110 protein-coding genes, 1 pseudogene and 1 riboswitch are annotated in these 100222 nt (G+C 28.9%); of the genes and pseudogenes, 104 read left to right on the top strand and 7 right to left on the bottom strand.

All coding sequences use genetic code 11. The features are described from left to right. From H8S20_RS16035 to H8S20_RS16170, 28 genes are all read left to right on the top strand, one after another. A partial coding sequence (locus H8S20_RS16035) for an ABC transporter permease (protein WP_366456435.1) occupies positions 1–883 on the top strand: 883 nt, incomplete at its 5' end. A 158-nt stretch (positions 884–1041) separates the two neighbouring features. Beyond that, positions 1042–1491: a hypothetical protein gene (locus tag H8S20_RS16040; RefSeq protein WP_032118271.1), complete on the top strand. Its 450-nt coding sequence runs from the start codon at positions 1042–1044 to the stop codon at positions 1489–1491. Positions 1492–2048: 557 nt separating this feature from the next. Continuing rightward, positions 2049–3047 carry a substrate-binding domain-containing protein gene (locus H8S20_RS16045; protein ID WP_186860721.1) on the top strand — a complete coding sequence of 333 codons (999 nt, stop codon included), beginning with the start codon at positions 2049–2051 and terminating at the stop codon, positions 3045–3047. A 167-nt stretch (positions 3048–3214) separates the two neighbouring features. Next, positions 3215–4885: an ABC transporter substrate-binding protein gene (locus H8S20_RS16050; protein ID WP_186860722.1), complete on the top strand. Its 1671-nt coding sequence runs from the start codon at positions 3215–3217 to the stop codon at positions 4883–4885. 67 nt (positions 4886–4952) lie between these two features. Beyond that, positions 4953–5912 carry an ABC transporter permease gene (locus H8S20_RS16055; protein ID WP_186860723.1) on the top strand — a complete coding sequence of 320 codons (960 nt, stop codon included), beginning with the start codon at positions 4953–4955 and terminating at the stop codon, positions 5910–5912. Positions 5913–5922: 10 nt separating this feature from the next. Then, positions 5923–6852 (top strand): ABC transporter permease, encoded by a 930-nt coding sequence (locus tag H8S20_RS16060; protein WP_186860724.1) that lies wholly within the window; start codon positions 5923–5925, stop codon positions 6850–6852. 12 nt (positions 6853–6864) lie between these two features. Continuing rightward, positions 6865–7902, top strand: a complete 1038-nt coding sequence (locus H8S20_RS16065) for an ABC transporter ATP-binding protein (RefSeq protein WP_186860725.1) — start codon at positions 6865–6867, stop codon at positions 7900–7902. Beyond that, on the top strand, positions 7892–8914 hold the full coding sequence (locus H8S20_RS16070) for an ABC transporter ATP-binding protein (protein ID WP_186860726.1): 1023 nt from the start codon (positions 7892–7894) through the stop codon (positions 8912–8914). Before H8S20_RS16065 ends, H8S20_RS16070 begins: the two co-directional genes overlap by 11 nt. 1 nt (position 8915) lies before the next feature. Then, positions 8916–9845, top strand: coding sequence for an N-acetylneuraminate lyase (locus H8S20_RS16075; RefSeq protein WP_186860727.1), 930 nt, complete (start codon positions 8916–8918; stop codon positions 9843–9845). Then, complete coding sequence (locus tag H8S20_RS16080) at positions 9835–11454, top strand: FAD-binding protein (RefSeq protein WP_186860728.1); 1620 nt, start codon at positions 9835–9837, stop codon at positions 11452–11454. Before H8S20_RS16075 ends, H8S20_RS16080 begins: the two co-directional genes overlap by 11 nt. A gap of 10 nt (positions 11455–11464) precedes the next feature. After that, the gene (locus H8S20_RS16085; protein ID WP_186860729.1) at positions 11465–12430 is read left to right on the top strand and encodes an acetylxylan esterase; all 966 of its coding nucleotides are present in this window, start codon (positions 11465–11467) and stop codon (positions 12428–12430) included. Further along, positions 12430–13389, top strand: a complete 960-nt coding sequence (locus H8S20_RS16090; RefSeq protein ID WP_186860730.1) for an acetylxylan esterase — start codon at positions 12430–12432, stop codon at positions 13387–13389. Before H8S20_RS16085 ends, H8S20_RS16090 begins: the two co-directional genes overlap by 1 nt. Next, on the top strand, positions 13386–14492 hold the full coding sequence (locus H8S20_RS16095; RefSeq protein WP_186860731.1) for a Gfo/Idh/MocA family protein: 1107 nt from the start codon (positions 13386–13388) through the stop codon (positions 14490–14492). The genes H8S20_RS16090 and H8S20_RS16095 overlap by 4 nt, the downstream gene beginning before the upstream one ends. Before the next feature lie 73 nt (positions 14493–14565). Next, positions 14566–15513 carry an ROK family protein gene (locus H8S20_RS16100; protein ID WP_186860732.1) on the top strand — a complete coding sequence of 316 codons (948 nt, stop codon included), beginning with the start codon at positions 14566–14568 and terminating at the stop codon, positions 15511–15513. A gap of 262 nt (positions 15514–15775) precedes the next feature. After that, complete coding sequence (vanG, locus tag H8S20_RS16105; protein WP_186860776.1) at positions 15776–16855, top strand: D-alanine--D-serine ligase VanG; 1080 nt, start codon at positions 15776–15778, stop codon at positions 16853–16855. Further along, positions 16818–17570: a D-alanyl-D-alanine carboxypeptidase family protein gene (locus H8S20_RS16110; protein WP_186860733.1), complete on the top strand. Its 753-nt coding sequence runs from the start codon at positions 16818–16820 to the stop codon at positions 17568–17570. Before vanG ends, H8S20_RS16110 begins: the two co-directional genes overlap by 38 nt. A gap of 4 nt (positions 17571–17574) precedes the next feature. After that, complete coding sequence (gene vanT / locus H8S20_RS16115; RefSeq protein WP_243177724.1) at positions 17575–18792, top strand: serine racemase VanT catalytic subunit; 1218 nt, start codon at positions 17575–17577, stop codon at positions 18790–18792. Positions 18793–18831: 39 nt separating this feature from the next. Next, positions 18832–19893 carry an acyltransferase gene (locus H8S20_RS16120; protein ID WP_186860734.1) on the top strand — a complete coding sequence of 354 codons (1062 nt, stop codon included), beginning with the start codon at positions 18832–18834 and terminating at the stop codon, positions 19891–19893. Between the two features lie 146 nt (positions 19894–20039). Continuing rightward, positions 20040–20618 (top strand): ABC transporter permease, encoded by a 579-nt coding sequence (locus H8S20_RS16125; protein WP_186860735.1) that lies wholly within the window; start codon positions 20040–20042, stop codon positions 20616–20618. 44 nt (positions 20619–20662) lie between these two features. Then, on the top strand, positions 20663–20884 hold the full coding sequence (locus H8S20_RS16130) for a hypothetical protein (protein WP_186860736.1): 222 nt from the start codon (positions 20663–20665) through the stop codon (positions 20882–20884). Positions 20885–21045: 161 nt separating this feature from the next. Beyond that, positions 21046–21861, top strand: a complete 816-nt coding sequence (locus H8S20_RS16135; protein ID WP_032118286.1) for a hypothetical protein — start codon at positions 21046–21048, stop codon at positions 21859–21861. A gap of 470 nt (positions 21862–22331) precedes the next feature. Beyond that, positions 22332–23600 carry an HD-GYP domain-containing protein gene (locus H8S20_RS16140; protein WP_186860737.1) on the top strand — a complete coding sequence of 423 codons (1269 nt, stop codon included), beginning with the start codon at positions 22332–22334 and terminating at the stop codon, positions 23598–23600. A 240-nt stretch (positions 23601–23840) separates the two neighbouring features. Beyond that, positions 23841–25712 carry a molecular chaperone HtpG gene (gene htpG, locus H8S20_RS16145; protein WP_032118288.1) on the top strand — a complete coding sequence of 624 codons (1872 nt, stop codon included), beginning with the start codon at positions 23841–23843 and terminating at the stop codon, positions 25710–25712. A 158-nt stretch (positions 25713–25870) separates the two neighbouring features. Further along, positions 25871–26425: a cupin domain-containing protein gene (locus H8S20_RS16150; RefSeq protein ID WP_186860738.1), complete on the top strand. Its 555-nt coding sequence runs from the start codon at positions 25871–25873 to the stop codon at positions 26423–26425. A 403-nt stretch (positions 26426–26828) separates the two neighbouring features. After that, positions 26829–28172: a D-serine ammonia-lyase gene (gene dsdA, locus H8S20_RS16155; protein WP_186860739.1), complete on the top strand. Its 1344-nt coding sequence runs from the start codon at positions 26829–26831 to the stop codon at positions 28170–28172. A 172-nt stretch (positions 28173–28344) separates the two neighbouring features. After that, on the top strand, positions 28345–29757 hold the full coding sequence (locus tag H8S20_RS16160; RefSeq protein ID WP_032118290.1) for an APC family permease: 1413 nt from the start codon (positions 28345–28347) through the stop codon (positions 29755–29757). A gap of 302 nt (positions 29758–30059) precedes the next feature. Beyond that, on the top strand, positions 30060–30626 hold the full coding sequence (locus H8S20_RS16165) for a GNAT family N-acetyltransferase (RefSeq protein ID WP_186860740.1): 567 nt from the start codon (positions 30060–30062) through the stop codon (positions 30624–30626). An 18-nt stretch (positions 30627–30644) separates the two neighbouring features. Next, a complete protein-coding gene (locus tag H8S20_RS16170; RefSeq protein WP_186860741.1) occupies positions 30645–31175 on the top strand; it encodes a 2'-5' RNA ligase family protein in 531 nt (176 codons plus the stop codon). Here the strand turns inward: H8S20_RS16170 and H8S20_RS16175 are convergent. After that, entirely contained in the window at positions 31167–31364 is a 198-nt protein-coding gene (locus H8S20_RS16175; RefSeq protein WP_032118293.1) for a hypothetical protein, read from the bottom strand. The genes H8S20_RS16170 and H8S20_RS16175 overlap by 9 nt on opposite strands. 226 nt (positions 31365–31590) lie before the next feature. Here H8S20_RS16175 and H8S20_RS16180 point away from each other — a divergent pair, with 226 nt between their 5' ends. From H8S20_RS16180 to H8S20_RS16240, 14 genes are all read left to right on the top strand, one after another. Continuing rightward, the gene (locus tag H8S20_RS16180; RefSeq protein ID WP_186860742.1) at positions 31591–32406 is read left to right on the top strand and encodes a RelA/SpoT domain-containing protein; all 816 of its coding nucleotides are present in this window, start codon (positions 31591–31593) and stop codon (positions 32404–32406) included. A 56-nt stretch (positions 32407–32462) separates the two neighbouring features. Then, a riboswitch (Lysine riboswitch) is annotated at positions 32463–32641 on the top strand. Positions 32642–32748: 107 nt separating this feature from the next. Then, complete coding sequence (locus tag H8S20_RS16185) at positions 32749–34179, top strand: YfcC family protein (protein ID WP_186860743.1); 1431 nt, start codon at positions 32749–32751, stop codon at positions 34177–34179. Between the two features lie 112 nt (positions 34180–34291). Next, entirely contained in the window at positions 34292–35425 is a 1134-nt protein-coding gene (locus H8S20_RS16190) for a M20 family metallopeptidase (protein ID WP_186860744.1), read from the top strand. 195 nt (positions 35426–35620) lie between these two features. Next, complete coding sequence (locus H8S20_RS16195; protein ID WP_186860745.1) at positions 35621–35788, top strand: DUF8582 domain-containing membrane protein; 168 nt, start codon at positions 35621–35623, stop codon at positions 35786–35788. Positions 35789–35823: 35 nt separating this feature from the next. Next, positions 35824–36183 carry a hypothetical protein gene (locus H8S20_RS16200; RefSeq protein WP_186860746.1) on the top strand — a complete coding sequence of 120 codons (360 nt, stop codon included), beginning with the start codon at positions 35824–35826 and terminating at the stop codon, positions 36181–36183. A gap of 72 nt (positions 36184–36255) precedes the next feature. Continuing rightward, positions 36256–37059 (top strand): hypothetical protein, encoded by an 804-nt coding sequence (locus H8S20_RS16205; RefSeq protein ID WP_186860747.1) that lies wholly within the window; start codon positions 36256–36258, stop codon positions 37057–37059. A 48-nt stretch (positions 37060–37107) separates the two neighbouring features. After that, entirely contained in the window at positions 37108–37668 is a 561-nt protein-coding gene (locus H8S20_RS16210) for a GNAT family N-acetyltransferase (protein WP_186860748.1), read from the top strand. A 92-nt stretch (positions 37669–37760) separates the two neighbouring features. Beyond that, entirely contained in the window at positions 37761–37958 is a 198-nt protein-coding gene (locus tag H8S20_RS16215) for a hypothetical protein (RefSeq protein ID WP_186860749.1), read from the top strand. 150 nt (positions 37959–38108) lie between these two features. Next, positions 38109–38636: a hypothetical protein gene (locus H8S20_RS20350; RefSeq protein WP_207725345.1), complete on the top strand. Its 528-nt coding sequence runs from the start codon at positions 38109–38111 to the stop codon at positions 38634–38636. An 11-nt stretch (positions 38637–38647) separates the two neighbouring features. Further along, positions 38648–38959, top strand: a complete 312-nt coding sequence (locus H8S20_RS20355) for a hypothetical protein (RefSeq protein WP_207725346.1) — start codon at positions 38648–38650, stop codon at positions 38957–38959. Positions 38960–38967: 8 nt separating this feature from the next. After that, positions 38968–40188: an amidohydrolase family protein gene (locus tag H8S20_RS16225; protein ID WP_186860750.1), complete on the top strand. Its 1221-nt coding sequence runs from the start codon at positions 38968–38970 to the stop codon at positions 40186–40188. A 160-nt stretch (positions 40189–40348) separates the two neighbouring features. Beyond that, positions 40349–41716, top strand: coding sequence for an MATE family efflux transporter (locus H8S20_RS16230; RefSeq protein ID WP_186860778.1), 1368 nt, complete (start codon positions 40349–40351; stop codon positions 41714–41716). 18 nt (positions 41717–41734) lie between these two features. Further along, positions 41735–42082 carry an SF0329 family protein gene (locus H8S20_RS16235; protein ID WP_436231602.1) on the top strand — a complete coding sequence of 116 codons (348 nt, stop codon included), beginning with the start codon at positions 41735–41737 and terminating at the stop codon, positions 42080–42082. 41 nt (positions 42083–42123) lie between these two features. Then, positions 42124–42252 (top strand): LPXTG cell wall anchor domain-containing protein, encoded by a 129-nt coding sequence (locus H8S20_RS16240; protein WP_141395441.1) that lies wholly within the window; start codon positions 42124–42126, stop codon positions 42250–42252. A gap of 69 nt (positions 42253–42321) precedes the next feature. Here the strand turns inward: H8S20_RS16240 and H8S20_RS16245 are convergent, their stop codons facing one another. Continuing rightward, complete coding sequence (locus tag H8S20_RS16245) at positions 42322–43131, bottom strand: serine hydrolase (protein WP_186860752.1); 810 nt, start codon at positions 43129–43131, stop codon at positions 42322–42324. A 237-nt stretch (positions 43132–43368) separates the two neighbouring features. Between H8S20_RS16245 and H8S20_RS16250 the strand changes: the two genes are divergently transcribed. The 10 genes from H8S20_RS16250 to H8S20_RS16295 all read left to right on the top strand — a co-directional run bounded on the left by H8S20_RS16250 (position 43369) and on the right by H8S20_RS16295 (position 54196). Then, positions 43369–45429 (top strand): sigma 54-interacting transcriptional regulator, encoded by a 2061-nt coding sequence (locus H8S20_RS16250; RefSeq protein ID WP_186860753.1) that lies wholly within the window; start codon positions 43369–43371, stop codon positions 45427–45429. Positions 45430–45669: 240 nt separating this feature from the next. Further along, entirely contained in the window at positions 45670–46098 is a 429-nt protein-coding gene (locus tag H8S20_RS16255) for a PTS sugar transporter subunit IIA (RefSeq protein WP_186860754.1), read from the top strand. Next, on the top strand, positions 46079–46540 hold the full coding sequence (locus tag H8S20_RS16260) for a PTS sugar transporter subunit IIB (protein ID WP_032118301.1): 462 nt from the start codon (positions 46079–46081) through the stop codon (positions 46538–46540). Before H8S20_RS16255 ends, H8S20_RS16260 begins: the two co-directional genes overlap by 20 nt. Before the next feature lie 10 nt (positions 46541–46550). Next, positions 46551–47303, top strand: a complete 753-nt coding sequence (locus tag H8S20_RS16265) for a PTS mannose/fructose/sorbose/N-acetylgalactosamine transporter subunit IIC (protein WP_186860755.1) — start codon at positions 46551–46553, stop codon at positions 47301–47303. Between the two features lies 1 nt (position 47304). After that, positions 47305–48153 carry a PTS system mannose/fructose/sorbose family transporter subunit IID gene (locus H8S20_RS16270; RefSeq protein WP_186860756.1) on the top strand — a complete coding sequence of 283 codons (849 nt, stop codon included), beginning with the start codon at positions 47305–47307 and terminating at the stop codon, positions 48151–48153. 44 nt (positions 48154–48197) lie between these two features. After that, positions 48198–48989, top strand: a complete 792-nt coding sequence (locus H8S20_RS16275; protein ID WP_186860757.1) for a class I fructose-bisphosphate aldolase — start codon at positions 48198–48200, stop codon at positions 48987–48989. Positions 48990–49060: 71 nt separating this feature from the next. Continuing rightward, complete coding sequence (locus H8S20_RS16280; protein WP_186860758.1) at positions 49061–50104, top strand: zinc-dependent alcohol dehydrogenase; 1044 nt, start codon at positions 49061–49063, stop codon at positions 50102–50104. Between the two features lie 340 nt (positions 50105–50444). Continuing rightward, positions 50445–51725 carry a serine hydrolase domain-containing protein gene (locus tag H8S20_RS16285; protein ID WP_186860759.1) on the top strand — a complete coding sequence of 427 codons (1281 nt, stop codon included), beginning with the start codon at positions 50445–50447 and terminating at the stop codon, positions 51723–51725. Between the two features lie 223 nt (positions 51726–51948). Next, positions 51949–52590 carry a Type 1 glutamine amidotransferase-like domain-containing protein gene (locus H8S20_RS16290; protein WP_186860760.1) on the top strand — a complete coding sequence of 214 codons (642 nt, stop codon included), beginning with the start codon at positions 51949–51951 and terminating at the stop codon, positions 52588–52590. Positions 52591–52744: 154 nt separating this feature from the next. Beyond that, positions 52745–54196 carry an MATE family efflux transporter gene (locus H8S20_RS16295; RefSeq protein WP_186860761.1) on the top strand — a complete coding sequence of 484 codons (1452 nt, stop codon included), beginning with the start codon at positions 52745–52747 and terminating at the stop codon, positions 54194–54196. Between the two features lie 83 nt (positions 54197–54279). On the opposite strand, the gene H8S20_RS16300 is transcribed toward H8S20_RS16295, so the two are convergent. Beyond that, entirely contained in the window at positions 54280–54858 is a 579-nt protein-coding gene (locus tag H8S20_RS16300; protein WP_032118307.1) for a histidine phosphatase family protein, read from the bottom strand. 149 nt (positions 54859–55007) lie between these two features. On the opposite strand from H8S20_RS16300, the gene H8S20_RS16305 reads away from it, so the two are divergent. The 27 genes from H8S20_RS16305 to H8S20_RS16435 all read left to right on the top strand — a co-directional run bounded on the left by H8S20_RS16305 (position 55008) and on the right by H8S20_RS16435 (position 75932). Beyond that, on the top strand, positions 55008–55406 hold the full coding sequence (locus H8S20_RS16305; RefSeq protein WP_032118308.1) for a MerR family transcriptional regulator: 399 nt from the start codon (positions 55008–55010) through the stop codon (positions 55404–55406). A gap of 173 nt (positions 55407–55579) precedes the next feature. Continuing rightward, on the top strand, positions 55580–55921 hold the full coding sequence (locus tag H8S20_RS16310; RefSeq protein ID WP_186860762.1) for a DUF6054 family protein: 342 nt from the start codon (positions 55580–55582) through the stop codon (positions 55919–55921). A 66-nt stretch (positions 55922–55987) separates the two neighbouring features. Then, positions 55988–56284, top strand: coding sequence for a hypothetical protein (locus H8S20_RS16315; RefSeq protein ID WP_186860763.1), 297 nt, complete (start codon positions 55988–55990; stop codon positions 56282–56284). Positions 56285–56568: 284 nt separating this feature from the next. Continuing rightward, positions 56569–57099, top strand: a complete 531-nt coding sequence (locus tag H8S20_RS16320) for an RNA polymerase sigma factor (protein ID WP_366456457.1) — start codon at positions 56569–56571, stop codon at positions 57097–57099. Positions 57100–57115: 16 nt separating this feature from the next. Beyond that, positions 57116–58477 carry a DUF4179 domain-containing protein gene (locus tag H8S20_RS16325; protein ID WP_186860764.1) on the top strand — a complete coding sequence of 454 codons (1362 nt, stop codon included), beginning with the start codon at positions 57116–57118 and terminating at the stop codon, positions 58475–58477. A gap of 149 nt (positions 58478–58626) precedes the next feature. Then, the gene (locus tag H8S20_RS16330) at positions 58627–59094 is read left to right on the top strand and encodes a nucleotidyltransferase domain-containing protein (RefSeq protein WP_032118313.1); all 468 of its coding nucleotides are present in this window, start codon (positions 58627–58629) and stop codon (positions 59092–59094) included. 50 nt (positions 59095–59144) lie between these two features. Further along, positions 59145–59954 carry a GNAT family N-acetyltransferase gene (locus H8S20_RS16335; protein ID WP_186860765.1) on the top strand — a complete coding sequence of 270 codons (810 nt, stop codon included), beginning with the start codon at positions 59145–59147 and terminating at the stop codon, positions 59952–59954. Between the two features lie 65 nt (positions 59955–60019). Further along, complete coding sequence (locus tag H8S20_RS16340; RefSeq protein WP_186860780.1) at positions 60020–60322, top strand: nucleoside/nucleotide kinase family protein; 303 nt, start codon at positions 60020–60022, stop codon at positions 60320–60322. 86 nt (positions 60323–60408) lie between these two features. Beyond that, on the top strand, positions 60409–60933 hold the full coding sequence (locus H8S20_RS16345) for a cysteine hydrolase family protein (protein WP_186860766.1): 525 nt from the start codon (positions 60409–60411) through the stop codon (positions 60931–60933). A 55-nt stretch (positions 60934–60988) separates the two neighbouring features. Then, positions 60989–61420 (top strand): VOC family protein, encoded by a 432-nt coding sequence (locus H8S20_RS16350; RefSeq protein WP_186860767.1) that lies wholly within the window; start codon positions 60989–60991, stop codon positions 61418–61420. 124 nt (positions 61421–61544) lie between these two features. Further along, positions 61545–61802: a hypothetical protein gene (locus tag H8S20_RS16355; RefSeq protein ID WP_186860768.1), complete on the top strand. Its 258-nt coding sequence runs from the start codon at positions 61545–61547 to the stop codon at positions 61800–61802. A gap of 37 nt (positions 61803–61839) precedes the next feature. Further along, positions 61840–61977, top strand: a complete 138-nt coding sequence (locus H8S20_RS16360; RefSeq protein WP_186860769.1) for a hypothetical protein — start codon at positions 61840–61842, stop codon at positions 61975–61977. 82 nt (positions 61978–62059) lie between these two features. Beyond that, entirely contained in the window at positions 62060–62587 is a 528-nt protein-coding gene (locus tag H8S20_RS16365; protein WP_032118318.1) for a GNAT family N-acetyltransferase, read from the top strand. 95 nt (positions 62588–62682) lie between these two features. After that, positions 62683–63384, top strand: coding sequence for a response regulator transcription factor (locus tag H8S20_RS16370; protein ID WP_032118319.1), 702 nt, complete (start codon positions 62683–62685; stop codon positions 63382–63384). After that, complete coding sequence (locus H8S20_RS16375; RefSeq protein ID WP_186860770.1) at positions 63365–64801, top strand: sensor histidine kinase; 1437 nt, start codon at positions 63365–63367, stop codon at positions 64799–64801. Before H8S20_RS16370 ends, H8S20_RS16375 begins: the two co-directional genes overlap by 20 nt. 58 nt (positions 64802–64859) lie before the next feature. Next, the gene (locus H8S20_RS16380; protein WP_186860771.1) at positions 64860–66140 is read left to right on the top strand and encodes a hypothetical protein; all 1281 of its coding nucleotides are present in this window, start codon (positions 64860–64862) and stop codon (positions 66138–66140) included. A gap of 25 nt (positions 66141–66165) precedes the next feature. After that, positions 66166–66438 carry a hypothetical protein gene (locus H8S20_RS16385; protein WP_032118322.1) on the top strand — a complete coding sequence of 91 codons (273 nt, stop codon included), beginning with the start codon at positions 66166–66168 and terminating at the stop codon, positions 66436–66438. 32 nt (positions 66439–66470) lie between these two features. Then, on the top strand, positions 66471–66914 hold the full coding sequence (locus H8S20_RS16390; protein ID WP_032118323.1) for an NUDIX hydrolase: 444 nt from the start codon (positions 66471–66473) through the stop codon (positions 66912–66914). Positions 66915–67024: 110 nt separating this feature from the next. Then, positions 67025–68554, top strand: coding sequence for a S41 family peptidase (locus H8S20_RS16395; RefSeq protein ID WP_032118324.1), 1530 nt, complete (start codon positions 67025–67027; stop codon positions 68552–68554). A gap of 136 nt (positions 68555–68690) precedes the next feature. Beyond that, the gene (locus tag H8S20_RS16400) at positions 68691–69008 is read left to right on the top strand and encodes a hypothetical protein (protein ID WP_032118325.1); all 318 of its coding nucleotides are present in this window, start codon (positions 68691–68693) and stop codon (positions 69006–69008) included. Between the two features lie 382 nt (positions 69009–69390). Next, the gene (locus H8S20_RS16405) at positions 69391–70149 is read left to right on the top strand and encodes a class I SAM-dependent methyltransferase (RefSeq protein ID WP_032118326.1); all 759 of its coding nucleotides are present in this window, start codon (positions 69391–69393) and stop codon (positions 70147–70149) included. A 72-nt stretch (positions 70150–70221) separates the two neighbouring features. Continuing rightward, positions 70222–71163, top strand: a complete 942-nt coding sequence (locus H8S20_RS16410; protein WP_032118327.1) for an ABC transporter permease — start codon at positions 70222–70224, stop codon at positions 71161–71163. An 11-nt stretch (positions 71164–71174) separates the two neighbouring features. Continuing rightward, the gene (gene nikC / locus H8S20_RS16415) at positions 71175–71987 is read left to right on the top strand and encodes a nickel transporter permease (protein WP_042281441.1); all 813 of its coding nucleotides are present in this window, start codon (positions 71175–71177) and stop codon (positions 71985–71987) included. A 33-nt stretch (positions 71988–72020) separates the two neighbouring features. Continuing rightward, positions 72021–73586: an ABC transporter substrate-binding protein gene (locus H8S20_RS16420; protein ID WP_032118329.1), complete on the top strand. Its 1566-nt coding sequence runs from the start codon at positions 72021–72023 to the stop codon at positions 73584–73586. Positions 73587–73597: 11 nt separating this feature from the next. After that, complete coding sequence (locus tag H8S20_RS16425; RefSeq protein WP_032118330.1) at positions 73598–74389, top strand: ABC transporter ATP-binding protein; 792 nt, start codon at positions 73598–73600, stop codon at positions 74387–74389. Between the two features lie 16 nt (positions 74390–74405). Beyond that, a complete protein-coding gene (locus tag H8S20_RS16430) occupies positions 74406–75158 on the top strand; it encodes an ABC transporter ATP-binding protein (protein ID WP_032118331.1) in 753 nt (250 codons plus the stop codon). Between the two features lie 42 nt (positions 75159–75200). Then, positions 75201–75932 (top strand): class I SAM-dependent methyltransferase, encoded by a 732-nt coding sequence (locus H8S20_RS16435; RefSeq protein WP_032118332.1) that lies wholly within the window; start codon positions 75201–75203, stop codon positions 75930–75932. A gap of 103 nt (positions 75933–76035) precedes the next feature. Here H8S20_RS16435 and H8S20_RS20825 read toward each other — a convergent pair whose 3' ends face one another. Further along, positions 76036–76215, bottom strand: a complete 180-nt coding sequence (locus H8S20_RS20825; RefSeq protein ID WP_032118333.1) for an alpha/beta hydrolase — start codon at positions 76213–76215, stop codon at positions 76036–76038. Between the two features lie 398 nt (positions 76216–76613). Between H8S20_RS20825 and H8S20_RS16445 the strand changes: the two genes are divergently transcribed. The 20 genes from H8S20_RS16445 to H8S20_RS16540 all read left to right on the top strand — a co-directional run bounded on the left by H8S20_RS16445 (position 76614) and on the right by H8S20_RS16540 (position 95471). Beyond that, positions 76614–77813 carry a dicarboxylate/amino acid:cation symporter gene (locus H8S20_RS16445; protein ID WP_032118334.1) on the top strand — a complete coding sequence of 400 codons (1200 nt, stop codon included), beginning with the start codon at positions 76614–76616 and terminating at the stop codon, positions 77811–77813. A 180-nt stretch (positions 77814–77993) separates the two neighbouring features. Continuing rightward, on the top strand, positions 77994–78293 hold the full coding sequence (locus tag H8S20_RS16450; RefSeq protein WP_032118335.1) for an ATP-dependent Clp protease adaptor ClpS: 300 nt from the start codon (positions 77994–77996) through the stop codon (positions 78291–78293). Positions 78294–78296: 3 nt separating this feature from the next. Then, complete coding sequence (locus tag H8S20_RS16455; protein ID WP_186860772.1) at positions 78297–80525, top strand: AAA family ATPase; 2229 nt, start codon at positions 78297–78299, stop codon at positions 80523–80525. Between the two features lie 407 nt (positions 80526–80932). Further along, complete coding sequence (locus tag H8S20_RS16460) at positions 80933–82135, top strand: ammonium transporter (RefSeq protein WP_032118337.1); 1203 nt, start codon at positions 80933–80935, stop codon at positions 82133–82135. Positions 82136–82161: 26 nt separating this feature from the next. After that, positions 82162–82674 carry an AmiS/UreI family transporter gene (locus H8S20_RS16465; RefSeq protein WP_032118338.1) on the top strand — a complete coding sequence of 171 codons (513 nt, stop codon included), beginning with the start codon at positions 82162–82164 and terminating at the stop codon, positions 82672–82674. Between the two features lie 341 nt (positions 82675–83015). Next, positions 83016–83318: an urease subunit gamma gene (locus H8S20_RS16470; protein ID WP_032118339.1), complete on the top strand. Its 303-nt coding sequence runs from the start codon at positions 83016–83018 to the stop codon at positions 83316–83318. A gap of 15 nt (positions 83319–83333) precedes the next feature. Next, positions 83334–83657: an urease subunit beta gene (locus H8S20_RS16475; RefSeq protein WP_032118340.1), complete on the top strand. Its 324-nt coding sequence runs from the start codon at positions 83334–83336 to the stop codon at positions 83655–83657. After that, the gene (gene ureC, locus H8S20_RS16480; RefSeq protein WP_032118341.1) at positions 83657–85372 is read left to right on the top strand and encodes an urease subunit alpha; all 1716 of its coding nucleotides are present in this window, start codon (positions 83657–83659) and stop codon (positions 85370–85372) included. Before H8S20_RS16475 ends, ureC begins: the two co-directional genes overlap by 1 nt. Before the next feature lie 21 nt (positions 85373–85393). Next, positions 85394–85627: an urease accessory protein UreE gene (locus tag H8S20_RS16485; RefSeq protein ID WP_051986857.1), complete on the top strand. Its 234-nt coding sequence runs from the start codon at positions 85394–85396 to the stop codon at positions 85625–85627. Positions 85628–85710: 83 nt separating this feature from the next. Beyond that, the gene (gene ureG, locus H8S20_RS16490; protein WP_172675723.1) at positions 85711–86322 is read left to right on the top strand and encodes an urease accessory protein UreG; all 612 of its coding nucleotides are present in this window, start codon (positions 85711–85713) and stop codon (positions 86320–86322) included. A 13-nt stretch (positions 86323–86335) separates the two neighbouring features. Continuing rightward, positions 86336–87169 (top strand): urease accessory protein UreD, encoded by an 834-nt coding sequence (locus H8S20_RS16495; protein WP_032118592.1) that lies wholly within the window; start codon positions 86336–86338, stop codon positions 87167–87169. 33 nt (positions 87170–87202) lie between these two features. Continuing rightward, positions 87203–87658, top strand: coding sequence for an urease accessory protein UreE (locus H8S20_RS16500; protein ID WP_032118343.1), 456 nt, complete (start codon positions 87203–87205; stop codon positions 87656–87658). Between the two features lies 1 nt (position 87659). Beyond that, positions 87660–88352, top strand: coding sequence for an urease accessory protein UreF (locus H8S20_RS16505; protein ID WP_243177726.1), 693 nt, complete (start codon positions 87660–87662; stop codon positions 88350–88352). Positions 88353–88538: 186 nt separating this feature from the next. Further along, positions 88539–89528 carry an ABC transporter permease gene (locus tag H8S20_RS16510; protein ID WP_081921715.1) on the top strand — a complete coding sequence of 330 codons (990 nt, stop codon included), beginning with the start codon at positions 88539–88541 and terminating at the stop codon, positions 89526–89528. Then, positions 89509–90411 (top strand): ABC transporter permease, encoded by a 903-nt coding sequence (locus tag H8S20_RS16515; RefSeq protein ID WP_243177728.1) that lies wholly within the window; start codon positions 89509–89511, stop codon positions 90409–90411. Before H8S20_RS16510 ends, H8S20_RS16515 begins: the two co-directional genes overlap by 20 nt. Positions 90412–90426: 15 nt before the next feature. Next, positions 90427–91992: an ABC transporter substrate-binding protein gene (locus tag H8S20_RS16520; protein WP_032118346.1), complete on the top strand. Its 1566-nt coding sequence runs from the start codon at positions 90427–90429 to the stop codon at positions 91990–91992. Positions 91993–92048: 56 nt separating this feature from the next. Continuing rightward, positions 92049–93071 carry an ABC transporter ATP-binding protein gene (locus H8S20_RS16525; protein WP_032118347.1) on the top strand — a complete coding sequence of 341 codons (1023 nt, stop codon included), beginning with the start codon at positions 92049–92051 and terminating at the stop codon, positions 93069–93071. Then, positions 93064–93957 carry an ATP-binding cassette domain-containing protein gene (locus tag H8S20_RS16530; RefSeq protein WP_032118348.1) on the top strand — a complete coding sequence of 298 codons (894 nt, stop codon included), beginning with the start codon at positions 93064–93066 and terminating at the stop codon, positions 93955–93957. Before H8S20_RS16525 ends, H8S20_RS16530 begins: the two co-directional genes overlap by 8 nt. Before the next feature lie 348 nt (positions 93958–94305). Then, positions 94306–94464: a hypothetical protein gene (locus H8S20_RS16535; protein ID WP_186860774.1), complete on the top strand. Its 159-nt coding sequence runs from the start codon at positions 94306–94308 to the stop codon at positions 94462–94464. Then, positions 94437–95471 (top strand): M20/M25/M40 family metallo-hydrolase, encoded by a 1035-nt coding sequence (locus tag H8S20_RS16540; RefSeq protein ID WP_186860775.1) that lies wholly within the window; start codon positions 94437–94439, stop codon positions 95469–95471. The genes H8S20_RS16535 and H8S20_RS16540 overlap by 28 nt, the downstream gene beginning before the upstream one ends. Before the next feature lie 135 nt (positions 95472–95606). Here the strand turns inward: H8S20_RS16540 and H8S20_RS16545 are convergent, their stop codons facing one another. Beyond that, the gene (locus H8S20_RS16545) at positions 95607–95819 is read right to left on the bottom strand and encodes a hypothetical protein (protein WP_032118350.1); all 213 of its coding nucleotides are present in this window, start codon (positions 95817–95819) and stop codon (positions 95607–95609) included. A 137-nt stretch (positions 95820–95956) separates the two neighbouring features. Then, the gene (locus tag H8S20_RS16550) at positions 95957–96367 is read right to left on the bottom strand and encodes a hypothetical protein (RefSeq protein ID WP_032118351.1); all 411 of its coding nucleotides are present in this window, start codon (positions 96365–96367) and stop codon (positions 95957–95959) included. 84 nt (positions 96368–96451) lie between these two features. Here H8S20_RS16550 and H8S20_RS16555 point away from each other — a divergent pair, with 84 nt between their 5' ends. The 4 genes and pseudogenes from H8S20_RS16555 (at position 96452) to H8S20_RS16570 (ending at position 97707) form a co-directional block, all read left to right on the top strand. Then, entirely contained in the window at positions 96452–96904 is a 453-nt protein-coding gene (locus H8S20_RS16555; RefSeq protein ID WP_051986859.1) for a DUF6973 domain-containing protein, read from the top strand. Next, positions 96905–97048, top strand: a pseudogene (locus H8S20_RS20830) (choline-binding protein D); the annotation flags it as partial. Positions 97049–97051: 3 nt separating this feature from the next. After that, positions 97052–97282 carry a hypothetical protein gene (locus H8S20_RS16565; RefSeq protein ID WP_366456476.1) on the top strand — a complete coding sequence of 77 codons (231 nt, stop codon included), beginning with the start codon at positions 97052–97054 and terminating at the stop codon, positions 97280–97282. A 272-nt stretch (positions 97283–97554) separates the two neighbouring features. Beyond that, a complete protein-coding gene (locus tag H8S20_RS16570; protein ID WP_032116760.1) occupies positions 97555–97707 on the top strand; it encodes a zinc-ribbon domain-containing protein in 153 nt (50 codons plus the stop codon). 341 nt (positions 97708–98048) lie between these two features. Here the strand turns inward: H8S20_RS16570 and H8S20_RS16575 are convergent, their stop codons facing one another. Continuing rightward, complete coding sequence (locus H8S20_RS16575; RefSeq protein WP_032116759.1) at positions 98049–99371, bottom strand: FAD-binding oxidoreductase; 1323 nt, start codon at positions 99369–99371, stop codon at positions 98049–98051. Between the two features lie 251 nt (positions 99372–99622). On the opposite strand from H8S20_RS16575, the gene H8S20_RS16580 reads away from it, so the two are divergent. Beyond that, on the top strand, positions 99623–99964 hold the full coding sequence (locus tag H8S20_RS16580; protein ID WP_032116758.1) for a zinc ribbon domain-containing protein YjdM: 342 nt from the start codon (positions 99623–99625) through the stop codon (positions 99962–99964). Positions 99965–100222: the final 258 nt, after the last annotated feature.

Here is a 100222-nt window from a genome sequence, read left to right on the forward strand (position 1 = left end):
ATATACAGATTCAGCTTCAGAGCTTATAAATTTTAATACAGCATTTGAAAAAGCACAAGTTTTATCTGTTTCTGATTTTAATAAGAATAGGAAACTTCTTGGAAAAGAGAAATTAGAATTAAATGATGATGAAATTTATATATCTTCAAACTTTGAAAATATTATTCCTACTATAGAACGATTCTTTAACGAGAATGAAGAGGTCGTTATAGATAATAAAACATATAAAATTAAGGAAAAGAAGATTTTTAAAGACTCATTGGCAACCTCTCCAAGTAGTAATAATATCTTAACATTAATTATGCCTGACTCTTTCTGTGAAAAATTAACTCCATATGGAGAGAGTATTAATATTAATTATGTAGGAGCAAATAAAGAGAAGAAGAGAGAAGAGGTTAATACAGTATTAGATAAATATATTAATATAAACTCTTATTCTTCAGAAAATCAAATTAAATTATCAGGAATTACGAGAGAAATAGCTTATGATGCCAATACAGGTATGTCAACTATAATACTTTTTGTTGCAATTTATATAGGAATAGTATTTTTACTTTCAAGTGCTGCAGTTTTAGCACTTCAACAATTATCACAATGTAATGAATCTATAGATAGGTATGAAGCATTAAAGAAAATTGGAGCATATAAGGCTCAAATTAATAAGAGTATATTGATAGAAGTTCTTACATTCTTTATGATGCCATTATCACTTGCTATAGTACATTCTATAGTTGGAATTAAAATAATAGAAGACTATCTAAAGACTTTTGGAAATTATGATATATTATTATCAAGCTTAATAACTGCATTAATATTTTTAGTAGTTTATGGCGGATATTTTTATGCTACTTATATTGGCTATAAGAATGCAATAGATAGCTAATAAAAGCTTTGAAAAATATACCTTTTTATGTTTATAGACATAGAAAGGTATATTTTTTTGAGATTTAATACCAATATATACAATTTGACATAGAATAAAAAAGAGAATAGAATAGTTCGCATAGGAACTAAAATTAAGAGATAATAAGGAGAAAGAAAATGGATAAAGCAAAAGAAATTTTTAAAGTAACAAAAAAGACTTTATTACTTATAGCAGGATTAGTATGGTCATTTGCGGGATTTAGGGTTTTTACTATAGGATTAGAAGATATTATTAATTATAGAGGAAATAAGTTTATTTCAATATTAGTAGGATCAGTAGTGTTTTATATATTTTTCAAATTTATATTTTTAAAAATGTATAAAAAGCATTTTATAAGAATTACAACTTCAGGTTTGGATAAGCAGTATTTCTTTCAATTTTTTGATTTAAAAAGTTATTTTATAATGGGATTTATGATTACTTTGGGCATTTTAGTTAGGGCAAGTAGAATCTTTAATCCTGTAGGAGTTGCTAATTTTTATATTGGTCTTGGATTTGCGTTATTTTTGTCAGGAGTGTTATTCTTTATAAGTTTTTCAAATACAAAGAAAATTAAGGTGCAATAGGAGAATTAGAATTATAAGTAAGAATGGGGCATTTAGTTTTGTTTTTAGTCTATAAGATAATCAAACTCTGATACAAGCAAGCTATACATGGGATAATAGGTTTCTTAGTAATAGTACTTATGATTTTTCATGTTTCATGAGCAATGTATGTATTATGCAAAAATTATGAAAAGAAGAAAGAAGCTTTATATAAATTTAGCATAACAGTTTGGCTAATTTGATTAGTACCCTATATTGTAGGAATGTTTATAGGAATAGCTGAATAAGAAATGCCATTTTAATTATATCTATAATTCTAAGAATTTAACAAAAAGGATACATCTACTAAGGTAGATGTATTTTTTATTTAAATATAAACTAGAAATATTTTAAATCTCTTAAATGTATTTTATATAGCTAAAATCTTCTTACAACATTTTGTTAAAGATTACAAATTAATATCTAAAACAAAAATAAATTGTATTAATTTGATGAGAAGATATAAAAGGTAAACACTTGAAATGTAAATGTTTACCAATTAAAATAAATATATACTAGATTAAAGGAATGATATAGCAATGGTTAAACAAGATGATATAGCAAGAATTTTAAATATATCAAGAACTACAGTAGCAAGAGCATTAAATGGAAAAGATAATATTAAACCGGAGACTAAGAAAAGAATACTAGAGCTATGTGAAGAGCTTGGATATGTAAAAAATCCAATTAGTACAAGCTTAGCACTTAAAAATGAAAAAAATATTTATGCTTTCATTATCAAAGGAAGAAATACCTACTATACAAATACTATAAAAAAAGGCTTAAAATCAGCACATAAAGAGCTTAGTATGTATAAGTTTAACTTATTTATAGTAGAAACTAATATCGATTATCCAGAAGAACAAATTGAAAAGTTACAAAAAATAATTAGAACAAAACAGGTCAATGGAATAATAATAACACCACTTTTAAAAGATAGAGTTAAGAAGATAAAGCGTGACAATCCTAATATAAGTTTCATAGCATTAGATTTACCTTTAGACAGAACTACGTTAAGTATTTATTCTGATTACAATAAGTTAGGAAGAATATTGGGCAATATGTTACTAAATTCATTAAGTAAGGATGATAAAATTCTATTAATTGAAACTGAAGATGACATGATTTCGGCAAAGGATAGTTTTAATGGATTATATCAGAAATTATTAGAAGAAAAAAAGTGTGGAATTGTAGGACCTTATTTTGTTAGTGATTTAGAAAATAATCTTCCTAAAGTTATCAGTGATTATATGACTAAAGATATTGATGCAATATATGCTAGTAGGTTTTTAGAAAATATAATTGATTATATTTTAAAAGAAGAGAGATACGAATTGAAGATTGTAATGATCGGACTCTCTGATAAAATAAAAAAGTTTATATTAGAGGATAAAGTTCTAGCAGCAGTAACTCCAGACTATTATAAGATGGGGGTTACAGCGATAAACATGATGTTTGAGTGCTTGTATAAAGGCATTAATCCAGAAAAAATAAAAAATGACCTAGAGTATAAAATAATAGTAAAAGAAAATTTATAAGAAAGCTGTATACGTTTTTTTAGAGGTGAATATATATTTATTAATAGTATTTTTTATAAAGTAAAATGTTCGCGAGAATATGTTCGCGAGAATATTAAAAGTAATTTGTAATATTTTTTAATATTAAATAAATCTAAAAAGTTAAGAAAGGGTATGGAGGGAGAAACATGAAAAAGACAATAAGTTGTATTATTGCAGGGCTTATGGCATTTTCCTTAGTGTCATGCGGAAGTAACAGTAAGGAAGAGAGTACAAATGAAGGAGGCGAAAATACTACTGAACAACAAACCGAAGAAACTAGGCAAACATTATATTCTAATGGAGGACCAGTTGAGTTCTTTGAAACACCTTGGTTAAATCCGGGTTCATATACGTATTCAAAAGTATTATATGATCACTTGATTGAATCAGATTCAGACTTAGCCCCTTCTAAAGGAGAATTGGCAAAAGAGTATAATCTAAGTGAAGATGGTACTGAATTAGTATTTGAATTGAGAGATGATATTTATTGGCATGATGGTGAAAAGATAACTCCAGAAGATATAAAGTGGAGTATTGAGTATTCAATGCATACAGCTGTTGTAAATCCAGTTTTCTTAAATACATTTAAAGCTATTGTAGGTAGTGAAGATTATCTAGGTGGAAAATCTGAAGGATTAGAAGGTATAACTATTGAGGGAAACAAAATTACTATAAAATTTGATAAAGTTGCTCCTGATGCATTATTAACATTTACACAATTTGCGCCATTACCGTCTAAATACTTCGAGGGGGTAGATCCATTAAAATTCCAACAAGCAGAGTACTTCCAAAATCCAGTTGGCTCCGGGCCATTTAAAGTTAAAGAAGTTAAGATGAATGATTATACAACTTTAGAACCTTTTGATAAATATTATGATGGTGTTGCAAGTTTTGATATTCATCTAACACCAAGCCCTGGAGATAGTGATGCTAACCTTGTAAATAACGCAAGATCTGGGTTAGTTGATTACGCTTATACTAAGAGTGTTGCTGATGTTAAAGCTTTAAAAGATACTCCTGGGATAAAGCTATCCCAAGTTGATGTAAGATATACAAGATTATTCTATTTAAATAAATTTGATAAAGCTGATGGAAGTAAATCACCACTTGCTGATGCAAGAGTTAGACAAGCTATAAGATATGCAATAGATATGAAAACAATTGGTGAAAACTTATTTGATGGTTCTATAATACCTGCAAATAGCTTAACTCCTAATGGTTCTGATAAAGTAGATGGACTAGAAAATTATGATTATAATCCAGAAAAAGCAAAGGAATTATTATCAGAGGCTGGATGGGATCCAAATTATGAGTTAGATGTTGTTTATTATTACACAGATCAATTAACTGTAGACTTTATGACTGCAATTCAATCATATTTAAAAGATGTTGGAATGAAGATGAAGTTTAGATTAGTTGAAGGTGACTTAGCAACAATTCTTTGGAAAGCACCTGAAGATCAAGTTAATGGACCAAGCGCAGTAGATTGGGATATGGCTTATGCAGCAAATGCAGCACTTTCAATGCATGAATACTATGATAGATATAGAACTGGATCACCAGCGAACTCTCATACTCCATCTGATGATAAATTAAATGAGCTAATAGATGCAACTAATGCTTCAGTTGATCCAGAAGCTCAAAAAGAAGCATTCTACGAATTACAAAAATATGAAAATGAAAACCTATTTACAATGGCTTTATACTATCAACCAATATTTGTTATTGAAAGTGAAAGACTTGAAACTGGAATAGAAAAACAAGGTAATCCTCAATTTAATTACGATTGGAATATTCAAAATTGGAAGCTTAAATAATATAAAATAATCATTAGGGGACTTAGAGGAAAACTAGCCCCCTAGTGTATAAATATAGGAGGATTTTATGCTAAAGTACACATTAAAAAAATTATTAGGTCTTATTCCAATGCTTATATTTATAACTTTTATAATTTATTTAGGACTTGAATTAACTCCAGGAGATGCTGTATCTCACATGATTAGTCCAGAAATGTCAGCTAACGTAGATCCAGCTAAGTTAGAAGAAATTCGTGCATCATATGGGTTAAATGATCCATTTTTATTAAGATATTTTAGGTGGCTTGGGGAAATATTAAGAGGTAATTTTGGATATAGCGTTTCAAGTGGGGTTCCTATAATAAAGATAATTAAAGATTTATTACCAGCAACACTTGAACTATCTGTAGCTGCATTATGCATTTCTACTATTTTAGGAAGTGTTTTAGGATTATTTAGTGCTATAAGAAGAGGAACATTTTCAGAAAATTTATTAACCGTAGCAGGGATGATTGGAGTCTCAATACCACAATTTTTCTTCGGGATGGTATGTATATTAATATTTTCATTAAATTTAGGATGGTTACCAGTTGGAGGACGTATGATGCCTGGTAAAACTGCATTTGTAGATCGTTATGAGTATTTAATTTTACCGGCTCTTGTATTAGGTATAGCCTTAACAGCAGGAGTTATGAGATATGCACGTTCTAGTATGCTTGACACAATGAATAAGGAATACATACGAACTGCCAGAAGTAAAGGATTACCGGAGTGGAGAGTAAATCTTGTTCATGGCTTTAGAGTAGCGCTTACTCCTGTTATAGTTCTTGTAGGATTTAGATTGCCAACACTAATTGGTGGAGCTGTAGTAATAGAAACTATATTTAGATGGCCGGGTATAGGAAGCGCATTTGCAACAGCTGTCCGTGGGCAAAATTATCCTTTAGTTATGATGATTGCTTTACTTACTGTAACTGCAGTTTTAGTAGCAAGCTTTTTAGTAGATATAGCAACAGCTTTACTTGATCCACGTGTAAAGTTAGATTAGGAGGATAACTATGGCAGAATTAAAAGTCAAAAGAAGTAGATTAGATCGTAAGTTTGATAGGATAAGAGAAAAAGAGGAAGCTGGATTATTAGGGCAAAAAAAGGTTAACCGTTCATTAAGAAAGTTAATGAATAATAAATTAGCTGTTATAGGGGTTGTTATATTCACAGCAATATTGTTAGCTTCAATATTTGCACCTATATTAACTAAGTATGATCCATTAGCTGTAGATATGAAATCTGTTTTACAGCCACCATCTGCAGAGCATTGGTTTGGAACAGATAAAGTGGGAAGGGATGTTTTTGCAAGAGTTTTATATGGAGGAAGAATATCAATAATTATAGGATTAGGAAGCGCATTAGGATGTGCGTTAATAGGAGTATTGCTTGGATGTTATGGAGGATATAAAGGTGGGATATTTGATAAGGTAGTTTTACGTTTATCAGAAGTATTCATGTCTTTCCCACAATTAATATTAGTTTTATTATTAGTAACAATCTTAGGGCAAAGTTTAACTAACTTAATAATAATATTTATTTTAACTGGTTGGGGAAGTGTCTATCGTATGGCTAGAGCGAAAATATTATCTATTAGAGAGGAAGAATATGTTCAATCTTTAAAATCCTTCGGTTTAAATGATTTCTTAATATGCTATAAGCATATGCTTCCGAATGCTATAGGACCAATTGTAGTAAATATAACTTTAAGCACTGCAATGTTTATCTTAGAAGAAGCATCTTTAAGTTTTTTAGGATTAGGGGTACCACTTGAAATAGCAACATGGGGAAATATACTAAATGCATCTCAAGATATGTTTACATTACAAAATAATTGGTGGTTATGGTTGCCAGTAGGTATTATTATTTCATTATTTGTTATGAGTATTAACTTTGTCGGAGATGGGCTTAGGGATACAACAGATCCAACACAACAAGGATAAGGAGGAAAGGAAATGGAAGATAGAGCGATTATTACAGTTAAAGATTTAAAAACATATTTTTATACAAATCAAAGATGTAACAAAGCAATTAATGGAGTTTCTTTCCAAGTGAAAAAGGGAAAAACACTTTGTGTAGTTGGAGAATCAGGTTGTGGAAAAAGTGTTACAGCTTCATCTATAATGCAGTTATTACCTAAGCTATCAAGGATTGAAGATGGTGAAATAATTTATCATGGAGATAAAGGGGATATAAGAATAGATAGATTAGAAAGAAATGGAAAACAGATGAGGAGCTTAAGAGGTAAGGACATAGCTATGATATTTCAAGATCCGATGACTGCTTTAAACCCAGTATATACTATTGGATATCAAATATCAGAAAACATACTTTGCCACGAAAAAGTTTCAAAGAAGGAGGCCAACGTAAGGACTTTAGAGCTATTAAAAGATATGGGAATACCTTTTCCAGAACAAAGAATAAATGAGTATCCGCATCAATTTTCAGGTGGGATGCGTCAAAGAGCTATGATAGCAATGGCAATGAGTTGTAATCCAAAGGTATTAATAGCTGATGAACCTACCACTGCGCTTGATGTCACTATCCAAGCACAGATCTTTGAATTGATGGAAAAGCTTAAAAAAGAAAACGATACAGCTATACTTTTAATAACTCATGATATGGGAGTAGTAAGTGAGCTAGCAGATGAAGTTGCGGTAATGTATATGGGTAATATTATTGAGAGTGGTACTGTTGATGAAGTTTTAAGAAGTCCAGCGCATCCTTATACTGAAGCATTATTAAAGTCAATTCCTGTTTTGGGCAAAGGTAAAAATCAGGATTTGAATCCTATTAAAGGTTCTACTCCAGACCCTTATGATAGACCCAAAGGATGTCAATTTGAGCCTAGATGTGATTATGCTTGCAAAAAGTGCAGTAGTATGCCTGGGGAAGTAGAGATTTGTAACACTCATATGGTTCGCTGCTTTAAGTATAAAGAAGTTTTAAACAAGAATAAAATAACAGAGGAGGTGGGGGTAAGTGGAAAATAAAGAAGTTTTGTTAGAGTTAAAAGGTGTTCAAACATATTTTCCTATCAAAGGAGGATTACTAAAAAAACCAACTAAGTTTGTACAAGCGGTTAATGATGTAGATTTGACTATTTATAGAGGTGAAACCCTTGGATTAGTTGGGGAATCAGGCTGTGGAAAGACTACTCTTGGTAAATCAATACTTCAATTAGTTAAGCCAACTGCTGGAGAAATTATATATGATTTTAAAGATGAGTTTGGCAAGAAAGATTTAAGAAAGTTAACTAATAAAGAAATGGACATAGCACGAAAAAATATGCAGATAGTATTCCAGGATCCACATTCTTCATTAAACCCTGCCTTCACAATATACCAATCACTAACTGATCCGTTAAAGAAGTTTGGAATTAAAGATAAAAATCAAAGACGTAAAATAATAGGAGATATTCTAGAAGCTGTTAATATGCGTAGAGAGTATATGGATAGATATCCTCATGAATTTTCTGGAGGGCAAAGGCAAAGAATAGGAATTGCTAGAGCATTATGTATTAATCCGGAGCTTATTATATGTGATGAATCAGTATCTGCTCTAGATGTATCAATCCAAGCTCAAGTTCTAAATTTATTAAAAAAACTTAAAGAAGAAAGAAACCTAACCTATATTTTTATAACTCACGATTTAAGTGTAGTTGAATATATAAGTGATCGTATCGCAGTAATGTATTTAGGTAGAATAGTAGAACTTGCAGAGACATCACAAATTTTTTCACATAATTTGCACCCTTATACTGAAGCATTATTATCAGCTATTCCTATAGCTGATTTAGATAGAAAAAGAAAGAGAATAGTATTAGAGGGGGATGTACCTAGCCCTGTGAATCCTCCATCAGGATGCAATTTTCATCCTAGATGTAAAAAGTGTATGGATATTTGTAAAAAAGATAGACCACAATTAAAAAAATATATTATTAATAGTGAAGAACATTATGTGGCTTGTCACTTATCAGAAAATAAATTAAGGGAGAATATTTAGTATGGGGAATTTTGATATTAAGGATTTTAAAGGTGTAATACCAGCAGTTTTAACAGTATTTGATAAGAATGAAAATATTGATGAAGTTGGAATGAGACAGCTTATATCGTATTTAATAGAAAAAGGTGTTGATGGATTATATTTGACAGGCTCAACTGGTGAAGGTTTTATTATGGACAGTGAGGAGAGAAAAAGAGTAGTTGAGATAGTTATAGATGAAGCTTCAGGAAGAGTTCCTATAGTAGTCCATGTTGGAGCTATTGGTACTAAGATATCAATAGATTTAGCTAAACATGCAGAAGCTGTTGGAGCAGATGGGATATCAAGTGTTCCACCATTTTACTGGAAATTTAATGAGAATCAAATAGTGAAATATTATGAGGATATAGCAAATTCATGTAACTTACCTATGATAGTTTACAATGTCCCATTAGCAGGACTTTTAGGTATGAATGTGATAAAACGTTTAGCATCTATAGATAATGTAAAAGGAATTAAATACACTGGAATGTCACATTATGAAATTACTCAGATTAAGGATGAGATAGGAAAAGACTTTTTAGTTTATTCTGGATGTGATGAAATGGCCATGTCAGGATTATTAGCTGGAGCAGATGGGATAATAGGATCATTTTATAATATAATGCCTGAATTATTTATAAATATATATAATGCTATTAGTGAAAAGGATATTGAAAAAGCTCAAAGATTACAACGTCAAGCAGTTGAAATTATATTATATTCTTTAAAAGTACCTTCTTTTTATGCTGGTATGAAAGCTGTCTTGAGGTGGAGAGGAATAAATGCTGGCTATTGTCGAAGACCTTTTGAAAATTTAACAGAGGAAGAGGAAAAAGAATTTAAAGAAGGATATAAAAGGATTAAGGAAACGTATAAAATTACGGGAGTTGAATTTTTAGATGAACTCTAAAATTACAGTGAAAGCAAAAAGACAATGTGATGTATTTGTAATTGGAGCAGGAATTGCAGGAATTATGGCTGCAATTTCTGCAGCTGAAAAAGGTGCAAATGTAATAATAGCAAGTAGTTCTAAGATGTTTTCAGGTTCAAGTTTTTATCCTGGCACTTGGGGATTAGGACTTATAGGGCCGGTAGATAAAAGTGATGAAGATGATTTGATTAATACTATTAAAACTGTAGGTTGTGAAGTTATAGATTATGAATTAGTTAAAACTTTTGTTTCAAAGATAAATCCAACTTTAGAAAAAATAAAAGAGATGGGTATTAAGTTAAAACAACCTAATAATAGTAAAGAAAAAGAATTTATTCCTTGCTTTGATCATAAAGAAAGAAACTGGAATGGGATTCTTTTTGATAGTGCTAAGGAAGTGTTTAGCAAAAAAATAGATGAGCTTAAGATCACAAGGTATGAGTTTTCAGAGGTTATAGAAATTGTAAAAGATAAATCTTCAATTGAAGGTGTAATATTAATTAAGGAAGGAAAAGAAATTGAATATATTCGTTGTAAAGCTATAGTAATTGCTTCGGGAGGAATTGGAGGATTATTTAAACAAAGATTGAATACTGATGATGTTAATGGATTAGGACAAAGTTTAGCACTGAAGATAGGTTGTCAGTTAGTAAATATTGAATTTATGCAGATGATGCCAGGGTATATAAATCCATGTCCTAAAACTATATTTAATGAAAAGACCTTTAAGTATGTTGAAATCCTTGACTATGATGGCAAAAATATATTAGAAGATATAGATAATTATGAGGAAAAGTTAAAAATTAGGTCAACACATGGACCTTTTACATCTAGATTAGTTTCTAAGGATATCGATTATGCAATTTTTAAAGAAGGTATAAAAGAGCCTACTGGTGTAAGAGTTGTATATAAAGATTCTATAAAGAAAAATCAACCTGAATTTATTAGAGTATATTTTGAATGGTTAAAGGAGAAGAAACATTTGACTGTAGACGATGAAATAAATATTGGAATATTTTTTCATGCAGCTAATGGAGGAATTAAGATAAATAAATGTGCTGAGACAGATATTAGTGGAGTTTTTGCTGCCGGTGAAGTTACTGGAGGAATGCATGGTGCTGATAGAATAGGTGGATTATCAACAGCTAATGGATTAGTATTTGGAAAGATTGCTGGAGAAAGTGCTAGTAAGTATGCACAAAGGTTTAATTGCTTAGATGGAGACGAAATTGAATTATCAATAAATCAAGTAGAAAATGCTGAGGAGCTATTAATAGACTTACAAAATTTAATGTTTAAGTATGCTATGATTGAAAAAAGCGAAGAAGGTATAGTAGAGGCTATTAATTTATTAGAAGATATTAAAAGTAGGAAATTTATATCAAATAATATAGATATAAAAACTCTTTATAAAACATATAGATTAAATGCAAATTTGCTTTTAGCAGAAGGTATTTTAAGAGTACTTTACTTGAGGAAGGAAAGTAGAGGATCTCACTATCGAAAAGATTATCCAAGGATAGATGAAAAAATGAGTAAGAAGATATTAGTAAGATATAGGGGGAAATTTGAAGTTGATTTTGAATAGGAGGTATTAGATGCCAGTTGTAGATATGCCTTTAGAAAAATTAAGAGAATATAAAGGGACTAATATATTACCAAGTGATTTTGAAGAATTTTGGGACAACCGTATGGTAGAAGTTAATACTCATGAACTAAAGTATGAAATAAAAGAAAGTGAAATAGATGGATTTGATAATTGTAAGTTTTTAGAGATGTGGTTTAAGGGAATTGATGGAGGTAATGTATATGCAAAATATCTTAGACCTAATACTGATGAGAACATTCCTTTAATTTTACAGTTTCATGGATATCCAGGAGCAAGTAGAGGATGGTTTGAACAGTTATCCTTTGTAGGAATGGGATGTGCAATTATAGCAATGGATTGTCCAGGTCAAGGAGGGAAAGGTGACAGTTTTACTAATACAAAAGGAACTACTGTTAGTGGACATATTGTGGCAGGATTAGATGATGAACTTCATAGTATGTACTATGTAAAGCTGTTTCAAAATACATCTATTTTATGTAGAATTGTTCAAGAACTTCAAGGAATAGATAAGGAAAGGATATATGCAAATGGAGCAAGCCAAGGTGCAGGTATAGCATTAGTATGTACAGCACTCAATCCTATAATAAAAAGGTGTGCAGCGCTATATCCCTTTTTATCTGATTATAAGAGAGTTTGGGATATGGATTTAGATTTGATAGCCTATGAAGGATTAAGATATTATTCAAGATGGTTTAATTCGGATAATAGTAGAGAAGATGAAATATTTAGAAGATTAGGATATATAGATGTTCATAATTTTGCAACGAAAATAAAATGTGAAGTTTTATTTGGAACTGGGTTAATGGATAATGTGTGTCCTCCATCAACACAATTTGCTGTTTATAATAATATAAAATCTAAAAAAGAACATATAATTTTTCCTGATTATACCCATGAAGAAATTGGAGAATTTGATGATATGTTAATAGACTTTTTCTTGAAGGAGGTAGATTAATGCCTGTTTTAGATATGTCAGTTGAAGAAATGGAAGAGTATTTAGGAAAAACTATATGTCCAAGAGATTTTGATTTATTTTGGGAAAGACAAAAAGAGATAGGTAATAATATAGAGTTGAAATATACGATAACAAAGAAGAAATTTAATAGTAAAACAGCAAATTACTATGAAATAAATTTTAAAGGGATAGATGGAGCTAATATATATGCTAAGTATATATGTGCTAATAAAGATAAAAAAGCACCCACAGTATTAGAATTTCATGATTACAAAGGAGCCAGTAGAAGTTGGCACCATCTTACAAGGTATGTTGGCATAGGATATTCAGTAATAGCTATGGATTGTAGAGGACAAGGTGGGAAGAGCGAAGATATAGGAAACTTAAAAGGATCTACAGTATGTGGACATATAAGTAGTGGACTTGATGATGAAGTAGAAAATATGTATTATTGTAAGGTTTATTTAGATGGATATATTTTGTCAAGGATAGTGGAGGAACTTAATAGTACTGATAAAAATAGATTAATAGCTTTTGGCAAGGGACAAGGTGCTGCAATAGCATTAGTTGTAAGTAGTTTAAATCAAAATATAAAGAAATGTTCTATGCAGTATCCATTTTTATGCGATTTTAAAAGAGTATGGGATATGGATTTAGATTTAAATGCATATGAAGGGATTAGATATTATTTTAGGTGGTTTGATCCTATGCATATAAGAGAAAAGGAAATATTCGAAAAATTAGGGTATATAGATATTGTTAATTTTGCAAGAAAGTTAAATTGTGAAGTTTTTATGGGAACAGCTTTATTAGATACTGTATGTCCGCCAAGTACACAATATGCTGTATTTAACAACATAACATGCAGAAAAAAACATGTAATATATCCTAAATATGATCATGAATTAAATAACTTTTTTGAGAATGAAAATTTAAAGTTTATGAGGTTTGAAAGATGATAAGATTGGGAATTGCAGGAATAGGATTGATTGCAGAAGACTATATTAGAATAATTTCTAATGGATATGTTAAAGATGTTAAGATTACTGCTTTATCAAGTAGAAATATTGATAATATGAATAGAGTTGTTGAGAAGTATAATCTTAAAGAAACTGTATTATTTAATAATTACGAAGAGATGCTTATTAGCAATAAAATTGATGCTGTAATAATATGCACACCACATTATGAGCATCCTAAGATGGCTATTAAAGCTATTAAAAGTAATGTTCATACTTTAATAGAAAAGCCAATAGGTGTATATACTGAGGAAGTAGAGAAATTAATAGAAGTTTCAAAAGACAAAATTAATATAAAAGCTGGAGTATTATATAACAGAAGGCTATGTTCTACTTATTTAAAGCTAAAAAGTATGGTGGATAAAGATGCAATTGGAGATTTAAAAAGAGTAAATTGGATTATTACTAACTTATATAGAACAGATGCTTATTATAAATCAAGTCCTTGGAGAGGTACTTACAAAAGTGAAGGTGGAGGATTACTTATGACTCAAGCTTCTCATCAATTAGATTTACTTCAATGGATTTGTAAAATGCCAAAGAAAATATATTCAAAATGCTATATAGGAGTAGAAAGAGATATAGAGGTAGAAAATGATGTATCAATTTTAATGGAATATGAGAATGGAGCTACAGGGCAATTTATAGCTTCAGCAAGAGAGTTTCCAGGAAGTAATAGGCTCGAGTTAATAGGTGATAAAGGACAAATTGTTGTAGAGAATGATAATAAGATAATTTATAAAAAATTATCTATATCAGAAAAAGAATATAGAAAAAATACTAATGAACTTTTCGGGAAAATACCATATACTACAGAAGTTTATAGATTTGAAGATGATGATAATTCAATTCAACATGCTGCACTTATAAGCAACTTTATAAAGTGTATAAAAGGAGAAGAAAATATAGTTTGCCCAATAGAGGATGGAATGAAATCATTAGTGTTAATTAATGGAGCTTATCTATCTAGTTGGTTAAATAAGACTATAGATATACCATTTGACTATAAAGTTTTTAGTGAAGAGATAAAAAAAAGATTTTGAAGTTGTTTTATATCTAGGAGTATTGTAAATAAAAAAGAAAGCTTAGATGGATTGAATATAGGAGGTGATAAATATGTATTTGGGAATTGATATAGGTGGAACTGCTGTTAAAATAGGGTTAGTAACAGAAAATGGGAAAATAATTGTAAGTAATAGTTATGATGTAGCTTTTGATAATTATGATACTCCAATATTTAATACTGTGAAAAATGCTATAGAAATATTTATAAATGAAAATGCTATAGAGCTTAAAAATATAAAAGGTATTGGAGTTTCAGCAACAGGTCAAGTTAATACTACTTCAGGAAAGATAATAGGTGTGGGAGGCAATATTAAAAAGTGGTGTGACACAGAGATAAAAAAAGAGTTAGAGGATATTTATAATTTAAACACAACTGTTGTGAATGATGCTAATTGCATGGTTCTGGGTGAAGGCTGGGTAGGAAAAGGTAGAGGTTATAAAAATATAATAGGAGTAACTATAGGAACTGGTGTAGGGGGAGGAATTGTTGTAGATTCAAAAATACTTCTTGGTTCAGTAGGAATTGCTGGGGAACTAGGACATTTTTCTATAAATTCAGAAGGTAAAAAGTGTACCTGTGGTAATGTTGGATGCTATGAACAATATGCATCTACAACAGCTTTAATTAGAAATGTCAAAGAGAAGTATGAGTTATTAGGAGTTTCTTCATTTAATAAAGAAGATATAAATGGAAAGTTTATATTTGAGCAAATAGAAAAAGGAAATAAAATAATTAAAGAGATAGTTAGTAATTGGATAATTGATATTGGAAAAGGATTAGTAAGTCTAGTTCATATATTTAATCCAGAAATTATTATAATTGGTGGTGGAGTAAGTAAACAAGAAGATTTATTTATAAAACCTTTAAGAAAATATGTATTAGAAAACGTAATGAAAAAGTTTGGAGAGAACTTGAAAATAGAGTCTGCGGAGCTAGGAAATAATGCTGGAGTGGTAGGTGCTGTATATTATAATATAAAATCCAATAATTTAAATTAGTTTATATAAGATGAAAGTGGTAGATGTTTAATATTATATCTAACACTTTCATCTTTTTTTATCACTTTTAAGTAAATAACATATAAAGTAGTTGCTTTTTATAGATGTAACTTAAGAAAATAGTAATATTTATTAAGAATTATGAAAAGGAAATAATATAGTTACTTAAAACTTAAGTGCTAAATTATATTTATAGAAAAAATAAAAAAAGATTAAAAGGAATGAGGATTTTAGTATGAATAGAAATTTAGTTAAGGAAATAATATCAAAAAAGAAGATAGCAGTTTTATTTGGAGGATGCTCATCGGAGTATAATGTATCACTTTCATCAGCATACTCAGTAATTCAACATATAAATACAGATAAATATGAGGTTGTTTTAATTGGAATAACTAAAGAGGGAGAATGGTATTTATTTGAGGATCATATAGACAGAATAAAAGATAACACTTGGGAAGAGGCAACTAATAAAAAAGTAACTATATCAGTAAGTAGAGAAGATCATGGTTTAATTATATTTGAAGGTAATAATATTGAAAAGGTTAGAGTAGATGGTATATATCCAGTGCTACATGGTAAAAATGGGGAAGATGGTACAGTACAAGGTTTATGCGAATTAGCAGGAATACCAGTTATAGGTTGTGATATGTTATCTTCAGCATTATGTATGGACAAACAATTAGCTCATGATGTAGTAGCACAAGTAGGGGTAAAGGTTCCTAGAGGAATAGTTATAACTGAAAATTTAGAAGAAGAATTAATATTAGATAGAATAAGAGATCTAAACTTTCCATTATATATAAAACCAATGAGAGCTGGGTCATCTTTTGGAATAACAAAGGTTCAAGATATAAGTGAAGTATATGATGCAGTGATATTAGCTTTAAAGCATGACTCTACTGTAATAATAGAAGAGAATATAGAAGGTTTTGAAGTAGGATGTGCAATATTAGGAAATGGAAATGAAATTATAATTGGTGAGGTTGATGAAATTGAATTATCTGATGGCTTCTTTGATTTTACTGAAAAGTATACATTAAAATCTTCAAAAATTCATATGCCTGCAAGAATAGATGAAGATATGGCAAAAAAGGTGAAAAAAGAAGCTATTAAAATATATAAAGCCTTAAAATGTAAGAACTTTGCTAGGGTAGATATGTTTATAACTACAGACAAAGAAATAGTATTTAATGAAGTAAATACAATACCAGGCTGTACTTCACATAGCAGATACCCAAATATGCTTAAGGGCATAGGAATAACATTTGACGAATTTATTAATAGGGCAATAGGAATGGTGATAGATGATGATAGTAAAATTAACGAAGAACAATTTATATAATGGAAGCTTAGTTCTTGTAAATGCTGATAATCCAATTAATGAAAGGTTTAAATATGGAAATTTAGTAGCTCCATTTTTAGAATATGAAAATATTTTAATTAATGAAAGAGCCAGTAATATACTAAGAGAAGTATTGAATAATATTAACGGTTATGAGCAGATAATTCCTGTTAGCGGATACAGGACTTTAGAAGAACAAATTAATATCTATAATAGTTCAGTTATAGTAAATGGAGAAGGGTTTACAGCTAAATATGTGGCAGAGCCTAACTGTAGTGAACATCAAACAGGATTAGCTATAGATTTAGCACAGAGATCTAATAATGTAGATTTTATTTGTCCGGAATTTCCATATGAAGGAATATGTCAAGTTTTTAGAGATGTAGCTATGAGATACGGATTTATTGAAAGGTACAAGGAGGAGAAGAAAGATATAACTAAAATTTCAGGCGAACCTTGGCATTTTAGATATGTAGGGTATCCTCATGCTGAGATAATAACCAAAAGTAATATGGCTTTAGAAGAATATCTAGAGTTTATTAAAGATTATAAGTATGGAGAAAATCCTTATGTATATATAAAAGATGGTAGAAAAATCGAGATATCTTATAAAGAGTATGATGGAGAGAATACATTTATTAGATTAGAAGATAGTGATTTATATTTAATATCAGGAAATAATTATGATGGTTTTATAATAACAGTTTGGAGATAGGGAAATGAGTGGAATCTGTGGTTTAATTTCAAGTTTTGAAGATATTAGTAAAGATATCAGTAATGATATTGATATGAAATTTATTAAAGAGTGTGATAGAAATACTAAGGGAGATAGAGCTTGGGTAGAGATAGACTTAGAAAATCTTAAAAATAATGTTGAAGAAATAAAAAGTAGTATTCATGATAACTGTGAGTTTATGGCTGTAGTTAAGGCAAATGGATATGGACATGGATCTGTTGAAATATCTAGATACCTTAATAAAATTAATGTATATAACTTTGCTGTGGCAACTATTAATGAAGCTATTGAATTAAGAGAAGGTGGGGTTAGAGGGGATATACTTATCTTAGGCTATACACACCCAAGTAGGTTTAATGACTTAATTAAATATGATTTAATTCAAACAATAGTAGATTATAATTATGCAGAGGATCTTAAGAAGTTTGAAAAAATTATAAGGGTTCATTTAAAGATAGATACAGGTATGCATAGACTAGGTGAAGATTTTCATAATTTAGATACTATAAATAAGATTTTCAGCTTTAAAAATCTAAAAATAGAAGCTATATTTTCTCATTTATATGTAGTTGATAGTGATAATAAAGAAGATATTTTCTGCACAGAAGAGCAAATAAAGAATTTTTTTAAGATAGCAGAGGATATTAAAGAAAGGTTTAATAAAAATATTAAACTTCATATTCAAAATAGTTATGGAGCATTGAATTATCCTAATCTTCCTTGTGATTATGTTAGAATAGGAATTTCTATGTATGGTGTCAAAAGTAGCCTAAATGACAATATAAAAAGTAATGTAAGATTAAAGCCTGTTTTATCTATAAAGGCTAGAGTTGCTGTTGTTAAAGGTATTCATAATGGAGATTCAGTAAGTTATGGTAGAGAGTTTATTGCGAAATCAGATATGAAGGTAGCAACAGTAACAATAGGCTATGCTGATGGTATTCCAAGAAATATTTCCCAAAGTAATATTTATGTATTAGTAAATGGTAGAAAAGCGCCTATTATAGGAAGAGTGTGTATGGATCAATTAATGATTGATGTAACTAATATTAATCATATTGAAGAAGGTGATATGGTTACTTTAATAGGAAAAGATAAAGAGAATTATATATCAGTTGAAGAAGTTGCAGAGGCAGCAGGAACAATTACTAATGAGTTTTTAAGTAGATTATCTAAAAGATTACAGTATTACTATAAGTAAATTAGGAAGAATTATGTTTAAATATATAGGAGAAAAGTTGTGAAAATAAAAATAATAGATAAAAAGACAGAATATCCGGGAATAGACTTGTTTAGGGTAATTGCTGTAATTCTTGTAGTTATGAATCATACTTATCCTTTAGCAGGTATAAATGAAACTGCTGACTTTGTATTAGCTAGGATTATTGCACGTGTAGCAGTACCATTTTTCTTTATGGTAAGTGGGTATTTCATTTTACCTTCAATTATAGGTGAAAATAAAGACTATACTACAGTAATTAGAAATGTGAAAAAGCTAGTAAAATTATATATTATAGCTACATTAATTTATTTACCTATAGGTATTTATTCAGGAAATATTGGGGTTAACATAGGTGTCGTAGGAGCTTTGAAGGAACTTTTATTTAACGGGACATTTTATCATCTTTGGTATTTACCAGGAGCTATAATTGGAATACTAATAGTTTCTATGCTACTAAAGAGATTTAACCAAAAGCAGGTTTTCATAATTTCTTTAGGTTTATATATTATAGGACTATTTGGAGATAGCTACTACAAAATAGCTGAAAGTATTCCTGTAATTAAAGAGCTTTATAATCTGATTTTTAACTTTTTTGATTACACTAGAAATGGAATATTCTTTTCACCGTTATTTTTTATACTTGGAGCAATAATAGCTAATGATAAAAGAAAGCCAAAGAAAAAAATTATGATGTATGGATTTATAATTACATTGTCATTAATGATAGTTGAAGGTTTAATATTAAATAAATTTCAGATTCAACGGCATAGTAGTATGTATATTTTACTATTACCAGTTATGTATTTCTTGTTCCAGTGGATTTTATTATGGAAGAATAGAAGTTTTAAAATCTTAAGAAATATTAGTATGATAGTTTATATTATACATCCTTTAGTTATTATACTAATTAGAGGTTTTGCTAAGGTGCTTAAGTTACAAGATATACTAGTAAGTAATAACTTAATTCATTTTGTAGCAGTCCTTTTTGGATCATTTGTGTTAGCTTTTATTATAGATTATATTTTAGGTAAGATTACCAAAAAAAGAAGTGTAAATAGCTCGATTAGGAGACATATTTAAAAAGCCTATTGGCTTATACTGGCATAAGACTAAGTAGTAAGCTGTGGATTTGGACTCTAATTTCATTATATTCTTAATAAAGTTTCATATTAGTTTTATATTAGGATGATATAGTATAGCCAAGCATATTTTAAGGAGGAATTTTAATGAGTATATTTGAAAGAGCTTGGTTATATATAACTAGAAAGAAAGTTAAAAGTATTATTATGTTTTTTATATTATTGGGAATAGCAACAGCTACATTAGGTGCACTTTCAATAAAAAAGGCCACATTAGCTAATAAACAACAGATAAATAAAAATTTTGAAAATGGGTTTCAAATGGATTCTGAAACTAAAGATAATGATATTACAAATAATGAAATTAATCAAATATTAAATATAAATGGTGTTAGTAAGTATAATGCGAAAGCCATTGTTAAAGCAGATGCTAAATCTATTAAACAAGTAGAACCATTAGAATCACAAGTACAATATACTTCTGATAGTATGAAAAATGCTGTTGAAATACAGGGGATTTATTACTCAGAGATAGACAATATGTTTGTAAATGGATTAATAAAATTAGTAGAAGGAAGACATATAACTAAAGAAGATGAAAATAAGGTACTAATACATAAAAGGTTAGCAGAATTAAATAGTTTAAAGCTTGGAGATACTATATCAATTGAAAAAGTAAGATATCTGATGAAAATGCAGGTGGATCAGATAAGAAAGTTGATTTAGTTGTTGTTGGAATATTTGATAGTGAAATTAAACAAGAAGCAAATATGGCTTCTGAGTTAGTAGATAATGTTTTAATAGGTAGCATGAATGTAATGAAAGAATTATATGAATATACAGATAAAACCTTAGGGTATAGACAAGCAAATAATAATATGATTTTATACCCACATAAACGGATGAATTTAATTAAATATCAATTTACAAAAAAAGTTCTACTCTTTGAAAGAGGAGGCACTTTTTTCTTTGCTCTTAATTTCAATATCTAGGCCAATAAAATTTATTGAAACGTATAAGGAGGTAATTAGTTTGTACACAGAAATAGAAAATCCAGTGACATAACATAATATAATATCTTCCCAACAACGTACCTTAAATGCTAAAATAGTAGAAATAGAAGCAATTTAAGTAAGGATGTGTTGAAAGAAGTATGCAAAAATATAATCAGAATAATCCGCAGCTTATTAATTCTATGGTATGTGCTATAGATATATTAGGATTTTCACAAATGATAGTGGATTCTTGTAATGAGGGAGAGGGAAACAAGCTACTTAATGAGATTAGCTTTCTTATAAATAAGAACAAGCAATGTATAATCCCAAATAAGTACAGTCAAGGAAAGATAAAGATATATACTGATAATATGATTGTTGGATACCCTATAAAAGATGATGGTGAGGAAGAGTTAGACGAAATATTGGACAATGTATCAGAATATCAATTTAACCTAGCGCTAGAAGGCCTTTTCGTTAGAGGGGGCGTAAGTGTAGGTGAATTTTATATAAATGAAGATATTGTTTTTGGACCAGCTCTTTTGGATGCTCATAATACGGAGAGTAATCTAGCTTGCTATCCAAGAATTATATTAGACAATAAGACAGTTAGTAGATTACAAAAGTACATAAATAATTATGAGGTTGCACCACAACACAAGAAAATACTTATTGATAGTGATGGGCAGTGGTTTTTAAATTATTTAAATACTATATTTAAATGTTATACAGAATGTAACAATGAATATGAGTTTGAAAAGGCACAAATAGAATTACTTATTAGACATAAAGTTAAAGTTGAAGAGATGCTAGAGTTAAATAAAAAAAATATAAGAGTATGGGACAAGTATGTATGGACAGCTAATTATCATAATTATTTCTGTAATCTAAATTTTCCAGGTGAAAAACAGTTGAAAATATCAAGAAAGAGGTTACTTTCATGGCCAAGAGAAATTTCAAAAAATGATTTTTAATATCATAACTATATATTATGAATTCAAATGAAATTTATTTGTAGTAAATCTTTAATTCAAATATGTTGAAGTTTTCATATAATTATGATAGTATACAAAATGCATAAAATTAAATAGGCAAATCTAAGGGAATCTAGATACGCAAAGCTATAGGGACTAAAGTTTACAAAGCTATTCTTTTTGGGTAGCTTTTTTTATGTACTTCTGAGGGGAATAAATAATCAGAGGGAAAAAGGTGAATAAAAGGAAAATAGTGGCCATAATGACAGCTGCAAAAGTTTCAAGATTAGAAGCATATCATAATGGAAAACAGATTTTATACAGCACCAAATTATAATGCAACAATAAAAAGGAAAAAGAATTTTAAGTATGAAAGATTATTAATTAAATTTGTAATCTTTTAATATTGGTAAAAAAATTATAAAGTAGGAGAGGGAAAAAATAAAGATTAATTATGGAGTGATTTTTGTATGAAAAGGATAACTTTAAAAGATATTGTGATAGTCATACAGAGAACATTAGATTCTATGGATGACAGATTAGCAGGTCATGGAGAAAAGGTTGCATATATAATGTACAAGCTATTAAAATGTCATGGAGGATACAGTGATGAAGAAATCTTAAGAATGATTACATTAGCTGTGTTCCATGATATAGGTGTATATAAGATAGAGGAAAGAGATCACATTGTTGATATGGATTTAGAGATTCCAATGAACCATTCTGTATATGGATATTTATTTATAAAGTATTTTTCACCTCTATCAGATTTAGCAGATATAGTATTAGGGCATCATTTGTATCCTAAAGATTTTAATGATTCAGCTAAAGTAAAGATTCCTAAAGAAGCACTCATATTAAATTTAGCTGATAGTATTGCAGTTTTACAATTGCATTTTAATAAAATAGACCCTATGTTAATATTAAATAAAAGTAGTAATGATCTACTTGAAGAGCATAAAGAGTTATTTAAAAAAGCATGTAATGAATATGATTTAATAGAAAAAATAGAAACTGATACATATTTAAATGAGTTATATGAAATTTTAGATAAAAGAGAGCTATCAAGAAGAGAAATAATTGCATATGCAAGGATGTTAAATTATGCTATAGATTTTAGAAGTGAATCTACTGTAGTACATACTATAACTGTGGAAGAAATAAGCTGGCAAATATCTAAAATGTTAGGATTAGATGATTATAAGTCAACAATAATCAAGATAGCATCTATGCTTCATGATATAGGAAAATTATCAATTCCAATAAATATCTTAGAAAAGAAGGGAAAGCTTACTCAGGAGGAATTTGAGATAATAAAATGTCATACTATAGTTGGATATAATATTTTAAGTAATATGGGAATAGATGATATACGAGATATAGCAACACTACATCATGAGAAGTTAAATGGAACTGGATATCCATTTTGTTTAAAGGGTGATAATATATCAAAGGAAGCAAGAATAGTAGCAGTTGCAGATGTATTAAGCGCTTTGATAGGAAAGAGAAGTTATAAGGATGAGTTTTCAAAGGATGAGGTTATATCAATATTATCAAATATGGCATCTAATTATGAGATAGACAAGGATATATGCAAATTAGTAATTGAAAATTATGACTATATTGAAAAAAGAGTTAAAGCTAATACGAAAAATACACTAAAATTATATAAAAATTTAATGAATGAGTATAAAGAGTTATTAGAATATTTTGAAAAAATAAGTTTTATCCTTAAGTAAAAGAGATGATAAGGATGTTAGTTAAGTATGTATTGATGTAAAAGTCGATACATACTTTTTTTACTATTAAAGACTAAAGAGGTGTAATGATGGGCATGAGGAAAGTATTCCTTTAAAAGAAGGACTATATAGATGTGTTGACAATAAATTGAAATAGTGATATAACAGAAATTGAAGATTAGCACTCGATGAGTTAGAGTGCTAACAAAAATATCTTTAAATTAGAAGGGGAGATTTAAATTGGAAAAGAAGCAATTTAAAGCAGAATCAAAGAGATTATTAGACATTGTTATTAACTCTATCTATACACATAGAGAGATATTTTTAAGAGAGTTAATATCGAATGCAAGCGATGCTATTGATAAAATTTATTATAAAAGCTTAAGTGATAGCACACTTACATTTAATAAAGAAGATTACTTTATTAAAATAACACAAGATAAAGAATCTAAAACATTAACAATATCTGATACAGGTATTGGTATGACTAAAGAAGAATTAGAAGAAAACTTAGGAACTATTGCAAAAAGTGGATCTCTTAAGTTTAAAGAAGAAAATCAAATAAAAGATGGATATGATATAATTGGTCAATTTGGTGTAGGATTCTACTCAGCATTTTTAGTTGCAGATAAGGTTACTGTAATAACAAAAGCTTTTGGAAGTGATAAAGCTTATAGATGGGAATCAGAAGGAGTTGAAGGATATTCAATCGAGGATGCTACAAAAGATTCATATGGTACAGATATAATATTACATCTTAAAGAAAACACTGAAGATGAAAATTTTGATGAATATTTAAATGAATATAGAATAAAATCATTAATTAAAAAATACTCAGACTTTATAAGATATCCAATTAAGCTAGATGTAACTAAGTCAAAGCTTAAAGAAGGTTCAGAAAGTGATTATGAAGAGTATAAAGAAGAAGAAACTGTAAACAGCATGGTTCCAATCTGGAGAAGAAATAAAAGTGAGCTTACAGATGAAGATTATAACAACTTCTATATGGAAAAGAGATTTGGATTTGATAAACCATTAAAACATATTCATATAAGCGTTGATGGTATGGTAAGCTATAACTCAATTCTTTATATTCCAGAAAATTTACCATTCAACTATTACACTAAAGACTATGAAAAAGGCTTAGAACTTTATTCAAATGGTGTATTAATAATGGAGAAGTGTGGAGATTTATTACCAGATTACTTTGGATTTGTAAAAGGTATAGTAGATTCACAAGATTTATCTCTTAATATTTCAAGAGAACTATTACAACATGATAGACAATTAAAGCGTATTGCTAAAAATATTAATAATAAGATTAAAAATGAGTTAGAAAATATGCTTAAAAATGATAGAGAAAGCTATGATAAATTCTACAAGACTTTTGGAAGACAATTAAAGTTTGGAGTTTATGAAGAATTTGGAGCTAATAAAGAAACTCTACAAGATTTAATAATGTTCTATTCTTCAAAGGAAAAGAAAATGGTTACTTTAGGTGAATATGTAGAAAGAATGCCTGAAGAACAAAAATACATCTACTATGCAGTTGGTGATTCAAATGAAAGAATAGAAAAGCTTCCTCAAACAGAGTTAGTTAAAGATAAAGGATATGAAATATTATACTTTACTGAAGAGATAGATGAATTTGCTATTAAAATGCTTATGAACTATAAAGAAAAGGAATTTAAATCAGTTTCAAGTGGTGATTTAGGAATAGAGGCTGATGAAAAAGATGAAGCTATAACTGAAGAGAATAAAGGATTATTTGAATCAATGAAAGAAGCTTTAAGTGGTAAGGTTAAAGCAGTAAAAGTTTCTAAGAGATTAAAGAATCATCCTGTATGCTTATCTTCAGAGGGTGAACTTTCAATTGAGATGGAAAAGGTTCTTAATTCAATGCCAAACAATGAAGGTGTAAAGGCAGATAAAGTTCTTGAGATAAATCCAAATCATGAGGTATTTAACTCACTAAAAGAAACTTTTGAAAATGATAAAGAAAAGTTTGATTTATATACAAATCTTTTATACAACCAAGCTTTATTAGTTGAAGGATTAAGTGTAGAAGATCCAGTAGAATTTGCAAATAATATTTGTAAGTTAATGAAGTAATAAAAATTAAGTTTATTAAAATATAGAATAACCTGATGGGTAAATTTATCTGTCAGGTTATTTTTTTATTGTTCAATATTTATCTACTACTCCAGATGCTATAAAATAGAAAGTGATTATGTTATAATATATAAAAATATAAAGATAGAGGTAGTAATATGGAAGAGTTAAACATAGGTAAAAAAATTCAAGATTTTAGAAATGCAAGCAATACTAGTGTAAGAGAGTTATCAAAGAAATCAGGAATTACAGCCTCTATGTTAAGTCAGATAGAACGTGGTCTTGTAAATCCATCAATAAATACATTAAGATCTATAGCTAACACTCTAGATGTTCCATTATTTTATTTTTTTAAAGAGGATGCTGAAAAAGAAGAGTTAGTTGTAAGAAAAAATAATAGAAAAACTATAGGTTTCCCTAATCAAAGTGATGTAAGGTATGATTTATTAGTTCCAAATACTTTAGGAACAATAGAGTTTTGTATGATGGAAATTCCGAATAGCAGTAAATCAGTAGAGGAAGCAGAAAGTCATAAAGGTGAAGAGGTAGCATATGTAATTGAAGGAAGAGTAGATATAATTGTAGCAGGTTTAAGATATACTTTAGATGAAGGAGATAGTATTCGTATTCCTCCAATGACAGATCATAAGTGGGAAAATATAGATACAAAACTTGCAAAAGTAATATTTGCAGTAACGCCACCAAGCTTTTAATTTATTATATGGTGTTAAGTATAACTTAACTAAAAGCCGGTTAAAAAATTATAAATACTAAAAAAGGGGCTATTAAGCTCCTTTTTGTTTTTTCTATAATTGTTCAATAAAAAGCATTAGCTAATGATAGATTCTTGGTTTGATAAAGGTGAATAATAAGATAATGTTAGAAATGATTGTGTTAAGTATTATTTAATTTTTTTAGCGATATATATTTACAAAAAACATATTTACTGTTAATATTAACTTAAAATTGTTAAGTAAGACTTAACATAATTGTTGTTGCAACAACTGGTAGTACAATATTGAAAATTATGGTAGTATTTACCGTTAATTTAATCTTAAGTATGTAGATAAATGTTCTTACGGGAATGCTTTAAATTTTAGTAGAAGAGGTAATGTGATGATTTTAGATAGAGCAATGTCAGATTGGATAACAGAGTTTCCAATAATTAAGGATTTAATAGAATTAAAAGAGACAGTATTTATTAATCCGAATAAAATAGATGCGGAAAAAGCAATAGAACAATGTAGATTTTCAATGGATGATATAGTAGATGTAGCAAAGCGTTGGGAGAGGTTTGCACCTTACCTTGCTATAGTTTTTCCAGACACAAAAGCTTTAAATGGAATAATAGAATCTCCAATAGTAAAAATAAGTAAGATGCATAAATATTTAAATGAAGAGTTAGGTAAAGAAATTCAAGGAGATATATATTTAAAATGTGATAGCAAGTTACCAATATCAGGATCAATAAAGGCTAGGGGAGGAATTTATGAAGTTCTTCACTTTGCTGAGTCACTTGCTATAGAAAAAGGAATGTTAAAATTAGAGGATGATTACAGTATATTAGCAGAAGAGAGATTTAAAGATTTATTTTCTAAATACAGCATAGCTGTAGGATCAACTGGTAATTTAGGATTATCTATTGGAATTATGGCTGCAAAATTAGGATTTAAAGCTACTGTTCATATGTCTGCTGATGCAAAGAAGTGGAAGAAAGATATGCTCAGAAGTAAAGGTGTTACTGTAGTTGAATATAAAGATGACTATAGTAAAGCTGTAGCTGAAGGACGCAAACAAGCTGAAGCAGATGAATACTGTTATTTTGTAGATGATGAAAATTCTAAAACGTTATTTTTAGGATATTCGGTAGCAGCACTTCGTTTAAAGAAGCAATTTGAAGAGGTTGGAATAAAAGTAGATAAAGAACATCCACTATTTGTATACTTGCCATGTGGAGTTGGAGGAGGACCTGGGGGGATTGCCTTTGGTATTAAAGAAGTATTTGGAGATAATGCGCATTGCTTCTTTGCAGAGCCTACTCACTCACCATGCATGCTATTAGGGCTTTCTACAGGATATCATGATAAGATATGCGTTCAAGATTTTAATATTGATAATAGAACTGATGCTGATGGGTTAGCAGTTGGAAGAGCATCAAGTTTTGTAGGAAACATTATGGAACCATTTATTAGTGGTAGTTATACTATTACAGATGAAAGAATGTATAAATATTTATATAAGATAATGGATTTAGAAAATATTAGATTAGAGCCAAGTGCTTTAGCCGGTATGTTAGGCCCATATAATATTGAAATTTCACCTAAAGGTAAGGGTTATCTTAAAAAAGAAGGAATAGAAGACATGAAAAATGCAACACATATAGTTTGGGCAACAGGTGGAAATATGGTTCCAGAGGATATAATTCAAGAGTATTATAATAAAGGTAAGAATATAAAATAGAAATTTTTTTATAAGCAGGTTAAAAAGAAATTTTTTGACTTGCTTTTACTTTGTTTAGCGTCTAATTTTTAACAAAAAGATATAGAAATTTATACCTTTTTCAATAAAAAGATGATAAAATAGTTAGAGTTAAAGTTTAACTAAAGTTTTTTACAAAAGAGGGGGTCATAATATGACTGAAAACAACAATAAGAAGATTATGTGGTATAGTCTTGCATTGATGGCATTCTCAGGAGTTTGGGGATTTGGTAACGTAATTAACGGATTCTCAGAGTACAACGGATTGCAAGCAATTGTAGCATGGATTATTATTTTTGCTATTTACTTTGTACCATATGCATTAATGGTTGGAGAACTAGGTTCTGCATTCAAAAATCATGGTGGAGGAGTTAGCTCATGGGTTGGAGAAACTATAAGCCCTAAAATTGCTTACTTTGCAGGATGGACATACTGGATTGTCCATATGCCATATTTATCACAAAAGCCTAATAGTTTTATGATAGCTTCAAGTTGGGCAATTTTCCAAGATGGTAGAATTAGTAATATGAATCCAGTTTTATTACAGGTTAGCTGTTTAATTATCTTCATAGTTGCTTTATATATAGCAGGTAAGGGAATTAACCCATTAAAGAAATTATCAGCTTTAGCAGGTTCATCAATGTTTATAATGTCAATGCTATTCATTTTATTAATGTTAGCTGCACCTGCTATTACAAATGTACAGTTAAATCAAATTGACTGGTCATGGAGTACATTCATGCCTAAATTTGATGCTGCATTCTTTACAAGTCTTTCTATATTAGTATTTGCAGTTGGTGGATGTGAAAAAATATCACCATACGTAAATCAAATGAAAGATCCAGCTAAGGGGTTCTCAAAAGGGATGATAGCTCTTGCTGTAATGGTTGCTGTAACTGCAATACTTGGAACTATTTCATTAGGATTAATGATAGATTCTAATAATATTCCAAAGGATTTAATGACAAATGGAGCATACTATGCATTCCAAAAGTTAGGGGAATACTATAACTTAGGAAATATATTTGTAATACTTTATGCAATAACAAATATGATAGGTCAATTTGCTGTTTTAATAATATCAATAGATGCACCTTTACGTATGTTACTTGATAGTGGAGATAGAAACTATATCCCAGAAAAGTTATTTGTTAAGAATGAAAATGGAGCATATGTAAATGGACATAAGCTAATATTTGTAATTGTATCAATACTTATAATTGTTCCAGCTATGGGAATTGGAAGTGTTGATGAGTTAGTAAGATGGCTTGTAAAATTAAATGCAGTAGTTATGCCACTTAGATATCTTTGGGTATTTGTTGCTTATATTGCATTAAAGAAAACTGGAGATAAGTTCGAGAGAGAATATTATTTCGTAAAGAATAAAACTTTTGGAATAATATTTGGAGTATGGTGTTTTGCCTTTACTGCTTTTGCTTGTATTGGAGGAATGTATTCAGAGGACAAGTTCCAATTAACTTTAAATATATTAACACCATTTGTATTAATCTTACTAGGATTTATCCTACCAAAGATTGCTAAGAAAAATAAAAAGGTAGAAGCTTAAAGAAAAAAATAAGTTCATAGATAATGGATTTATAATATTTTTTATATAGAAAGCACTTATCATAATAATGGTAGGTGCTTTTTAATATTTACGGACAATGGAATGAATAATGATCTTAAGTTACTAAAATGATGAATCGAGATAAAATAATAGTTATACTATTGAAATTAAATATTAAATAGTATATAGATATTATATAAAAAAACTATTTTTTAAAGTGAATAAGAATATAGTTTTAAATATTAAACTAAATAATAAATTTGATTTGGAAATAATTAAATCAGTATATAAGGAGATATATTATGAATAAGAAACTAAAGGTAAAAAGAACAGATAATAATATAATAGAAGTTAATATGAAGATACTTAATGCATCGTATATAGAAAAAATAATGAGACTTCAAGATGAAATAGTTGAAGGACTTGAAGATAAGCAGTTATATGCATCTACTGAAAAAGATGAATTTATGAAGTATATTGATAGCGAAGGTATAATACTTGGTGTAACTACTGAAGAAGATGAATTAATTGCAATGGGCGTATATGTTGCTAAAGGATATGATAAGAAGAATTATGGATATGATTTAGGTATAATAGATGAAGAATTATTAAAGGTAGGGCAAATAGAATCTACTGTAGTAAAAAATGAGTTTAGGGGAAACAGATTGCAGAAAGTTATTTGTGAAGAGTTAGAAAAGATAGCAAGGGAAAAAGAGAATACTATATTAACTTCTACAGCATCACCGTATAATAAATTTAGTGTTAATACTTTTATAGATTTAGGGTATGAGATAAAGGTAGAGAAAGTAAAATATGGAGGATTAAAAAGATACGTAATGATGAAAAAATTAAGTCAGCCAAATAAATAAGTAAGGAGTAAGTAAAGTATGAGATATGTGATAGTGTGTGCAATTAAAGGGGAAGCAGGAGATTTTAATAATAATTTAAGAAAAGATATATTAAAAAAGTTTAATGCTAAGTCTTCAAAGCTTCCAGCTCATTTTACTATAAAAGCTCCCTTTGAATACGATGGAAGTATTATAGATTTAGAAAACAATATTGAAGCATTTTGTAAGAGAGAGAGAAGTCAACCTTTTAGATTAAACAATTATAATCATTTTGATAATAGGGTTATTTATATGGATGTAGATATGTCAAAAGAAGGAAAGATGTTACATGATAGGCTTATTGAAGAGATAGATAAGTCTTCATATATTAATTTTACAAAAACTGATGGTAAGGATAAGGTGTTTCATGTTACTTTATCCTCAAAAAAATTACCTCCCATTTATGAAGAAGTATGGAACTATGTAAATCAGTATAAATTTGATTTTAAATGTAATTTTGATAACATAACAATTTATAAATGGGAAGAGAATACTTGGAAAATTTATAGAGAATTTCTTTTATTATTGTAAATTTAAATTATATAAATGAATCATTAATGCTACTAATACCATTAAACCAAACATAACGAAGATAGCTAATTTATTAATCTCTTTATTTTTTCTTTTTTTTATTTCTTCAAATTTTAATATGTCTTCTGATGTCATAGTTCTTAATGTTATTCTGTAGTAATTTGCTTTTTTAAAGCGAAGAATATTCATTTTTAAATTACCTCCAAAATTATGTAATCATAAGGATAATACTATTATAACACTTATTACCATAAAAAGGAAATTGCGTTACTTAAATGATTAACATTATGTTAGATAAATCATATATTTTAGTATCAAAAGAAAAAGTATATCTAAAGTATTAACAATATTTTTATTAATAATATGCTAAAATACAATTATTAGTGTTAATTTTCAACATTAGGGAGGCTTAATAGTGAATAGTTTAGATAAAGATTTTTATTTAGAAAAATACCCTCATATAGAGGAATATATAGAAAGAAGTAATATTGATTTTAAAGAGTTGCAAAAAATATATAATGACTTTGTAAAATTTGAGAACTCTTATGAAACTCAAGCAGATTTTATAGCTAATATATTACGTTCCAATGAAAATATACATTCTGTTAAATCAAGAATAAAAGATCCAGAAAGATTAATTGAAAAGATTATAAGAAAAACGGAAGATAGGAAAGTTAAAAATGGAAAAGATTTTCATTTTAATGTAGATAATTATAAAAATGAGATAACAGATTTAATTGGAATAAGAGTTTTACATATATTTAAAGACCAATGGAAAGATATACATGACTTTATAGTAAAGACATGGAATGTAGTTGAAATAACAGCAAACATAAGAGATGGAGACGATAGATATATATTTGATGATTTAGGTATAGAAGTAAGGTCACGACAATCAGGTTATAGATCAGTTCATTACTTAGTAGAATGTTATCCTACAAATCAAAAGGTTATAGCTGAAATTCAAGTTAGAACTATCTTTGAAGAGGGGTATGGGGAGATAGATCATAGGCTTAGATATTCTCATCATGAGATTCCGGAAATATTAAAATCTAATTTATTATTATTTAATAGGATAGTTGGAAGTGCTGATGAAATGGCTTCATTAATAAATATGTTAAATAATAACCTTGGAGATAAGGAGAATTATTATGAAAATAAGCTAAAGGAAAAAGAAGAAGAAATACAAAGATTAAAAGAGGAATTAAAAAAGTATCAAACTAACAAATAAAAAACTTGTAGAAATATGCCTAATGATGTATAATTATGCATATAAAAATTTAATAATATGTAGATAGAGGTTGCGGTATTTAATAGTATCTTTGCAAGAAAATTAAGCATAAGTGCAAAATGAAAGGAAATATCGCCGAAACAAATAACTGAGGCTTTAAGGTTATTATGTTGGGGTTATACAGAATATGTATAACACTGTCATAATCAAATGATTATGGAGGGCTATCACTGAAGTGTATTTTAAATAAGGTATTAATACTGAATTTATAAGAGTCTTAAGTGATAAGCTTAAGGCTTTTTTGTTTATTCTAGAAAGATAAAAAACAATAGGAGGATGAAGATGTTAAATTTACAGAAGAAAAGAGAAAAATCAGAGGATGTTATGAAAAAAGAAATGAAAATGCCTCATACTTTAGTTATAATTTTTGGAATTATAATTTTAGTATCAATAGCAACTTACTTTGTTCCAGGTGGAGCTTATGAAAGAGTTGTAAATGAAGCAGGGAAAACTGTAGTTGTAGATGGAACTTTTAGCTATGTAGAAAGCAATCCACAAGGAATATTTGCAGTACTACAAGCACCACTAGAAGGGATTATGAGTGCAGCTGAGATAATTGCATTTTTATTTGTAGTTGGAGGAGCTATAAATGTTGTATCAAGAACTAAAGCTATTGATCTTGGTATAGTTAGATTAGTTAATAAATTAAAAGGTAAAGAAATATTAATAATACCAATATTAACACTTATATTTTCTATTGGTGGAGCAGTTTTTGGTATGTCAGAAGAAGCAATACCATTTATAACGCTTTTACTTCCACTTATGTTAGCATTAGGTTACGATAGTATATTAACTGTTGCAGTTACATATTTTGCGTGTATATTAGGTTTCTCAACAGCAATGCTAAATCCATTTACAGTACATATTGCCCAAAATATAGCTGGTGTAGAAGTAGGTTCAGGAGTTGGATTCCGTACAGTAGTATGGGCTATTACAACAGCTGTTGGTATAGCATTCTTAATGTATTATGCTAATAAGATTAAAAAAGATCCAACAAAGAGTTTAGTTTATGAATCAGACAGAAAGAAAAAGGAAAAACTAGAAGTTAATATTCATAGTCATGAAGATTTTACTATAAAGCATAAAGCTATATTATCTCTTTTAGCAGTAGCTATAGGAGTTATAGTTTGGGGAGTATTAGTTAAGGGATTCTATATTTCTGAAATAGCAGCAGTATTTTTAGCAATGGGATTATGTTCAGGTATTGTTGGAAGATTATCACTTAACGATATGGCAGAGGCATTTATAGAAGGTGCAAAAGGAATGATTGGGGCAGCTGTAATAATAGGTTGTGCTAAAGGAATAGTTATAATTGCAGAAAATGCTCAAATAATAGATACAGTTTTACATGGTTTAGTTGGATTAATTGGTAATTTACCATCATTAATAGCTGCATATTTAATGTATATAGTTCAAATGATAGTAAACTTCTTTGTTATTTCAGGTTCAGCACAAGCTGCTGTAACTATGCCATTACTTGCACCACTTGGAGATTTGGTAGGGGTACAAAGACAATTATCAGTCTTAATATTCCAATTAGGAGATGGCTTCTCAAATGCAATATTCCCAACATCAGGAATATTAATAGCGTCATTAGGATTAGCTGGAGTTCCATATTCTAAATGGGTAAAATGGATACTTCCAATACAAGCAATAATATTCTTATTAAGCTTAGGATTTATAACTGTTGCAATGATGATAAATTGGATGTAAAAAAATTTAAGACTCAAAATTCAAATAAGTTTTACTTATTAAAATAGGAGAGGCTGCTTAGGCAGCTTCTAAATTATATATAAAAATATTAATTAATTTAGGGGAGTTAAAGATGAAAGAGAGATTAACTAGTGAAGGACAAAAAATACATAAAAGACTAATAGAAATAAGCGATTATATATATGAAAATCCAGAGTTAGGAAACGAAGAGTATAAAGCAGTAAAAGTTTTAACTGAACTTTTAAAGGAGCACAATTTTGAAGTAGAGGAAAGATACCTAAATATGGATACTGCCTTTAAAGCAACTTTTGATAGTGGTAAGCCAGGATTAACTATTGGTTATTTATGTGAGTATGATGCATTACCTGGAATAGGACACGGATGTGGACATAATATGATTGGTACAATCTCTTCAGGAGCAGGTATTGTTTTAAGTAAAATAATAGATCAAGTCGGAGGGAAAATAATAGTTTATGGAACTCCAGCAGAAGAGACAAATGGTGCAAAAGTAATCATGGTTGAAGAAGGAGCATTTGATGAACTTGATTGTGCAATGATGGTTCATCCAAATGATAAGACTTATGCTAGTGGTACAAGTAGTGCTCTTTATCCAATTCAATTTACTTTTAAGGGAAAGACAGCTCACGCAGCGTCTTGTCCAGAACAAGGCATAAATGCATTAAATGCTGTAATACAATTATTTAATGGAATTGATGCTTTAAGACAGCACGTAACTAAAGATGTATTAATGCATGGAATTATTACTGAAGGTGGAGTTGCAGCTAATATAGTTCCAGAAAGAGCAGTAGCTCAGTTCTATATAAGAGCAGCAAAAAAAGCTACAATAGAAGATGTTTTAGAAAAGGTTAAAAATATTGCAAGAGGTGCAGCTTTGATGACTGGTTGCGAACTTGAGATGGATAGATATGAGCTTCCTTATGATGATTTAAATACTAATGAAGTATTATCAGAAGCTTTCAATGAAAATCTAAGAAGCTTAGGTATTACAGAAATTCATGCACCTAAGACTGGTGGAGGATCAAGTGATATAGGTAATGTAAGCTATGTTACACCAACTATACACCCATATATTTCAATTTCTAATTGTGAAGTAAGAGGTCATAGTAGAGAACTTGCAAAAGCCACAACAGAAAGTTTAGGACATGAAAGATTATTAACTGCAGTTTTAGCTTTAGCTTATACTGGATATGATGTTTTAACTAAAAAAGTAATATTAAATAGATAATACAAAGGTTAAAAGGAGCAATTGCTCCTTTTTTTGCTTATTAATATAATAATTAGGATGAAAGGAATAATTAACTGGGCAGGCTAATAGATTACTTTAGAATGAGGGTAGACTCTATGTAGAATGGATTATGGAATAAATTTGTAATATGTGATAACATAAAATTATCAAATTAGATATTTAATGGAGGATTATATGGATAAGAATATTACGGGAATACTTTGGCTTTTTGCAGCAATCTGTTTTCTAATAGTAGGAGTAGTAAATAAAAATCCTGTGTTTATAATATTAGGTTGTGCTTATATTTGTATTAGTTTTTCAAGAAAAAATGAAGCTAATAATGAAAAGAACTCAGAAAAATAATTTCTTCAATATTTAAATTGAATGGGGGTAGTATAATGGCCTATGTTCATGAGTTTGGAATAATTGATTGTATTGAAGAGTATAGGGAAAATGAGCATAAACCAGAAAAATATAATTGTATTTTTATAGATGAAGATCTTATTGATGAAATATATCATAAAGGGTTTGGAGATAAAATGAAGAAATTAGAAACCTTTGCGCATAATCTAAATAGACCATATAAGGATTTAGCTTATTATGGAATAACCTTAATACCACCGACATCTCTTAAGCAGTTCTTAAATATAATTAATGAAGAAAATATTAAGTGTAAATCAGAAGAGTTTGATAAATTGATAAGTATAATAGTTAAGGCTATAAAAGAAGAAAAGTATATTATTCATTATGGGGTATAAAAGAAAATTTCTTTTAAATAATAAAAAATAGGGTGGAATTATATATAAACTATGGATAAGAGGAGAGGTTATATGAAGAAAAATTTAAAAAGTAAGATTGCTTTAATTTTATTTGCTATAGCTTTTGTTATAGGAGGAGTTTTATTGATAACTAATAGTATAGAGGAGGAAGCAAAAGTAGTAAGTAATGATTTAAAGGTAGATAATCCTGATAATAAGGATGAAAATTCAGAGTTAGATAAATCTTTAAGCAATACAACAATTTTTAGTCGCTATGATAAAGTAATTGAAGATAATTCAATTTATACTAAAGATTTAGAGGCTAGAAATAATGCTATTGCTGAAGAATATGCTCGAGGGGTTAAGTTATTTAAGAGTTTTGCTAATGAAAATTCATTAAACTTAACCTTTATAGAGCCAATAGGAGATAGAATTTCAAGGTTTGAGGGAGGAGTTCCTGAGGTTGTAACATTACTTGAAAAGCTACATAAATTAGGGGCAGAAACAGTACATTATTTCACTAATGAAGAGGGATTAAATATTGATTTAAGTATAGGTAATAGAGATGCAATTTTATATGAGACTATGGAAAATATTGGGGTAACTTATACTGAAATATCTTATAAAGCATCAATAGAAAATATTGATAGTGATTTCAAATTTGAAACCTCTAAGTTAAATGAATTTAGAAATATGATAACAGATGATGATTCTTTAAGATATGATTTAGTACAACAATATATTTCGAAAGCTGTTTTAGGAGATTATAGTGATGGTGCAGTTTATTTAAATAAAATAGATGAAGATATTTACGAAACAATTATAGTAGATAGAAAAAATTGTTATTACAAATTAGTTTATAATCCTAGATTATAGTTTCACTGATAGTATAGGTTATTTAGTGGTTGGAAGGCGTGTGAAAAGATGGGAGTTAGATTGGCAACAGTCAATGATAGCAATGAAATATTAAAAATATATGGACAATATATTGATACTGCAATTACCTTTGAATATACACTTCCAAATGAGACGGAATTTGAAGAAAGGGTTAAAAGTATTATTTTACAATATCCTTATTTAGTATATGAAGAAGATGGCAATATTATTGGTTATGCCTATGCTAGTAGATATAAAGAAAGAGCAGCATATCAATGGGGGGCTGAACTATCAATTTATATTGACTCTAACTTTACATCAAAGGGTATAGGTAAAGTTCTTTGTTTAAAGCTTATAGAGTTGTTAAGGCTTCAAGAAATAAGAACAGTATATGGATGTGTAACATTGCCAAATGAGAAAAGTGAAAAGTTACAGATTAGCTTAGGGTTCAAAAAGGTTGGAATATATCACAATGCCGGTTATAAATGTAATAAATGGAGAGATGTTGCTTGGTTTGAAAAATCAATTGCAATTTATGATGAGAATCCAAAGGAGTTTATACCTATAACTAAAATACCAGAAGATAAAATTTTGAAGATACTAAAGTAAGAGGATTTAAGTAATTAATGTTTATTTAATTGTAGAAATAAATAACTAAATGTATTATCATTAATATTAATGAAACTTAGGAGGAGAACATTATGGGTAAAGGCAAAAACAAAGGAAAAGTTAATGGTAGAGGCAAAGGGAAAAATGAAAAAAGTAGTTCAATAAGCTTTTTGGCTCTTTGCATGATAGTGGGGCTTTTACTTGGAACAATTTATAATCAAGTACTTATTGGAATATGTTTAGGTACTCTTGTTGGAGTAATAATAGACGCTAGAAATAAGAAAAAATAATTTTATATATTTAATAGCAGCAACATCTACTAAAATTGTAGATGTTATTTTTTTATAGAAAAATGCTAAAAAGTCAATTGATAAAAATAAGTAACTGTTTACAGAGAGTTTTTATAGTATGTATTAAGAATTAAAAAATAGGAGAGAGATATGAATCAGATCAAATCTTCTAGGAAGAAATGGAAGGCAATAGAAGTAGTTGGATTATTTTTAGTAATCTTATCTTTTATTGTCTTACTAGTATCTCCAGGTTCTTTATCTGGACTTTTTGATAGTATTACAAAACAAGTATTTCCTATAGTAGTTGATGTATTTCTGCTTAGTGAAGTTGGTGTAGCTATTATTATAAGTGTAATTGTAGGTAGGATTTTAGAGAGATTAGGTTTTACTGATGCTTTGATAAGAATTTTTATTCCAATAATGAAGTTCTTTAAGATTAATCCATCTGTTATAATTCCGAGTGTTTATAATGTTTTAGGCGATATTAATGCTGCTGGAGCTATTGCAGGTCCTGTATTAGTTAAAGCTAAAGCTACAAAGGGAGAGCAAAAAATTGCTATTGCAACTATGATACAATCTCCACAATCTTTTGCAACATTAGTTTTAGGATTAGTAGTATTAACAAAGTTTAATATTAAAGCATTACCGTTAGTTATTGTAGCGGTATTTGGGCTATAATTTCTAATGCCATGAGTACATGCTTACAGTGGTTACAAATTGAACCAGCAACAGGCATAGTATCAATTTTAGCAAGCCCAACATTAGCTATGGCTCAATTAGTTGAAATGTGTAATGTAGCACCAGCACTTATTGTAGGTGGATTTGTTCTTGCAAATTCAGGATTTCCGTTATCAGTATTGTTTGGGCAAATACCTGTAACATGGAAAGAACATTCAGATTTAAATGAAAAAGAAGCATTATATGCAGCTTTATTAGGGGCAGCTATCAGATTGATTAGTTGTGTAATAATAGCATTAGCATTAACACCACTTATAATTTGAAGGTAGATATGAGTAGAGAATATATTGTGAAATCAAAGAAAATAGTAACGATAAGTGAAGATAAAACTATAGTAAATGGAGCTATGGTAATTAGTGAAGGTAAAATAATAGATATAGGTAAGTCAGATGATATAATTTCTAAATATAAGGAATTGGAAGTTGAAGATTTTGGATATCTAGTTATTACACCTTCATTTATAGATTGCCATACACACCTATTAGAGTATGCTCCATCAACAGTTTATCCAGTGACAAGGGAGACTTATAAAATAGCTCAAAAATCTTTAGTTTTACAAGCACTTATGTCAGGGGTAACTACTTTTGGAGAGCAAATTTGTGGTTCGCCAATGACTTTAGAATCAGTTAAAGATTTTAAGGAGATAGCAAAAGACTTACCTGTAAATATAATTTTCTCATGTAACAGTATAACTATTGGCTTTAAAGATTTAGTAAATTTCACATCTGTAACAGGAAATAACTCAGTAGATAAAGATAAGCTTATAGAAGATGAGACAATTATGGATTTAGTAGAAAATAGTGATTATCCAGGTGAAAATATATTTATAAACGCGACTCCAGCAAATTTAACTGAGGATATTGTACCAAGAGCTGGAGAAGTTATTTATACACAAGAAGAGTTAGATAAAATAGTTAGTATATTTCATGATAAAGGGAAAAGGGTTGGCTGTCATGTAGCAGGAAAAGATGCTATAGAAATGGCTATAAAAGCAAAGTTTGATGTTATTCATCATGGTCATGGTATTACTGATGATGAGATAAAAGAGATTAGTAATAGTAATATAGCAATAGTAGCAACGCCCTTAGGTGGAACTCATCTAAAACCAAACTCACCGGAAGATATATTGAAATTAATTGAAAATAATATATTAGTAGCTATTGCTACAGATGCATATTTACCACCATATGAAGGCGTATCATGGTTGAGCTTTAATGATAAAAAACCAAAAGGTTCACCTGAGTTGATGGAAATTTCAAAGAAAGCAATAGAAGCGTTAATAGATAAAGGTTATGATGAAAATGAGGCTTTATCTTTAATTACTTTAAATGCAGCTAAAATCTTAGGAGTAGAAGATAAAATTGGCTCTTTAGAAATTGGAAAAGATGCAGATTTTATAATTAGTAATGGAGTTCCTGTAGTAGAATTTAGTGATAGCTTAAATATAAAGAGAGTTTATATAAAAGGGAAATGTTTAATTAGTAGAATGTAAATTAAATAACTTTTATATTTTTAGTGTTTATGGTAAAATATAGCTGAATAAAATAAGAGATTTACAAAGAACCACGTTTACCTGTTTGCTGGAACTCAAATAGGACAACGTGGTTCTTATTTTTTTAGGAGGTTATGAAGTGGAAAGAGAAGAAAATAAAATGGGGACAAAAAGAATTTTTCCTTTGCTTATGACTATGGCATTACCTGCAATGTTATCTATGTTCATACAGTCAATGTATAATGTTGTAGATAGTATGTTTGTAGCAAGAATAGGTGAAGAGGCAATAACAGCAGTGTCTTTAGCCTTTCCAATACAAAATATAATATTAGCAGTGGCAGTTGGGACAGGCGTTGGTATAAATTCAGTAATATCAAGACGTTTAGGGGAAAAGAATTATGATAAAGCAAATAGTGCTGTAACTCATGGACTAATTATAGGAGTGATAGAAGCAGTAATATTTATAGTACTTGGATTAATATTTATAAATCCATTTTTTAAGATGTTTACTGAATCAAAGGAAGTTATAAATTTAGGAGTTAATTATACCTATATTGTAACAATGGTATCTTTTGGAGTTATAATTCATATAATCATTGAGAAAGTTTTACAATCTACAGGGAATATGATATATCCAATGATATTCCAAGCGGTTGGAGCAATAACAAATATAATTTTAGATCCAATATTTATTTTTGGTTTATTTGGAGTTCCTAAAATGGGAGTTGCAGGAGCAGCTATTGCAACAGTAGCTGGCCAAATTTTGGCTATGACTTTATCTGTAATAACACTAATTTATAAAAATCATGAAGTTGAGATAAAGAAAAAAGGCTTTAAGTTTGAAATGAAGGTAGTTAAAGAAATATTCACAGTAGGAGCACCTTCAATAATGATGATTTCATTAGGATCAATATTAGTTATGGGATTAAATGCAATATTAATTTCATTTTCACAAGTGGCAGTAGCATTGTTTGGAATATATTTTAAGTTGCAGTCCTTTGTATTTATGCCAGTAAGTGGATTAACTCAAGGAGCAATGCCTATATTAGGATATAATTATGGAGCTAAAAATAGAGATAGATTTATAAATACATTAAAGTTAGGAATTATAGTTTCTGTCATTATAATGGCAGCAGGTAATTTTATATTTTTAGCTTTTCCAGAGGAATTACTTATGATATTCAATGCTTCGGAAGAAATGTTATCAATAGGTAAGACTGCCTTATGTACAATAAGCTTAAGTTATATACCAGCAGCTTTGGGATTATTATTTGCAACTGCATTTCAAGCTATTGGCAAAGGTAATTTAAGCTTGCTTATAACATTGCTAAGACAAATTATAATAATACTACCTATGGCGTTTATTTTATCAAAGTTTATAGGATTAACAGGGGTATGGATAACATTTCCTATAGCAGAAATAGTAGCAGCTATATTTGCTGGACTAATGTTTATTAGAGTTTGCAAAAGAGATAGTGTTTTAAATAATGATGGTCTTACACTAATAAAAGATGAAGTTAATATTTAAAAGTAAGATAATATTGAGATATTCGATATGTCTACATTAAAATGGAGCAACAAAATAGATGAGCTTGAATCTGAAAAATATAAAGAGTATGATAAAGGCAATAAATATTTATCTACATATGAGGAGTCAAAAAGAGAATTAGAGGAAATTGGAATAGTGCCTCAATGGGATTTTTATAATAGGGCTCATGAATTTTTAAATATGAATATAGAAGATGCTATTAATTCAAATAATAAGATAATTAATATTTTAGCTGTAATGGATAGAAGGGTTGGAAAAAGATTTCTACAAAAGCTAAAAGACAAGTTTAATAATGATTTAGATATAATAGTAAAAATAATAGATTTAAGATTAGAAAATATATAGCTAACAATTATATTAAAGATTTAAATAAAAGAGAGAATTTTATGGGAGAGAAAAGTTTTGTTGCAACTTTTGTAGCTATTAAGTATACAGATATAATTATCTTGGTTTTAGGAGCTGTTATTTTGATTGGAATACTTGGATTTATAGTTTATAAAAAGAAGCATAAATAGTAAAAATAAAAAAGGTTTGGAACTCCAAGCCTTTTTGTTTTATAAAGTGATAAACAACAATATTTAACTTCACTTACTATTATTTAATAGAGAATATGAGTCATATATAATTTTAGAAATTTCACTTATTGCTTGAATTTCCACTGAGTTATTATATCCTTCAGTTAGAATAATTAATATATAATCTCCGTAAGGTGTAAATATTATTCCAGCATCATTTTCTATATAATCCAATTCACCAGTTTTATGAGATATTTTAATGTGAGACGGCAATTTACTTGGAATCTTACTGTTATTTGTACAATCTTTCATAATATTTAATATTAAAGTATCATACTTTTTATTTATACATGAATTAGTGTATAGTTTTTCTAAAACTATAGCTAAATCAAGGGCAGAGGTGTAATTATCAATACCTTTTTTTATAGAATCAAAGTCCATCATTTTTCTATTTAAAGCTGAATTTTTGCATAAAAGCTTATTTATAGTAGTATTTATATTGTTTATATCTAAAATGTCTATAAGAATATTTGTAGCAGTATTATCACTTTCAGCCATCATTAGATAAATAAGCTTCTTTATAGATATCTCACTATTATTTGAATAGCTAGATAAAATTCCAGACCCGCCTACCTTCATAGTATCATCTAAAAGAATTATATCATCTTCAAAAATAAGTTCTTTATTAATTTGGTTAAAAGCTTCAATTGCAATAAAAATCTTTATTGTGCTTGCTGAAGGAAAAGTAGCTTTTTCTAAGGGAGAATTATGGCACCATGTTATAGTTTCTAATGAGGTCAGATTTTTAAAAAGAATAGAATAATTAAAGTTATATGCAGATAATTTTTGAGCAACTCTATCATAAATTAAATTTTTCATATAAAAAGATTTCCTCCATAAATTTTGTTGTTTTATAAAAGATGGATATAAATATATTTTACTAAATACATTCCAGGTAGTATACATTTTTGTGTATAAAGGTAAAGTAGAAAAGGCGAAAAAGAAAAGGGACTGTGAAAGAATATTCGAGTTCAATTGACAATCTATTGTTATAATTGGTAAAATATTGAAAAAGGTGAATTTAATAAAATATGGTTAAGATGGGATTGAGTTAATGTGAATAGAAATCAGCTTATTCATAATACTTTAAAAGATGCAATGCAAAGTTTAAATTATGATGTATTAAGCTCTGGAGATATAGAATCGTTTACTGCAACTGGTATTGGAGAAAAACTTAATTTGAGTAGAAGTAGTATAAGTTTAGAGTTAAATAAATTAAGTAAAGATGGAAAATTAATTTATATAAAATCACGACCAGTAATTTTTTTTGATAAGAAGTTATTTAATGAGAAATTCAGTGTTAACATAAAGAAAGATAAATTTAATAGTTTAAAAGAATTAGTAGAACTTATTGAAAAGAAAAGAATAAGTGAAGCCAATAGAGATGATAATGAATTTGGAATTATTGGGCTTAACGGAAGTTTAAAAAAGATAGCTGATCAAGGCCGAGCTGCTATTTTATATCCTCCAAATGGGCTTCATATTTTATTACTTGGTTCAACCGGTGTAGGAAAAAGTTTGTTTGCAGAATATCTTTATAAATTTGCAATAAAGATAGGAAGATATACTGATAAAACAAAATTTGTTGTGTTTAATTGCGCAGACTACGCTAATAATCCACAATTATTAATGTCTCACTTGTTTGGACATGCTAAAGGAGCATTTACAGGTGCTGATGATAATAAAAAGGGATTAATTGAAGCTGCTGATGGTGGGATATTGTTCTTGGATGAGGTGCATAGATTACCGAGTGAAGGACAGGAAATGCTTTTTTCTATAATGGATCATGGAATATATAGAAGGTTAGGAGAAACAGTAACTAATAGAAAAAGTAATGTATTACTTATTACCGCTACAACTGAGAATGTAAACAGCTCTCTTTTAAAAACGTTTACTCGAAGAATACCTGTAATTTTAAGGATTCCAGATATAAGAGAAAGACATTTAAGTGAGAGAGAGGAGCTTGTGAAGTACTTCTTTAATATTGAAGGTAAAAGGATAAATGAAAATATTATTATAGATAGAGAAGTAATATGGTGTTTTATGCTTTATGATTGCAAAGGTAATATTGGAGAATTAAAAAGTGATATACAAAAGGTGTGTGCTAATGCATATCATAGCTATATAAGCAAAGGCGATAAAGCAATGAAGATAGGTAAAAAAGATATACCACAAGAAATGGTAAATATTCTATATAAGGTTTATGAGTATTGGAATATTTTAAATAATAATGATAGTAATAGAATTAGCGAACCATGGCAAAGTAATCTTTATAACACAAAAACTGATGTAAGAATGACGTATATAAATACAGAAATAGTTGATAGTAATAAAATAAATATAAGACAATATTGTGAGAAGTTTTTAGAACTAATTGGATATGAATATAATTACTCGGAGATAATTTCTAAAATAGAAGAGTATAAAGAAATTAGTTATGATGACATAGATAAATTTTCTGGAGTGTTATTAGGATGTTTACAAGAATACTCAACTATAAAGTGGGAAGATGAATTCCAAAAGTATCTAATAATATATTTGTTATATTTACTAAATTATAATAATGAAATTAATCTGAATATTAAAATATCAAATAATAGTTATTTTAATACTTTAGCGAAAATAATTAGTAAAATAATTGATACGAACTTTAATTTAGAGATATCAACATTAAATGTAAGTATATTAGCAACATTAATGTATAACTTTCTTAAAATAGATACAATTTTAGTTGAAGAGGGAATGAATAAATCTCAAGATAATGATGAAGTAAGTAATAAAACTTTAGAGCATACTGTTGAGTATATAGAACAAACAATTGTGTATGTTAATCCTAAAAAACTATGTCCATTAGTTTATAAAATAATAAATTTAATGCAATTTGATTTAAAGAGAAGATTTACTTTGGATATAATGGTTAAATTAATGATTCATATATCATTTGCAGTTGAAAGATTAATTAATGATGAATATATAAAGCACACAGAAATAACTTCTTTAGAAGATGATATTGAGTTATGTGATGCTATAAAAAGAAATTTATGGGCGATTGAGGAACAATTTAATATTGATTTTAATATTGATGAAATTCAATATATAAAAGATATCTTAGAATAAAAGAGCTGTTTTATCGGCTCTTTTGTTATTTGCGTTTAAAAATATAAGTTTATTATAAAAATCTGTTTGAATTTTATGATAATCAGTTTAGAATCTGTTTAAAAAATAGAAAAGGAAAGTTTGTGTTTAGAAAATGTTTACGTTTACAAAGAATAAAGACATTTTACTGAGTTTATGGTATGTTACAGATTTTGGCACAGCTATTGCTAAAGATATTATCAAGAGAGTGGGGTGATTAAAATGATTGGAATAATAATAGTTACTCATGGAAGGTTAGGAGAAGAGTTATTAAATAGTGCAGAAATGATAGTTGGTGAAAATGAAAATATAAAAGCAGTATCATTTGAAAGAGGAGAACCTGTAGAAAATTTAAATGAAAAGGTTAAAACAGTTATAGGAGAATTAAGCAATTGTAATGATATTCTAACATTTGTTGATATTTACGGCGGAAGCCCTTTTAATACAATTCTTCCATATGTAATAAACAGTGGATATATATGCTTAACTGGAGTAAACTTACCAACTATTATTGAAGCTATTATGAATAGAGATACTGTAGAAACAGTAGAAGAGTTAAAAGAAATTTGTATTAATGTTTATAAAGAATCTTTGTATGATGTTAAAGAAATATATGAGAGGAGAAGGGGAAATGGCTCTAGCACTGCTTAGAATTGATGACAGGTTAATTCATGGACAAATTGTTACAACATGGGTTAAGGAGGTTAAGGCTACCAATATTATTATTGCAAATGATGCGTTGTCAAAGGATGAATTTATAAAAGATGTAATAACTATGGCGGCGCCTCCAACAGTAAAAGCAGAAGTTAAAAGTATAAAAGAAACAGTTAGAACAATGAACTCTGAAGAATTTAAAACAAAGAGAGTTTTGATTCTAACAAAGAATGTAGAAGATGTACTAGCTTTAAAAGATGAGGGTTTAGAAATAAAGTATTTAAATGTTGGGGGCATGGGTGCAGGAAAAAATACTAAGGTTATATACAGAAATATATCTATTACAGATAAACAATTAGAGCTATTGAGAGAATTAAAGGCTCAAGGTGTAGAGATAGAGTTTAAACTTGTTCCGGCAGAGAAAGGATTAAAAATTTAGGGGGGATATTATGTTTAATGCAATTATAATTTCGTTATTCGCATTTTTTATAACAAGTACGTTTGCATTTGGAGTTGGTTTCTTCTCACTTATGAAACCGTTAATTTCAGGAACTATTGTTGGTTTGATACTTGGTGACGTAAAAATGGGAATGGAAATAGGGGCTACAATAAACCTTATAAATTTAGGCTACATTATGGTTGGGGGAGCTGTTCCTACAGATTTAACTTTTGCAGGTGTTATAGGAACTGCTTTAGCAATCTTGTCAGGAGTTTCAGCAGAAGTAGCATTAACATTAGCTATACCTTTAGGTATGGTTGGAACTATAGCATGGTATTTTAAAATGACAGCAAACTCATTATTTGTTCATAAAGCTGAACAATATGCAGAGCAGGGCGATGTAAACAAAGTTGCATTTATGAACTTAGTACCTGGACAAGTATTGGTATTTATATTTTATGCGATACCTACATTTATTTCAGTATATTATGGGCCAGAGTTAATAAATTCAATATTACCATATGTACCACAATGGCTTATGGACTCACTTATGGTGATAGGAGGCATGCTTCCTGCATTAGGAATAGCAATATTATTAAAATTCATGGCTAATAAGCAAGTTATAGCATTTTTCTTTATAGGTTTCTTACTTGCAACTTATTTCCAATTAAATGTTATAGCAATAGCATTTTTAAGTGGATGTGTAGCTTATGCAATAACTTATATGAAGGAAGATAAAGAAAAGGTAGAGGAGGGGATGTAATATGTCAAATACTATAGTAGAAAATAGTAATGAAGTTAAAAAAGATAAAATTGTATTGACGAAGAAAGACATAAACAAATCTTTTGTAAGATGGATTTTCTTTTCACACTCCTGCTATAACTATGAAAGATTACAAGGTTTAGGTGTTGCTCATGCCATGAGTCCAATAATTAAAAAGCTATATAAAACTAAAGAAGATAGAGCAGCAGCTTTAAAGAGAAGTATGACATTCTTTAATTGTGAACCTACATTTGGAAGTTTGATACATGGATTTATTATAGCATTGGAAGAAAAGAAAGCTAATGGTGAAGAGATACCTGATGAAACTATTAATGCGTTAAAAACATCATTGATGGGGCCACTATCAGGAATAGGTGATTCCGTACTTCAAGGCTTATTAGCAGTAGTATTATTATCAATTGGTATTGACATGGCAAGGGAAGGAAATGTATTTGGACCGATTCTATTTTTATTAGGTACTATCATTCCAGTATGGGGATTTGGATATGTTTTTTTTCATAAAGGATATAAGCTTGGAAGAACAGTAATACAAGATATTCTTGCAAATGGAAGGATTAAAACACTTACAAACGCAGCTTCGGTTATTGGATTATCAGTTATGGGTGCAATGACTGCTTTAAATGTAAAGATAGCAACTAAAGTTGAATTTGTAACTAGTACATCAACAACTAAGCTTCAAGATATGTTTGATAAAATATTGCCTAATATGCTTCCACTTGCATTAGTTGTACTTTGTTGGTATTTACTATCAAAGAACTGGAAGCCAACTAAAATTATATTACTAATATTTGCAATAGGATTTGCAGGTACATTAATAGGGTTATTTTAAAAGTTAAATATAAAAAAGTATTTGAGAATATAGGAGGATTTTAAATGAGTAAAGTAAGAAGAATGAACCATATATTTAGAAAGGATAAAAGAACATTTATAGTTGCTATGGAGCATGGAAGCAACATGAATGTATTACCATACTTAAAAGAGCCTGGACATATAATATCAGAGTTAGCAGAGAATGGTGTAGATGCATTTTTGACTACTGTTGGTTTAATGGAGAAATTTGGTGAGAATTTTGGAAAGGCAGGATGTATTTTAAGAGTTGATGGCGGATATTCAATGCTTGGAGAAAAAAATAAACCTCTAAGCAGAGTATATAACGTTGAAGATGGCTTAAGATTTGGGGCTGATGGGGTTATATGTATGCACTTTCCAGGATCAAAGTGGGAAGAAGTATATACACAAGCTCTAGCAGAAAATATATCAGCAGGAGAAAAATGGGGGATGCCTGTAGTAGCAGAGGCATTACCAAATGGGTTTGAAAAAGGTCCTGCAGGACATACAAAGGAAGGCTTATTATTTGCTTGTAGAATGGCAGCAGAAATGGGCGCAGATATTATAAAGACTAAATATACTGGAGATACTGAAAGTTTTAAAGAGTTAGTAGATAGCGTGTATGTTCCAGTAGTTATATTAGGTGGAGATAAAGAGATTGAACCTAAAGTATTATTTACAGAAATAAGAGAAGCTTTAGATGCAGGTGCTGCAGGAGTTGCAATGGGAAGAAATATTTGGAGACATAAGACACCAGGAAAATTAGCTAAAGCTATTTCAGCTCTTATACACGATAATGTGACAGTAGAGGAAGCTTTAATAATATTTAACAATTAAAATACATTTAATAAGGTGTAAGTTTTTAGAGGAAATTATAGATGTAAGTCTTAATATAGGAGGAGAGGGTTATGACATATAATAATAAAATTGCAATATTCGAGGGAGCAGAAAAGTTAAAATATATTGAAGAGACAATAGAAGAGATAAAGTCAAATCAGGTATTAGTTAAAATAGATGCAACTGCAATCTGTACAATGGAGCAAAGAGTATATTTAGGAAAGATGAAACCAAAGATGCCATTTGCAGGTGGACATGAAGTTGCTGGACACGTTATTCAGTGTGGTGGTAAAGTATCATCCGTTAGCAATGGAGATGTAGTAGCATTAAGATTATTAACTAACTGTGGTCATTGTCATTATTGTAGAACAGGAAATGATAATCAATGTAAAACTGCTTTTATAGCCAAATTTCATCAAACTGTTGGTGGGCCAGGTGGATTAGCTCAATATATTGTAGTTGAAGAAAAAAATGTTTATAAAGTTAATAAAGATGTAGATGTAAACTATTTAAGTTTAACTGAGCCATTAGCTTGCTGTATTCATAGCATAAATAGATGTGATATAAACTTTGGAGACGATGTTGTTATTATAGGTGCTGGAATTATGGGAGTATTCCACACAATGCTTGCTAAGTTAAAGGGCGCTAGAGTAATAGTAACAGAAGTTGATGAAGAAAGATTAAAGGTTGCAAAGGATAACGGGGCAGATATTGTTATAAATTCTTCTAAAGTAGATGCAGTACAATATATTAAGGATTTAACTGATGGAAGAGGTGCAGATGTCGTTGTAAACACAGTTGCAATTTCAAAGGTTGCAGAGGATGCAATTAAAATGGCTGGTAAGCTTGGTAGGATAGTATTCTATAGTTCATTCCATCCAGATAATCCAATAGATTTTAGTCCAAATAGTATTCATTATTCAGAAGCTATAGTAACAGGATCAGTAAATCCTTCTAATAAGGACTTTTTACAAGCAACTAGATTGTTATCTTCAAATATAATTAATCCAGAGTCATTAATTTCTGGTCATGTACCATTAGATAATTTAGAAAATGGTATAGCAGAAGCATTAAGACCGGATACTTATAGAATAATTGTTGATTGCAATAAATAGAGATTATAGCAAAAGTGTATATTTAAAATTAAAAGGAAGCTTAAATGCTTCCTTTTAATTTTATAAGAAATAATACTTTAAAATAAAATACTCGTAAATGATATAATGAATAAAAAATAATACATAGAGCGACGATTTGAATTACTATATATGATAAAAAAGTTTAATATTACAAAAAAACTCAAAAAATATAGTTTTTTAGGTGAAAAAAATGTGAAATATATTTAAGGAAAATATATTTCCTATGGAATTAAGCCCAAATTTATTATAAAATTGATAAGGACGTAATATGACTATAAAGTAAGAATATAAAAATACAATATACCTGTGTGGGGGAATTATGAAAGAGAGATATATATTATTAGTTATAGGACTTACTATAAGTTCAATTTTAACTTTATCAGGATGTAGTAATAATAAGACTGTAGATGATGCACAAATAAATATTATTAGAAATGAAGCTACAGAGGATGTTGAAAATAATAATTTTAAAGTAGAAGAAAATAATGTAGCATTAGAAAATAAAGTTGAAAATAAGACGAGTGAAACAGAATATAAAATTGAAAATAATAAGAGTGAAACAGAATATAAAAATATTGAAAAAATCGTTGAAGCAGGTTATGAAAGTGTAGAAGAATTTTTAGATCAAGAAGCTGCTAATAGAGCATTTCAAGGAGTAGCACTTGTAGCTGTAGGTGATGAGATAAAATTTGCTAAGGCATATGGATATGCAGATGGAAAAAGGGAAAATACTTTAACAACACGTTTTGCAATTGCTTCAAACACAAAACAGTTTACTGCTGCAGCAATAATGCAATTAGTTGAACAAAATAAAATTAGTTTAGATCAAACTATAGACAAGTACTTTCCAGAATATAAATATGGCTCTATTATCACAGTAAGACAGCTATTACAGATGAGATCAGGAATTCCTGACTACCTTAATGAAGTAGAAGTTTTTATGAAATCTGAAGAAAGTTTAAACATTTTAAAGGATTATAAAGATGATAAGTATTTTGATAAATATGTTGAAGATGAAAGATGGTCAAAGGATTTAATACTAAAAGACTTAAATTTATCAGAGCTATACTTCCAACCTGGGGAAGCTTATGATTATTGTAATACTAATTATTATTTACTTGGGCTAATTATAGAACAAGCAAGTGGCTTGTCATATGAACAATATATAAATAAAAATTTGTTTGAGCCAGCAGGCATGACAACTAGTAGTATGAAAGCTGAAGAATCGGATGCAAAAGGTCATGGAAGTGCCGAGTCAGGAGTAATAAAGGCAAACCCAGATTTTACTTACTCAGCAGGTAATATTTATGCTAATGTTTATGATATGTTCCGTTGGATGAGAGCGTTTCACAAAGGTAATATCGTAAGTAATGTATCTTATGATGAAATGCTTACTCCAATTGATGGTTATGGATATGGTGTTTTTGCTAGTGAAGGAATAGTTAGACATAGTGGAGTAATTGATGGATTTAACTCAAATACAGAGTATGATATTAATAGTGATGTTACTATAATAGTAATGGAAAACTCAGATGCAACTACACAACCTTTAGATGCAAAATATGATACAAGTATGATACGTGGATTAATTACAAATTAAAATTAAAATTAAAATTAAAAATAATATAATTAGATTAAGAGTATAGACGGTAGTTAAATAGAATCAAATATGATTATTATAAAGATACATCTACATTAGTGTAGGTGTATCTTTTTTATAGTTACATAACATAATAATCATTTGATTACAAATCAGGTATATGGTAGTATATGGAACCAAAGGGTAATTTTTTAATAGCATTTTAATTATTAAGGGGGATAAGATGGGGAAGTATTACTTATTTAGTGATTTCAGCGAAGAAAAAGGATTTTCATTAGTAGCGAATGAGCTTAAGAAAGATATTAAAGATTATAATCAGATTGTTTTTATTGCATCATGTCCAACTATTGGAGAGATAACTGATAGATATGTTGAAAAATATTTAGAGTGGTTTAAACGAATTGGAATACACTTTAAAAGTAAGGTTGTTTTAGATAATCGTATGGATTCTATAAAGATGGTTAATGTAATTAAGAATGCATCATTGATTTACTTAATGGGTGGGACAACTTCTTTGCAAATGAAATTTCTACATGAAAATCAATTGATTGAGCCAATACGTGAAGCAGATTGTTTAATAATAGGATTAAGTGCCGGAGCAATAAATATGGCAAAGACATCAATTTTGACAAAAACTTGTGGTCATGATAAACAAGAAGTGTATAATGGAATTGGACTTGTAGATAAAAGTGTAGAGCCACACTTTATTTTAAGTTATTTTAATGAAGAGTTAAAAAGCTTATCATATGAATATTTAATTTATGGGATGTGCGATGAAAGTGCCATTATAATTCGTGATACTGAGTGTTCTTATTATGGAGATATATATTTATTAAGAAATGGGATAGTTGAAAAAGTAAGTTAAATATAGTTAGAGATTACTATGAAAGTAATATTAAAAGCATTTGCATTATTGCAGGTGCTTTTTTGTTCCGGGAAAATTGGACGCATTTGGGGGTTGATGTTATAATGTTAATAATTTGTAAATTTAACTAATTAATAGAGGAGATGGAAAGTAAATGAATAACAATGGAGAAGAGGTTATTAATAGTATAGATAAAAAAGAACTATTAATAGGTAAACTCTTTTCAATTAACAGTGTGATAAATAATTTGGAGGTTATAGGCGAAATTCCAAAGGTTAAAACCCTTGTTAGAAAAGCTATAAAAGTAGCATGGCCATCAACAGTTGAATCATTTTTAGTAGCTATGGTATCTTTTATAGATACTATTATGGTTTCTAGCTTAGGTTCTTATGCTATAGCAGCAGTAGGGCTTACAACTCAGCCTAAATTTTTATGTTTAACATTATTTATATCATTAAACATTGCTGTAAGTTCAGTTGTAGCTAGAAGAAAAGGTGAAAATGATAGGAAAAGAGCTAACAATACATTATTTCAGGCTTTAATAATAACAGGGGTATTATCAATTATAATTAGCGCTTTAGCAATGATTTTTGCTGAACCTTTCTTGAGATTTGCAGGAAGCCAAAGTGATACTCATATATATGCAGTAACATATTTTAGAGTTATAATGGGTGGATTAATTTTCAATGTAATAAGTCTTGTTATTAATGCTGCTCAAAGAGGATGTGGTAATACCAAGATTGCAATGAGAACAAACTTAGCGTCTAACTTTGTAAATATTATATTTAACTATTTATTAATTGGAGGTAAGTTTGGGTTTCCTGCTTTAGGAGTTGCGGGAGCAGCAATAGCAACTGTTTTAGGTACTATGGTAGCTTTTGTTATGTCAATTTATTCTATTAGTCACTCAGATGGTTTTTTATATATTAAATCTTTTAAAAAGAATTTAAATATAGATAAAAACTCCCTTAAGAGTTTATTTTCAGTTGGAGCATCTTCATTTGTAGAGCAAATATTTATGAGAACAGGATTCTTATTATATAGTTTAATTATTGCTAATTTAGGGACAAGCGCCTTTGCAGCACATCAAATAGGAATGAATATAATAAACATATCATTCTCTTTAGGAGATGGTTTAGCAGTGGCAGGGGTTGCGCTTATTGGACAAAATTTAGGGAAGAAGAGACCAGACTTGGCTAAGATATACGGGAGTATTTGTAGGAGAATAGGCCTTATGGCATCTATAATGATTTCAATTATATATGCCATATTAGGAAAGGATATATTTAAATTATTCACAAATGATCCTGATGTTTTAAAATATAGCTTCAATATTATGAACTTTGTAATAATTATAGTAATATTCCAAATTGCTCAGGCTATTTATGGAGGGTGTTTAAGAGGTGCAGGTGATACAAAATACACTGCAATAGTATCTCTTATAAGTATTACATTTGTAAGACCTTCTGTAGGATGGTTATTAACTTACCCTCTTTCAATGGGCTTAATAGGGGCTTGGTTTGGGATATTAACAGATCAAATCGTTAGATTTTGTCTAACAAGTCGTAGATTTAAAAGTGGAAAATGGACTGAGATAAAAATATAGATAAGAAAGTCGGTGAATTGAACTATGCCTACAGTCATATTGTAGATGAAGTTCGATTAACCGACTTTTATTTAGTAATATATTTATAGATTACTAAAATCATGGTTTATTATTTCTATTAATTTGAACTCATCATTATCAAATTCAAACTTTAGAATACAACAATTACCTAGCCTTTCTTTTTGGTCAACATCGCTAGTATGGGCCCAATATCTCATAAATTGACGACAAGCAGCTCCGTGAGAAACAGCTAAAACAGTGCTATGATCTTCATTTTTCATAATTGAATAGAGTGTTTCTGCAACTCTATTTCTTAATTCAAATTCATCTTCACCACCATACTTAACAAAGAAATCTCCATAAGGTAATGGTGGATTTAAATCTTCACTTTCTCCTTCAAAAGTACCAAAGTTCCATTCCTTTAGTCCCTTTACTCTTTTATATGGCATATTAGATACATACTCTAAGGTATCGCAAGCTCTTTCAGATGTAGAAGAGTATGCATGGTCAAAAGTTATATTATTTCTTTTGAAATATTCTCCAGCAATAAGTGCTTGTTCAATACCTAGCTTAGTTAATGGGGCATCACACCAACCTTGAACTTTTCTTCTAACATTAAAAAGTGTTTGTCCATGTCTCATCAAGTATAATATTTTTTTCATAAACTCATCTCCAATTTTTTTTATAGTATTATATATATTTTATTTTAATTTTTTCTTTATTTGTATTATTTTTCAGAATATAATAATCTTATCAGTAGGGAGCAACTACCGGGCAAGAGTTATTTGAAAAAATTTATAGAGGTGATTTTATGTATACGATGAAAGAAGCATGTGATAAGGTTGGAATATCTTATGAAACTTTAAAGTTTTATTGTAAGGAAGGTTTAGTGCCAAATGTTAAAAGAGATAAAAATAATTACCGTATTTTTGATGAAAAGAATATTGCATGGTTAAAAGGACTACAATGCTTAAGGAAATGTGGTATGAGTATTAAAGATATGAAACAATATATGAATTATTGTTTAGAAGGGGTTTCTACAATTCCAGAAAGAAAAGAAATGCTAGATAAATCAAAAAAATATTTATTAGAACAGGTAGAGAAACTTAATGAATCTATTAATTTTATCGATAATAAGCAAATGTTCTATGATGATGTATTGGCAGGGAAGATAAATTATACTAGCAATTTAACGAGAGAAGAAGATTAATATGAATTTATAAGAGTTATAAAATAACTCTTAATAAAGTAATGTATATTGACATTCTAATTAAAGTATAATATACTTAATGCAATGAAAAGAGGTATTGATTAACCTTTGGGTGTAGAGAGTAAAAATCAATAGTTTCATATAATAAATATAACTTATGGGGGATAAAGATTATGAGTGGAGATAACTTTAATGTTAATTTGTCATTAAGAGAAACAGTTAAATTATTAGATAAAGGAATAGTAGATGGTAGTTTTACTGGTGAAAGAGTAGATTATCATGTAGTAAATATAGACGATGTACATGCTACTATTGTAGTTGTATATGAAAAGCACTTTTATAGAGCGGGGAACAGACTTACATTAACAGTATGTATAGATAATGTAAAAGATATTACCCATATTCATTGTATAGGTGCAGGTGGTGGAGAAGGATTATTTAGATTTGATTGGGGAGCTAGTGAGGACTTTACTAATGCTCCAAGAGAGATTTTAAAGAGATATATAGTAAATTAAGAAATATTTGATTATATAAATATAAAATTATTTAACAGTAAATATTGTAAAATAGGGAGAAAACATATGGGACAAAAATCGTATAAGAACCTAGGAAAATTTCTTTTATCTTTTTCTATAATAGCTTCATTAATTTTAGTATTTGTAAGTTTTAGAGGTGGAAACTTTATAGGAAATCTAACAAGTGGAAGGATTTCTAGAGCAGTACCATTTAGCTTAACTTGCATTCTGCTTATTTTAGGTGGAATTAGCATGAAAAGAAAATATCCAGAGTATTACAAATATCAAGTTGTAAGTGGAGTATTGTTATTAGCTACTACTTGGATGTTTGATTTTATTCCTAGAATAATGTATTTAGTTTAATAAAATAGTATAGTTAATCTAATATGTTTAGTTTTGATATTTATAGAAGAAAAAAAGTTAATAGAAGTTGTGAGAAATCCACATGTGTTAATACGAATAGAATTAACACATGTGATTTTTTTATAACTTTTTTAAAAACTAAGGGAACTTTTATAAAGTTTTATGTCTCTAATAATAGAAAATAGACAATTAATTGTTAAATTAGTATATTTTATGTAATACTTAATAAGTTATTAGATATTTATGAAGATTTTAGGAACATATGACTTAGGGGGAAAGTGAAAGTGGAGGTAGCAAAAATAATAAAGAACAATGAAGTTAATTTGTATAGTGTTAAATTAGCTAAAAAGGATAAAGAAGTTTTCTCAGAATTAATACAAGCAAACTTAACTTCTATGTATAGAGTTGCAAAGGGGATACTAAGTTCTGAAGATGACATAGAAGATGCACTTCAAACTACTACTTTAATTGCATTTGATAAGATAAAGACTTTAAGAAACGATAAGTATTTTAAGACCTGGCTTATAAGGATTTTAATAAATGAATGTAATAAGATTTATAATCAGAATAAAAAAAGCTTGAAGGATGTTAGAGAAGTTAAAGAAGAAAGCTACACAATTGATAAAAGTATAAATGTTGATTTATACGATGCTATTAGAAAACTATCAGATGAGTTAAGAGTGGCAACAATTTTATTTTACTTTAATGATTTAACTTACAAAGAAATTTCAAAAGTCTTAGATATTCCTGAAGGAACTGTTAAGTCAAGGATTTCAAGGGCAAAAGATAGATTATATATAATGTTAAAGGATTAGTAGTGAGGTGATTTAAGTGAATAATGATTTTGATAAAAAACTAAGAGAAATGGCTCAACAGTCAAAGGTAAAAGAATCAGAAGAGTTAAGAGATAAAATTAAGATTACTTGTGATAATTTAGAGCATAAAAGAAGAGGTTATAAAAAATATCTAAGTGCAGCTGCTGTATTCATTGGAGCATTTGTAGTAATAGGAGTTTATTTACCTACGTATGCTAATGATACACCTATAGTAAAGAAGGTAATTGAGTTTCTAAATGGAAAGAATAATGTTGTTAATGAAACTTACATTGAAAATAGTAAAGAGGATAAAAGTGTAATAAAATTAGATGGGTATACAATAAATATAGAAAATTTATATTATGATAGAAATGAGTTAAGTATCTTTTATAAAGTTAAAAGCGAAAAGCCTTTTGATAAAAGCAAAAAATATGATATAGCAATGGAATTGAAGAAAGATGATGAAATTATTCTTCAGTTAGGATCGCCTACTTTTGAATTTTTAGATGATTATACAATGATGGTAATGGCAACAGTAACATTGACAACAGAAGATTCTATGGAGTTACCAGAGATTTTAAATGTTAAATTATCTATAAGAGATATAACTATTTGGGATAATACTGTAGGAAATTATAGTTTTGAGATGATAGAAGTGAACTCGGATCCAATAGAGATTTCATTAGATAGTAGAGAGATAGAAGTTCTAACTAAAGAGTTGAATAAAGAAATATATATTGATGGAGGATATGCTAAATATATTAAAAGTATAATATCACCAACAAGAATTAATTTAGAGCTTTCAAGAATGGGAGGAGATCCATTTACTGATTATATTATTGGAGAACACATATGGGATTCTAAAAAAGGTGCATTAACAGAATTGTTTAATTTAGGTGGAGGCTATGATAATCAAGGTGATGAATACGTGATTGTTAGAACATTTGAAGCTCCAAGTGAAGATGGAGAAGTGCTATTAGTACCATATATATATACATCAGGACCTTATGGAATTGGCGGAGAAGGTAGAGCCACCCTTAAAGAGTATAAGTTTAAAGAAGGAGAGACTTTAGACTTAGGGCAATATGGCACTATGGAGATTGAAAAGATAGAATATAAAGAAAATGAAACCATAATGACTATTAAAACAACAGGCATTATATGCTTTGAACCATTTATAAATGCACAGTTATATGATCAAGATAATAAGTGGTATATGCCTACTGCTGTTATGAATAGGGAAGTTTATGGATTTTTAGATATGAAAGCAGATTATGTGTTTGAAAAAATGGATAGTGAGAAAGAATACTCATTAAAGCTTATGGAACCAAGCCGTATTGAGGTGGTTGAGGAAGAAATAATTAACTTGAGAAATTAGATATTATAGTAAAATCACATGTTGAATTACATGTGATTTTATTTATTAATTTACAAATAAAATAAATAGATAATGAAATTAAGTTATACAATATAGTAAAATAATATTAAATAGTTAGGTAATATTTAGATTGAATAGGAGGAATAGAATTGATAACTATAGAAAAGAAATTGAATGTTTTGATAAAGGTTGCAGAGTTATTGAATAAAAATAATATTAATTGGGCTATAGGGGCATCATTACTTTTGTATTTTAAAGGAATTGCTGAAGAATTTCATGATATTGATATTATGGTTGATGAAAGTGAGGTAGAGATTGTGAAGAAAATACTTTTATCACTTGGTACATTACAACCTGAAAATCCTAATATGAAATATAAAACAAATCACTTTTTAGAATTTAAAATTGATGATGTAGATTTTGATGTTATGGCTGGGTTTGTTATTGTAAAGGATAATAAAGAATATTATTTTCCGCTTCAGAAGAAGAGCATTAAAGATTATATCAGTATAGACAGTGTTACCATTCCTTTGCAGTCAATCGAAGAATGGCGTACTTATTATGAACTAATGGGACGAGCTGAAAAAGTAAAAATGATTAATGAGGCGATAAGTTAATAATAAATAATAACTGTAAAGTATTAAGTGGTTAAGGATGGAGAGATAAAATGAGAGAGAAAGAATTTAATAAAATAAAATCAAAACTAGATTCTTTTAAATTTACATCTATGGAATATATGGACTATGAAGATGTAAGTGGTTATGAAATAGAAGTAGAAAACGAAAATATTATTATGATATACGGATATAATCGTGAAGCGAAGATTAATGAGTATCATTGGGCAACAAGTAAGGTTGAATACTTAATAGAATATTTAAAAGAGAAAAAAGACTTCTTAATAACATTTATACCAAATGAATGGGTTCCAAATCTTGAAAAAGTAGGCTTTGTAATTCGTAATGCTTGGCATGATTATTTTATGAATAATCTTGATGAGATAAAGTGTTTAGGGGGTTATGATTTTTTAACATCTAATAGATGTGAGGAAGCATCTAAGGTGACGATGATGTGTAAAAATCAAAGTAGAGGTTTTACAGGACAAACAGTTAAATGGATGGAGGAGTGGATAAATAATACTGAATTATCAGGTGTTGGGACTGGAACAAGAAATAATGCAATATTAATTGAAAGAAATTCAGATGATCAGATAATTGGTATTATATGTGTAGCAACATATGCTCATGAAAGCGAAAAAGGTCCTATAGTTTGGATTAGAGAAGTTGCTGTTAATCCTTCTTACCAAAATAAAGGAATCGGAAGGAAACTGATTCAACAGGCACTTTCTTATGGTAAAAAATATAATGCAACAAGAGCTTTCCTTGCAGCTGATGAATGTAATTTACCTGGAATTCATCTTTATACAAGTATTGGATTTATACCAAGTGATGAAGAAAGTCAAATAGATATGTTAAAGTAGAGAAATTTACAGAGGGGAGGTATATGAAAAACCAATAGTTATTAAGTCAATCATCGCTAGAATATATATTACTTGATTATCCATTTGCATATAAAAATGAAAGAGCTAAACAATATATTGACTATGCAATATTCATTGATACTCCATTAGATGTTGCTATGGCAAGACGAATCATAAGAAATATGTCAAATAAAAATGTTGATTTGCTGAAAGATGATTTGAATTATTACCTATCTAAAGGGAGAGTAGCTTATTTAGAAATGATAAAAACAATAAAGCCAAATTCTGATTTTATCATTGATGGTAATTTAAGTACGCATGATATTGTAAGTAAAATTATAAAAAAGATTAAAGTATTAGGGGAATAAGCTTAAACTTTAATTAAACAAATAAATAGAAATACAAAATATGTACTATAATTACTGTATAGTGGAGAATTGATAAGGAGAATAATATGGTTTTACTAGTAATTGATACGCAAAAGTTAATAACAAATGAGAAATTATATGAATTTGATAAGTTTGTATTCAATGTTAAAGAAATAATAAATAAAGCTAGGCAAAATAATATTGAAGTAATATATGTACGGCATGATGACGGAATGGATAGCGACTTAACAAAAGGAACTGATGGATTTGAAATATATGAAGAGTTTCGACCAATTAACGGAGAAAAAATATTTGATAAGAATGTAAATAGTGCCTTTAAAGGGACAGGATTATTAGAATATTTAAGAAAAAAAGATGAAGATGAAATAATTATTGTAGGTCTTCAAACAGACTATTGTATTGATGCTACTATAAAATGTGGGTTTGAACATGGATTTAATATTATTGTCCCAGCATATGCAAATACAACAGTTGATAATAAATTTATGTCATCAGAAAATAGTTATAAATACTACAATGAATTTATATGGAAAGGCAGATATGCAGAGTGTATCTCGTTAGGGGAAGTAATTGAAATAATGAATAAGTGAAAATTCGAGTTTTAGAAGTGGTAGGGAGATAAAAATTTGTAAGGGAGGTTAAATAATGAATAAAATTACATGTATATGTTTAGGTGTAAGAAACATGGAAGAAGCTATAAAATTTTATAGAGATGGACTTGGGTTTGAAACAGATGAAAGAAGTAATAATCCAGCAGTAATATTTTTTAATACTTTTGGAACAAAATTTGAACTTTATCCATTAGATTTATTGGCAAAGGATATTAGCGAAGAAAATACTCCACAGATTTCTAATGGATTTGCTGGAATTACATTAGCTTATAATGTAGAGCATAAAGAAGAGGTTGATAAGGTTATAGAGCTAGTTAGAAGCGCCGGTGGTAAAATAGTTAAGGAACCACAGGATGTATTTTGGGGAGGATATCATGCATATTTTGCTGATTTAGATGGCTATTATTGGGAAGTAGCTTGGGGACCAAACTTTAAATATGATGATCAAGGTATGCTTGTCTTTTAATCTACGGATACCTATAAATACTAGAGTAATTTATGAATTGGGAAAACGATTAATTGACATGGTGTATTTAAAAAAAGAACTTAAGGTATATATGAGTTATATAAAAATTTAGGGGGATAAGATTATGAGGTTTATAGAAAATAAACCAGAAAAAATAGTTAAGGGTATATTTGTTGGAGGGATAGTATATTTTATCGGAAATGTATTAATGTACTTAGCAACACTTTCAACAGCGTCTTCAGAAATAGGTCATAAGATAACAATTGGAATATTTTATTTAGCAACTTTTTGTAAACCTGTAGGAATATTAGTGATTTTTAAGTTTTTATGTGATGTTATATATAAGATATTAAAAACACTTGATAGTTATAATAATAAATAATTTTAAGTTTAAGGAATTTATATATTGGAGGAGTTATATGGGCTGCTTAATTTGTGAAAGAATTGAAATGATTAAGGAAGGTAAAAATCCATACTTTGTTATGGAATTAGAAACAGGATATGTAGTGATGGGAGATCATCAACATTTTATGATGGCAAAGCTGATTTTGTATTAAACTGGTAGCAGGATGAAGAAACAATTAAAGGCTATTGATATAGTTTAGTACTAAATAAGATATAGAATTTAAAGGGGGTACTATGGAAGACAAGATCTGTTTTTATGTACCTAAGATTGAAGAATTAGTATATCGACAGAAAATAATGAGTGATCCAGATACTATGAATTATAATAAGGGATATGATATTTTCTTTCATGGATATCATAAGGATACTGGTTGTATAGACTTCCCAAGGGATAAATGGAGCAGGTGGTACTCATGTATGGTGAACAATAAACCAAATTCTTTTTATGCATATATCACAAGGAAAGAAGATAATGAGTTTATTGGAGAAGTGAATATTCATTGGAATAATGATAAGAAGTGGTATGAAATAGGGATTGTAATTGAAGGGAAATATCGCGGAATGGGATATTCAGTAGAGGCATTAAGGAAATTAATTAATATTGCCTTTGAGGAATATGATGCAACAGCAGTTCATAATTCATTTGAGATTACTAGACAAGCTGCTATAGCAATCCATAAGAAAGTTGGTTTTAAGATAATTAATGAAGTTAATGGAATTATTGATTTGTTAATTAGCAATTATAAGTTGAATAAAAAATAGTAAGTTTAATTTATTAAGTTGTTAAATATGAATTTGGAACTAAGGTAAAGTTTTGAGTAATTGTATTAATAGACTTAAAAGACAAGGGGTACTTTATGAGAGAAAACATATTAATAATTGAGGATGATGAGGATATAAGTGAAATATTAAGTTTTTCACTTAAACAAGAAAGGTACAATGTTAAGGTGAATCCTAATGGATTAGAAGCAGAAGAAGAAATAACTACTTTTAAACCAGATTTAATATTATTAGATATTATGCTAAATGATACTGATGGTTTTAGCGTTTGTAGGAAAGTTGCTAAGTATAAAATTCCTATTATTATGCTTACTGCAAGGGGAGAAATAATGGACAAGATCCTAGGTCTTGAGCTTGGAGCTGATGATTATATTACCAAGCCTTTTGATATAAGAGAGGTAATAGCGAGGATACGAGTTTCGCTTAGAAGACGTAGTGAGTTAATAGAATTACTAGAAGAGTCTGATAGTAATGCAATTACATATGGTAGATTAAAAGTAAATGAAGATTCTAGAATAGTCTTACTAAATAATGAAGAAGTTAAGCTAAAGCCCAAGGAGTTTGATTTATTATTATTTTTATTAAAAAACAAAAATATGGTTCACTCAAGAGATAAGTTATTAGATTTAGTTTGGGGATATGATTTTAGTGGTGATACAAGAACTGTAGATGTTCACATAACAAGACTTCGCCAAAAGATTCAAAGTGAAGTTAATATAGAAACAGTTTTTGGTATTGGATATATGTTAAAGGAGAATTATGTTAACGATAAAGCATAAGTTTGGAATTGTATTATCACTTATTTTTATAATATCGATAATAGTTTTTAATTCATTTATGGACAAGTTTTTCTATCAAAGATTTAAAATATATGTTTCAGAAGATATGAAGGAAAATTATACAGTATCTTTCAAAAATCTAGAGGACTACATTTTAATAAATGATATAGAAAGAGATAGTATACTAGATGAAGATTTAATAGATAGCGTAATGAAGTTCATAGTAGATAGAGTTTATTGTCAAGGTGTCATATTTGATTTTGATGGTAAAGTTTTATCAACTGGTATCACTAGTGAAAATGAAATAGATATTGAACTACTTACTAAGCTACCTAGTTCTTTTGAGCTAGCAATAGATAATAAAACTGTACTTGATATAGAAAAGAAAAATGCTAAAGTATACGGAAAACTTAGTTATTGTATATATGGAAAAGATTATAAACCAATAGGAATCCTAGTATTAATAAAAGATTATAGTGGAGAGTATAGCCGTAATATAGCAAATAAAAATTTAATTAATATTAGTGTAGCTATTTTATTTATTATTATATTTATAGCAGTATATCTTTTATCCTCAAGGATGATTAAGCCAATAGTTATCTTAAAGGATAAAGTTTCAGAAATATCAAAAGGGAGATATCCAGATAAACTGCCAGTAAAGTCTAAGTATGAAATAGGGGTACTAGTTCAGTCCTTCAACACAATGAGTGAAAAGTTAAGATTAAAGGATGAACAGGAAAAAGCTATTTTTAGAAATATAACACATGAATTGAAGACACCTTTAGCTAGTATTTCAGGTTATGCACAGATTTTAAGAGATAATGAGGTTAAGGAAGAATTTAAAAATAAGGCCTTAAACAGAATTGTTTCAGAAAGTAACAGAATGCATGAGCTTGTAGTTACATTGCTAAATATTTCAAAGCAAAGCAGTGATTTAGAGGAATATTCTTTTGAAAAAGTAAATATTAAGGAAATCATAGATGATAGTATTTCTATTAATTTACCAGAAATAAAAGATAAAGGGTTAGAAATTATAAAAGAATATGACGATGCTATGGTTAATGGAAATAATCAGTATTTAACGATTCTATTTAGAAATTTAATTAATAATGGAATTAAGTATTGTTATAAGAATACTAAGGTTGTTATTAATCTAAATAGTGAAGGTTCTGAAGTTATCTTCTCTATATTAACAGAAGGAAAAGAGATACCAGAAAATATGAAAGAAAAGATATTTGATCCTTTTATTAAAGTTGAAAAAGGTGGATTTTCATCAAAAACGTCACATGGGTTAGGATTATATATATGTAAAAATATTGTTGAAGTTCATAATGGATGTATTCAGCTTGAGGTTAATGATAATATTTCGGAATTTATTGTTAAGCTTCCTAGTTTTAACACTTTGGAAACAACTTAGAATTACTTTAACAATAATCCCTTACTAAAATAGAGATATAAGAATTGGAGGGGTTAATATGAAAAGAAAATACTTACTAATAACAATGTTAATAGCTGCTACAGTATCATTTGTAGGATGCTTTGATAAAGGCACTGAAGATAGTCATCAAGTTTTAGACTCAATAGTCTTAGATAATGATGCAAAGGCTACTGGAAGTAAAAATACTAAATTAGATATTGAAATGATTGCGAAAACAGAAGGCATTAGTGGAACAGACAACTCATGGGGCAGTCTAATAAATGATAAGATAATATACTACACAATAGCGCCAGAAGAAGCAGGAAATACAAACCTTGCATTTCAAAATTGGTATTTAGATTCTGTAAGAGTTGGAGATATTACAGATAATAAGGATAAAGAGACAGGTCTAAATAAGATTAGTTGGCAAGATAAAGATTTTAATGGAATTGTATTTCAAGATTATACAAATTCAAGGGAGGTAAGGGTTGTAAAAGATAATAAGGGTTATAAATTTAATTCAAAAGGTGAACTTGAAGAAATAGGTGTCTATGAAAAGTTTATAGAAAAATACGGTGAGGATAACAGACAGTTTATATCTTACGTAGATGGGGCTATAGACTTATATGGAGTTGGAGATGATAGTAATCCTAAAATAGTTTTACTTGATATTATAAATAATGAAATGTATGAAATAGATGCATATGCTTTTAATGATATTAATAAAGAAGTTTTTAATGATATACCAGATATAAATGATAGAAAATTAGTTATTTTAGGAATAGAAGATAACAAGATATATGTATCTTTAGAAGCTATATCAACATCAACTTATATGAGAGATGACTCATCAATAATTGGATACATTGAAGGTAGCAAGTTTACACCTATATTATCTTCAGATATGGGGATAGATGTAAAAGTTATAGGTGGAGCAATATATTCAAATGGTAAAATTTTATTTTCTGGATATGCTGAAGATAAAAATGGTATATGGAATTATGATATAAATACTAAAAAGCTTGCTAAACAGATAGATGTAAGTGATGAATCATTATTTAATTTTAGTCTAAATCCAACTAAGGATAAAATAATTATGACTGGAGGTAGTTATGAAGAGGAAAATACTAAATTTACAATGAATTTAGCATCAATAAACGAAAATTTAGAGCTTTCAAATTTAACTTCTGTTGTATCCAGTAAAAATAAAAGTGGAATAAAAAGCTTAGCAGGATGGTCTGATGATGGAAATGAGTTTTATCTATATACAAGCATGCAAAGATACAAGGATGTGATTGGACCAATGGAGACATCTTATGAGGTATATAAAATAAAATAAAATAAAATAAAAGTACGGAGGAGTTATGAGAAAAATATGGCGATATAAGTTGTTTCAATGGATAGTATTTATTTTAATAGTATTATCATTAGGAACAGCAACAAGAAGATTGGATACATTACAATTTTTATTTGAAAATGGTAATTTAGCTATTGAAAATGAGGTTGTTCAACATTTAATAAAAGATATAAAGATTGTAAAAATAGTAGTTATTACACTATGGGGACTTGTATTTGGATTATATACAAATTTTATATATTCAATTAACAAGGAAATACCTAAAGAAACTACTACATAATTTTCTTTAATAAACTAATTGGAGGGATGAGAATGATTAAAGTTAACTTTTATAAGTGGAATGAAGTAAACGATAAAGATTTGTTATTTGCTGTAATAGTGTCACGTTATAAAAATAAATGGATTCTAGCTAAACATAAAGAAAGAAATACATGGGAGATTCCAGGAGGGCACAGAGAGTTAGGAGAGGAAATAAAAAATACAGCTATTAGGGAGCTTCAGGAAGAAACAGGTGCAAATACATTTGATATAAAACCTATTTGTGTTTATTCAGTTACAAAGGAAGATGTAGATAATACAAAGCATCCTACTGAAACATTTGGAGGTTTATTTTTTGCTGAGGTAAGTGAAGTTGGAAAGCTTCCAAACCTTGAAATAGAAAAGATTGATTTTTTTGACGAGCTACCTAAAGCATTAACTTATCCAGAAATTCAGCCACAGTTATTAAAAAAAGCAATAAGCTTTATAGAAAAATAAATTTTAATAGCTAGGTACATTAAAAATGTTTTATTTAGAATTAATTAAGAATGGTATAAAAGTACTTTATCAATTAAAATCTAATAATTTAATAAGGGGTATTGGGGAGTATGAAGAAATTCAAAGGTGCTTTAGTTATAGCAAATATATTTTGGGTAATAGGTTTAATTTTCATATTGGATAAAGGTGATAATAATGAATTTTATGATTTCTTACAAAATCTAAATGAAGTTAGAGGATCATTTATTAATAATTCTCAGCCTGTAGATTTAACACAATATATGAAAGTGCAGGAAGATGAAAAAACATTTATTTCAGATGAAGAAGTTGAAACTTTAACTACTCTAAAAATGATAAATAAGAAAGATGAACAAAAATTAATATCTCATAAAGGTGCTAAAGAGGATATAAGTTATGTTTTTGAAATTTTAAAGTATAGCTATGGACCATATGAATACTTTGGAGGAGATAAGGTATTTAATGTTATAGAAGAGGACATTTTAAATAAACTATCCTATGAAGAAAAAATTACTAAAGATAAAATAAAAGATTTATTAGTTGAAGGTCTTGAACCAGTAATCAATGATGGGCATTTTAGAATTGGTATAAGATTTTTAAATAATAGTAGGAATTTGATAAGTGCTTTAAGCAGAGAGTATTACTTTATGAAGGAAAATGAGAAAGTTTATACATTTGTAGATAATGAAAAATATTACCTTGAAGAGATAGATGGAAGTAAAGATATTCAAAAATATCTAAAAGCATCAATAGATGAAAAGGGGAAATTAGTTTATGTAATTGGAGAACTCCTAAATAATACAGAAGCTTTAATTACAAGAGAGATATCTTTGGTGAATAAAAACAATGATATTATAACTAAAGAAATCACTTTGAAAGCAAATTATATGAACAATAAAAATGGTATATTAGCATATGAAGAGTATGATATAGATGGTATTCCAGTTTTAGATGTTAGTAGTATGAACTTAAAAAGCACTACTGATGAAAGTTTATATACATTTATAGATTCTGGAAAGAAGTATGAAAATGAAGAAATAATAATAATTGATTTAAGAGGAAATAATGGTGGAAGTGAAAGTTACGGAAAAGAGTGGATAAAGAATTATTTAGGTAATGAGTTGAAGATTACTAGAAGTACCATACAAAAGAGAAGTAAGATTAATATACTAGCTAGTATTAATAACTATGAAAAAATGGAAGGCAAGCTTATTAATCAAGAAGAACACTTAAAAGCTATGAAAGAGGATTTTGAAAAAGGAAATTATGGGACATGGTATTCTAGTTATGATGAAGGTAAGTTTATAGAAAATGATAATTTGATTTTTGTGTTGATAGACCAAGATGTGGCTTCAGCAGGTGAAGGTTTTGTTGATAGATTAAGATATATAGAAAATGTAGTTTTTATTGGGGGAAATACACGAGGTTGTTATTTAGTTCCTAATAATTATACATATCAATTACCTAACTCTAAGCTTGACTTAGGTTTTGGGGAAGGTGTTTTTATAGGCGCTGAAGGAGAAAATCTTGATGCAGAAGGGTTTAAACCTGATATTTGGATAGATAGTGCAGATGCATTAAATGCAACAGTTAAATTAATTAAAAATTATAAATTAGATTAAGTAACAAGAGTAAAGCAGAGAAAGTAGTAGATAATACAATTCATCATATTATTAATAGCAGAACATTTATAAAGCCGGTAAAATATAGTGAATTAAACTTAAATAAGTAATAGAAGAACAGAATAAATGATAATATATGAATGCTGATGCAAAGAAGATAATTAACAAAAAGAATATAGCTATTGTAAGTATAATAATTTTAATATTAATGAATATGTTTCAATATAATAAGATAAGTGATTACAAAGCTAAAACAAGAGCTGCAGATATGAATTTTCGATTAGCATTAGAATTAATATGTTTTGGAGTTGAAAATCTAGAAGATCCTAATAAAGATGAACTTTTAGGTATGGTAATTTTAGCATCAGCTACTGGACAAGCGGTGGAAATATATAAAAACACATCTTATTACAATGAAAATGGATGCAACAGAGTCACATTTTCAAATATGTAAAACACTTTTAGAAAATAAAATACCTGTTTATGTTGATAAACCAATAAGTTATTTTTATAAATAAGCTGAAGAACTTTATGAATTATCAAAAAAATATGATACAAGTATGATACGTCAGTTAATGGGAAGGTAATAGACTATTTTTATTTAAATAAGAATAAAGTAAGAGTGAGAAATGCATCTACTGAAAAGGTAGATGCATTTTTTTTGTATCTGTGAAATAAATGGAACTTAGAGGTAGTGCTGAGAGCGAAAAAAGTAAAGTACAGTTGTTGCTACTGAAATTATAAATAAAAGTTTAAATAATTACCCCTATAGGGGGTTGTGAAGAAAAAACAACGTTGATATTCTAAAAATAAAAAAGCGCTGAAGGAGATATTTAATGGTGAATTTATTAAATGATATAGAAAATTATTGGTCAAATAGAGCTGAAGGATATTCAGAGGTTAATAGAGGAGAGTTATCAACTATACAAAAGGATAAATGGTTAAATGAAATTGAAAGAAGATTAGAAGGTATACCAAAAGAGTCCATAAATATCTTAGATATTGGATGTGGTCCAGGATTCTTTTCAATAATACTTGCTAGAGCTGGATATAAAGTTACTGCAGTTGATTATACTGAGGCGATGATTGAAAAAGCAAAGGAAAATGCAGGAGAGTTATCATCTAAAATAACTTTTATAAGAATGGATGCGCAAAATTTGTTATTTGATGATGAAATCTTTGATGTGGTAGTATCTAGAAACTTAACGTGGAACTTGGAAAAACCTGATATAGCATATAAGGAATGGGTTAGAGTTTTAAAAAAACAAGGAATTCTATTAAATTTTGATGCTAATTGGTATCATCATTTATTTGATGACGAAAAGAAAAGAGAGTATGAAAATGATAGAAAGATGGTAGCTAGTAGTAATCTAGAGGATCATTATACATGTACTGATATAGAGGCTATGGAAGAGATAGCTAGAAAGGTGCCATTAAGCAAGATAATGCGTCCAGCGTGGGATATTTCGGTTTTAAGTCAGCTAGGAGTAACAGAAGTTAATGCAGATTGTGATGTTTGGAAAAATTTATGGTCTGAAGAGGAGAAATTTAATTATGCATCTACTCCAATGTTTTTAGTTCAAGCAATAAAATAATTAAAATATTAGGGCGTTAATATTTAGAGAAATAGACATAAAAAACTATGTAGAAGTGGAGAGTAGAAACTAGTGGTAAAGTATATCGGAAAAAGATTTATACAGCTTGTACCGATTTTATTTGGAATAACATTCATTACTTTCGCAATGATGAATACTACATCTGTCGATACAGTTGATAAACTATTGGAAAACACTGGTGGTGTTGTTTCGCAAGAGGTAGAAGATAATATGAGAAGTGAATTAGGATTAGATAAGCCTTTTTTAGTTCAGTATGGAAATTGGGTTATGGGAATTTTTAAAGGAGATATGGGGGAGTCTTTTGTTTCAGGAAAACCTGTATTTAAGACTATAATTTCAAAATTACCAAATACATTTCTTTTAATGTCCGCATCGATATTATTAACTATATTAGTAGCAATTCCTTTAGGAATTATTGCAGCTGTTTTTCAAAATAAATTTATAGATTATATTATAAGATTTTTAAGTTTTATAGGTAATTCTTTACCGGGATTTTTCTTAGCGCTATTATTAATTCTTTTATTTTCTGTAAAGTTAAAGTGGTTACCTATTATAGGTTCAAGTAGTAATGGGTTAAAAGGCTTAATTATGCCAACATTGACTCTTTCTATAGCAATGATATGTAAATATACTAGGCAAGTAAGAGCTGTAGTATTAGAGGAGTTAAATAAAGAGTACGTAAGTGCTGCTTATGTAAGGGGAATAGGGTATAAGAGCGTTTTATTTAAAAGTGTGTTTAGATGTTCATTAATGACTATTATTACGCTTCTAACATTATCAATTGCTTCGCTTCTTGGAGGGACTGCTATAGTAGAAAGTATTTTTATGTGGGATGGAGTAGGAAAGTTAGCAGTAGATTCAATTAATATGTATGATTATCCTATGATTCAAGCCTATGTAATTTGGATGGCATTTATATATGTAGCTATAAATCTTATATCTGATATAGTACATAATTATTTAGACCCACGTATCAGACTAGGAAAGGAATAATTAGTAGGTGTATGAATAAGAAAAAGAAAACAAAGATAAAGCTTATTATTTTTGGGAGTATATGTTTAACAATATGTTTAATAGCATTGATTTCAGAATATATTGCACCCTATGATCCTTATGCTCAGAATTTAAGTGAAGCATTACAATCTCCATCTTTAAGACATATTTTTGGAACGGATAGATATGGAAGAGATTTATTTTCTAGAGTATTGGTAGGTGGAAGAAGTAGTATTTTTTCTACATTAGCATTAATCTTAATAATAAGTATAGTAGGAACTATAGTGGGATTATATTGTGGAGTTTATGGAGGAATTAGAGACATTATACTTATGAGAATAGCAGATATGTTTTTAGCTTTTCCAGGAATGGTATTTGCCATTGCAGTAGCAGCAGTTCTTGGAGGTGGAATGCAGAATGCTGTAATTGCATTAGCAGTAATTAGTTGGCCTAGGTATGCAAGAATAGCAAGAACTCAGGCAATGACCTTAAAAAATCAGCCATTTATTGATGCGGCAAGACTGAATGGATTAAGTAATTGGCAAATAATAGTTAAACATATTTTACCTAATACTATAGGTACCATAATTGTAATGGCAGCAGTTGACATTGGAACAATGATGATGGAACTAGCAGCTCTTTCATTTTTAGGGTTAGGTGCTATAGCACCAGCAGCAGAATGGGGAAGTATGATGAATGATGGAAGAAGTATGATTCAGACATCACCATGGATGATTTTATCACCTGGTCTAGCTATTTTTGTAACAATAATGTGTTTCAATTTACTAGGAGATACAATTAGAGATTATTTTGATACAAAATAATAATTAAAAATAACAACAGATAGGAGAATTAGAATGCGAAAAAGTAAGTTAATTAGTTTATTAATGGTAGGATGTATATGTACATCAATATTAGTTGGATGTGGAAGTAATAAAGAAAAAAATACTGGTGATAAAACAACAAATAATGAAAAAGTATTTCATTATGGGACAACAGCTTATGGGCCAGAAATGGGTAATGCAGGGTTAAATCCTCATGACAATTATTCAGGATGGTCAACAGTGCGTTATGGTGTTGGTGAAACTTTATTTAAGTTTAATGAGAGCATGGAATTAGAACCATGGCTAGCAACTGGATATGAAAAGATTGATGATTATACTATAAAAATTAACTTAAGAGATGATGTTAATTTTAGTAGTGGAAGAAAAATGGATGGTGAGGCAGTAAAAGAATGTTTAGAAAATCTTATTGCTGTACATGACAGAGCTCCAAGCGATTTAGATATATCTAATATATCAGCAGAAGGACAAAGCATTACAATAACTTCTAACAAAAAGGTTGTAGATTTATTGAACTATTTAAGTGACCCATATGGTGCAATAATTGATATGGAATATGGTGTTACAGAAGATAGAAATGTAGCAGGAACAGGACCATTTATAGCAGAAAAAATATCAGATTCAGAAATAGAGTTAGTTAAAAATGATAATTATTGGGGTGGGGAAGTTAAGACTGACCGTGTAATAGTTAAGTCAATTACAGATGGTGATACTCTTACTATGGCGCTTCAAAGTGGTGAAATAGATGCAACACAAGGTCTTCCTTATGCAAGCTTAGAATTATTTAATAACAACAGTGATTATAAGATAAGCTCTACAGATACATCACGTACATTCTTTGGAGCTATTAATTATAACAATGAGAATCTTCAAGATATAAATGTGCGTAAAGCAATAGCAATGGCTATAGATAAAAAAGGCTTCACAACTGTATTGTTAAATGGAAATGGGACTCCAGCAGTAGGGGCATTCCCTGAAAATTTCTCATTTGGTGATAATAATGTAACAGCTCCAGAATATAATGTGGAAGAAGCAAAGAAATTATTAAGTGAAGCAGGTTGGGAAGATACAAATGGAGATGGCTATGTCGATAAAGATGGTAAGAATTTAACTATAAGATGGTTAACATATCCTGGAAGACAAGAGTTACCACTTCTTGCAGAGTCTGTGCAAGCTTCTTTAAAGGACGTAGGAATTGATGTAAAAGTTAATTCAACAGCAAATCATTTAGATTATATAAAAAGTGGAGAGTGGGATATCTATGCTAGTGCCTTTGTAACAGCACCAACAGGAGACCCAGCATATTTCTTTACAACACATACTTTAAAAGATTCAGCTAAAAATCGTGGGAATTATTACAATGAGGAATTAGAAAAGTTATATGCTGAAATGAGTGATACATTTGATACAGATAAAAGAAGCGAATTAGCGATAAAAATGCAACAAATTATTTTAGATGACAGTGCATTTATTTTTGCATCTCATTTAAAAATGTCTTTTGTAATGAAATCAAATATTTCAGGATTTGAAGCTCATCCTTCAGATTATTATGAAATCACAGCAGACCTTTCAGTAGAATAATAGGAGAAGATATGAATAAGCCTTTACTTGAACTTAAAAACATATCAATAAAATATGACGATAAACTTGTAGTTAAAGATATTTCTATTACTATACAAGAGGGAGAAATACTTGGAATAGTAGGGGAATCAGGAAGTGGAAAGAGCACACTTATAAAATCTATAATTGGCCTTCTAGGAGAAGGAGGCCATATTGTAGATGGTAAGATAATATATGAAGGAAAAGATATTACAAATTTAAATAAAAAAGAATTAATGGTAATCAGAGGGCAGTCTATTGGAATGATATTTCAAGACTGTCAATCATCTTTTTGTCCAATCAGAACAATAGGCAATCAATTATATGATTCAATGAAAGCGCATATGAAGGTGACAAAAAAAGAAGCATTAGAAAGAGGAGAAGAAATTTTAAGAGAGCTTAATATTAAAGATCCTAAGAAGTTTCTTAATAGTTATCCCTTTGAATTATCAGGAGGTATGAATCAGAGAGCTGGAATAATGATGGCGATGGCATCTAACCCCAAAATAATCTTAGCGGATGAGCCTACTAGTGCATTAGATGTAACTGTTCAAGCTAAAGTTATAAATGAGCTTATGAACTTAAGAAAAAAGTTTGGAACTACTATAATTATAGTAAGTCACAATATGGGAGTAATTTCTTTAATGTCCGATAATGCATTAGTGATGAAAGATGGAGAATGTGTAGAGTATAATTTAACAAAAAAGATATTTAATTCTCCATCAAGACAATATACTAAGGAATTAATTAATGCAATGCCTAAATTAAAGAAAGAAATTATTTAAAATGAGGTGATAACTAGTGGAAGAAATACTAAGAGTTTCATCTATAAAAAAGACATTCTCGAAATCAGGTAAAAGTAACACAGTAATAGATGATGTCAGTTTTACTGTTAATAAAGGACAGTGTGTTGGAATAGTTGGAGAAAGTGGTTGTGGTAAAAGTACAACAGCTAGAATTATTTCAGGATTACTAGATTTTGATGAAGGTGAAATAGCATTAAGTGGAAATATATTAAGTATAAAAAATAATATTAGACTTAAGGAAATTCAAGGAAAGGTTCAAATGGTATTTCAGATGCCTACAGAATCCTTTAATCCAAGAATTAAATTAGGAAAATCTATAAAAGAGGCTATGAAAAAAACATTAAGTTCAGCTGAAAAAGAAGAAAAATTAAAGAATCTACTTGAAGAATGTCAGCTAGAATATGAAATAGCAGATAGATATCCTAGGGAGGTAAGTGGAGGACAATGCCAAAGAGCTGCAATAGCTAGAGCTTTAGCAAGTGATCCAGAATTACTTATTTGCGACGAAGCAACAAGTGCATTAGATGTGACGGTTCAATATAATATCATAAAGTTATTAAAGAATATACAAAAAAAGAGACAAATGGCCATACTTTTCATTTGTCATGATATAGCATTAGTTCAGCAATTTTGTGATTATGTATTAGTTATGAATGAAGGAAAAATTATAGAAGAAGGTACTATACAAGATGTAATTATTAATCCAAAGCAAATATTTACAAAAAAACTTATTAGTTCAGTTATTTAACTTATAGGAAGTGCTTGGTAAATTAATTATTTGGAGGTTAAAATGAAATACTTAGAGGAAATAAAGTCTTATTGGAATAAACGAGCAGAAGGATATTCAATAAGTAATAGGGAAAGTTTAGAAAGTAATGACAAAGAAGAATATGAAAAATTTTTAAGAAAATATATACCAAAGAACAAGAAGTGTAAAACTATAGATATGGGATGTGGACCTGGATTTTTAGCGATTTTATTAGCTGATATGGGATATGAGTCTTTTGCTTTTGATTGCACTGAAAATATGTTGGCAAAGGCGGAAGAAAATGCAAGAGATTTAGGAGTAAAAATACATACTATTCAAGGGGATGCACAAAATCCTGATATTGAAGATAAAAGCTTTGATTTATTAGTAAGTAGAAACGTTATCTGGAATTTAGAAAATCCAGAAAAAGCATATAAAGAATGGATTAGAATATTAAAGCCAGGTGGAAGAATTATAATTCTTGATGGAAACCATTATTGTTATTTGTTTGATGATAAGTATATGGAAGAAAGAAAAAGTTCTACTCATATAAATGACCATAAAAATATGATGGGAGTAGATACATCACCAATAGATAAAATAGCATATGATTTGCCATTAAGTAATAAAATACGTCCTGAATGGGATAAAAATATATTAGAGTCCTTAGGAGTAAAAATTATAGATATAGATATAGATGAAATATCATATAAGAATGAAAAAAATGAAGAGGTAAAACTAATAAAAAGTTTTAAAATTATAGGTGAGTTATAAAAAATATAATTAAATTATAAGCAAAACAAAAAGGAAGTCGGTAAAACGACTTCCTTTTATTTTATTTTATTTATTTCATTTAAGGCTATTTTGGAAATGCTTTTTAATAGTTGTATAGAGGCATAGGAGTAATAATTACTTCATAGCCAGCTTGTGAAATATCATTTGCTAAAGGAGCATAAGCTTCAGGTTCAACTTTTGCACCTGGATATATTATTAAACCAGTTGTAACAGTAGTATTTTGTGGAGTAAATACTATTAAATTATCATCAGTTACATCCACTGATGGAGAGTCCTCTAAGTTTGCTAAAGCTTTAGAGCTTGGACTATAAGATTCTATAAAAAAATTAAGCCGTAAATATTGCCAGTAGTAGTACTAGAAATAATAAGGAAAAGCTTAATATTCTAATTGACTTTTTCTTCACTATAAATTCACATCGTAAGTATGTTTAGTATTAATCATATGACTTTATAAGATAAAAGTGAGTAACATAGTTATAAAAAAACATCCCTCATATATGTTTTTTATAACTGCAAATTAAAGTGAAAATGAGTGACTTGCTAACAAACTTATTTTTATCCTAATTTAAAAAAATCAAATTGACACTAGAAGAAAAAAGTTATATTATATACAAAATACAAATTTCCTGTATTTTATTAAGAAAAAAAGGGGGTGACATAATGAAAAAATTATCTTTAGTCAAAAAAATATTTTTATTTCTAGTATTAGGAATATCAATTGGATTACTATGTGGGGTAAATAATATCCAATTTCCAGTAAGGATATTAGCAACATTTAGTGGATTATTTGCAAGTTTTTTATCTTTTGTAATTCCACTAATAATTATAGGATTTATAATTCCTAGTATTGCAACATTAGGAAACAAATCAGGAAAAGGTCTTTTCATAACAACTATAATAGCTTATACATCTACATTAATTGCTGGTTTTTTAGCGTATTTAGTAGGAGCGACTGTTCTTCCAAAATTAATTAATGGAGCTGTTGCATTAAGTGAGACTGGACAAGCTATAGAGCCATATTTTAACATTGAGATTCCACCAATAATGAATGTTATGTCTGCATTGACATTAGCCTTTATACTTGGTATAGGTTTATCTAGAATTAAAAACAGCACTATGTTATCAGTAGCAGAAGAATTTAATGAAATAGTTTTAATGATAGTAACAAAGATTATAATTCCTATAGTGCCAATTTATATTGGATGTGTTTTTGCAAAATTAAGTTACAGTGGTGAAATATTTAATACTTTAAGATCTTTTGGAATAGTATATTTAATTTTATTTTTATTACAATTAGTTTACATAGTTATTCAATATTGCATAGCAGGAGCTGTAAAGAAGGAAAATCCATTCAAATTAATAAAAAATATGATTCCGGCATATATAACAGCTGTAGGAACTCAATCTTCAGCAGCTACAATACCAGTAACTCTTGAATGTTCGAGAAAGCATGGAATAAGTGAAGAGGTTTTAGATTTTGTTATACCTTTAGGAGCAACAATACATTTAGCTGGGGATACTATAACACTTGTTATTACTTCAATGGCGGTTATGTATATGAATGGACAAACACCTACTTTTAGTATGATTATTCCATTTATATTTATGCTAGGGATAACAATGGTTGCAGCACCAGGAGTTCCAGGTGGTGGAGTAATGGCAGCTTTAGGACTTTTAGAATCAATGCTTGGATTTGGAGCAGTAGAAAAATCAATTATGATTGCATTACATGCAGCACAAGATAGTTTTGGGACAGCTACTAATGTAACTGGAGATGGAGCTATAGCTATAATAGTAGATTATATTATCAATAGAAAAAATGATGATATTCAAGAGAATGAAGAATGTATTAATATGTAAAATATAATACATAAGTATAATAAAATGCACTTGCTATAATAGTAGGTGCATTTGTTTTTTAGAAGATATATAAAGTTGTTAGTAAAAAGAATAGATAATTAAAGAAATATAATAGTAAAATAGTTAAAGTGATTATATAATTAACTGTATAATAAAAACTAAGGGATATGGAGGAAATATATGGAGCCTAAAGTTATAACAAGAGAAAAAAGCAAAGTTAAAGTAAAAAAGCCTAAACATTATAAGGTAATAATGCATAATGATGATTTTACTACAATGGAATTTGTAGTTTATATATTAACAGATATTTTCAGAAAAGAGATGTTAGAAGCTGAAAAGATAATGATGGATGTTCACACTAAAGGAAAAGGCGTTGTTGGGATATATCCTTATGATATAGCCGTAACAAAAGCTTCTATAAGTATGGCGAAGGCAAAGGAAGAGGGATTTCCATTTAAGGTAACAGTAGAGGAGGAGTAGACATTGGAAGTAAGTAGAGAGTTAAATGATGTTATAATCCAAGCTTTTAATCACGGTAAGAAAAATAAAGATACGTTTATTACAGCAGAGCATTTATTATATGCACTTACTTTTAATAAAAGTTTTATAGATGCAGTAAATAATTGCGATGGGGATATTAATAGCTTAAGAAATAATTTAGAAGAATATATTAATGAGTATGTTGATGAAGGAAGTGACGATATACCTCAAGAAAGTTATAGTTTTCAAGAAGTGTTGATAAGAGCAAGTCAACAAGCTTTATATTCTCAAAGAGATAAGATAAATATAGAACATATAGTAGCAGCTTTTTATGATTTGGAAGAAAGCTATTGTAATTATTATTTAATAGAAAATGGTATTGAAAAAACAGATATACTATATAGTTTAGCTCATAGAAATGATGAGGATATTTTAGAAGATAATGAAGAGTTAATTATAGAAGATAATGATGAAGAAGTAAATGATAAAGAAGAGAAAAAGAAATCAATAATAGATAAGCTTACTATTAATATTACTGAGATTGCAAAATCGAGTGATGAGCCATTAGTTGGTAGAGAGGATATATTAGAGAGAACTATTCAAATTCTTTGTAGAAAAGGTAAGAATAATCCACTTCATATCGGAGAACCTGGAGTTGGTAAGACAGCAATTACATTAGGATTAGCTAGACTTATAAATGAAGGAAAGGTTCCAGAAAAATTAAAGGATTCTGTAGTTTTATCTTTAGATTTAGGATCTCTTGTAGCTGGAACTAAGTACAGAGGTGATTTCGAAGAGAAGATTAAAAAGGTGCTTGATGAGATAAAGACTTTAAATAACCCAATAGTATATATAGATGAAATTCATAATTTAGTTGGAGCAGGGGCTCTAGGTGGGGGATCTTTAGATGCATCAAATCTTTTAAAACCTTATCTAATAGATGGTAGCATAATGTTTATCGGTGCTACTACTTATGAGGAGTATAAAAAGTATTTCCAAAAGGATAAAGGCTTAAGCAGGAGATTCCAAGTAGTAGAAGTTAAAGAGCCTTCAGAAAAAGAATGTATAGAGATTTTAAACGGTGTTAAAGAAGCTTATGAAAATTATCATAATGTAAAGTATACTGAGGCTGCAATAAAAGCTGCTGTAACATTAAGTCATAAATATATTAATGATAAATTTTTACCAGATAAAGCTATAGATTTAATTGATGAAGCAGGGGCTTTTATTAATTTAAATAGTAGTAATAGCGAAAGAATAATAGATGAGAATATTATAGAGGATGTAATTTCAAAGATATGTCATATTCCTAAAAAGACTGTAGAGAAGGATGAAATTAATTCTCTTAAAAATTTAGAAGAAGACCTAAAGAAAAATATTTTTGGGCAGGACACTGCCATAGAAGAAGTAGTAAGAACTATAAAGATGTCTAGAGCAGGGTTAACAGAAGCTGATAAACCAGTAGCGTCACTTCTTTTTGTAGGGCCAACAGGAGTTGGTAAAACAGAGATAGCAAGAACATTAAGTAATAGCTTAGGTGTTAAGCTTATAAGGTTTGATATGAGTGAATATCAAGAAAAGCATGCAGCATCAAAACTTATAGGAGCGCCTCCAGGATATGTTGGATATGAGGAGGGTGGCCTTTTAACAGATGAAATTAAGAAGAACCCTCATTCAGTATTATTGCTCGATGAAATAGAAAAAGCTCATATAGATATATTAAATGTGTTACTTCAAGTTATGGATTATGCTACTTTAAGTGATAATCAAGGAAGAAAAGCAGACTTTAGAAATGTTATTATAATAATGACATCAAATGCAGGAGCTAAAGATATTGGAAAATCCTTAGTTGGCTTTGGAGCAAGAGAAATAAAAGGTACTGCTATAATGGAAGAGGTTAAAAAGGTATTCTCTCCTGAGTTTAGAAATAGATTAGATAAAATAGTAGTATTTAATCATATAGATATAGACATAGCTAAAAATATAGTTGTAAGAGAACTAGAAAAGTTTAAAGAACAGCTATTAAGCAAAAACATAAGTATAGACTTCTCAGAAGATGCAATTATTAAGATTGCAGAAAAAGGTACCTCAAAGGAGTTTGGAGCTAGAGAAATAAAGAGAATTATAAATTCTGATGTAAAACCATTATTAGTAGATGAAATTCTTTTTGGAAGCTTAAGTAAAGGTGGAATATGTACCGTTAAAGTTGAAGATAACCAATTTAAAATTTAATATAAGGTAATTTTTGACTATAAATTTATTTATTAAAAATATAGTTAAATAAAGTAATAAAACTGCCTCAAAATTTCAAATGAGGCAGTTTTATTTTTAAAATTATTGTAAATAAATTAGCTGTGTTAAGTTATGGGTTAAATTACTTATAATTACATAATAGTTAAAAATAATATATTAGTTAAAGTATTAACAGGAAATATTGGAATTATAAAACAGTTATATAATTGAATAACATAAATATTTTTCCAATAATAATAGATGATTAAAAATATTATCAGAAAATAATGAAAATTAAATTTATTCTAACTTAATTAAGAAATATTGACAAGATTCGATTTTATTTGCTATACTCGTCCCTGTCGCATTTTTAGAATGTAAAAATTATATATTAAAGGAGGAGTCTTATGATTAATAATGGGGATGTGGCTTTTATAATTATAGCTACTGTACTAGTTTTAATTATGATACCGGGGCTAGCATTTTTCTATGGAGGATTAGTTGAAAGAAAAAATTCTTTAACAATCATGTTCCAAATATTTGTAGCAATAGGAATAGTATCATTATTATGGATATTTGGTGGGTTTAGCTTAGTATTTGGTAATGATATTGGAGGCGTTATTGGTAATCCACTTCAATATTTTGCGTTCAAAGACGTTACCTTTACTGTTAATGCTACCTACAGTAATACAATACCATTCATAATGTTCTTTATGTATCAATTAATGTTTGCTATAATAACGGCACCATTAATGACAGGAGCTTTTGCTAATAGATTGACTGTAAGTGGATGGATAAAAGTATTAATTCCATGGATGATACTTATATACTTCCCAGTAGCTCACTGGGTTTGGGGTGGCGGATTCTTAGCTAAGATGGGATTCGTAGACTTCGCTGGAGGAGCAGTAATCCACATTACATCAGGATTTGGATGTTTAGGTGCATTATGTGTACTAGGTAAAAGAAAGTATAAAAATGAAAAAGGGCCATTTAATTTAGGACTGGTTGCCATTGGTGGAGCTTTACTATTATTTGGATGGTTTGGATTTAATGCAGGCGGAACTTTAGCAGCAGCTGAAACAGCGGCAATAGTTTTCACAAATACTGCAGTTGCAGCAGCGACAGGAATGGTTGTTTGGTTAATACTTTATGCTATGCATAGTAAAAGAGCATCTTTCCTAGAAATAATAATAGGTGCAGTTGCGGGACTTGCGACAGTTACACCAGCATCAGGATACATAGATCCATTAGGAGCGGTTATAATAGGTGCAATAGCAGCTATAGTATGTTTCTTATGTGTAGAATTCGAAAGAAAGAAATGGGATGATGCACTTGATGTTTGGGGAGTTCACGGAATGGGTGGATTTATAGGTACACTATTAGTAGGTATATTGGCAAACCCAAGAGTAAATGGAGTATCAGCTGGATTAAAGCAATTCTCAATACAATTAATAGGATGCTTAATAATAGCTGTTTATTCAATTGTAATGACTTACATAATATTTAAAGTAGTAGATAAGATTAAATCTATAAAAGTAAGCGACGAAGTGCAATTAAAAGGATTAGACCAAGAATTCTTCAAAGAGAGTTATGAAACAAAATACGAGTAAAAAATAAAAGAAAGAAGATGTAAATTATGTTAGGTGTAGTTTTATTATATGTTGGAGTGGTTCTTATACTTAATGGTATAGCAAGGCTTTGTAATGTTGATCAAAAGTCTATGGCAGTATTTAATGTATTTACTGGAGTATTATCATTTGTAGTAAATATAATAGCAGTAGTACAAGGAGAGTATTTTGCAGCAGGAACAGGTTTGTTATTTGGATTTACATATCTATTTATTGCAGCAAGATGTTTATTTAATCTAGATGGTAGATTATATGGATGGTATTGTTTATTTGTAGCAATTAATACAATTCCATTAGCGTTTATTGATCCAACGACATTTAAATTTATAGACTTCACTGTAGGAAATATATATTGGGTTATTATATGGCTTTTATGGGGCTTATTATGGTTAACTGGATTTATAGAATTAGTAATGAAGAAAGATTTAGGGAAATTTGTTGGATACTTATCAGTTATTGATGGTATTTTCACAGCTTGGATTCCAGGATTCTTATTATTAATTAATATGTTTCCTAAATAAATTTTAAAAGAGATTGTTACAAAATGATTTTTTCGGATCATTTTGTAGTGATCTTTTTTTTATTTTAGTATTATTACTTGAAAACGATATAATAATTTCATTAAAAAAGATGAAAAATACATAAAAATACATGAAAAAATTACCCAAAAATGTCGAAAAATAAAGATAAATTAAAAAAATGATAAGAGGTAAACTTTTTCATGTGATAAATATTCAATATATAATCTTTAAAAATAAAAAAGTGTTAAAAGTGTAAATTTGAATGATAAATAAAAAAGGTGTATAAAAATAAGGTCGCAAAAAATTGTGATATTTAAATTATAATGAGGGAGGATACAGCTATGAGATTATCAATGAAGGAACAAGAAAAATTAATGATAGTTGTAGCGGCAGATGTTGCTAGAAGAAGACTAGCAAAAGGAATTAAGTTAAATTATCCAGAATCTATAGCGCTTATTACAGACGAAATAATGGAAGGTGCTAGAGAAGGTAAGTCTGTAGAACTTCTTATGAATGAAGGTAGACAAGTACTTAAAAGAGAGCAAGTGATGGAAGGAATACCAGAAATGATTCATACTATACAAGTTGAATGTACATTCCCAGATGGTACAAAGCTTGTAACAGTACATGATCCTATTCAATAAGTGGAGGTTTAAATTATGATACCAGGAGAATACATATTAGCTGAAGAGCCAATTAAATATAATGAAGGATTTGAAGCAATCGAATTAAAAGTTATAAATAGAGGTGACAGACCAGTTCAAATAGGTTCTCATTTTCATTTCTATGAAGTAAATAATGCATTAGAGTTTGATAGAGAAACTGCATATGGAAAGAGATTAGATATACCAGCAGGTACTGCTGTAAGATTTGAACCAGGTGATGAAAAAATCGTTAATTTAATAGATATAGCTGGAAAGAGAAAAGTTTACGGTTTATGTAATAAAGTTGATGGATTCCTAGCTAAAGGAGGTAGAAAATAATGGCTTTTGAAATAGACAGAAAACATTATTCTGATTTATTTGGACCAACTACAGGAGATAGTATTAGACTTGCAGATACAGATTTATTCTTAAAGATCGAAAAAGACTACACAGTTTATGGTGATGAATGTAAATTCGGTGGTGGAAAATCTTTAAGAGATGGTATGGGTCAAAACTCAATAGAAACAAGAAAAAATCCAAAGGTTGTTGACTTAATAATCACAGGAGCTACTGTTTTAGATTATACAGGAGTATATAAAGCTGATATCGGTATTAAAGATGGAAAAATCGTTGCAATAGGTAAAGGTGGAAATCCTGATGGAATGGATAATGTAGATTTCATAGTAGGAGTTAGTACTGAAGCTTTAGCAGGGGAAGGATGTATCTTAACTGCTGGAGGAATTGATACTCACGTTCACTTTATTAGCCCAGATTTAGTAGACTCAGCTTTACATGGAGGAATTACTACTGTAATCGGTGGTGGGACAGGCCCTAACGATGGAACAAACGCAACTACTTGTACTCCAGGTGAATGGCATATTCATAGAATATTAGAATCTTTTGATTCACTTCCAATAAACGTAGGTATTCTTGGAAAAGGTAGTGGAGCTAACGTTGAAGTTAATGCAGAACAAATAAGAGCTGGTGCTTGTGGATTAAAGATTCATGAAGACTGGGGTGCAACTAGATCAGCAATTGACTACGCTTTAAGAACAGCTGATGAGTATGATGTACAAGTTGCTATACATACAGATACTTTAAATGAAGGTGGATTCGTTGAAGACACTATAAAAGCAATAGGTGGAAGAGTTATTCATACATTCCATACAGAAGGTGCTGGTGGGGGACATGCTCCTGACATATTAAAGATGGCATCACATCCAAATGTATTACCAGCGTCAACTAACCCAACAAAACCTTATACAGTTAATACTGTAGCTGAACATTTAGACATGCTTATGGTTTGTCACCACTTAGATAACAAAGTTCCAGAAGATATAGCTTTTGCTGATTCAAGAATTAGAAAGCAAACAATTGCTGCAGAAGATATACTTCACGATATGGGTGTATTCAGTATCATGAGTTCAGACACAATGGCTATGGGAAGAATTGGAGAAGTTGTTTCTAGAACATGGCAAACTGCTTCTAAGATGAAGAATCAAAGAGGTCCTCTAGCAAATGATTCAGAATATGACGATAATAACAGACTTAGAAGATACGTTGCAAAATATACAATAAACCCAGCTATAGCACACGGGATATCTGATTATGTTGGATCTGTAGAAATTGGTAAGATGGCGGATTTAGTTTTATGGGAACCTGCTTTCTTTGGAGTTAAGCCTAAGGTAGTAATTAAAGGTGGAATGATTAACCTTTCAGTTATGGGAGAATCAAATGCTTCAATTCCAACATGTCAACCAGAGATGTTAAGAAAGATGTTTGGTGCACATGGAAAAGCTGTAGGACAAACTACTGCTGCATTCGTATCAAAATATGCTTTTGAAGATGACATAAAAGGAAAATTAGGTTTAGAAAAACAAGTATTACCTGTAAGTGGTATTAGAAATTTAACTAAGAAAGATATGAAACTTAATGATGCTATGCCTGAGTTAGAAGTAGATCCTCAAACTTATGACGTTACAGTTGATGGAGAACTTATAACTTGTGAGCCAGCAGAGACATTACCAATGGCTCAAAGATACTTCTTATTCTAAGATATATTTATGGAGAGAAAAATGGCTTTATATAAGGTTTTTGTTGTAACTGCTGATACTATGGCAGAAATGGGTAAGATAGCTCATTCATTAGGGAATAGACATCTTCCAGCTCAATTTCAAGATGGTAAAATGCTATTACAATATGATGAAAGAATAGAAGAAATATTAAAATCAGCTCATATCGAATATAAGCTAGATGAAGTTAGTTTAGAAGTAGCTTTTAGGGATATTGATTCTGATCATATACACTAAAAAAATTTCCTAAGGATAGGTTGTATTTATCCTTAGGAGATTTTAGATTATTTTTAACTAATTATAGTAAAGGAGATTTTATTATGAGACCAGTAGTAATAGGGGTTGGAGGTCCTGTAGGCGCAGGAAAAACTCTTTTAATTGAAAGAGTAACAAGACAGATGGCAAAAGATTATGAATTAGCTGTAATAACTAATGACATATATACAAAAGAAGATGCAAAATTCATGGTTGAGAATTCAGTATTAGAAGAAGGTAGAATTATTGGAGTAGAAACAGGAGGATGTCCTCATACAGCAATAAGAGAAGATGCTTCAATGAATTTTGCAGCTATAGAAGAATTAAAAAATAAATTTACTAATTTAGACATAATATTTGTTGAAAGCGGCGGAGATAATTTAGCAGCTACATTTAGTCCAGATTTAGTTGATTTTTCAATGTACATAATAGACGTTGCTCAAGGTGAAAAGATACCTAGAAAAGCAGGACAAGGTATGATTAAGAGTGATTTATTTGTTATAAATAAAATAGATTTAGCACCATATGTTGGAGCAAATTTAGATGTTATGAGAGAAGATACATTAACATTTAGAGGGGAAAAGGACTTTATATTCACTAACTTAAAAACAGATGAGGGAATAGAAACTATTATTAAGTGGATAAAAGAAAAATGTTTATTAGAAGGAATTTGTTAATATGATTAACGATATGAATAATAAAATAGCTGGAAATGCAGAGCTAGTTTTAGAGAATAAACCTAATGGAACAGTTGCAACTACAGTTCATTTTGTAGGTGCATCTAAGGTTTCACCAGCAATATTTTTAGGCAGAGAAAAGACACCATGCTATTTTTTACTTCACTTAGGTGGAGGATATGTTGAGGGTGAAATATATAAAAACTCAATAGAAGTAAAAAAAGATGCTAAGGCAATAATAACAACACAAGCACCAACTAAGGTGTACAAATGCGAAAAAAATAAAGAAGCGGCTTGTCAAGAAACTATTATAAGAATGGAAGAGAATTCTGTTTTAGAATATATTTCCGACAGTGTTATCTTATATAAAAATGCTGTATATAATCAAGATACAACTATATATATGGATAAAAAAGCTACTCTTATTTATACAGATGGAATAACATCAGGTTGGTCACCGGATGGATCTAAATTCCAATATGATTCTGTAAAGATGAGAAATAAGATTTATGTAGATAATAAACTTTTATTGTTAGATAATTTACAATTAAGTCCAAGAGAATATGATGTAACTGAACTTGGGATATTAGAAGGTTATATTAATTTTGGCACAATGGTAGTTATAAATGAAAATATGAATGAAAATTATGTTGAAAAAGCAAGAGAAATTATCGATGCTTTAAATTTAGATATAAAATATGGTGTTTCCATATTAGAAGAGCATGGCATTATAATAAGAATTTTAGGAAATTTAACTCAAGAAATTCAAAAGGCAATAGATGCAGTGCACTATTATCTTAGAGAAGAATTATTTGGTTTAAAACCAATAAATATACGTAAGTATTAATAAAATATTAAGTTAAATAAGGAGGTTCTTTCTATGCTTTTTGAAAAGATATTAGGAAATTTAGATGAATTAGAAAGTACAGATGGGTATCATTTAGAAAAAATATATATAGATAGTGATGATTTAGTTAAAAGAATAATAAGAGTTAAATCAGATCATAACCATGAACATGGAATATCATTAGATAGAGGTATGAAATTAAGAGATGGAGATATATTATTTAATGATGGTCATAATTTAGTTATAGTAAAAGTTAAAAGTGAAGATGTTTTAGTTATTAAACCTAAGGATATAACTGAAATGGCATATATTGCACATAAATTAGGAAATAAACATCTACCTGCACATTTTGAAGATGATGTTATGATAGTTCAATATGATTATTTAGTTGAGGATGAATTAAGGAAAGATAACATCAATTATTCAAGAGAAGATAGAAGAGTAAAAAACGCTTTTACACATGTTAATTTTATGGAGCATAAGCATTAGTATGGATAAGAGTTTAAAAATGTTACAGATATTACAATTATGTGATTCTAACTTTCCTATAGGATCATTTAACCATTCTTATGGAATGGAAACATATTTAAGAAGTAATGTTATAGATGATGCTAAAAGTTTTAGTAAGTGGGTAGATTTATTTTTAAAGCATCAATTTATAACATCTGATGGATTAGCAATAAGAATGTTATATGAAGCATTAGAAAATGGTGATGTGGATAAGGTCTGGGAAATTGATAACTTATTAATAGCACAAACTGTTGCAAAAGAAACTAGAAATGCTGCTAAATTAGTTGCTAGTAGAATGATAAAGATATATTTAGATCTATATGAAATAGAAAACTTAAAAATATATGCTAAAAAAATAGCTTCTAAAGAAGTATATGGACATCCAGCAATAGTATTTGGATTATTAATGCACGAGCTAGAAATGTCAGAAGAAGAAGCTATTAAGTTACATATGTACAGTACTGTTTCAACTATAATACAAAATGCTGTTAGAGCAATACCATTAGGTCAAAAAGATGGTCAACTTTTAGTTAAAGAATACTCAGAAAAATTTAATCAATACTATAAACTAATAGAAGAACTTGATTTTGATTCCTTCGGAGCTAATACTCCAGGTATTGAACTGTCACAGATAAATCATGAGACGTTAGGGTTTAGATTATTTATGTCTTAATATTATTAAAATAAATAATAAGTTAAATTGATATTTTTTTAAAACAAGCTCTACGTAAATGTACGTAGGGTTTGTTTTTCAAAAATAAATTTATTAGGGATTTTATAGAGTGCTACACTAATGAGTTGCTGGTAAAATAATGTAAATAATCAGTTAGAGAAAATATAATGTATAAGGAGTAAAAAAATGATAAAAGTCGTATTAAGAAAAATATTTCAATGTATTATTGCTATTTTTATATTATCTTTAATTGTATTTTACATTTCAAGATTATCTCCAGGAGACCCTCTTAAATCTTATTATGGAAATGCTGTTGAAAGAATGAGTATGGAAGATAGAGAAAAAGCTATTGATAAACTAGGACTTAATGAGCCTATATATATTCAATATGGAAAGTGGATTAAAAATGCTGCAAAAGGCGATTTTGGAATTTCATATAAGTATAAGCGTGATGTTACGTCAGTTATAAAGGATGTATATAAAAATACTGTTATTTTAGGGGGATTATCTTATATATTAACTTTTGCAGGAGCTTTGTTTTTAGGAATATTTAGTGCTCTACATGAAGACAAACTTATTGATAAGATAATAATGACAATTGGAAACATAACATCAAGTATACCGTCATTCTGGGTAGCATTAATACTGATTCTAATATTTGGAGTAAACTTAGGTGTCTTACCAACTAGCGGAGCATATTCTATTGGAAATGAAAATAATATAATTGATAGAATTATACATTTAATATTACCTTTAGTAGTTTTAGTAATAGGACATTTATGGTACTACGGATATATGGTAAGAAATAAGATTTTAGAAGAGATGCGAGAAGACTATGTATTACTGGCGAAAGTAAAAGGATTAACCAAAAGACAGGTCGTTTATAAACATTGTCTTAGAAATATTATGCCTTCATTTATAACTATGATGACAATTTCACTACCACATATATTAGCAGGAACATATGTAGTTGAGCAAATATTTTCATATCCAGGGATAGGAAGCCTTGTATTTGAGAGTGCTAAATACCATGATTATAATATGCTTATGGTTTTATCTCTTATAACAGGTATTATTGTATTAATATCTAATATGATAGCTCAAATCATAAATAAAAAGATAGATCCAAGAATAAATTATCAGGGAGGAGAAACTTTTGAACCTTCATTTGAATAATTTTGAAATAGTTAAAGATAAAAGTAAGTATATTAAAGAGGATGTAATAGATGAGCATTCCTTTGGTATAAAAGATAAGAGTCACTATTTATCAATAATAGTATTATTTATAATAATAGCTGCTTGTTTAAGTTCTTCATTAATAGCAAATCATGATCCTAAATATATGGATTTAGCTAATAGTAATGTAGCTCCAAATAAAATATTTTATTTTGGTACAGATTCTATGGGTAGAGATATATTTTCCAATATTTGGTATGGAGGAAGGGTATCATTATTTATAGGAATATTTTCAACTGTAATATCAACATTTATTGGAGTAATGTATGGATGTATTAGCGGAATGTCTTCACAGTGGATAGATAATTTAATGATGAAAGCTACAGAACTATTATTAAGTATTCCTTCAATTTTATTAATAATTTTTATGCAATCTATAATAGGAGGCAATACACCAATATCGATGGCAATTGTTATAGGAATTGTTAGCTGGACGGGGATTGCAAAGGTGGTAAGAAGTGAAGTTAGACAAATAAGAAATAGTGAATATATATTATCAGCTAAAATAATGGGAGGAAGATTCTTTTATATATTGAGACGACATTTAGTACCTAATTTTATGGCGTCAATAATGTTTATGGTAGTAAGCAATATTGCATCAGCAATTGCAACAGAATCCACTCTTAGTTTTCTAGGGATTGGTTTACCTTTAGATATTATATCTTGGGGAAGTATGTTATCACTGGCTCAAAATGCGTTACTATCTAATGTTTGGTGGGTGATTTTATTTCCAGGGTTGTTTCTGATTATAACGCTTATTTGTATAGCTAATATAGGTAATTATTTAAGAAAGAAAAATATTAAAAAGTATAATAATTTGTAAAGGAGATAAGTTTAGATGATAAAAAAATTTAAAGTTACAGCTGCGTTATTATCTATATTTCTACTGGTAGGTTGTGGAAATAAGGTATCAGATAATTCAAACGAAAATATGGATAAGGATGCAGCTAAAGAAAAAGTATTAATTTATGGAAGTGGAGATTATACAAGTATAAATCCAGCACTTTTTGAACATGGGGAAATTAACTCACTTTTATTTAATGGATTAACAGCTCATGATAAGGATAATAATATTATTCCAGCACTAGCTAAAAGCTGGGAGTATGATGAAGAAACATTAACTTATACGTTTCACTTAAGAGATGATGTTAAATGGCATGATGGAGAGCCATTTACAGCTGAAGATGTTAAGTTTACTTATGAGACAATTAACAATCCAGATAATGGTTCAGAAATTGCAACGAATTATGAGGATATAACAAATATTGAAATAGTAGATGACTATACAGTTAAAATAACTTTAAAAAATCATAATGTTGCAATATTAGATTATTTATCTGTAGGGATAATTCCTAAGCATATATTAGAAGGTCAGGATATAATTACAAGTGATTTTAATAGACATCCTATTGGAACAGGACCATATAGATTTAACAATTGGGATCAAGGGCAAAGTATCACATTAGTAAAAAATGAAGATTATTTTAGAAAATCACCTAAAATAGATAAAATTATATTTAAGATAGTTAATGATACAAAGGCAAGAGTAATGCAATTAAAGTCTGGAGAGTTAGATTTAGCTCAAGTAACTCCAAAAGATATTGAAACATTTAAAAATGATGATAATTTCGTAGTAGACATAATGAAAACTTCAGATTACAGAGGTATAATGTATAACTTTAATTATCCATTATTTAAAGAAAATAGAGAACTACCAAATGCTTTAAGCTATGCAATTGATAGAGAAGCTATAGTAGATAATATTTTATTAGGATATGGTGATGCTGCTTACTCTCCACTTCAAATGGGAAAATATAATAATGCAGAAATGGATAAGTTTGAGTATAATCCAGAAAAAGCTAAGCAATTATTAGAAGATGCAGGATGGAAGCTTGGTAGTGATGGAATATATAGCAAGAATGGAACAAAATTAAGCTTTGAACTAGTTGCTATGGAAGGTGACCAAGAAAGAATTGATATGGCAAACTTTGCAGTTCAGGAATTTAAGAAAATAGGAGCAGATGTAAAGTTAGCTGTAAAAGCAGATATTGACTGGGATAATCAAGCGGCATTTGTAATTGGATGGGGAAGTCCATTTGATCCTGATGACCATACATATAAGGTATTTTCAACTCATGGAGGTGCCAATTATAATGCATATTCAAATGAAAAGATAGATGAATTACTTACTAAGGCTAGACAGACAGATGTTTATGAAGAAAGACTAAAATATTATAAAGAATTCCAAGAAGAACTTACAAAGGACCTTCCATATACGTTCTTAACATATATAGATGTTGTTTATGTAGCTAAAAATAATTTAGAAGGAATAACTAAAGAAACAGTTTTAGGACATCATGGAGTAGGAATATTCTGGAATGTTGAGGATTGGGATTTAAAATAAGGAAATATAACATATAGGTTTAAGGATTAATAAATAACAGGAGATTATTTATAGTTATGAAAGTGCTTGAAGTTAAGAATTTACAAGTAAATCTCAAAACTAAATATGGCGAAGTTAAAGCTGTAAGAGATGTATCATTTGATTTAAAAAAAGGTGAGATATTATCAATTGTAGGAGAATCAGGTTCTGGAAAATCAGTTTTATGTAGAAGTATACTGAAATTATTACCTGAAAATGGATATGTAAAAAATGGTGATATATTATTAAATGGCACTAATATATGTAATCTTACTGATAAGATGATGTCAAAAGTGAGGGGAAAAGAAATATCTATGATTTTCCAAGATCCAATGACATCATTGAATCCTACTATATCTGTAGGAAAGCAAATATCAGAAGCTGTTAGAGTTCATAATAAGGTTACTAGAGTAGAAGCTAAGAGGCGAGCTATAGAATTAATAGATTTTGTAGGGATAGATGAATCAGAAAGTAGATATAACCAATATCCATATGAATTTTCAGGCGGAATGAGACAACGTATAGCAATTGCTATAGCATTAGCATGTAATCCTAAAATTTTAATAGCTGATGAGCCAACAACAGCATTAGATTCAATAATGCAGAATAAAATATTAGATTTAATAAAATCAATACAAAAGAAAACTAATATATCCATAATATTTATAACTCATGACATGGAAGTGGTAAATAAAATTGCAGATAGGATTGCTGTAATGTATGCAGGGAAAATAGTTGAAATAGGCAAAAAAGAAGATATATTTTCAAACCCTATTCATCCATATACAGTAGGGTTAATGTCATCTAGAGCTTCTTTTAATATGGATAAAGAATATTTACCAACTATAGAAGGCGTGCCACCAAATCTTTTAAATCCTCCAAAGGGAGAGGCTTTTGCTATAAGAAATAAGAATCCCTTAGTAATAGATTTTTTAGAAGAACCACCAATGTTTAAAGTTAGTGAAAGTCATTATGCTGCAACGTGGTTACTACATCCAAATGCAGCTATAGCAAGAGATGAAATTAAAGCTAAAGAGGAGAAGTTAATTATTCATGAATAGGGAAAAACTTTTAGAGATAAAAAATCTTAAGCAATATTTTACTTTAAACAATAAAAAAATAGTAAAAGCTATAGATGATGTTTCACTTGATATTTATAAAGGTGAGTTCTTAGGAGTAATAGGAGAGTCAGGTTCAGGTAAATCTACATTAGGAAAAAGTATAGTAGGTATCAATAGTATAACTGATGGAGAAATTAAATATAATGGCATTACTATAAGTGGTAAAAAGTTAAAAAAAACTCAGAGAGAAATAATAAGTAAAAAGATACAATTTATTTTTCAAGACTCTACGTCCAGTTTAAATTCTAGGATGACAGTGAAAAATATTATTGAAGAGCCAATGAGACTTCAAAAACTGTATAGTAGTAAAGCTGAGAGAGAGAAAGTAGTATATGATTTACTTGAGGTTGTAGGACTAGATAGAAGTAGTATAAATAAGTATCCATATGATCTTTCTGGAGGGCAAAGACAAAGAGTTGCTATAGCTAGAGCTATTTCAACAAAACCAGAATGTATTATAGCAGATGAGCCTATTGCATCGCTTGATGTATCAATGCAAGCACAAATAATAAATTTATTTAAGAAATTGAAAAGTAATAAAAATTTAACTTTTATCTTTATATCTCATGATTTATCAATGGTTAGATATATTAGTGATAGAATAGCAGTAATTTATAAGGGTAAAATAGTTGAGGTTGCACCTACAGATGAATTATATTCTAACCCAATACATCCATATACTAAAATGCTATTAAATTCTGACTTACAAGATGAAAATAATTTGTTTACTATGAAGAATAAGTCTATAAGTAAATGTTGTAATGAAAAGGTAAAGTGGATAGAAGTTAGTAAAGACCACTTTGTTTTGTTTGATAAGCTTATTTAAATATAACGCTATGTTTTAAATAAAAGTTGATAATGGAAAATATAAAAGTGGACCAATTTTGATATGCTCCCATTATAGAACAGTTTTATTATTTTAACTGTCTACTATAATGGGAGCATATTATTTATATTTTATAATTAGAAAAAGATAAGTCTGGTTTTGAATGATTAAAGGAAATATTAAAAAAATAGAGGAATAGAATAAGTAGCTAAAAGAATAGGGAAACTTAACTATAATGTAGAATATAGAAGAAATTATGGTACAATATGGTTATAAGGGAGAAGTTTTTAAATAATTTACATATTCAATAATAGATAATATATTTGGTGTAAAAAGGGGAAATGGAGTTTGGTAATAGGAAATACGAAAAAGGTATTATTTAAGATTATTCCATATGAGTATAGAAGGTTAGAGTTATATTTAGAGAAGATGGCTTTAAAAGGATGGAAGTTTGAATATATAGAAGGAGAGGAAGAGCAATGTTTAAGTTTAATGAGGAATATGTAATAGAAAAACTAAAGGAATTACTTGCAATTGATAGCACAACAGGGTATTTTAGACCAATCCAAAATTATCTTGAAAAAGAAATGGAGAAGTTAAATATTCCAAGTGAAGAAGTTCATAAAGGCGGATTGATTGCAGATGTTGGCGGAGAAGGCAATTCATTAGTTATTATGGCACATGGGGACGATATAGGTCTTATGGTACGTTATATAAAAGATAATGGTGCACTTGTGGTAACTAAAGTAGGTGGATTAAGAGAAGAAGATGCAACTGGAGTTATTTGTAGGTTACATACTCGTAGTGGACAAGTTTTTACTGGATGCGTAAGAAGGGTACATTCTTGTGTACATGTAAGGCCAGATTTTGATGATAATGCGCCTATGAATTATGAGACAAATGTAGAATTTGTATTAGATGAAGATGTAAAATGTAAACAAGATGTACTTGACTTAGGTATTCGTGTTGGAGACATAATAGCATTAGATCCAGGTTTCCATATGAATAATGGATATATAACAAGCCGTTTCTTAGATGATAAAGCATGTATAGCAGTTTTAATTGCTGTAATGAAATATATAAAAGACAACAATATTAAATGTAAAAGAAATATTAAAGCATTCTTTACTATGTTTGAAGAGATTGGACATGGAGGAGCATGGCTTCCAGAGGGAACTAAAGATATTATATCTTTAGATATAGCTCCAGTAGCACCAACTCAAGTTTCAAGCGAAAAGAAAGTGTCTTTATTTGCAAAAGATTCAAGGTTTCCATACCACTATGAGATGTTAACAGAGCTAGTAGATGCTGCTGAAAAAGTAGGTGCAGCTTATGAAGTAGATGTGTTTACACCACGATATGGCACAGACTCTGATTTTGCTATAACTGCTGGTAACAATGTAAGACATGCAGCATTAGGACCAGGTACAATTGGTAGCCATGGATATGAAAGAACTCATATTGATTCTTTAAATAACATGTATCAATTGTTATTAGAATATATAATTGGATAGAAAAATATAAGATATAAAGAGCAATTAATCAATAATTAAAGGCTCTATTTTAAACCAGTGTTGATTGTTTTTAATATCCATATTGAGTAAAAACTGCGTAGAGTTATATTCTACGCAGTTTCATTTTACATTTAATTAAATTTTACTATCACTAACTTCTTTACTTTTTCTATTATTTAAAGCAATAAATATACTTGATATTATTATTCCAATAACTCCCCCCAATGAGAATAATAAAATTACTTCTCCTACTATTACTCCAATTAATATTCCTATACCAACTCCACTAGCTATCCCTTTTGTTAATATTTCATAATCTTTTTCTTTTAATATTAACTTACCCCACATATATCCACTCTCCATTTTATAAGTCTTGCTTTAGTTGCTAAATTTAACTTAATGAAATAAAAAAGCCTATATAAATCCTTATAAAAGGAATTTATATAGGTTAACTACTACAGCCCATTAAATACAACACTCCTATTTTAATCAGTAACATTCAAAACAAATAAATATTCAATTATTCCTTTAGTATATTTATTAAAAATCACTCTATATTTATATATACCTGGTTCACTCGGAGCCTTAAAATCATAATTATTAACTTGTATTACTGTTTCAGGGTTACATAAAACTAAAGAAAATTCATCTGGAACTTCTTCAAATCTCAAATTCACAAACGAATCTTTTTTTACATTTAGGGTAGATTCTTTTTTTATTAAAAATTTTTTCCCTAGATTCAAATCATAATCTGAATAAGCAATTTTCGAAGTTATTGTATTATCACTAGCTGAAATATTCAAATTAGGGATATTAATTGAATAATAATTATTATTTAATGTATAAATTAATATAATAATAATTATACTTGCTAATATAAAAAAATTTTTTTTCATAGTCCTCTCCCTATTATATATTTAAGTCAACATTTTACCATTATTTATTTTTATTGTCAATTATATCAAGTAATTTAGGTCCTAATGAAAAAAGTATTTAATGACAATGTAACTAAAGGATTATTAACTGTAAATAATGCAGCTGCATATAGACATGCATTATGGAATGCTTATACGGTAAGAGATTATGGTAGTGATTATGCTAAAAGATTCGCGGATGCTCATGAACTAGACTTCCCTAATCCAGGATTAGAGAAGGAAATGGACTTGTACAATAATTCTAAAGGAAGATCTATTGGTTGTAAAAATTATAGTGGAAATAATGAAAGTACTATAAGTTATCAAATTAGGAGAAATGTTATACAAGCTATTGAAAATGGTGAAATGGAAAGAGATGTAGGTACTGATATAGGTAGTTTAAACTACTTAATTTATACAAATAATACCTTGTTAATTGAAACAAACCAATATGGCTGGGCACTTAAAAATAATAATTGGTATTGGTATGAGAATGGACAATTAGCTAAATCAGTATGAAAACAAATAAATGGAGGTTGGTATTATCTTAAATCCGATGGAGTTATGGCAACTAAATGGTATTTCTTCTATGATGGAGGATCAATGGCAACTGGTTGGATACAACCTGATAGCTATTGGTACTACTTAGATCCATTCAATGAAGATATGAAAACAGGATGGAAATCCATAGGTGGAAAGTTGTATTATTTCTATTCACCATTTGGTAGAATGGCAACTAATACAGTAATTAATGAATGGAAAATAGATTCGAATGGAGTTGCGACTCCGTTAAGAATTATACAAGATATAAATGAAGGTCTTATATCATCAGAAATTAATGAAGATGTATTAAGTGAAAATTTAGACACCATTCAATCTATAGAGACTGAAACTTAATAAATTTTATATCATAAACATTTTCATAATAGAAATATTATCTACCCAAAACTGTGTATAATATGATGTCTACACAGTTTTTATATTATTATAATTTCACTAAATTTAACTTTAATGAAATATTATGCTTGCAATAAAATAAATAATATGTTATTATGAATAAATAGCAGTAATGCTAACAAAATAAAAAATAAGTTTAAATTAGATAAATAGTTTCTCATGAATTAGAAAATATTATATCAGTTTAGAACCTTAATTCAGGAGGAATTATTATGACAGATAAAACATTAGTATGTAGAGATTGTGGAAGTGAATTCGTATTTTCAGTAGGAGAGCAAGAATTCTATAAAGAAAAAGGATTTACAAATGAGCCAACAAGATGTTTAGCTTGTAGAAGAGCTAAAAAAGAGCAAAATAGAAGATAATTTTAGATTGTTATAGGTTGTAGTTTAAACTACAACCTTTTTTGATTATAATAAAAATAACTATAAGATATTTGATATAAGTATAGTGAGATATTATGTATAGTAGATATTTTATGGAAAGTTGTTATTATGAGAATATTAAGAATAGAGCCAGTGAGTTTTAGAGGCATCTTCATCAGGAATTAATAGTGTAATACTATTAATTATAAGGATACTACAATAGTAAGTGTATCTTTTAAGTAATGGGAAGAGGAAGTTTCAACACAAAATAAGCAACATAAATAAGCTTCAGAATAGATGTATTCTGAAGCTTATTTCTATTATTGAATAAAATATTTAAGTTATCTAATACTTTGCTGAAAGCTAAAGGTATTTGAAGGATCGTATTTCCTATTTACTTTTTGAAGGTATTTATAGTTATTCCCATAATACTCATAAAGATAGTTATTAAGAGGATAATAAGGGAAGTTTATATAAGAGCCGTCTGTTATATTATAAATATATTTTGATTTTTCCTCTATCCACTTAGCATTATCTTCTTTATATTCGTTATCTTCAAAATTTGACTCTATAGAAATAATATAGTTGCTATTTCTATAGTAGAAAGCTGTATCAGCTTTGTTTATTTCGCTTACCTTACCACCAAGTCCATAAAGCTTTAATGAAGTAGTTTGAGAACCTTCAGGTCTTGGTTCGTTTATTATATCAACTAATTTTGAAAGCTCATCATGAGAATATTCTCTAGATGCGAATCTACTATATGATATAAAGCGTTCATATTGATTATAGAAAGAGCTAATTATTTCAGTAGATTGAAGGAATGATACATTTTCATAAGTTAGGTTACAGCCTCCTATATTCATAAAAGGTGATAGAATATCCATTAATTCATTAGGGGTTCCGTAGAGGAGTCCTGTACAATATATATATGAACCATCATAGGATGAATTATCTATACTTGCTTTCATATTAATTTTATTAGTAGTATTTGTTATCCAATGTTGCCATATATCAAGGAACTTTATTTGGTTATCTTTACTTATACTTGAATAATAGATGTTAAAAGTAGTAACCAAATCAACTTTTGGAGGAAGGTCAAAGGTTAAAGAAACAATAACTCCAAAATTTCCGCCTCCTGAACCTTTTAATGCCCAGAATAGATCTGAATTAGTATTTTTATTTGCAGTTATTATAGAACCTTCATAATTAATTAGTTTAATCTCTGATAAATAATCACAAGCAAGTCCTAAGTATCTGCTTGAATAGCTCCAACCACCGCCTAAGGTTAATCCAGCCACTCCAACTGTAGAAGAAGAAGCACCAGGAAATGGGTAGCCGTTCGAACCAATAAGGTTATATAGTTGTCCAAATGAAGCACCACCCTCAGCAGTAACAGTATTATTTTCATAGTTAATTTCAATTCTATTTAAATTACTAATATCTATAACAAATATTCCATCATCAATAGAAAAACCTTCATAATTATGACCACCTGAACGAATTCTAAGTTTAAATTTATTTTTTTTTGCGAATAACACAGCTTTTTTTACATCATCGAAGGTTTTACAATATGCAATGGCAGTTGGATACTTATCTATAGACCTGTTCCATTCTTGTCTAGCATAATTATAATAATTACTTGAAGATGTAATTACATCAATCATTTTAATCACCGCCCATAAATATTAAATTAGGTTATAATTTATACTATTTATTGAGGCTGTATAAGGTTAATAAATTATTTTAAAAATGCAAAAACTAGATAAAGTTTATTGTTTGTCATTATTACTAGACTGTGATATCATAAAGACCTACAATCAGATTTAGTAAACTAGTTAATATTAAGCTTATATTCTAATTAGTTTATAAATTAGGAATAATAATAAATTTATTTACAAACGGAGGAAAGTGAATTATGGATAATCTACCAAATTGCCCAAAATGTAATTCAGAATATACTTATGAAGATGGGAATCTTTTTGTTTGTCCAGAGTGTGCGCATGAATGGAATGCAAACTCTGTTTCTGAAAGCAATGAAGATGAATTAGTTGTTAAAGATGCTAATGGAAACATATTAAAAGATGGTGATTCTGTTACAATAATAAAAGATCTTAAGGTAAAAGGTGCTTCATCTGCGTTAAAAGCTGGTACTAAGGTAAAAAATATACGTTTAGTTGATGGAGATCATAATATAGACTGTAAAATTGATGGGTTCGGAGCTATGAGCTTAAAATCTGAGTTTGTTAAGAAGTTATAATTGGGAAACTAAGTTTTTAGTTACTTCCTGCTTAAATTAAACTAAGTAATTTTATTTACTTAGTTTTTTTATTTTTATAAATCTTAGTAAAATAGCTATTTATATTAATATAAGAAAATAGTCATTAAATATATATATATATATTTAAGATATATTGTAGTGTATCTAAAAATCATAATTTTTTAGATAAGAAAAATATCAAGATAAAAAACATTATGGATAATAATGTAATAACCATAAATTTCATGTCTAAATATA

This window comes from Clostridium hominis (genome assembly GCF_014287825.1).
GTDB lineage: Bacteria > Bacillota > Clostridia > Clostridiales > Clostridiaceae > Clostridium > Clostridium hominis.

Coding starts and splice junctions, on each gene's coding strand:
- H8S20_RS16555 (WP_051986859.1), top strand. CDS start 96,452: ATGAAAAAAGTATTTAATGACAATGTAACTAAAGGATTATTAACTGTA.
- H8S20_RS16150 (WP_186860738.1), top strand. CDS start 25,871: ATGGAAGAGTTAAACATAGGTAAAAAAATTCAAGATTTTAGAAATGCA.
- H8S20_RS16550 (WP_032118351.1), bottom strand. CDS start 96,367: ATGAAAAAAAATTTTTTTATATTAGCAAGTATAATTATTATTATATTA.
- H8S20_RS16095 (WP_186860731.1), top strand. CDS start 13,386: ATGATAAGATTGGGAATTGCAGGAATAGGATTGATTGCAGAAGACTAT.
- H8S20_RS16445 (WP_032118334.1), top strand. CDS start 76,614: ATGAAAAAATTATCTTTAGTCAAAAAAATATTTTTATTTCTAGTATTA.
- H8S20_RS16350 (WP_186860767.1), top strand. CDS start 60,989: ATGAATAAAATTACATGTATATGTTTAGGTGTAAGAAACATGGAAGAA.
- H8S20_RS16140 (WP_186860737.1), top strand. CDS start 22,332: ATGAAAAGGATAACTTTAAAAGATATTGTGATAGTCATACAGAGAACA.
- H8S20_RS16570 (WP_032116760.1), top strand. CDS start 97,555: ATGACAGATAAAACATTAGTATGTAGAGATTGTGGAAGTGAATTCGTA.
- H8S20_RS16310 (WP_186860762.1), top strand. CDS start 55,580: ATGAGTGGAGATAACTTTAATGTTAATTTGTCATTAAGAGAAACAGTT.
- H8S20_RS16475 (WP_032118340.1), top strand. CDS start 83,334: ATGATACCAGGAGAATACATATTAGCTGAAGAGCCAATTAAATATAAT.
- H8S20_RS16110 (WP_186860733.1), top strand. CDS start 16,818: ATGATGATAGTAAAATTAACGAAGAACAATTTATATAATGGAAGCTTA.
- H8S20_RS16315 (WP_186860763.1), top strand. CDS start 55,988: ATGGGACAAAAATCGTATAAGAACCTAGGAAAATTTCTTTTATCTTTT.
- H8S20_RS16130 (WP_186860736.1), top strand. CDS start 20,663: ATGGCTTCTGAGTTAGTAGATAATGTTTTAATAGGTAGCATGAATGTA.
- H8S20_RS16575 (WP_032116759.1), bottom strand. CDS start 99,371: ATGATTGATGTAATTACATCTTCAAGTAATTATTATAATTATGCTAGA.
- H8S20_RS16085 (WP_186860729.1), top strand. CDS start 11,465: ATGCCAGTTGTAGATATGCCTTTAGAAAAATTAAGAGAATATAAAGGG.
- H8S20_RS16060 (WP_186860724.1), top strand. CDS start 5,923: ATGGCAGAATTAAAAGTCAAAAGAAGTAGATTAGATCGTAAGTTTGAT.
- H8S20_RS16215 (WP_186860749.1), top strand. CDS start 37,761: ATGGGTAAAGGCAAAAACAAAGGAAAAGTTAATGGTAGAGGCAAAGGG.
- H8S20_RS16305 (WP_032118308.1), top strand. CDS start 55,008: ATGTATACGATGAAAGAAGCATGTGATAAGGTTGGAATATCTTATGAA.
- dsdA (WP_186860739.1), top strand. CDS start 26,829: ATGATTTTAGATAGAGCAATGTCAGATTGGATAACAGAGTTTCCAATA.
- H8S20_RS16355 (WP_186860768.1), top strand. CDS start 61,545: ATGAGGTTTATAGAAAATAAACCAGAAAAAATAGTTAAGGGTATATTT.
- H8S20_RS16485 (WP_051986857.1), top strand. CDS start 85,394: ATGGCTTTATATAAGGTTTTTGTTGTAACTGCTGATACTATGGCAGAA.
- H8S20_RS16205 (WP_186860747.1), top strand. CDS start 36,256: ATGAAGAAAAATTTAAAAAGTAAGATTGCTTTAATTTTATTTGCTATA.
- H8S20_RS16260 (WP_032118301.1), top strand. CDS start 46,079: ATGGCTCTAGCACTGCTTAGAATTGATGACAGGTTAATTCATGGACAA.
- vanT (WP_243177724.1), top strand. CDS start 17,575: ATGAGTGGAATCTGTGGTTTAATTTCAAGTTTTGAAGATATTAGTAAA.
- H8S20_RS16545 (WP_032118350.1), bottom strand. CDS start 95,819: ATGTGGGGTAAGTTAATATTAAAAGAAAAAGATTATGAAATATTAACA.
- H8S20_RS16370 (WP_032118319.1), top strand. CDS start 62,683: ATGAGAGAAAACATATTAATAATTGAGGATGATGAGGATATAAGTGAA.
- H8S20_RS16190 (WP_186860744.1), top strand. CDS start 34,292: ATGAAAGAGAGATTAACTAGTGAAGGACAAAAAATACATAAAAGACTA.
- H8S20_RS16090 (WP_186860730.1), top strand. CDS start 12,430: ATGCCTGTTTTAGATATGTCAGTTGAAGAAATGGAAGAGTATTTAGGA.
- H8S20_RS16400 (WP_032118325.1), top strand. CDS start 68,691: ATGAATGCTGATGCAAAGAAGATAATTAACAAAAAGAATATAGCTATT.
- H8S20_RS16360 (WP_186860769.1), top strand. CDS start 61,840: ATGGGCTGCTTAATTTGTGAAAGAATTGAAATGATTAAGGAAGGTAAA.
- H8S20_RS16255 (WP_186860754.1), top strand. CDS start 45,670: ATGATTGGAATAATAATAGTTACTCATGGAAGGTTAGGAGAAGAGTTA.
- H8S20_RS16365 (WP_032118318.1), top strand. CDS start 62,060: ATGGAAGACAAGATCTGTTTTTATGTACCTAAGATTGAAGAATTAGTA.
- H8S20_RS16240 (WP_141395441.1), top strand. CDS start 42,124: ATGGGAGAGAAAAGTTTTGTTGCAACTTTTGTAGCTATTAAGTATACA.
- H8S20_RS16495 (WP_032118592.1), top strand. CDS start 86,336: ATGAATAATAAAATAGCTGGAAATGCAGAGCTAGTTTTAGAGAATAAA.
- H8S20_RS16210 (WP_186860748.1), top strand. CDS start 37,108: ATGGGAGTTAGATTGGCAACAGTCAATGATAGCAATGAAATATTAAAA.
- H8S20_RS16160 (WP_032118290.1), top strand. CDS start 28,345: ATGACTGAAAACAACAATAAGAAGATTATGTGGTATAGTCTTGCATTG.
- H8S20_RS16285 (WP_186860759.1), top strand. CDS start 50,445: ATGAAAGAGAGATATATATTATTAGTTATAGGACTTACTATAAGTTCA.
- H8S20_RS20350 (WP_207725345.1), top strand. CDS start 38,109: ATGAATCAGATCAAATCTTCTAGGAAGAAATGGAAGGCAATAGAAGTA.
- H8S20_RS20355 (WP_207725346.1), top strand. CDS start 38,648: ATGAGTACATGCTTACAGTGGTTACAAATTGAACCAGCAACAGGCATA.
- ureC (WP_032118341.1), top strand. CDS start 83,657: ATGGCTTTTGAAATAGACAGAAAACATTATTCTGATTTATTTGGACCA.
- H8S20_RS16200 (WP_186860746.1), top strand. CDS start 35,824: ATGGCCTATGTTCATGAGTTTGGAATAATTGATTGTATTGAAGAGTAT.
- H8S20_RS16460 (WP_032118337.1), top strand. CDS start 80,933: ATGATTAATAATGGGGATGTGGCTTTTATAATTATAGCTACTGTACTA.
- nikC (WP_042281441.1), top strand. CDS start 71,175: ATGAATAAGAAAAAGAAAACAAAGATAAAGCTTATTATTTTTGGGAGT.
- H8S20_RS16245 (WP_186860752.1), bottom strand. CDS start 43,131: ATGAAAAATTTAATTTATGATAGAGTTGCTCAAAAATTATCTGCATAT.
- H8S20_RS16100 (WP_186860732.1), top strand. CDS start 14,566: ATGTATTTGGGAATTGATATAGGTGGAACTGCTGTTAAAATAGGGTTA.
- H8S20_RS16300 (WP_032118307.1), bottom strand. CDS start 54,858: ATGAAAAAAATATTATACTTGATGAGACATGGACAAACACTTTTTAAT.
- H8S20_RS16530 (WP_032118348.1), top strand. CDS start 93,064: ATGAATAGGGAAAAACTTTTAGAGATAAAAAATCTTAAGCAATATTTT.
- H8S20_RS16290 (WP_186860760.1), top strand. CDS start 51,949: ATGGGGAAGTATTACTTATTTAGTGATTTCAGCGAAGAAAAAGGATTT.
- H8S20_RS16505 (WP_243177726.1), top strand. CDS start 87,660: ATGGATAAGAGTTTAAAAATGTTACAGATATTACAATTATGTGATTCT.
- H8S20_RS16500 (WP_032118343.1), top strand. CDS start 87,203: ATGCTTTTTGAAAAGATATTAGGAAATTTAGATGAATTAGAAAGTACA.
- H8S20_RS16580 (WP_032116758.1), top strand. CDS start 99,623: ATGGATAATCTACCAAATTGCCCAAAATGTAATTCAGAATATACTTAT.
- H8S20_RS16185 (WP_186860743.1), top strand. CDS start 32,749: ATGTTAAATTTACAGAAGAAAAGAGAAAAATCAGAGGATGTTATGAAA.
- H8S20_RS16170 (WP_186860741.1), top strand. CDS start 30,645: ATGAGATATGTGATAGTGTGTGCAATTAAAGGGGAAGCAGGAGATTTT.
- H8S20_RS16135 (WP_032118286.1), top strand. CDS start 21,046: ATGCAAAAATATAATCAGAATAATCCGCAGCTTATTAATTCTATGGTA.
- H8S20_RS16050 (WP_186860722.1), top strand. CDS start 3,215: ATGAAAAAGACAATAAGTTGTATTATTGCAGGGCTTATGGCATTTTCC.
- H8S20_RS16065 (WP_186860725.1), top strand. CDS start 6,865: ATGGAAGATAGAGCGATTATTACAGTTAAAGATTTAAAAACATATTTT.
- H8S20_RS16470 (WP_032118339.1), top strand. CDS start 83,016: ATGAGATTATCAATGAAGGAACAAGAAAAATTAATGATAGTTGTAGCG.
- H8S20_RS16345 (WP_186860766.1), top strand. CDS start 60,409: ATGGTTTTACTAGTAATTGATACGCAAAAGTTAATAACAAATGAGAAA.
- H8S20_RS16125 (WP_186860735.1), top strand. CDS start 20,040: ATGAGTATATTTGAAAGAGCTTGGTTATATATAACTAGAAAGAAAGTT.
- H8S20_RS16565 (WP_366456476.1), top strand. CDS start 97,052: ATGAAAACAGGATGGAAATCCATAGGTGGAAAGTTGTATTATTTCTAT.
- H8S20_RS16465 (WP_032118338.1), top strand. CDS start 82,162: ATGTTAGGTGTAGTTTTATTATATGTTGGAGTGGTTCTTATACTTAAT.
- H8S20_RS16540 (WP_186860775.1), top strand. CDS start 94,437: ATGTTTAAGTTTAATGAGGAATATGTAATAGAAAAACTAAAGGAATTA.
- H8S20_RS16435 (WP_032118332.1), top strand. CDS start 75,201: ATGAAATACTTAGAGGAAATAAAGTCTTATTGGAATAAACGAGCAGAA.
- H8S20_RS16525 (WP_032118347.1), top strand. CDS start 92,049: ATGAAAGTGCTTGAAGTTAAGAATTTACAAGTAAATCTCAAAACTAAA.
- H8S20_RS16395 (WP_032118324.1), top strand. CDS start 67,025: ATGAAGAAATTCAAAGGTGCTTTAGTTATAGCAAATATATTTTGGGTA.
- H8S20_RS16175 (WP_032118293.1), bottom strand. CDS start 31,364: ATGAATATTCTTCGCTTTAAAAAAGCAAATTACTACAGAATAACATTA.
- H8S20_RS16425 (WP_032118330.1), top strand. CDS start 73,598: ATGAATAAGCCTTTACTTGAACTTAAAAACATATCAATAAAATATGAC.
- ureG (WP_172675723.1), top strand. CDS start 85,711: ATGAGACCAGTAGTAATAGGGGTTGGAGGTCCTGTAGGCGCAGGAAAA.
- H8S20_RS16045 (WP_186860721.1), top strand. CDS start 2,049: ATGGTTAAACAAGATGATATAGCAAGAATTTTAAATATATCAAGAACT.
- H8S20_RS16375 (WP_186860770.1), top strand. CDS start 63,365: ATGTTAACGATAAAGCATAAGTTTGGAATTGTATTATCACTTATTTTT.
- H8S20_RS16230 (WP_186860778.1), top strand. CDS start 40,349: ATGGGGACAAAAAGAATTTTTCCTTTGCTTATGACTATGGCATTACCT.
- H8S20_RS16390 (WP_032118323.1), top strand. CDS start 66,471: ATGATTAAAGTTAACTTTTATAAGTGGAATGAAGTAAACGATAAAGAT.
- H8S20_RS16335 (WP_186860765.1), top strand. CDS start 59,145: ATGAGAGAGAAAGAATTTAATAAAATAAAATCAAAACTAGATTCTTTT.
- H8S20_RS16380 (WP_186860771.1), top strand. CDS start 64,860: ATGAAAAGAAAATACTTACTAATAACAATGTTAATAGCTGCTACAGTA.
- H8S20_RS16080 (WP_186860728.1), top strand. CDS start 9,835: ATGAACTCTAAAATTACAGTGAAAGCAAAAAGACAATGTGATGTATTT.
- H8S20_RS16055 (WP_186860723.1), top strand. CDS start 4,953: ATGCTAAAGTACACATTAAAAAAATTATTAGGTCTTATTCCAATGCTT.
- H8S20_RS16405 (WP_032118326.1), top strand. CDS start 69,391: ATGGTGAATTTATTAAATGATATAGAAAATTATTGGTCAAATAGAGCT.
- H8S20_RS16075 (WP_186860727.1), top strand. CDS start 8,916: ATGGGGAATTTTGATATTAAGGATTTTAAAGGTGTAATACCAGCAGTT.
- H8S20_RS16280 (WP_186860758.1), top strand. CDS start 49,061: ATGACATATAATAATAAAATTGCAATATTCGAGGGAGCAGAAAAGTTA.
- H8S20_RS16520 (WP_032118346.1), top strand. CDS start 90,427: ATGATAAAAAAATTTAAAGTTACAGCTGCGTTATTATCTATATTTCTA.
- H8S20_RS16195 (WP_186860745.1), top strand. CDS start 35,621: ATGGATAAGAATATTACGGGAATACTTTGGCTTTTTGCAGCAATCTGT.
- H8S20_RS16265 (WP_186860755.1), top strand. CDS start 46,551: ATGTTTAATGCAATTATAATTTCGTTATTCGCATTTTTTATAACAAGT.
- H8S20_RS16040 (WP_032118271.1), top strand. CDS start 1,042: ATGGATAAAGCAAAAGAAATTTTTAAAGTAACAAAAAAGACTTTATTA.
- H8S20_RS16275 (WP_186860757.1), top strand. CDS start 48,198: ATGAGTAAAGTAAGAAGAATGAACCATATATTTAGAAAGGATAAAAGA.
- H8S20_RS16295 (WP_186860761.1), top strand. CDS start 52,745: ATGAATAACAATGGAGAAGAGGTTATTAATAGTATAGATAAAAAAGAA.
- H8S20_RS16420 (WP_032118329.1), top strand. CDS start 72,021: ATGCGAAAAAGTAAGTTAATTAGTTTATTAATGGTAGGATGTATATGT.
- H8S20_RS16165 (WP_186860740.1), top strand. CDS start 30,060: ATGAATAAGAAACTAAAGGTAAAAAGAACAGATAATAATATAATAGAA.
- H8S20_RS16450 (WP_032118335.1), top strand. CDS start 77,994: ATGGAGCCTAAAGTTATAACAAGAGAAAAAAGCAAAGTTAAAGTAAAA.
- H8S20_RS16225 (WP_186860750.1), top strand. CDS start 38,968: ATGAGTAGAGAATATATTGTGAAATCAAAGAAAATAGTAACGATAAGT.
- H8S20_RS16385 (WP_032118322.1), top strand. CDS start 66,166: ATGAGAAAAATATGGCGATATAAGTTGTTTCAATGGATAGTATTTATT.
- H8S20_RS16510 (WP_081921715.1), top strand. CDS start 88,539: ATGATAAAAGTCGTATTAAGAAAAATATTTCAATGTATTATTGCTATT.
- H8S20_RS16270 (WP_186860756.1), top strand. CDS start 47,305: ATGTCAAATACTATAGTAGAAAATAGTAATGAAGTTAAAAAAGATAAA.